General features: G+C 51.4%; 125 protein-coding genes and 4 pseudogenes (2 of these 129 cut by a window edge). 56 read left to right on the top strand and 73 right to left on the bottom strand.

The genetic code is table 11. The features are described 5' to 3' along the window. Nucleotides 1-293 carry the 5' portion of a YniB family protein gene (locus LCD46_09125; protein UOY72449.1) on the bottom strand. The gene continues 244 nt to the left of window position 1, outside the view, so 293 of the gene's 537 nt are visible here — the first part of the coding sequence; its start codon is at nt 291-293; the stop codon falls past the left edge of the window. A gap of 148 nt (nt 294-441) precedes the next feature. Here LCD46_09125 and hxpB point away from each other — a divergent pair, with 148 nt between their 5' ends. From hxpB to LCD46_09110, 3 genes are all read left to right on the top strand, one after another. Next, entirely contained in the window at nt 442-1,113 is a 672-nt protein-coding gene (gene hxpB, locus LCD46_09120; GenBank protein ID UOY72448.1) for a hexitol phosphatase HxpB, read from the top strand. A 101-nt stretch (nt 1,114-1,214) separates the two neighbouring features. Beyond that, nucleotides 1,215-1,805: a metal-dependent hydrolase gene (locus tag LCD46_09115; GenBank protein UOY72447.1), complete on the top strand. Its 591-nt coding sequence runs from the start codon at nt 1,215-1,217 to the stop codon at nt 1,803-1,805. A gap of 127 nt (nt 1,806-1,932) precedes the next feature. Further along, complete coding sequence (locus tag LCD46_09110; protein ID UOY72446.1) at nt 1,933-3,324, top strand: L-cystine transporter; 1,392 nt, start codon at nt 1,933-1,935, stop codon at nt 3,322-3,324. 49 nt (nt 3,325-3,373) lie between these two features. Here the strand turns inward: LCD46_09110 and cedA are convergent, their stop codons facing one another. Further along, complete coding sequence (gene cedA / locus LCD46_09105) at nt 3,374-3,628, bottom strand: cell division activator CedA (protein ID UOY72923.1); 255 nt, start codon at nt 3,626-3,628, stop codon at nt 3,374-3,376. Nucleotides 3,629-3,816: 188 nt separating this feature from the next. On the opposite strand from cedA, the gene katE reads away from it, so the two are divergent. Continuing rightward, on the top strand, nt 3,817-6,066 hold the full coding sequence (gene katE / locus LCD46_09100; protein UOY72445.1) for a catalase HPII: 2,250 nt from the start codon (nt 3,817-3,819) through the stop codon (nt 6,064-6,066). 39 nt (nt 6,067-6,105) lie between these two features. Here the strand turns inward: katE and chbG are convergent, their stop codons facing one another. The 7 genes from chbG to osmE all read right to left on the bottom strand — a co-directional run bounded on the left by chbG (nt 6,106) and on the right by osmE (nt 11,965). After that, nucleotides 6,106-6,864 (bottom strand): chitin disaccharide deacetylase, encoded by a 759-nt coding sequence (gene chbG / locus LCD46_09095; protein ID UOY72444.1) that lies wholly within the window; start codon nt 6,862-6,864, stop codon nt 6,106-6,108. An 11-nt stretch (nt 6,865-6,875) separates the two neighbouring features. Next, nucleotides 6,876-8,231, bottom strand: a complete 1,356-nt coding sequence (locus LCD46_09090) for a 6-phospho-beta-glucosidase (protein ID UOY72443.1) — start codon at nt 8,229-8,231, stop codon at nt 6,876-6,878. Nucleotides 8,232-8,341: 110 nt separating this feature from the next. Further along, on the bottom strand, nt 8,342-9,193 hold the full coding sequence (gene chbR, locus LCD46_09085; protein ID UOY72922.1) for a transcriptional regulator ChbR: 852 nt from the start codon (nt 9,191-9,193) through the stop codon (nt 8,342-8,344). Then, entirely contained in the window at nt 9,190-9,537 is a 348-nt protein-coding gene (chbA, locus tag LCD46_09080; protein ID UOY72442.1) for a PTS N,N'-diacetylchitobiose transporter subunit IIA, read from the bottom strand. The genes chbR and chbA overlap by 4 nt, the downstream gene beginning before the upstream one ends. Before the next feature lie 46 nt (nt 9,538-9,583). Further along, nucleotides 9,584-10,942 (bottom strand): PTS N,N'-diacetylchitobiose transporter subunit IIC, encoded by a 1,359-nt coding sequence (gene chbC, locus LCD46_09075; GenBank protein UOY72441.1) that lies wholly within the window; start codon nt 10,940-10,942, stop codon nt 9,584-9,586. 79 nt (nt 10,943-11,021) lie between these two features. Then, complete coding sequence (gene chbB, locus LCD46_09070; GenBank protein ID UOY72921.1) at nt 11,022-11,339, bottom strand: PTS N,N'-diacetylchitobiose transporter subunit IIB; 318 nt, start codon at nt 11,337-11,339, stop codon at nt 11,022-11,024. A gap of 284 nt (nt 11,340-11,623) precedes the next feature. Further along, nucleotides 11,624-11,965: an osmotically-inducible lipoprotein OsmE gene (gene osmE / locus LCD46_09065; GenBank protein UOY72440.1), complete on the bottom strand. Its 342-nt coding sequence runs from the start codon at nt 11,963-11,965 to the stop codon at nt 11,624-11,626. A gap of 232 nt (nt 11,966-12,197) precedes the next feature. Here osmE and nadE point away from each other — a divergent pair, with 232 nt between their 5' ends. Beyond that, entirely contained in the window at nt 12,198-13,025 is an 828-nt protein-coding gene (gene nadE / locus LCD46_09060) for an ammonia-dependent NAD(+) synthetase (protein UOY72439.1), read from the top strand. Nucleotides 13,026-13,140: 115 nt separating this feature from the next. Then, nucleotides 13,141-14,019 carry an excinuclease Cho gene (cho, locus tag LCD46_09055; protein ID UOY72438.1) on the top strand — a complete coding sequence of 293 codons (879 nt, stop codon included), beginning with the start codon at nt 13,141-13,143 and terminating at the stop codon, nt 14,017-14,019. Here the strand turns inward: cho and ves are convergent. The 7 genes from ves to LCD46_09020 form a co-directional block, all read right to left on the bottom strand. Next, entirely contained in the window at nt 13,988-14,554 is a 567-nt protein-coding gene (ves, locus tag LCD46_09050) for an environmental stress-induced protein Ves (protein ID UOY72437.1), read from the bottom strand. The genes cho and ves overlap by 32 nt on opposite strands. 297 nt (nt 14,555-14,851) lie before the next feature. Next, a complete protein-coding gene (gene spy / locus LCD46_09045) occupies nt 14,852-15,346 on the bottom strand; it encodes an ATP-independent periplasmic protein-refolding chaperone Spy (protein UOY72436.1) in 495 nt (164 codons plus the stop codon). Between the two features lie 337 nt (nt 15,347-15,683). Beyond that, complete coding sequence (gene astE, locus LCD46_09040; protein ID UOY72435.1) at nt 15,684-16,649, bottom strand: succinylglutamate desuccinylase; 966 nt, start codon at nt 16,647-16,649, stop codon at nt 15,684-15,686. 10 nt (nt 16,650-16,659) lie between these two features. Then, nucleotides 16,660-17,985 carry an N-succinylarginine dihydrolase gene (astB, locus tag LCD46_09035; protein UOY72434.1) on the bottom strand — a complete coding sequence of 442 codons (1,326 nt, stop codon included), beginning with the start codon at nt 17,983-17,985 and terminating at the stop codon, nt 16,660-16,662. Next, complete coding sequence (gene astD, locus LCD46_09030; GenBank protein UOY72433.1) at nt 17,972-19,459, bottom strand: succinylglutamate-semialdehyde dehydrogenase; 1,488 nt, start codon at nt 19,457-19,459, stop codon at nt 17,972-17,974. Before astD ends, astB begins: the two co-directional genes overlap by 14 nt. Next, nucleotides 19,456-20,490, bottom strand: a complete 1,035-nt coding sequence (astA, locus tag LCD46_09025) for an arginine N-succinyltransferase (protein ID UOY72432.1) — start codon at nt 20,488-20,490, stop codon at nt 19,456-19,458. Before astA ends, astD begins: the two co-directional genes overlap by 4 nt. Beyond that, on the bottom strand, nt 20,487-21,707 hold the full coding sequence (locus LCD46_09020) for an aspartate aminotransferase family protein (protein ID UOY72431.1): 1,221 nt from the start codon (nt 21,705-21,707) through the stop codon (nt 20,487-20,489). Before LCD46_09020 ends, astA begins: the two co-directional genes overlap by 4 nt. A 433-nt stretch (nt 21,708-22,140) precedes the next feature. Between LCD46_09020 and xthA the strand changes: the two genes are divergently transcribed. From xthA to LCD46_08990, 6 genes are all read left to right on the top strand, one after another. Beyond that, a complete protein-coding gene (xthA, locus tag LCD46_09015) occupies nt 22,141-22,947 on the top strand; it encodes an exodeoxyribonuclease III (GenBank protein UOY72430.1) in 807 nt (268 codons plus the stop codon). Nucleotides 22,948-22,953: 6 nt separating this feature from the next. Beyond that, the gene (locus LCD46_09010; GenBank protein ID UOY72429.1) at nt 22,954-23,637 is read left to right on the top strand and encodes a TVP38/TMEM64 family protein; all 684 of its coding nucleotides are present in this window, start codon (nt 22,954-22,956) and stop codon (nt 23,635-23,637) included. A 6-nt stretch (nt 23,638-23,643) separates the two neighbouring features. Further along, the gene (locus LCD46_09005; protein UOY72428.1) at nt 23,644-24,813 is read left to right on the top strand and encodes an ABC transporter substrate-binding protein; all 1,170 of its coding nucleotides are present in this window, start codon (nt 23,644-23,646) and stop codon (nt 24,811-24,813) included. Further along, entirely contained in the window at nt 24,786-26,315 is a 1,530-nt protein-coding gene (locus LCD46_09000; GenBank protein ID UOY72427.1) for a thiamine ABC transporter permease, read from the top strand. The genes LCD46_09005 and LCD46_09000 overlap by 28 nt, the downstream gene beginning before the upstream one ends. Continuing rightward, nucleotides 26,315-26,935 (top strand): ATP-binding cassette domain-containing protein, encoded by a 621-nt coding sequence (locus LCD46_08995; GenBank protein UOY72426.1) that lies wholly within the window; start codon nt 26,315-26,317, stop codon nt 26,933-26,935. Before LCD46_09000 ends, LCD46_08995 begins: the two co-directional genes overlap by 1 nt. Before the next feature lie 73 nt (nt 26,936-27,008). After that, entirely contained in the window at nt 27,009-28,316 is a 1,308-nt protein-coding gene (locus LCD46_08990) for a sulfurtransferase (protein UOY72425.1), read from the top strand. Here LCD46_08990 and LCD46_08985 read toward each other — a convergent pair. Together LCD46_08985 and LCD46_08980 are read right to left on the bottom strand one after the other, a co-directional pair. Continuing rightward, nucleotides 28,313-28,930, bottom strand: a complete 618-nt coding sequence (locus LCD46_08985) for a CDP-alcohol phosphatidyltransferase family protein (GenBank protein UOY72424.1) — start codon at nt 28,928-28,930, stop codon at nt 28,313-28,315. The genes LCD46_08990 and LCD46_08985 overlap by 4 nt on opposite strands. Beyond that, the gene (locus LCD46_08980; GenBank protein UOY72423.1) at nt 28,923-29,492 is read right to left on the bottom strand and encodes a carboxymuconolactone decarboxylase family protein; all 570 of its coding nucleotides are present in this window, start codon (nt 29,490-29,492) and stop codon (nt 28,923-28,925) included. The genes LCD46_08985 and LCD46_08980 overlap by 8 nt, the downstream gene beginning before the upstream one ends. A gap of 75 nt (nt 29,493-29,567) precedes the next feature. On the opposite strand from LCD46_08980, the gene LCD46_08975 reads away from it, so the two are divergent. Next, entirely contained in the window at nt 29,568-29,984 is a 417-nt protein-coding gene (locus tag LCD46_08975) for a pyrimidine (deoxy)nucleoside triphosphate diphosphatase (GenBank protein ID UOY72422.1), read from the top strand. Here the strand turns inward: LCD46_08975 and LCD46_08970 are convergent. After that, a complete protein-coding gene (locus tag LCD46_08970) occupies nt 29,944-30,216 on the bottom strand; it encodes a YnjH family protein (protein ID UOY72421.1) in 273 nt (90 codons plus the stop codon). The two genes, LCD46_08975 and LCD46_08970, sit on opposite strands and share 41 nt — an antisense overlap. 228 nt (nt 30,217-30,444) lie before the next feature. Here LCD46_08970 and gdhA point away from each other — a divergent pair, with 228 nt between their 5' ends. The 5 genes from gdhA (at nt 30,445) to LCD46_08945 (ending at nt 35,353) form a co-directional block, all read left to right on the top strand. Then, the gene (gene gdhA, locus LCD46_08965) at nt 30,445-31,788 is read left to right on the top strand and encodes an NADP-specific glutamate dehydrogenase (GenBank protein UOY72420.1); all 1,344 of its coding nucleotides are present in this window, start codon (nt 30,445-30,447) and stop codon (nt 31,786-31,788) included. A 439-nt stretch (nt 31,789-32,227) separates the two neighbouring features. Then, nucleotides 32,228-32,521: a hypothetical protein gene (locus LCD46_08960; protein UOY72419.1), complete on the top strand. Its 294-nt coding sequence runs from the start codon at nt 32,228-32,230 to the stop codon at nt 32,519-32,521. 305 nt (nt 32,522-32,826) lie between these two features. Next, complete coding sequence (locus LCD46_08955; GenBank protein ID UOY72418.1) at nt 32,827-33,429, top strand: hypothetical protein; 603 nt, start codon at nt 32,827-32,829, stop codon at nt 33,427-33,429. A 102-nt stretch (nt 33,430-33,531) separates the two neighbouring features. After that, nucleotides 33,532-34,971 (top strand): PAAR domain-containing protein, encoded by a 1,440-nt coding sequence (locus LCD46_08950; GenBank protein UOY72417.1) that lies wholly within the window; start codon nt 33,532-33,534, stop codon nt 34,969-34,971. Beyond that, entirely contained in the window at nt 34,946-35,353 is a 408-nt protein-coding gene (locus LCD46_08945; protein UOY72416.1) for a DUF986 family protein, read from the top strand. The genes LCD46_08950 and LCD46_08945 overlap by 26 nt, the downstream gene beginning before the upstream one ends. A 348-nt stretch (nt 35,354-35,701) precedes the next feature. Here the strand turns inward: LCD46_08945 and LCD46_08940 are convergent, their stop codons facing one another. The 3 genes from LCD46_08940 to LCD46_08930 form a co-directional block, all read right to left on the bottom strand. Further along, nucleotides 35,702-37,609, bottom strand: coding sequence for a DNA topoisomerase III (locus LCD46_08940; GenBank protein ID UOY72415.1), 1,908 nt, complete (start codon nt 37,607-37,609; stop codon nt 35,702-35,704). Between the two features lie 4 nt (nt 37,610-37,613). Beyond that, nucleotides 37,614-38,657, bottom strand: a complete 1,044-nt coding sequence (gene selD, locus LCD46_08935; GenBank protein UOY72414.1) for a selenide, water dikinase SelD — start codon at nt 38,655-38,657, stop codon at nt 37,614-37,616. Nucleotides 38,658-38,773: 116 nt separating this feature from the next. Then, nucleotides 38,774-39,325, bottom strand: a complete 552-nt coding sequence (locus LCD46_08930) for an NAD(P)H nitroreductase (protein ID UOY72413.1) — start codon at nt 39,323-39,325, stop codon at nt 38,774-38,776. Between the two features lie 167 nt (nt 39,326-39,492). On the opposite strand from LCD46_08930, the gene sppA reads away from it, so the two are divergent. The 4 genes from sppA (at nt 39,493) to LCD46_08910 (ending at nt 44,555) form a co-directional block, all read left to right on the top strand. Then, complete coding sequence (sppA, locus tag LCD46_08925; GenBank protein ID UOY72412.1) at nt 39,493-41,349, top strand: signal peptide peptidase SppA; 1,857 nt, start codon at nt 39,493-39,495, stop codon at nt 41,347-41,349. A gap of 63 nt (nt 41,350-41,412) precedes the next feature. Continuing rightward, the gene (gene ansA, locus LCD46_08920; protein ID UOY72411.1) at nt 41,413-42,429 is read left to right on the top strand and encodes an asparaginase; all 1,017 of its coding nucleotides are present in this window, start codon (nt 41,413-41,415) and stop codon (nt 42,427-42,429) included. 9 nt (nt 42,430-42,438) lie between these two features. After that, complete coding sequence (gene pncA / locus LCD46_08915) at nt 42,439-43,080, top strand: bifunctional nicotinamidase/pyrazinamidase (protein ID UOY72410.1); 642 nt, start codon at nt 42,439-42,441, stop codon at nt 43,078-43,080. Nucleotides 43,081-43,298: 218 nt separating this feature from the next. Then, nucleotides 43,299-44,555 (top strand): glycoside hydrolase family 18 protein, encoded by a 1,257-nt coding sequence (locus tag LCD46_08910; GenBank protein UOY72409.1) that lies wholly within the window; start codon nt 43,299-43,301, stop codon nt 44,553-44,555. Between the two features lie 51 nt (nt 44,556-44,606). On the opposite strand, the gene LCD46_08905 is transcribed toward LCD46_08910, so the two are convergent. Further along, nucleotides 44,607-44,885: a YeaC family protein gene (locus LCD46_08905; GenBank protein ID UOY72408.1), complete on the bottom strand. Its 279-nt coding sequence runs from the start codon at nt 44,883-44,885 to the stop codon at nt 44,607-44,609. 41 nt (nt 44,886-44,926) lie between these two features. Then, nucleotides 44,927-45,340, bottom strand: coding sequence for a peptide-methionine (R)-S-oxide reductase MsrB (gene msrB, locus LCD46_08900; protein UOY72407.1), 414 nt, complete (start codon nt 45,338-45,340; stop codon nt 44,927-44,929). A gap of 340 nt (nt 45,341-45,680) precedes the next feature. Between msrB and gapA the strand changes: the two genes are divergently transcribed. Both gapA and LCD46_08890 read left to right on the top strand, forming a co-directional pair. After that, complete coding sequence (gene gapA, locus LCD46_08895; protein ID UOY72406.1) at nt 45,681-46,676, top strand: glyceraldehyde-3-phosphate dehydrogenase; 996 nt, start codon at nt 45,681-45,683, stop codon at nt 46,674-46,676. A 75-nt stretch (nt 46,677-46,751) separates the two neighbouring features. Continuing rightward, nucleotides 46,752-47,636 (top strand): D-hexose-6-phosphate mutarotase, encoded by an 885-nt coding sequence (locus LCD46_08890; protein UOY72405.1) that lies wholly within the window; start codon nt 46,752-46,754, stop codon nt 47,634-47,636. A gap of 78 nt (nt 47,637-47,714) precedes the next feature. Here the strand turns inward: LCD46_08890 and LCD46_08885 are convergent, their stop codons facing one another. Further along, entirely contained in the window at nt 47,715-48,461 is a 747-nt protein-coding gene (locus LCD46_08885) for a MipA/OmpV family protein (GenBank protein ID UOY72404.1), read from the bottom strand. Nucleotides 48,462-48,892: 431 nt separating this feature from the next. Here LCD46_08885 and yeaG point away from each other — a divergent pair, with 431 nt between their 5' ends. From yeaG to LCD46_08870, 3 genes are all read left to right on the top strand, one after another. After that, a complete protein-coding gene (gene yeaG / locus LCD46_08880; GenBank protein ID UOY72403.1) occupies nt 48,893-50,827 on the top strand; it encodes a protein kinase YeaG in 1,935 nt (644 codons plus the stop codon). Between the two features lie 74 nt (nt 50,828-50,901). Then, nucleotides 50,902-52,185 (top strand): YeaH/YhbH family protein, encoded by a 1,284-nt coding sequence (locus LCD46_08875; protein ID UOY72402.1) that lies wholly within the window; start codon nt 50,902-50,904, stop codon nt 52,183-52,185. A 99-nt stretch (nt 52,186-52,284) separates the two neighbouring features. Beyond that, nucleotides 52,285-52,785, top strand: a complete 501-nt coding sequence (locus LCD46_08870; GenBank protein UOY72401.1) for a YbaK/prolyl-tRNA synthetase associated domain-containing protein — start codon at nt 52,285-52,287, stop codon at nt 52,783-52,785. Between the two features lie 21 nt (nt 52,786-52,806). Here LCD46_08870 and LCD46_08865 read toward each other — a convergent pair whose 3' ends face one another. Next, entirely contained in the window at nt 52,807-52,911 is a 105-nt protein-coding gene (locus LCD46_08865) for a hypothetical protein (protein UOY72400.1), read from the bottom strand. 145 nt (nt 52,912-53,056) lie between these two features. Between LCD46_08865 and LCD46_08860 the strand changes: the two genes are divergently transcribed. Continuing rightward, entirely contained in the window at nt 53,057-53,503 is a 447-nt protein-coding gene (locus tag LCD46_08860; GenBank protein UOY72399.1) for a DUF441 domain-containing protein, read from the top strand. On the opposite strand, the gene LCD46_08855 is transcribed toward LCD46_08860, so the two are convergent. Then, on the bottom strand, nt 53,487-54,281 hold the full coding sequence (locus LCD46_08855; GenBank protein UOY72398.1) for a helix-turn-helix transcriptional regulator: 795 nt from the start codon (nt 54,279-54,281) through the stop codon (nt 53,487-53,489). The two genes, LCD46_08860 and LCD46_08855, sit on opposite strands and share 17 nt — an antisense overlap. 96 nt (nt 54,282-54,377) lie before the next feature. On the opposite strand from LCD46_08855, the gene LCD46_08850 reads away from it, so the two are divergent. Then, nucleotides 54,378-55,565 (top strand): CynX/NimT family MFS transporter, encoded by a 1,188-nt coding sequence (locus tag LCD46_08850; protein UOY72397.1) that lies wholly within the window; start codon nt 54,378-54,380, stop codon nt 55,563-55,565. Nucleotides 55,566-55,596: 31 nt separating this feature from the next. Here the strand turns inward: LCD46_08850 and LCD46_08845 are convergent, their stop codons facing one another. After that, entirely contained in the window at nt 55,597-56,304 is a 708-nt protein-coding gene (locus LCD46_08845; protein ID UOY72396.1) for a CTP synthase, read from the bottom strand. A gap of 101 nt (nt 56,305-56,405) precedes the next feature. Between LCD46_08845 and LCD46_08840 the strand changes: the two genes are divergently transcribed. Next, nucleotides 56,406-56,750 (top strand): DUF488 domain-containing protein, encoded by a 345-nt coding sequence (locus LCD46_08840; GenBank protein ID UOY72395.1) that lies wholly within the window; start codon nt 56,406-56,408, stop codon nt 56,748-56,750. Here LCD46_08840 and LCD46_08835 read toward each other — a convergent pair whose 3' ends face one another. Together LCD46_08835 and LCD46_08830 are read right to left on the bottom strand one after the other, a co-directional pair. After that, nucleotides 56,751-57,056 (bottom strand): hypothetical protein, encoded by a 306-nt coding sequence (locus LCD46_08835; GenBank protein UOY72394.1) that lies wholly within the window; start codon nt 57,054-57,056, stop codon nt 56,751-56,753. A gap of 80 nt (nt 57,057-57,136) precedes the next feature. Beyond that, on the bottom strand, nt 57,137-57,391 hold the full coding sequence (locus LCD46_08830; GenBank protein ID UOY72393.1) for a DUF333 domain-containing protein: 255 nt from the start codon (nt 57,389-57,391) through the stop codon (nt 57,137-57,139). 308 nt (nt 57,392-57,699) lie between these two features. On the opposite strand from LCD46_08830, the gene LCD46_08825 reads away from it, so the two are divergent. Continuing rightward, on the top strand, nt 57,700-58,728 hold the full coding sequence (locus tag LCD46_08825; GenBank protein UOY72920.1) for a sensor domain-containing diguanylate cyclase: 1,029 nt from the start codon (nt 57,700-57,702) through the stop codon (nt 58,726-58,728). A gap of 45 nt (nt 58,729-58,773) precedes the next feature. Beyond that, nucleotides 58,774-58,872, top strand: coding sequence for a YoaK family small membrane protein (locus LCD46_08820; protein ID UOY72392.1), 99 nt, complete (start codon nt 58,774-58,776; stop codon nt 58,870-58,872). A 129-nt stretch (nt 58,873-59,001) separates the two neighbouring features. Here LCD46_08820 and LCD46_08815 read toward each other — a convergent pair whose 3' ends face one another. The 3 genes from LCD46_08815 to LCD46_08805 form a co-directional block, all read right to left on the bottom strand. Further along, entirely contained in the window at nt 59,002-59,250 is a 249-nt protein-coding gene (locus tag LCD46_08815; protein UOY72391.1) for a GlsB/YeaQ/YmgE family stress response membrane protein, read from the bottom strand. A gap of 285 nt (nt 59,251-59,535) precedes the next feature. After that, a complete protein-coding gene (locus LCD46_08810; protein UOY72919.1) occupies nt 59,536-61,008 on the bottom strand; it encodes a sensor domain-containing diguanylate cyclase in 1,473 nt (490 codons plus the stop codon). 125 nt (nt 61,009-61,133) lie between these two features. Beyond that, nucleotides 61,134-62,654 carry a cyclic diguanylate phosphodiesterase gene (locus LCD46_08805; GenBank protein UOY72390.1) on the bottom strand — a complete coding sequence of 507 codons (1,521 nt, stop codon included), beginning with the start codon at nt 62,652-62,654 and terminating at the stop codon, nt 61,134-61,136. A gap of 230 nt (nt 62,655-62,884) precedes the next feature. Between LCD46_08805 and LCD46_08800 the strand changes: the two are divergent. Beyond that, a pseudogene (locus LCD46_08800) lies at nt 62,885-63,367 on the top strand (CSS-motif domain-containing protein). A 14-nt stretch (nt 63,368-63,381) separates the two neighbouring features. On the opposite strand, the gene LCD46_08795 reads toward LCD46_08800, so the two are convergent. Continuing rightward, nucleotides 63,382-64,079 (bottom strand): IS1 family transposase gene (locus tag LCD46_08795; protein ID UOY72389.1). Its coding sequence is split into 2 segments (ribosomal slippage): nt 63,382-63,830 and nt 63,830-64,079, totalling 699 coding nucleotides; the frame shifts between segments, so codons are not numbered across the junction. Between the two features lie 55 nt (nt 64,080-64,134). Between LCD46_08795 and LCD46_08790 the strand changes: the two are divergent. Further along, nucleotides 64,135-65,160, top strand: a pseudogene (locus tag LCD46_08790) (EAL domain-containing protein). 293 nt (nt 65,161-65,453) lie between these two features. On the opposite strand, the gene LCD46_08785 reads toward LCD46_08790, so the two are convergent. The 3 genes from LCD46_08785 to icd form a co-directional block, all read right to left on the bottom strand. Next, nucleotides 65,454-65,699 (bottom strand): YmjA family protein, encoded by a 246-nt coding sequence (locus LCD46_08785; GenBank protein UOY72388.1) that lies wholly within the window; start codon nt 65,697-65,699, stop codon nt 65,454-65,456. 74 nt (nt 65,700-65,773) lie between these two features. After that, on the bottom strand, nt 65,774-66,121 hold the full coding sequence (locus LCD46_08780; protein ID UOY72387.1) for a DUF1304 domain-containing protein: 348 nt from the start codon (nt 66,119-66,121) through the stop codon (nt 65,774-65,776). A gap of 77 nt (nt 66,122-66,198) precedes the next feature. Continuing rightward, nucleotides 66,199-67,449 (bottom strand): NADP-dependent isocitrate dehydrogenase, encoded by a 1,251-nt coding sequence (gene icd, locus LCD46_08775; GenBank protein UOY72386.1) that lies wholly within the window; start codon nt 67,447-67,449, stop codon nt 66,199-66,201. A 117-nt stretch (nt 67,450-67,566) separates the two neighbouring features. On the opposite strand from icd, the gene rluE reads away from it, so the two are divergent. The 6 genes from rluE to LCD46_08745 all read left to right on the top strand — a co-directional run bounded on the left by rluE (nt 67,567) and on the right by LCD46_08745 (nt 72,972). Further along, a complete protein-coding gene (gene rluE, locus LCD46_08770; GenBank protein ID UOY72385.1) occupies nt 67,567-68,220 on the top strand; it encodes a 23S rRNA pseudouridine(2457) synthase RluE in 654 nt (217 codons plus the stop codon). A gap of 9 nt (nt 68,221-68,229) precedes the next feature. Then, complete coding sequence (locus LCD46_08765) at nt 68,230-68,703, top strand: NUDIX hydrolase (protein UOY72384.1); 474 nt, start codon at nt 68,230-68,232, stop codon at nt 68,701-68,703. Nucleotides 68,704-68,743: 40 nt separating this feature from the next. Further along, a complete protein-coding gene (gene mnmA / locus LCD46_08760) occupies nt 68,744-69,856 on the top strand; it encodes a tRNA 2-thiouridine(34) synthase MnmA (protein ID UOY72383.1) in 1,113 nt (370 codons plus the stop codon). Nucleotides 69,857-69,883: 27 nt separating this feature from the next. Then, nucleotides 69,884-70,513, top strand: coding sequence for a high frequency lysogenization protein HflD (gene hflD / locus LCD46_08755; GenBank protein UOY72382.1), 630 nt, complete (start codon nt 69,884-69,886; stop codon nt 70,511-70,513). Between the two features lie 19 nt (nt 70,514-70,532). Then, a complete protein-coding gene (purB, locus tag LCD46_08750; protein UOY72381.1) occupies nt 70,533-71,903 on the top strand; it encodes an adenylosuccinate lyase in 1,371 nt (456 codons plus the stop codon). 397 nt (nt 71,904-72,300) lie between these two features. Then, nucleotides 72,301-72,972: an SOS response-associated peptidase gene (locus LCD46_08745; GenBank protein ID UOY72380.1), complete on the top strand. Its 672-nt coding sequence runs from the start codon at nt 72,301-72,303 to the stop codon at nt 72,970-72,972. A gap of 59 nt (nt 72,973-73,031) precedes the next feature. Here LCD46_08745 and LCD46_08740 read toward each other — a convergent pair whose 3' ends face one another. The 10 genes from LCD46_08740 to LCD46_08695 all read right to left on the bottom strand — a co-directional run bounded on the left by LCD46_08740 (nt 73,032) and on the right by LCD46_08695 (nt 81,990). Beyond that, on the bottom strand, nt 73,032-73,388 hold the full coding sequence (locus LCD46_08740; protein ID UOY72379.1) for a nuclear transport factor 2 family protein: 357 nt from the start codon (nt 73,386-73,388) through the stop codon (nt 73,032-73,034). Nucleotides 73,389-73,761: 373 nt separating this feature from the next. Further along, complete coding sequence (locus LCD46_08735) at nt 73,762-75,105, bottom strand: sensor histidine kinase (GenBank protein UOY72378.1); 1,344 nt, start codon at nt 75,103-75,105, stop codon at nt 73,762-73,764. Beyond that, a complete protein-coding gene (locus tag LCD46_08730; GenBank protein UOY72377.1) occupies nt 75,102-75,770 on the bottom strand; it encodes a response regulator transcription factor in 669 nt (222 codons plus the stop codon). The genes LCD46_08735 and LCD46_08730 overlap by 4 nt, the downstream gene beginning before the upstream one ends. 169 nt (nt 75,771-75,939) lie before the next feature. Next, on the bottom strand, nt 75,940-76,194 hold the full coding sequence (locus LCD46_08725; GenBank protein UOY72376.1) for a hypothetical protein: 255 nt from the start codon (nt 76,192-76,194) through the stop codon (nt 75,940-75,942). 10 nt (nt 76,195-76,204) lie between these two features. After that, nucleotides 76,205-76,501 (bottom strand): DUF1471 domain-containing protein, encoded by a 297-nt coding sequence (locus LCD46_08720; GenBank protein UOY72375.1) that lies wholly within the window; start codon nt 76,499-76,501, stop codon nt 76,205-76,207. Between the two features lie 311 nt (nt 76,502-76,812). Continuing rightward, nucleotides 76,813-77,385, bottom strand: a complete 573-nt coding sequence (locus tag LCD46_08715) for a cytochrome b/b6 domain-containing protein (GenBank protein ID UOY72374.1) — start codon at nt 77,383-77,385, stop codon at nt 76,813-76,815. Between the two features lie 594 nt (nt 77,386-77,979). Next, nucleotides 77,980-79,248: a Y-family DNA polymerase gene (locus LCD46_08710; protein UOY72373.1), complete on the bottom strand. Its 1,269-nt coding sequence runs from the start codon at nt 79,246-79,248 to the stop codon at nt 77,980-77,982. Nucleotides 79,249-79,250: 2 nt separating this feature from the next. Beyond that, nucleotides 79,251-79,670: a translesion error-prone DNA polymerase V autoproteolytic subunit gene (locus LCD46_08705; GenBank protein UOY72372.1), complete on the bottom strand. Its 420-nt coding sequence runs from the start codon at nt 79,668-79,670 to the stop codon at nt 79,251-79,253. 215 nt (nt 79,671-79,885) lie between these two features. Beyond that, nucleotides 79,886-80,449, bottom strand: coding sequence for a tail fiber domain-containing protein (locus LCD46_08700; protein UOY72371.1), 564 nt, complete (start codon nt 80,447-80,449; stop codon nt 79,886-79,888). A 128-nt stretch (nt 80,450-80,577) separates the two neighbouring features. Further along, the gene (locus tag LCD46_08695; protein UOY72370.1) at nt 80,578-81,990 is read right to left on the bottom strand and encodes a phage tail protein; all 1,413 of its coding nucleotides are present in this window, start codon (nt 81,988-81,990) and stop codon (nt 80,578-80,580) included. Between the two features lie 131 nt (nt 81,991-82,121). Between LCD46_08695 and LCD46_08690 the strand changes: the two genes are divergently transcribed. Together LCD46_08690 and LCD46_08685 are read left to right on the top strand one after the other, a co-directional pair. Beyond that, a complete protein-coding gene (locus LCD46_08690; GenBank protein ID UOY72369.1) occupies nt 82,122-82,358 on the top strand; it encodes a hypothetical protein in 237 nt (78 codons plus the stop codon). Between the two features lies 1 nt (nt 82,359). Further along, the gene (locus tag LCD46_08685) at nt 82,360-83,328 is read left to right on the top strand and encodes an IS5 family transposase (protein ID UOY72368.1); all 969 of its coding nucleotides are present in this window, start codon (nt 82,360-82,362) and stop codon (nt 83,326-83,328) included. Between the two features lie 25 nt (nt 83,329-83,353). Here the strand turns inward: LCD46_08685 and LCD46_08680 are convergent, their stop codons facing one another. Further along, nucleotides 83,354-83,671 (bottom strand): hypothetical protein, encoded by a 318-nt coding sequence (locus LCD46_08680; protein ID UOY72367.1) that lies wholly within the window; start codon nt 83,669-83,671, stop codon nt 83,354-83,356. After that, a pseudogene (locus tag LCD46_08675) lies at nt 83,665-83,982 on the bottom strand (DUF1983 domain-containing protein). The gene LCD46_08680 and the pseudogene LCD46_08675 overlap by 7 nt, the downstream one beginning before the upstream one ends. Nucleotides 83,983-84,015: 33 nt before the next feature. On the opposite strand from LCD46_08675, the gene LCD46_08670 reads away from it, so the two are divergent. Then, on the top strand, nt 84,016-84,984 hold the full coding sequence (locus LCD46_08670) for an IS5 family transposase (protein UOY72366.1): 969 nt from the start codon (nt 84,016-84,018) through the stop codon (nt 84,982-84,984). A 77-nt stretch (nt 84,985-85,061) separates the two neighbouring features. Here LCD46_08670 and LCD46_08665 read toward each other — a convergent pair. From LCD46_08665 to LCD46_08650, 4 genes and pseudogenes are all read right to left on the bottom strand, one after another. Beyond that, a pseudogene (locus tag LCD46_08665) lies at nt 85,062-85,895 on the bottom strand (phage portal protein). Beyond that, nucleotides 85,892-86,098 carry a gpW family protein gene (locus LCD46_08660; GenBank protein ID UOY72365.1) on the bottom strand — a complete coding sequence of 69 codons (207 nt, stop codon included), beginning with the start codon at nt 86,096-86,098 and terminating at the stop codon, nt 85,892-85,894. The pseudogene LCD46_08665 and the gene LCD46_08660 overlap by 4 nt, the downstream one beginning before the upstream one ends. After that, a complete protein-coding gene (locus tag LCD46_08655; protein ID UOY72364.1) occupies nt 86,098-88,020 on the bottom strand; it encodes a phage terminase large subunit family protein in 1,923 nt (640 codons plus the stop codon). Before LCD46_08655 ends, LCD46_08660 begins: the two co-directional genes overlap by 1 nt. Continuing rightward, nucleotides 87,995-88,540, bottom strand: a complete 546-nt coding sequence (locus tag LCD46_08650; GenBank protein ID UOY72363.1) for a terminase small subunit — start codon at nt 88,538-88,540, stop codon at nt 87,995-87,997. The genes LCD46_08655 and LCD46_08650 overlap by 26 nt, the downstream gene beginning before the upstream one ends. Nucleotides 88,541-89,568: 1,028 nt before the next feature. Here LCD46_08650 and LCD46_08645 point away from each other — a divergent pair. Then, complete coding sequence (locus LCD46_08645; protein ID UOY72362.1) at nt 89,569-90,537, top strand: IS5 family transposase; 969 nt, start codon at nt 89,569-89,571, stop codon at nt 90,535-90,537. 357 nt (nt 90,538-90,894) lie between these two features. Here the strand turns inward: LCD46_08645 and LCD46_08640 are convergent, their stop codons facing one another. From LCD46_08640 to LCD46_08630, 3 genes are read right to left on the bottom strand one after another with little or no spacing between them, the layout of a single operon-like run. Next, entirely contained in the window at nt 90,895-91,413 is a 519-nt protein-coding gene (locus LCD46_08640) for a hypothetical protein (protein ID UOY72361.1), read from the bottom strand. After that, nucleotides 91,410-91,946 carry a lysozyme gene (locus tag LCD46_08635; GenBank protein UOY72360.1) on the bottom strand — a complete coding sequence of 179 codons (537 nt, stop codon included), beginning with the start codon at nt 91,944-91,946 and terminating at the stop codon, nt 91,410-91,412. The genes LCD46_08640 and LCD46_08635 overlap by 4 nt, the downstream gene beginning before the upstream one ends. Next, nucleotides 91,946-92,161, bottom strand: coding sequence for a class II holin family protein (locus LCD46_08630; protein UOY72359.1), 216 nt, complete (start codon nt 92,159-92,161; stop codon nt 91,946-91,948). Before LCD46_08630 ends, LCD46_08635 begins: the two co-directional genes overlap by 1 nt. 940 nt (nt 92,162-93,101) lie before the next feature. Here LCD46_08630 and LCD46_08625 point away from each other — a divergent pair. Then, on the top strand, nt 93,102-93,563 hold the full coding sequence (locus tag LCD46_08625; GenBank protein ID UOY72358.1) for a hypothetical protein: 462 nt from the start codon (nt 93,102-93,104) through the stop codon (nt 93,561-93,563). Nucleotides 93,564-93,603: 40 nt separating this feature from the next. On the opposite strand, the gene LCD46_08620 is transcribed toward LCD46_08625, so the two are convergent. Beyond that, entirely contained in the window at nt 93,604-94,572 is a 969-nt protein-coding gene (locus tag LCD46_08620; GenBank protein ID UOY72357.1) for an IS5 family transposase, read from the bottom strand. Between the two features lie 265 nt (nt 94,573-94,837). Here LCD46_08620 and LCD46_08615 point away from each other — a divergent pair. Continuing rightward, a protein-coding gene (locus LCD46_08615) for an IS1 family transposase (protein ID UOY72356.1) occupies nt 94,838-95,535 on the top strand; the annotation gives its coding sequence in 2 pieces (ribosomal slippage) (nt 94,838-95,087 and nt 95,087-95,535; 699 coding nt in all). On the opposite strand, the gene LCD46_08610 is transcribed toward LCD46_08615, so the two are convergent. The 14 genes from LCD46_08610 to LCD46_08545 form a co-directional block, all read right to left on the bottom strand. Continuing rightward, entirely contained in the window at nt 95,470-95,856 is a 387-nt protein-coding gene (locus LCD46_08610; protein UOY72355.1) for an antitermination protein, read from the bottom strand. The genes LCD46_08615 and LCD46_08610 overlap by 66 nt on opposite strands. Then, entirely contained in the window at nt 95,849-96,217 is a 369-nt protein-coding gene (locus tag LCD46_08605; GenBank protein UOY72354.1) for a RusA family crossover junction endodeoxyribonuclease, read from the bottom strand. Before LCD46_08605 ends, LCD46_08610 begins: the two co-directional genes overlap by 8 nt. After that, the gene (locus LCD46_08600; protein UOY72353.1) at nt 96,210-96,503 is read right to left on the bottom strand and encodes a Ref family protein; all 294 of its coding nucleotides are present in this window, start codon (nt 96,501-96,503) and stop codon (nt 96,210-96,212) included. The genes LCD46_08605 and LCD46_08600 overlap by 8 nt, the downstream gene beginning before the upstream one ends. A 144-nt stretch (nt 96,504-96,647) precedes the next feature. Then, nucleotides 96,648-96,866: a hypothetical protein gene (locus LCD46_08595; protein UOY72352.1), complete on the bottom strand. Its 219-nt coding sequence runs from the start codon at nt 96,864-96,866 to the stop codon at nt 96,648-96,650. A 174-nt stretch (nt 96,867-97,040) separates the two neighbouring features. Next, nucleotides 97,041-97,364, bottom strand: coding sequence for a hypothetical protein (locus tag LCD46_08590; protein UOY72351.1), 324 nt, complete (start codon nt 97,362-97,364; stop codon nt 97,041-97,043). A gap of 144 nt (nt 97,365-97,508) precedes the next feature. Beyond that, a complete protein-coding gene (locus LCD46_08585) occupies nt 97,509-98,612 on the bottom strand; it encodes an XRE family transcriptional regulator (protein ID UOY72350.1) in 1,104 nt (367 codons plus the stop codon). Beyond that, a complete protein-coding gene (locus LCD46_08580) occupies nt 98,593-99,243 on the bottom strand; it encodes a hypothetical protein (protein ID UOY72349.1) in 651 nt (216 codons plus the stop codon). Before LCD46_08580 ends, LCD46_08585 begins: the two co-directional genes overlap by 20 nt. Before the next feature lie 146 nt (nt 99,244-99,389). Further along, nucleotides 99,390-99,593: a hypothetical protein gene (locus LCD46_08575; protein UOY72348.1), complete on the bottom strand. Its 204-nt coding sequence runs from the start codon at nt 99,591-99,593 to the stop codon at nt 99,390-99,392. Next, nucleotides 99,590-99,850 (bottom strand): DUF977 family protein, encoded by a 261-nt coding sequence (locus tag LCD46_08570; protein UOY72347.1) that lies wholly within the window; start codon nt 99,848-99,850, stop codon nt 99,590-99,592. Before LCD46_08570 ends, LCD46_08575 begins: the two co-directional genes overlap by 4 nt. A 200-nt stretch (nt 99,851-100,050) precedes the next feature. Continuing rightward, on the bottom strand, nt 100,051-100,725 hold the full coding sequence (locus LCD46_08565; GenBank protein ID UOY72346.1) for a DUF1627 domain-containing protein: 675 nt from the start codon (nt 100,723-100,725) through the stop codon (nt 100,051-100,053). Nucleotides 100,726-100,754: 29 nt separating this feature from the next. Further along, on the bottom strand, nt 100,755-101,708 hold the full coding sequence (locus LCD46_08560) for a helix-turn-helix domain-containing protein (GenBank protein UOY72345.1): 954 nt from the start codon (nt 101,706-101,708) through the stop codon (nt 100,755-100,757). Then, entirely contained in the window at nt 101,705-101,962 is a 258-nt protein-coding gene (locus LCD46_08555) for a DUF4222 domain-containing protein (protein UOY72344.1), read from the bottom strand. Before LCD46_08555 ends, LCD46_08560 begins: the two co-directional genes overlap by 4 nt. Before the next feature lie 16 nt (nt 101,963-101,978). Then, on the bottom strand, nt 101,979-102,428 hold the full coding sequence (locus LCD46_08550) for a hypothetical protein (GenBank protein UOY72343.1): 450 nt from the start codon (nt 102,426-102,428) through the stop codon (nt 101,979-101,981). Beyond that, nucleotides 102,428-102,640, bottom strand: coding sequence for a Cro/CI family transcriptional regulator (locus LCD46_08545; protein UOY72342.1), 213 nt, complete (start codon nt 102,638-102,640; stop codon nt 102,428-102,430). The genes LCD46_08550 and LCD46_08545 overlap by 1 nt, the downstream gene beginning before the upstream one ends. A 77-nt stretch (nt 102,641-102,717) precedes the next feature. Between LCD46_08545 and LCD46_08540 the strand changes: the two genes are divergently transcribed. The 10 genes from LCD46_08540 (at nt 102,718) to LCD46_08495 (ending at nt 111,649) form a co-directional block, all read left to right on the top strand. Continuing rightward, the gene (locus tag LCD46_08540; protein ID UOY72341.1) at nt 102,718-103,137 is read left to right on the top strand and encodes a helix-turn-helix domain-containing protein; all 420 of its coding nucleotides are present in this window, start codon (nt 102,718-102,720) and stop codon (nt 103,135-103,137) included. Nucleotides 103,138-103,820: 683 nt separating this feature from the next. Further along, nucleotides 103,821-104,006 (top strand): hypothetical protein, encoded by a 186-nt coding sequence (locus LCD46_08535; protein UOY72340.1) that lies wholly within the window; start codon nt 103,821-103,823, stop codon nt 104,004-104,006. A gap of 67 nt (nt 104,007-104,073) precedes the next feature. Continuing rightward, on the top strand, nt 104,074-104,346 hold the full coding sequence (locus tag LCD46_08530) for a hypothetical protein (protein UOY72339.1): 273 nt from the start codon (nt 104,074-104,076) through the stop codon (nt 104,344-104,346). A gap of 223 nt (nt 104,347-104,569) precedes the next feature. After that, nucleotides 104,570-106,438 (top strand): exodeoxyribonuclease VIII, encoded by a 1,869-nt coding sequence (locus LCD46_08525; GenBank protein ID UOY72338.1) that lies wholly within the window; start codon nt 104,570-104,572, stop codon nt 106,436-106,438. Next, nucleotides 106,425-106,664, top strand: coding sequence for a DUF4060 family protein (locus tag LCD46_08520; GenBank protein ID UOY72337.1), 240 nt, complete (start codon nt 106,425-106,427; stop codon nt 106,662-106,664). The genes LCD46_08525 and LCD46_08520 overlap by 14 nt, the downstream gene beginning before the upstream one ends. A gap of 61 nt (nt 106,665-106,725) precedes the next feature. Next, on the top strand, nt 106,726-106,941 hold the full coding sequence (locus tag LCD46_08515) for an excisionase family protein (GenBank protein UOY72336.1): 216 nt from the start codon (nt 106,726-106,728) through the stop codon (nt 106,939-106,941). Continuing rightward, nucleotides 106,941-108,227 (top strand): site-specific integrase, encoded by a 1,287-nt coding sequence (locus tag LCD46_08510; GenBank protein ID UOY72335.1) that lies wholly within the window; start codon nt 106,941-106,943, stop codon nt 108,225-108,227. The genes LCD46_08515 and LCD46_08510 overlap by 1 nt, the downstream gene beginning before the upstream one ends. A 73-nt stretch (nt 108,228-108,300) precedes the next feature. Next, complete coding sequence (gene phoP, locus LCD46_08505; protein UOY72918.1) at nt 108,301-108,972, top strand: two-component system response regulator PhoP; 672 nt, start codon at nt 108,301-108,303, stop codon at nt 108,970-108,972. Further along, nucleotides 108,973-110,436, top strand: coding sequence for a two-component system sensor histidine kinase PhoQ (gene phoQ / locus LCD46_08500; GenBank protein ID UOY72334.1), 1,464 nt, complete (start codon nt 108,973-108,975; stop codon nt 110,434-110,436). 91 nt (nt 110,437-110,527) lie between these two features. Continuing rightward, on the top strand, nt 110,528-111,649 hold the full coding sequence (locus LCD46_08495) for a cupin domain-containing protein (GenBank protein UOY72333.1): 1,122 nt from the start codon (nt 110,528-110,530) through the stop codon (nt 111,647-111,649). Nucleotides 111,650-111,742: 93 nt separating this feature from the next. On the opposite strand, the gene LCD46_08490 is transcribed toward LCD46_08495, so the two are convergent. Together LCD46_08490 and pepT are read right to left on the bottom strand one after the other, a co-directional pair. Continuing rightward, a complete protein-coding gene (locus LCD46_08490; GenBank protein UOY72332.1) occupies nt 111,743-112,234 on the bottom strand; it encodes a transposase in 492 nt (163 codons plus the stop codon). A gap of 96 nt (nt 112,235-112,330) precedes the next feature. Then, on the bottom strand, nt 112,331-112,784 hold the 3' end of the coding sequence (pepT, locus tag LCD46_08485) for a peptidase T (protein ID UOY72331.1). It continues 770 nt past the right edge of the window; 454 of the gene's 1,224 nt are visible here — the last part of the coding sequence; its start codon lies off the right edge, out of view — the gene reads right to left on this strand; it ends in the stop codon at nt 112,331-112,333.

Raw genomic sequence — 112,784 nt, 5'->3', positions numbered from 1 at the left:
GCGATAAAGATCAGTGCGTAAATGACCCAAAAGCCGATATTCAGTTGCTGATGAAAATCCGGGGTGGGTGAGTTGAACCAGAAGACATTCAAGAATGGTGTGTTAAAACGCATCATCTCAATCATGACATGCGCAAAATCAAGCATTACCGCATTAATACCCGGCTGTTTTTCGCTGTGATCGTACATAAATTTCAGTACAGAGATCAGCGTAGAAATGACAGCTGGAATAAAAATCACCCAGCCAGCAATACGTTTTAAGACCGCGATGCGTCCAGCTTGTTGATACGTCATCAGTTCCTCTTCATAAAGACGCGTTATTTGAGCCTAAGTCTACCTGCTGGTCATCAATTTCGCCCGATCTTTAAAGGCAATATGCTAAATTGCAGGTTGTGCTTAGCACTTATCGTCTGTCGAACACCCTGGATAAGGAGACGTTGTGATGTCGACACCGCGCCAAATTCTTGCCGCAATTTTTGACATGGATGGATTACTGATCGATTCCGAACCGTTGTGGGATCGCGCCGAACTGGACGTCATCGCCAGTCTTGGCGTAGATATCAGCCGCCGTAATGAACTTCCAGACACGCTTGGCCTGCGCATTGATATGGTCGTCGATCTGTGGTTTGCCCAACAGCCGTGGGTTGGCCCGGATCGTGATGAAGTGACCGCGCGCATTATCAGCCGCGCCATCTCGCTGGTCGAAGAGAACAAGCCGCTGTTGCCTGGCGTACGCGAAGCCGTCGCGCTGTGTAAAGCTCAGGGACTGAAGGTCGGCTTGGCCTCGGCGTCACCGCTGCATATGCTGGAAAAAGTGCTCATCATGTTTGAACTGCGCGACAGTTTCGACGCGATGGCATCAGCAGAAAAATTGCCTTACAGCAAGCCGCACCCGCAGGTCTATCTGGACTGTGCCGCTAAGCTGGGTATTGATCCGCTCAACTGCGTTGCGCTGGAAGACTCCGTAAACGGTATGGTGGCATCGAAAGCCGCACGGATGCGCTCCATTGTGGTTCCAGCCGAAGAAACCCGCCACGATCCCCGGTTTGCCCTTGCCGATGTGAAGCTTACTTCACTGGTCGGGTTGACGACGCATCACCTGCAGGGCGGTTAATGCCTGCGTTGGGTTTGTGACAAACAGTTACACCGTCACCTCTTCCGCCTACTGTATAAAAACCCTATACTGTATGAATTGACAGTTTTGTGGGTTTTATCATGACGGCGGAAGGCCACCTGCTTTTTTCTATTGCGTGCGCAGTATTTGCCAAAAACGCTGAACTTACCCCCGTGCTGGCGCAGGGGGACTGGTGGCATATTGTCCCTTCCGCCGTATTGACCTGTTTGCTGCCCGACATTGACCATCCCAAATCCTTCCTTGGTCAACGCCTTAAGTGGGTATCAAAACCTATCGCTCGCGCGTTTGGCCACCGGGGATTTACGCATAGTCTGCTGGCCGTATTTGGCCTGCTGACGCTCTTCTACTTAAAAGTGCCCGAAAGCTGGATTGTCCCCGCGGATGCCATCCAGGGGATGGTGCTGGGCTATTTAAGCCATATTCTCGCCGATATGCTAACGCCTGCGGGCGTGCCGCTGCTTTGGCCCTGCCGCTGGCGTTTCCGTTTTCCCATCCTTGCACCGCAGAAAGGTAACCAGCTTGAGCGCGTATTGTGCATGGCGCTGTTTGCCTATGCTGTCTGGATGCCGCAAACATTGCCCGAAAACAGTGCAGTCCGCTGGTCTTCCCAGATGATTAATTCGCTGCAATTTCAGTTCAATCGTTTTATTCATCACCAGATTGAACGGTAAACAGACAAAACTATCTCATTTGTCATAACCCATTCCATTTGGATATAAGCGCTATATCACACTTCTGCTAACCTTCCGCCAACAGGATCGGTAAAAACCGACCCCATAATAAATCAGGAGAACGGGGATGAATTTTCCACTCATCGCGAACGTCATTGTGTTCGTTGTATTGCTATTGCTTCTCGCGCAGGCGCGCCACAAACAGTGGAGTCTGGCGAAAAAAGTACTGGTTGGTCTGGTCATGGGTGTTGTATTTGGTCTGGCATTACAGGCAATTTATGGCTCCGACAATCCAGTTCTGAAAGATTCCATTCAGTGGTTCAACATTGTCGGTAACGGCTATGTTCAGCTGCTGCAGATGATCGTTATGCCACTGGTGTTTGCCTCTATTCTGAGTGCCGTTGCCCGACTGCATAACGCGACCCAACTGGGGAAAATCAGCTTCCTGACCATTGGTACGCTGCTGTTTACCACGCTGATTGCGGCGCTGGTAGGTGTACTGGTCACCAACCTGTTCGGCCTGACTGCCGAAGGGCTGGTTCAGGGCAGTGCTGAAACAGCGCGTCTGACCGCGATTCAAACCAACTACGTGGGTAAAGTGGCGGACCTGACCGTTCCGCAAATGGTGCTCTCCTTCATTCCGAAGAACCCGTTTGCTGACCTGACCGGCGCCAACCCAACCTCCATCATCAGCGTGGTCATTTTCGCCGCGTTCCTGGGTGTGGCGGCACTTAAACTGCTGAAAGACGATGCACCAAAAGGTGAACGCGTGCTGACCGCTATCGATACCCTGCAAAGCTGGGTGATGAAGCTGGTTCGTCTGGTGATGCAGTTAACCCCTTATGGTGTTCTGGCGCTGATGACCAAAGTGGTTGCGGGCTCTAACCTGCAGGACATCATCAAGCTGGGTAGTTTTGTGATTGCCTCTTATCTGGGCCTGGGCATTATGTTTGTGGTGCACGGTATCCTGCTGGGTGTGAACGGCGTTAGCCCGCTGAAATACTTCCGCAAAGTCTGGCCGGTGCTAACCTTCGCCTTCACCAGCCGTTCCAGCGCCGCGTCTATTCCGCTGAACGTTGAAGCACAGACCCGCCGTCTGGGCGTGCCTGAGTCTATCGCCAGCTTCTCTGCCTCTTTTGGTGCCACCATCGGTCAGAACGGTTGTGCAGGTCTTTATCCGGCGATGCTGGCGGTGATGGTTGCTCCAACCGTGGGTATCAACCCGCTTGACCCAGTCTGGATTGCTACACTGGTAGGGATTGTGACCATAAGTTCCGCAGGCGTTGCAGGTGTCGGTGGTGGCGCAACCTTCGCCGCGCTGATCGTGCTGCCTGCTCTGGGTCTGCCGGTGACGCTGGTTGCGCTGCTGATCTCCGTTGAACCGCTGATCGACATGGGGCGTACCGCGCTGAACGTAAGCGGCTCAATGACGGCCGGTACGCTGACCAGCCAGTGGCTGAAGCAGACTGACAAAGCGATTCTGGAAAGTGAAGACGACGTCGAACTGGCGCACCGTTAAACACTGACAATTAAAAAAAACCGCCTGATGGCGGTTTTTTTTATGGCTGTTACTCTTCAACCTCTTCATCCTGGCGGATCTGCATCGCCCACCGTTGCGCGGATTCCGGTACTGTAAAAGTCGGGGAACGACGGAAATGTTCACCGATCAGCACAAACGCCACATATTTACCGCGTAACAGCCAGACATCACGAAAACCCTCCACTTTCAGGGCATGATCCGGCGGCGCGGGTTCAACGCGGGGCACATAGCTAATAACCTGGCGGTTTTGTTGGCGAAGAGGTTTCATAAGCGACTGGTTCACTAAAGCAAATTCTTGAAGCAGGAAAATTCTATGATAGCCGATCCTGCTACCTTCCGTCGCGCCCCGAGTGGGTGAGATGGCTTCTTTCGCTAATGACGGCATGTGAAAACTCTTAGTTAGCAAACCATCTTGCGACATTGTCCTATCCTTAAAAGGTTTTTTAGCAATGAATCAAGGAGCATCGTGCAATGTCGAACAAAGATAAAACACATCAATCGCCGATTCATGGCACTGAAGAGTCTCAACCGGGAATGGACTCCCTCGCCCCTGCTGACGGCTCTCACCGCCCCTCTCCCGGCCCTTCTGCCCCAGGCGAACAACCTACCGCACCGGGAAGCGTGAAATCAACGGACATGGGAAATGAAAAACTGAAATCTCTAGCGCCACACCGTAAAGGCGGCGAAGGTTTTGCGCTCACCACCAATCAGGGCGTGCGCATTGCTGACGATCAGAACTCCCTTCGCGCGCGCGCGCGCGGGCCGACCCTGCTGGAAGATTTTATCCTGCGGGAAAAAATCACCCATTTTGACCACGAACGGATACCGGAACGCATCGTCCACGCCCGCGGTTCCGCGGCCCACGGCTACTTTCAGCCCTATAAGAGTCTGAAAGCGATCACCAAAGCGGATTTCCTCTCCGACCCGGATAAAATCACACCGGTGTTTGTGCGTTTCTCCACCGTGCAGGGCGGCGCGGGTTCGGCAGACACCGTCCGGGATATCCGCGGCTTTGCCACCAAATTTTATACCGAAGAGGGAATTTTCGATCTGGTGGGCAACAACACTCCCGTGTTTTTCATTCAGGATGCGCATAAATTTCCTGACTTTGTCCATGCGGTAAAACCAGAGCCTCACTGGGCCATACCGCAGGGACAAAGTGCGCACGACACCTTCTGGGACTATGTCTCCCAGCAGCCTGAAACCTTACACAACGTGATGTGGGCGATGTCAGACAGGGGCATTCCGCGCAGTTATCGTACAATGGAAGGATTTGGCATCCATACCTTCCGTCTGATCAACGCCGAGGGAAAAGCCACGTTTGTCCGCTTCCACTGGAAGCCTGTGGCGGGTAAAGCCTCGCTGGTGTGGGACGAAGCGCAGAAGCTCACCGGACGCGATCCGGACTTCCATCGCCGCGAGCTGTGGGAGTCCATTGAAGCGGGCGAATTCCCGGAATACGAACTGGGCCTGCAGCTCATTCCGGAAGAGGACGAATGCAAGTTCGATTTCGATCTCCTTGACCCGACCAAACTGATCCCGGAGGAGCTGGTGCCGGTTCAGCTGGTGGGTAAAATGGTGCTCAACCGTAACCCGGATAATTTCTTCGCCGAAAACGAACAGGTCGCGTTCCACCCGGGGCATATCGTGCCGGGGCTGGATTTCACCAACGATCCTCTCTTACAGGGACGTTTATTCTCGTATACCGATACGCAGATCAGCCGTCTAGGTGGGCCGAATTTCCACGAGATCCCGATTAACCGTCCAACCTGTCCGTACCACAACTTCCAGCGGGACGGGATGCACCGTCAGGATATTGATACCAACCCGGCGAACTATGAACCGAACTCCATCAACGATAACTGGCCGCGCGAAACCCCACCCGGGCCGAAACGCGGTGGATTCGAATCGTATCAGGAGCGTATTGATGGCAACAAAATTCGCGAGCGCAGCCCGTCATTTGGCGAGTATTACGCCCATCCTCGCCTGTTCTGGAACAGCCAGACGCCGATTGAGCAGCAGCACATTATCGGCTGCTTCAGCTTTGAGCTCAGCAAAGTGGTGCGCACCTATATCCGCGAGCGCGTGGTCGATCAGCTGGCGCATATTGATATTCAGCTTGCTCAGAGCGTAGCCGATAACCTGGGTATTATGCTCACCTATGAGCAACGCAACCTGGCACCGCCAAAAGCGGTTAATGGTGTGAAAAAAGATCCGTCACTGAGTCTGTACGCAGTGCCGGGTGGCTCAATTAAAGGCCGCGTGGTCGCCATTCTGCTGAATGATAAAACCCGCGCCAGTGATGTGCTGGGAATTATGCAGGCGCTGAAAAAGCAAGGCGTGCACGCCAAACTGCTTTATTCCCGCATGGGCGAAGTGACCGCCGATGACGGCTCCGTGCTGCCGGTGGCGGCGACTTTTGCCGGCGCGCCATCGCTAACCGTCGATGCGGTAATTGTGCCGTGCGGGGATATTAACAGTCTGCTGACCAACGGCGACGCCGTCTATTACTTGCTGGAAGCCTATAAACACCTTAAACCGATCGCGCTATCCGGCGATGCGCGACAGTTTAAAGCGCAGTTGAAGGTTGCGGATCAGGGTGAGGATGGCATTGTGGAGGGCGATAACGTCAATGACGCGTTTATGACGAAACTGTTTGATTTGCTCGCTGTTCATCGCGTCTGGTCGCGCAGCAGTAAGATTGACCAGATACCGGCGTAAAAAAATGCCGGGTAAGGCGAAACCGCCCCCCGGCACTTCTTACAGATCCCTGAACGTTCCCAACCGATATCCGCGCTCGGCAATCGCATACTTGAGCGATGCCGACGTCAGCACATCCAGTTCCGCCAGTCGAGGCCAGCAGTAGGCGCTTTTACGCACGGTGTTATCAACAAAAGCGGGGTGCGCCATCACCTCCACCGACCGTTCGCCTCGGGCGGCGGAATCATCCAGCACTTTCAGGAACAGTGCTTCATCGATCCCTTCGCCATAAAACGCGCTGCTGAATCCGTCCGTTGTGGGCACAGAGAAGAATGACAGACCGTGCAGCGCCTGCACGTCACGATCCACGCGCATTGCAACCCCTTTACGTCGCGCAAATTCCGCAACAAGCGGGAAAATCGCCGGGATCATATGGACGTGATGGTGACTGTCAATGTGCGTCGGCTCCTTGCCAAACACATCAACAAAGCGGTTGAACTGACAGTCCAGCTCACGGGTAATCTCTTCGAGCGGCAGAGCATCCTGCTCCGCCAGTTCCCAAATCCACTTACCCAGCTGTCCGTCGCGAGTCAGACCTGGCATCTGCGAAAGCGGCATCCCAAGCGTCAACACAAAGTGCATGCCGACGCCCAGCGCCGGAACGTCGCGGCTCAACTGCGCCGCGTGTTCAACCGCTTCACCATTAACCAGTGCCGTTGTGGAGGTCACGATCCCCCGACGGCAGGCTTCAATAATGCCGTAGTTTTGACCTCTGGAGAGACCAAAATCATCAGCATTGACGATCAGCAGGTTTTCCATTGCGCATCCCCTTAACGGTGTTTGAACTTCAGCTTCTCTATTGTTGCAGCAAAGTTCGGCAACCATTTTTCATGTGCCAGAATCATTTCACTGGCCAGTTGCTCCGCATCGCGATCAGAATGGACCAGCGGGCTGAGGTTCAGCGCCAGCAGCACGTCATTAAGCTCACCGCTTAACGCCGCATGACTGGCAGCCACTTCAAATCCTTTGATGGTGTGAATCAGGCCCATGACTTTGTCATCAAAATGGGTGATGCGTGGATGTGGTTTCGCCCCATCACGCCCCAGAATACAGGTCATCTCGATGGCCCAGTCAGCCGGAATGTTGTCGATATGACCATGATGCGGCACATTAACGTAATGCTCCGCTTGCTTATCGTTGTAAATGGCATTGATAACTTCACATGCTGCATCGGAGTAATATGCCCCGCCGCGCTGCTCCAGCTCTTTCGGTTTGACGTTCAGGTTCGGATCTTTATACAAATCGAACAGCTGCTTCTCAACCTTCTGAACGATCTGCGCACGCGCGCCGCCCTTATAGTACTCGCCCATTTCGATAGCCAGCATCTCTTTCTGCTTAAAGTAGTAAAGCAGGTACGAGCATGGCAGCAGATTCAGCGAGCGGATCAGCCCTTCGCTGAACGGCAGGTCAAAGATGTTTTTCACTGACGCCGCCGTCAGGCGACCGGAGGCCACGCCGTCGAGCAGTTCGGCAAAGCGCGATTTTCCGTTCACAATGACATCTTTGATGAACACCATGTGGTTCAGGCCGAACAGATCGATGGAGAGATCGTCGTTGTCGGTCAGTTCCAGAACGTCGCGGATAAACATCTTCATGCCAATCGGAATATTACAGACGCCGATAAAGCGTTTGAAACCCGTATGGCGGTAGACCGCCTCGGTCACCATCCCGGCCGGGTTAGTAAAGTTAATCACCCATGCGTTCGGGCAAATCTCTTCGACATCTTTGATAATGTCGAAAATGACTGGGATGGTACGCAAACCTTTGAACAGGCCGCCCGCGCCGTTGGTCTCTTGTCCCAGATAACCGTGACTCAGTGGAATGCGTTCGTCCAGTTCACGCGCCTTTAACTGACCCACGCGTAGCTGGGTGGTAACGAAATCCGCATCTTTCAGCGCCAGTCGACGATCCAGGGTTTTATGCACGGTTAAAGGCACACCGGCTTTCTCAACCATGCGCTTGCACAGGTCGAAAATAATATTCAGTTTCTCCTGACCTTCCTCAACGTCAACCAGCCATAACTCGCTAACCGGTAATTCATGATAACGTTTCAGGAAACCTTCAAGTAATTCCGGGGTATAACTGCTGCCGCCACCAATGGTTACGACTTTTAATTTCTTTTGCATAATATCTCCCTTAGCGTATCAGGTTAATCGCCTGCAAGGTATAGCGTACTCTTCCCGCTATTTGGGCAAGCAATCAAGGCAATATTCGCGGCGGGTAAAGCCGCCTAAAGTTAATTAATTACCGTCAAGTTTTTCCGGTAACTGTTCGGGGTGAACGATGTCAATTTCTTAAAGGTTTTAATAAACAGACTGGGGCTACTGTATCCGGATTCGTAAGCAATATCGGTGACAGAATAGTTGGTAATTTCCAGCTGTTTTTTTGCAAAATTAATGCGGATTTCATTAATAATTTGCACAGGTGTTTTACGATAATAACGCTGTGTCGCGCGAGTCAGATATTCCTGCGATTTTCCCGACAGTGAAACCATATTCTCCAGCGCATTTTCACTGAACTGCCCTTTATCGTGCATCAGTTCCACAGTACCGCGCAGCCATTGCGGAACATCATCCGTCACCTGCTGCTCTTCGCGATGATGGCGCAGCCGGTTCATCACATAGAATGTCACCGTTTCAATAAACTCATCAAATTCATTGTCGCGGAAGTTAAGCGAGGCGATAACCGTTTCAATCCAGGTCATAAACTCGTTTTTGACACGATAGACCTGCGATGCCACAAAGCAGAACGGTACCAGCGGCAGATAGTGCTTCTCAAAGAAGCGTCTGCTGACGCCCACATTCAGAATGCGTGTGGCACCAAATTCGTAAAAGCTCTGGTGATAGGATCCCATCGGTAAGAAGACAAAATCGCCCCGTTCAAGCAGGACGCGCTTACCGTTAATTTCCTGGTAGTAGCGGCCGGTCAGAACAATCGTGAACTCATAGTAGTCATGCTGGTGCAGACCGCTGGCGCTCTCCGTTTTGTTGTAAATGACCACGTGAAAATTCTTGCCATTAAACAGTTGCTGCTCAAGTGCGGTTTTAATTTCCATCGTGCTGACCTCCTGCTGCCTGACCTGACTTATTGCATTTTCTCGTGAAGCTCAATTAACTCCGCCACCAGCTCGCGTGCCAGCATCGACGTCATCAGGTGATCCTGGGCGTGTACCAGCACCAGGCTAACCTTCATCTTCCCTTCCCCCTGGTCACCTTCGATGAGCTTCGTCTGCACCAGGTGTGCTTCATTCAGCGCCGTACGGGACTGATCCATCATGGTTTTCGCGGCGGCGAAATCCCCCTGCTTGGCCTGCTTGAGGGCGGCATAGGCCAGGCTACGGGCTTGTCCGGAATTGATGATGAGCCCCATCACCACTTCTTCGAGATCGTTCTCTGCGCTTTCTTCTGCAACAATACTATCCAAATCTAACATTTTAAGCTCCTTGTGGCTGGCGCGGGTTTCCCCGCGCCGGTCAATCTTAGAATTTCAGTGAGAGGGCAATATCCTCTTCGCTCTCTTCTTCATCAATGATGGTTGCTGCTTTGTTCGCAATCGCCACGAATGGCATGTAAAGCAGTGTTGCAATCCCGAGGTTGAATATCGCCAGCAGGAAGGCCGCCACGCTGCCGTTGGTGTTGAAGAACGCGCCCAGACCCGCCGGCATTGTCCATGGTGCAATGTTGGTGATTGGTGGAATGATCCCCATGTAATAGGCCGTCAGGGTAATGGCTGCCAGCAGCGGCTGAATCAGAATGAACGGGATGAACATCACCGGGTTCATGATAATTGGCAGACCAAACAGGATCGGTTCGTTAATCTGGAAGATACCTGAAGGCAGCGCCAGTTTCGCCACCTGACGATAGTCAGCACGACGAGAGACAATAAAGACCGCGATGATCAGACCCAAGGTCGCCCCGGTACCGCCCAGGAAGATATAGGAGTCAAGCATCGGCTTCGCCCACACATGGAAGGTTTTACCCGCTGCCAGCGCCGCGTCAACAGAGCCGTACTGCTGGTAAAGTGCTACGTTTTCCAGTGCCCATGGGGTCATAATCCCGCTGTCCAGCGCTGCCAGTGCCAGTGAACCATGCACGCCAAAGAACCACAGCAGAGAAGTGAAAATCACATACGCCCAACCGACCACTCCACCCATTGACGCCAGCGGCGTAGAGATAGAGTCCATGATGATCTGATGGAAGTTAGTGCCCCAGTGAGAAAGCGCCCAGGCGATAATCCCCATGATGGAAAGAATAATGAAGCCTGGAATCAACGCGGAAAATGAACGAGAAACCGAAGCTGGAACGCTATCTGGCAAACGGATAACCCAGTTTCGACGAATAATAAAGGTGAACATCTCCGCCACCACCAGCCCGATAACAATACCGGAGATGATGTTAGCTCCGCCCAGCCAGTTGGCGCCTACTGCATACGCTTCACCGACACTGTAAGGCGTCACGGTCATAAATGCGGCAACGGATAATAAACCAGCGGCCAGTGGATCCACTTTCCGCTCTTCTGCCAGCGCCATCCCTATAAAGAAAGGCGCCATCAGCGACATAATACCTAACGTCCCGTTATAGACGTTGCCGCCGATGGCTTTAAAACCGTTAAGGGTTTCAATAGTCGAAGCGTCTAACCGAATTCCTAATGAATAAAAGAAGGAACCTTCACCAAAGCTCAGAAAAACGTTGTTAATTAAAACGAACATTGCCCCGGCCAGCGTCAACGGCATTAATTTAATAAAACCGTTTTTGATGGCATTAACGTGAGGCTGCTTTCCTATTTTAACAGCAAAAGGAAGGAGTACCTTTTCAAGTGAAGCGATGACTTTACTCATAGGAAAATACCCTTAAATGCCGCAACACAAGTTACGGCGTATTGTGTGTGAAATAACTCTTTGACGGGAAAAATAAAAATTAATTAGCAGCTTTTTTAATGGCTGCAACAGCAGCTTTCAATACACCTAAACCATCAATCTTGCCGTACAGCCCTGAGTCGATCACCTCGACCGGTTTATTCGGTAACAGTCGTTGAATTTCGGGTAACATATAGGCGATTTGCGGTCCCAGTAAAACGACGTCGGCTTTCTGGCCTTTTTCGCCCGCCAGCGTCTCAGGAAACGCTTCAATCACCACAGGGACTTCATACTTTTCAGCCTGCGCACGCATCTTTGACACCAGAAGCGAGGTTGACATGCCCGCTGAGCAGAACAGGTAAATATGTTTCTTTTCCATCATAATTTCCCTCTTGTATGACTACCTGCCATCTTGCTATCACTCGACTCGCTGTCCCGGCAGACAGGTAGCTTGTGTATTGTTGTTTGTCGTTGGAGTGAGTATACGCAATGGTACAGACAGGGGATAATTCTGAACAGACTCAAATTGTCTCTCATTGACCTGGCTTGTTGACTCCCTTCACATTTCGAGCAAATAATTCGCGCAAAGAAATAAGATTTTTGTATGCATAAAAAAACCGACCCACTGGTCGGTTTGTTAACATCCTCAGATACGCAGGGTTACTACGCCTTAGGTGCCTGCGGATCGGTGTCGTATTCAGCACAGGTCTGATAGCCGGAGTTAATAACATGGCCGGTATCATCCAGGGCGACAAAGTAGGTCTCTGCCTTACCATCACGTTGACCCAGGATATAGGTCTGGCAGGTTCCTTTCGCATGGATCATGGTCACTTCAGAAGAAGGTTTACCGGCAATCGCAGCCACCTGCGAACGGGTCATGCCTTTTTTGACATCTTTAACCACTGGCTGTGTGAACTGATCTTTGGTGCGATCGTAAGCTGTACACCCTGCCAGCATAGTCAGTACTGCCGCTGCGCTAAGAATTCCTGCTACGTTCTTGTTCATATTCCGTCCTCTTGTTTATCAGCGTGTTATCTAAGCATGGAATAAAAAGTACGATTGTTCAACTTTGTGAATTACGCCAGACGAATTTCGGAAAATTCTAATAAAACAATGATAACCTGCTAAATCGCCGCAAATTAGCGCACTCAAAACTGTGATCCTTGTCGTTTCTCGCCCAAAGGGTTAGTTTTAGCAGTAAATACATTCGGTTTATGTTCTGCATATGGAGGGCATGATGGCTCTGCAACAAGAGATTATTCAGGCGCTGGGCGCGAAGCCTGCGGTAGATGCACATGAAGAGATCCGCCGCAGCGTGGATTTTTTAAAATCTTATTTAAAAACGAACCCTTTCCTGAAATCCCTGGTGCTGGGCATCAGCGGGGGCCAGGACTCGACGCTGACCGGTAAACTCTGCCAGATGGCCATTTCAGAGCTTCGCGAAGCGACCGGTGATGAGACACTGCAGTTTATCGCCGTGCGTCTTCCGTATGGCGTGCAGGCCGACGAGCAGGATTGCCAGGATGCCATTTCGTTCATTCAGCCTGACCGCGTACTGACCGTCAATATTAAAGGTTCGGTCCTGGCAAGCGAGCAGGCGCTCCGCGAAGCCGGCATAGAATTGAGTGATTTTGTCCGTGGGAACGAGAAAGCCCGTGAGCGCATGAAAGCGCAGTACAGCATCGCCGGGATGACCAAAGGTGTAGTTGTTGGAACCGACCATGCAGCAGAAGCGATCACCGGTTTCTTCACCAAATATGGCGACGGCGGCACCGACATCAACCCCATTTTCCGTCTGAACAAGCGTCAGGGTAAGCAACTGCTGGCCACGCTGGGTTGCCCTGAGCATCTTTACAAGAAAGCGCCGACAGCGGATCTTGAAGACGATCGCCCTTCCCTGCCAGATGAAGCGGCGCTTGGCGTCACCTATGACAATATTGATGATTATCTGGAAGGTAAAAAACTGGATGAAGGTGCCGCGAAAATCATCGAAGGCTGGTATCTGAAAACCGAGCACAAGCGCCACACGCCTATCACGGTGTTTGACGACTTCTGGAAGAAATAGAGCAAAACGGTAACCCGCATAATCTAGGCCGGGTAAGGCGCAGCCGCCACCCGGCTCTTTTTTAACCACCACACTCCTGCTACACTGTATACCTGAACAGTATAGGGAGTGGTATGTGAGCAGGCGTCAATCCGCCCCGCGTCTTGAGTTTGAAGCGGCGGCTATCTACGAATATCCCGAGCACCTTCGCCCATGGCTGGAGGCGCTGCCTAAACAGCCTGGCGTGTACATCTTTCACGGTGAGAGTAACACCCTGCCACTCTATATCGGTAAAAGCGTCAATATTCGCAGCCGGGTATTATCCCATCTCCGTACGCCGGACGAGGCCGCCATGCTGCGCCAGTCACGACGCATTACCTGGGTTCAGACCGCAGGAGAAATGGGCGCGCTGTTGCTTGAAGCCCGACTTATCAAAGAGCAACAACCGCTGTTCAATAAGCGCTTGCGCCGCAATCGTCAGCTTTGCTCCCTGCAGATAACCGCGGGCAAACCGCAGATTGTCTACGCACGTGAAGTCGATTTTTCACATGCCCCAAATCTGTATGGGTTATTCGCGAATAAACGTGCGGCACTCCAGGCCCTGCAAACGCTGGCGGATGATTTACAGCTTTGTTACAGCCTGTTGGGTCTGGAGGCAACCACCCGTGGGCGCGCCTGTTTCCGATCCGCTCTGAAGCGCTGCGCAGGTGCTTGTTGTGGGAAAGAAAGTGTTGAGGAACATCATGCCCGGCTTCTCAACGGGCTGGCGGCCATCAGTGTCGCCTGCTGGCCGTGGGAAAATGCCGTTGCCCTAAAGGAAGTGGGTGAAGCGATGACCCAGTATCACATCATCAATAACTGGCTTTGGCTGGGCGCCGTTGACAATGTAAACGACGCGGCAACCTTGCTACGCACACCCGCCGGATTCGATCATGACGGCTACAAAATACTCTGTAAGCCGGTATTAACCGGCAAATATGAGATCATTGTGCTGAGTGACCCGCCAGCCAGTTAATTTCACTGAACAATAAGGTGCCTTCAGACTCCAGCAGACGGAGAGTGTGGGTGCCCTCTTCCCAGAATGCCCCCTGATCGGCGGTCAACAATTTATCCCCCAACTGCCACGCGCCACCTAACACGAACACCACGCCGCCCCGGGAACCAAAGGTGGTAAAGGTACGATCGGCAACGCGTACTTTTGCCTTGCAGCAATCGCGCCGGGTCATGATGTTGAAATCCATTGCCATCCTTCCATCCGCCAGCAGTGCTTTTACCGGTAGATCGCCAGAAAAGCTGTAAGGCTGATGCTGTTTCAGGGTATGACAGAATGCCTGACCGGCATCCAGCGTCACCTCTCCTCCCTCCAGTAACGTTATGACCCGATCAACACCGGGAAAAGAGGAGAATTCACCGTTACTGGCAATAGTCGCAATACTGGCACGCCAGTAAAAATCCCGCGTCGCGGGAGGAAAACAACAAATCTCTCGCGTTTCGCCAGCACCATTGCGCCAGAGACTGACCGGCATCTTACGGATATCAAAGAACTCCATCACCACTCCTGAATGGCACAACCTGTGCCAAGGCAAGGATATTGCTATCGTTGCTGTCTTGTTTGTTATCGTTAGGGTTTCACAGACACAGTATCGGCAGCAGAGCGGGCAGGCATTAACTGAACGTTAATAAAAATTCTAACGCCATGACTCTACGAACATTCTCTGAAGCGACTACAGGAGCATACCGCGCTCGCGGTGGCAGACAAGAGGGAAGGAAAGAAAAACCGCCGGTCCTGTCCACAGCGATAGCGCTTTTGTGGACAGGATCCCGGCGGTCTTAAGATGTTGAACCGATTATTCGGTTGGTGCTGGCATTTTACCTTCCATCGCCGGACGTTCTGTCAGACGCTTCTCAAAATTCGCATTAAATTGTTTTTTCTGTTCCGGAGTCAGAATGTTGTAGATCTTATTCTGGGTTTCCATGTGAGCCAGCATGCGGGCTTTGTGCTGCTCAGCCATTTTGTCGATCTGCGCTTCAGCTTTCGCCTTATCGAAACTATCGCTGGCGATGATGTCATGCATTGCGCGACGCTCTTCAAGCGGAGGACGTTTCATCTGGTCGCGTTCGCCTTTCCTGATATCGCGGATCTGCTGCTTCTGCGCATCCGTCAGATTCAGATCTTTAAACATCATCATCTCGTTGTGCATACCCGGCTTGCCTTTATGATGCATCATCATTTTGCCTTCAGTTGGCGCGGCAGCGGTGGTGGTCGTATCTGCGGCGAACGCCATGCTGGTAGCGCCCAGAGCAAGGGTAGAAGCAACAAACAGTGCAGTAAGTTTACGCATAATTTATTTCCTTTCTTTCAGTTATTCTTCGGCGCTATGCCGTGTTGACGAGATTAACTTTACGGGCTTTATCGTCAATTAGTCAGAGCAACGGTAAAACAATGAAAGTGTAAAAAACAAATTTTCGCCAAATGTGGAGGAAATAAGGATAAAGCGTGGAGAGTTGCAACAAAAAATAAACAACACGATGATTTTAAAGAAATTAAGCATGAGTATAGCGAAGTGAAGATTAATAATAAAGCAATTCACCAGGAATATTCTGCAAAAGAAGTGCGAACGCTTTAATCGTTAAGAAAAGGTTTTTGCTTCCCCCCTCAGAGGACGAGAGGGGAAATACTCAGGAGATTTTTTCCAGCATCAATCCGGCTCGCAAACCAAACGCCACCGACGGGTTAGGAAACAACACATATTCGGTTGTCTTCTGTACTTCATAACGATCCTCACCATCTTCGGCCAACAGGACGCCTTTACGGAACGGGGTAAAGTTGAGCGTATGTGCAGCCATATGAAGCAGGAAGGCATCGCTGCGGCGAGTGATCTGCTGCACGACCCGATACCGTTCAACGGGCTGATGCGCGTGCTCAGGAACCGTTCCTCCCAGCAGCGCCCGAAGAGCGAGATGCGTAGGTGCAAAGCGAGTCAGATCGTTCTGGCCGAACGGGAGTGCTTTTCCCAGCTCCAGAGTACACGACAGCGCAGCGAAACGTTCGCAGGTAAAGTGAGTAAACGTTCCCCCCGGTGACTGATGAAAGACCAGCGCCTCCAGCCCGGCATCGCCCAGCCAGCTCAGGAACGCTTCATCCCACGGCTGATGACGCTGCGGCAGAACGCCAAAGCGAACATGATAAGACGCCCGGATCGCCGTATGCAGATCCAGATGCCAGCGCGCAGGCCCCGCAGCCGCAAAAAACGCGCTCACGACGTTCTCCAGCCACTCTGCCCGCACCGTTTCGTCACTCTGTGGAAACTGCGACCAGCGCCCACCGAACATGCGGTTAATATCGCTCACCAGATACCGTTTGTTTTGTGCCAGCGCAGGCGGGTTGCCGAGCACTACCAGCACACGACACTTAAGGGTGATATCTCCACGATACAACGCGCGCAACAGCAGATCGACAATCTCAACGGGTGCCGTTTCATTCCCATGAATCCCCGTTGAAAGCAGCAGCGACAGATCGCTTTTTGCGGTCGGCGTCAGCTCAAGCACTCCGCGCCCCAACCAGCGCCAGTGGAATGAGGGCCCCTCCCCCTCACTCCGTTCAGGTGTTTTATCAGCCAGGGTCAGCGCCAGTAGATTTTCCATACTCACTCCTTTAGCGCTGGAACGGATAAACCGACCCCAGCTGCAGGATGGATGTCAACGCGTCCAGCGCCTCACGACCTTCGCGCAGCAGTTGAGGGTCGACCAGGTCGGCCTGCGTTAATCGGTCACGATAGTAACGATCCACCCAGTCGTTCAGGGTGTTAAACAGCGTTTCGTTCATCATCACTGCCGGGTTAACGGCCTGCATTTCATTGTGCGTCAGTACCACGCGCAGGCGCAGACAGGCTGGACCACCGCCGTTGGCCATACTTTCACGCAGGTCAAAGACGCGCAGTTCGTCAATTGGGTTATCGGCCTTAACCAGGTCTGACAGATAACGCCACACCCCTTTATGATCCCGGGACTCTTGCGGCAGCACCAGCATCATGCTGCCATCGTCACGGCTCAACAGCTGGCTGTTGAAGAGATAGGTTTCCACTGCATCCTGCACGCTGACCGCCTGCGTCGGCACCTGAATCGGCATAAAACCCGGCACGCGTTCATGTAACGTAGCGAGCAGCTTCTCCTGATGGGCAAACGCCTGCTCATGGCAGAACAGTACCTGGCGGTTGGAGACGGCAATCACGTCGTTGTGGAACACGCCCTGGTCAATCACCTGTGGATTCTGCTGGGCAAAAATCACCTGGGAAGGATTGACCTGATTCAGGCGGGCAACGGCCTGACTCGCCGCCAGCGTCTGACGGGCCGGATAGCGGACGGGTTCGGAATGACCGCCCTCCTCACGCCCGTAAATAAACAACTGCACACCAGGGTCGCCATAATCACCTCCCAGCCGGTTATGGTTGGCAGCCCCTTCGTCGCCAAACATCGCCACCTGTGGCAGAGCCTGATGCACCGCAAAATGGTCGTCATGACTGAAAATGGCGCGCAACACGCGCTCGGTGGTTTCCGCTTCGGTGGCGCGGTGGAATTTGTTGTTCAGGTTCGCCACCGTCAAATGGACTTTTCCATCCAGCGTATCGGCTGACGGTGCGACGGTTGCCGCGTTGGCCACCCACATTGATGAGGCAGAGCTTGCCGCAGAGAGCAGATGCGGTGTCTGTGTACCCGCTTTTTCAACCACCTGCTCATCGCTGCCGGTGAAGCCAAGTTGACGCAACACTGCCACGTTTGGGCGCTCTTGCGGCGGAATAACCGCCTGCGGGAAACCGGCATCCGCCAGCGCTTTCATTTTTAGCAGCCCCTGTTTCGCCGCCAGTTTCGGGTTGGAGACCTGAAAACGATGCTTCGTCGAGGCTTCATTACCAAAAGAGAGACCCGCATAGTGGTGCGTCAGCCCCACCAGCCCGTCAAAGTTGACTTCACGCGCTTTCATGACTATCCCCTCCGGTAAAGTCCAGACCCGGATTGAGCGTTTCCGGCAGCGTCAGCGCCGGGGTTTCCAGGCTTGCCATCGGCCACGCGCAGTAATCCGCGGCGTACCACGCGCTGGCGCGATGGTTGCCCGATGCCCCCACGCCGCCGAACGGCGCGGTGCTCGCTGCACCGGTCAGCGGTTTATTCCAGTTCACAATCCCGGCGCGCGCTTCCAGCAGCAGCCGATCAAACTTCTCGCGATGCGGCGAAATCAGCCCGCTCGACAGGCCGTAACGGGTGTTATTGGCCATTGCAATCGCCTCATCAAAATCGTCGTAACGCCAGACGCACAGCAGCGGACCAAAGACCTCTTCGTCCGGCACGTTGCTCGCCCCGCTCATCTCAACGATGCCCGGCGTAAGCAGCGAGGCACCCGGCTGAACCTGCTTCGGTTCGAGCAGCGTTTTCGCGCCGCGCGCGACGTGATCCTGCCAGGCCTTCAGCACATTCAACGCCGCCTGCTCGGAAATCAGACCGCCCAAAAACGGCTGCGGGTCGGCATCCCACGTTGCAGGTACCAGACGCGCGCTCACTTCAACCAGCCGTTTCAGGAAGGCATCCCCCTGCGCACCACGTTTTACCAGTAAGCGACGGGAACAGGTACAGCGCTGTCCGGCGGTAATAAAGGCGGACTGAATGGTCAGATGCACGGCAGCGTCAATATCGTCAGGATCTTCCACGATCAGTGGATTGTTACCGCCCATCTCCAGCGCCAGAATTTTTTCCGGCTGCCCCGCCAGCTGGCGATGCAACTGATAGCCCGTTCCGGCGCTGCCGGTAAACAACAGACCGTCAATATCGCTCAACGCACTCAGCGCCTGACCGGTTTCACGCCCACCCTGTACCAGATTCAGCACGCCAGGCGGCAGGCCAGCCTGTTCCCAGAGTTTCACCACCGCCTCGCCGGTTAATGGCGTTAACTCGCTCGGTTTGAAAATCACGGTATTGCCCGCCAGCAGCGCGGGCACAATGTGACCATTCGGCAGATGCCCCGGGAAGTTGTACGGACCAAACACCGCCAGCACGCCGTGCGGACGGTGGCGCAGCGTGGCCGCGCCGTCAGGCATCTCGGTGTGCTGTTCACCGGTACGGGTGTGGTAAGCCTTCACCGAAATGGCAATTTTGTTGATCATCGCCGTCACTTCGGTTGTTGCTTCCCAGCGCGGTTTACTGGTCTCAGAGGCGATGATGCGCGTCAGTTCGGCTTTGTTCGCCTCCAGCAAACCGGCAAACTTTTCAACAATGGCCTGACGCACGGCGAAAGGCTGTTTTGCCCAAGCCGGAAACGCGCGGCGCGCGGCATGACAGGCTTGTTCAACCTGCGCGGCGCTGGCGTCATTCCCTTTCCAGAGCACCTCTTTTCCTACCGGATTGGTCTTTACGCGCTGTTCGCCTTCGCCCGTGACCCAGTCACCGTTAATCCATAATGTCATGCTGTTTTCTCCTCAGGGCAGAGACGCACCAGGCGAACCGTATCGCCGGCGTTACATTTCAGGGCATCCAGTTCTGCAGCCGTCAGCACCAGACGTTCACATTTCGGGTTGGTACGCACCAGCATGGCACGGAAGTTGGTGTAATTCTCATTCGACACCAGACATGCCGGCCAGTCACCCGGCGCAGGCTGACCTTCAGCGACCTCAACCAGCCGGCTTTTACGAATCGCACGCACGCGGTCGATATCGCACTCAAGCGTTGGCCCGCCGTCAAAGATGTCGACATAGTTACGGTAGCGGAAGCCCTCTTTCTCCAGCACCGCGCGGGCGGGCGCGGTTTGCGGATGCACTTCGCCAATCACCGCCTGCGCTTCCGGGGTTAAGAAATGGGTATAGATAGGATGCTTCGGCATCAGTTCGGCAATAAACGCTTTCTGACCGGTACCGCAGAGATAGTCCGCCCGGCTGAACTCCATCGAGAAGAAGCGCTCGCCCAGGCTCTCCCAGAACGGTGAGTAGCCGGTGTCGTCGATCACGCCGCGCATCTCGGCGACCACCTTTTCGTTAAAGCGGTCGCGGAAGGCGGCCATAAACATAAAGCGTGATTTGGAGAGCAGGTAACCGTTGCCCTCTTTACGCCACGCCGGGTCGAGGAACAGCGTGCAGAGCTCGCTGGCACCCGTGTGGTCATTACAAAGAAACAGCGTCGGCAGCGCGTTATAGACGTTCAGCTCTTTCGAAGCATGAACCATCGTGCCGACGCGATAGTTGTACCACGGGTCGTTTAACCCAACAGCCACCTCGATGGCGCAAATCCCGGCTACAGTACCGGTGTCGGTATCTTCAAGAACGAACACATAACCCTGTTCGCTTTTTGGCAACGTCCCCTGCCAGGTGTGCAGGGCGCGCTCAATGCGCGCCGACAGTGTTTTTTCATCGGCGGGAAGTGAGGTCAACCCACCTCCCGTCTTACCGGCAAGCTGCATGAGCCCGGCGAGATCGCCGCGCTCAACGGGACGGATGACCATCATGATGACACCCCGGATTTCACATGTTCGCAGGCCAGCGCAAAGCGATCTAAACCAGTTTGCACCTCTTCCTGGCTGACAATCAGCGCAGGAGCAAAACGCACCACGTTGGCACCGGCAATCAGCACCATTACGCCCACTTTTGCCGCTTCCTGTGAAATAAGTTTAGCTTTTCCGGCAAACTCGGCGGTGAGCTCGCAGCCGATTAACAGCCCCAGACCGCGAATTTCTTTGAACAGGCCGGTCTTACTGTTGATGGCATTCAGGCGTTCAACAAACCAGTCGTGACGCTGCTTAACGCCTTTCAACACCTCAGGGGTGTTAATGATGTCGAGAACCTGTCCGGCAACGGCGGTTGCCAGCGGGTTGCCGCCATAGGTGGTGCCATGGGTCCCCACGGTCATCACGCTGGCGAATTTATCGGTGGTCAGCATTGCCCCAATCGGGAAGCCGCCGCCCAGCGCTTTGGCAGTCGAAAGGACGTCCGGCGTCACACCGTAGTGCATGTAGGCATACAGTTCACCGGTACGGCCCACCCCCGTTTGCACTTCATCAAAAATCAGTACCGCATTATGACGATCGCACAGTTCGCGCAGCCCCTGCAGGAACGCCTTTTGCGCCGGAAGCACGCCGCCCTCGCCCTGCATCGGCTCAACAATTACCGCGCAGGTGGTGTCGTTGATCAGCTCGCTGGCTGACTGGAGATCGTTATAGATACCGTGACGAATATCGGGTGGCAGCGGTGCAAAATCCTGCGAATAAGAAGGCTGACCGCCCGCGCTGACGGTAAAGAGCGTGCGACCGTGGAAGGCGTTCTTAAACGCGACAATACCGCTTTTGTGCGTGCCAAACTTGTCGTGTGCATATTTGCGCGCCAGCTTCAGCGCCGCTTCGTTCGCTTCTGCCCCCGAGTTACAGAAAAAGACTTTTTCGGCAAATGTTGCGTCGATCAGTTTTTTCGCCAGACGCAGAGCGGGCTCGTTGGTAAACCCGTTGCCGGTATGCCAGAACTTCGCCGCCTGGTCATTCAGTGCCTGACGCAGTGCCGGATGAGCATGGCCCAGCGCGTTCACCGCAATCCCACCTGCAAAGTCGATATACTCTTTACCCTGCTGGTCCCACAGGCGTGAGCCTTCCCCACGAACCGGAATAAAAGCCGCCGGAGCGTATACTGGCATCATCCATTCATCGAAATTTTCACGCGTAATTGACAGAGACATAGCGACCTCATCCGGTAAATAAAAAGTTATTTTAATGTTAAATAATTGAGTGTTTGCACTGTGAATGTAGATTGCAGCCTTCGTGCCAGCCAGCGATAAAAATGCATAAACGGGTTGGGCCAACAGAATATCAATAAGTTACAATATGAAGTTATTCACTGTTAGTGCATAAAAAGTGAATATTTTTACGACAAGCGGCGCTTTGCCGCATGAAAATAAGAAAGAGTATGCAGAGGCCAAATATAATTCTGGAATTGTGATCGCTCGCGAAATTTATCTGTCATTTATGCCCTGTTTGAGGGCGATACGCGTCAGAATGGTGCAAATATTGCACCACTGGCATTATCTGTCGCAGTTATTGGTCAATCCCCGTAACAGTTGACGCAAATTCTGCTACCATCCATGCACTATTCACCTTGCACTGGCAGCGACTATGAAATTTGTCTCTTTTAATATCAACGGCCTGCGTGCCCGTCCTCATCAGCTTGAAGCTATCGTTGAGCAACATCAGCCAGATGTGATCGGCCTGCAGGAGACAAAAGTTCACGACGACATGTTCCCCCTCGAAGAGGTGGCGAAACTCGGCTACAACGTCTTCTATCACGGACAGAAAGGCCACTATGGCGTAGCGCTGCTCACTAAAGCGCCACCGGTATCCGTCCGCCGCGGCTTCCCTGGCGATGGTGAAGAAGCACAGCGTCGCATTATCATGGCGGAAGTGCCTTCTGCACTCGGGAATATCACGGTCATTAACGGTTACTTCCCGCAGGGTGAGAGCCGTGACCACGAGACAAAATTCCCGGCCAAAGCAAAGTTCTACCAGGATCTGCAGGACTACCTGACCACCGAACTGAAAAAAGAGAATCCGGTGCTGATCATGGGCGATATGAATATCAGCCCGACGGATCTCGATATCGGTATTGGCGAAGACAACCGCAAGCGCTGGCTGCGTACCGGCAAATGTTCTTTCCTGCCGGAAGAGCGTGAGTGGATGGCGCGTCTGCTTGACTGGGGTCTGGTGGATACGTTCCGCAGTGCCAACCCGGAAACGCAGGATCGCTTCTCCTGGTTTGACTACCGCTCAAAAGGCTTTGATGACAACCGCGGCCTGCGTATCGATCTGCTGCTGGCCAGCTCGCCGCTGGCAGAGCGCTGCATTGAAACCGGTATCGACTACGATATCCGCAGCATGGAAAAACCGTCCGATCACGCGCCGGTCTGGGCAAAATTCAAGCTGTAATCACGTGTGAACATTCGAAAAAGACTCTTCCTGTGCGCCCTTCTGGGCGCATTTATTCTGACATTTATCGCGCTTCCTCCGGGCACACTCTCCCTGGATGGGATTAAAACTCACCAGCAGGCGCTACTCTCTCATGTTGAACACGCGCCGCTACAAAGTGCGCTGATCTTTTTTGCGCTCTATGTGGTGGTTTCCGCCCTGTCGATACCCGGCGCGGCGATACTGACCCTGCTGGGTGGTGCGCTGTTTCCTCTGTGGGAAGGCACCATACTGGTCTCGTTTGCCTCCACGCTCGGTGCCACGCTGGCGATGCTCGCCAGCCGTTATCTGCTGCGCGACTGGGTCCAGCGAAGGTTTGCTCAGCAGATGAAAACGGTGAACGCCGGGATGGCGCATGACGGCGCGGGCTATCTTTTTGCTCTGCGTCTGATGCCGCTGTTCCCGTTTTTTCTGGTGAATTTGCTGATGGGGCTTACCCGCATTGGGCTACGTCGTTACTGGTGGGTCAGCCAGCTCGCCATGCTGCCCGCCACTGTTGTCTTTCTGAACGCCGGGCGCGAGCTGGGAAAAGTGTCAACGCTGCGCGATATTTTGTCGCCGGGTATGATATTCGCCTTTACACTACTGGGGTTATTACCGCTGGTCACACGCCGGCTATTTACCCGTTATACCCCTTCGTCTAAAAAGTGAGGCATTATGCGCCGTGTGCGTTTTTGCACGTTTCTGACCAGCCTGCTGCTGGCAACCCCTTTGTATGCCGCAGACAGCTGGCAATCCATCCAACAACAAGCCAAAGGCCAGACGGTCTGGTTTAACGCCTGGGGCGGCGATCCGGCGGTAAACCGCTACCTTGAGTGGGTAAGCGGTGAGATGAAAACGCACTACGCCATTACCCTCAAAATTGTCCCACTGGCAGATGCCGCCGATGCGGTAAAACGTATTCAGACGGAAGCCAGCGCTGGACGTAAGACCAACGGCTCAGTCGACCTGCTGTGGGTTAATGGCGAAAATTTCCGCACATTAAAAGAGACTAACCTGCTGCAAACCGGATGGGCACAGTTGCTGCCAAACTGGCGCTATGTCGATACCCGCAAACCCGTAACGGAAGATTTTGCTGTTCCCACTGACGGGGCGGAATCGCCGTGGGGCGGCGCGCAGCTGACCTTTATCTCACGCACAAAGAGCATGCCGACGCCGCCGGAGGATCCGCAGGCATTGCTGGCTTACGCGCGGCAGCATCCGGGTAAAGTCAGCTATCCTCGCCCGCCCGATTTTACCGGGACGGCGTTTCTTGAGCAGTTGCTCCTGACACTTACCACACAGCCGGATGCGCTGCAAAAGGCACCCGATAACACCTTTGCCCAGGTAACAGCCCCGCTTTGGGATTACCTCGACAAACTCCACCCACTCCTGTGGCGCGAAGGCAAAGACTTTCCCCCTTCGCCTGCACGTATGGATGCCCTGCTTGCCAGCGGCAGTCTGAACCTGTCGCTGACCTTTAACCCGGCACATGCGCAACAAAAAGTCGCCAGTGGTGAACTGCCAGCCGACAGCTACAGCTTTGGTTTTCACACCGGGATGATCGGTAACGTCCATTTTGTCGCCATTCCGGCTAATGCCAGCGCGAGCGCAGGTGCGAAAGTGGTCGCCAATTTCCTGCTTTCACCGCAGGCGCAAATTCGCAAGGCTGACCCGGCTATCTGGGGAGACCCGAGCGTACTGGATGTAAAATTACTCCCCGAAGGTGAAGCGAAACAGTTGCAAGCCCGCACCCCTGAAGGGCTGCCGAAGATACTGGCTGAGCCGCAATCGGCCTGGGTTAACGCGCTGGAGCAGGAATGGCTGCGTCGTTACGGCACCCGTTGAGTTGGCTTGTCTGGCTGGCAATGGCGGCCATCTATCTGCCGATCCTGCCCGCTGGTGCGATGCTGCTCGCCCCGGCATTTTCGGTGACTCACTGGGAGTCGCTGCTTAACGACCCGCAACTGCCTCAGGCGACCGTCGCCACGCTGGTCTCAACGCTCATCGCGACGCTGGGTTCCTTGCTAATCGCCCTTTCCCTGCTGGCGCTTCTCTGGCCCGGCAAACGCTGGCGGCGTCTCAACACGCGCCTGCCGTGGGTGTTAGCCATTCCCCACATGGCGTTCGCCACCAGCGCTTTACTGCTGTTTGCGGAAGGCGGTCTTTTTTACCAGGTCTGTACCGTCTGTACGCCTGCACTGGACCGATACGGTGCAGGGCTGGGCCTTACGCTCGCCGTCAAAGAGAGTGCGTTTGTGCTGTGGGCCATCTACGCCGTACTGCCGGAAAAACGTCTTGCACAGCAAAAAGTTGTGCTGCAAACCTTCGGTTATGGACGTTTTCAGATACTCAACTGGCTGCTCCTTCCGGCTATCGCCCCAGTCCTCGGGGCGGTGATGCTGGCCGTTCTTGCATGGTCAATTTCGGTCGTGGATGTGGCAATCGTTCTTGGGCCAGGCAACCCTCCCACGCTGGCCGTGCTGGCCTGGCAGTGGCTCAGCCAGGGCGACGCACAGCAACAAACAAAAGGGATGCTGCTATGCCTGCTCATCCTCCTGCTGTTGGCTGCACTTGCCGCGCTGGGTTACGGTGCCTGGAAGGTATGGCGTCGCACGCTTTCGGATCTGCCGGGGACGCGTCGCACGTCTCTTGTCCCACTGCCTGAGCGGTCGATAAGCAGGCTGTTACCCGCGTGCGGCGTACTTTGCGTAGCAGTACTGCTGATGCTGGCACAGCGGGACGAGATGGGCTTCGTGGGTACCAGCCTTTCCTTCGGCCTGCTTTCCAGCCTGATGGCCCTGGTCCTCATTTTTCTCTGGCTTGAATGGGGGCCGCAGCGAGGTACGCTGTGGGTATGGTTACCCCTCGCCCTTCCGGCGCTACCGCTCGTCACCGGGCAATATTTTATTGCGTTGCGACTGGGTATAGACGGGCAGTATGTCGCCGTGCTCTGGAGCCATCTGCTGTGGGTGTTACCGTGGGTGCTGCTGGTGCTGCAACCCGCCTGGCACAGGATCGATCCCCGGCTTATCCTTACCGCCAGAACGCTCGGCTGGCGACGGGTAAAAATCTTCTGCCTGCTGAAATGTCCCCTGCTGGTGCGCCCGGCTCTGCTGGCTTTTGCCACCGGTTTTTCCGTCAGCATGGCGCAATATATGCCAACGCTCTGGCTGGGCGCGGGCCGTTTCACCACGCTCACCACGGAGACCGTCGCACTCAGCAGCGGGGGCAGTATCCCGGTTCTGGCTAACCGGGCGCTGGGGTTATTGCTGGTCACGGGCATGGTGTTCGGCCTTGCCGCACTGCTATCACGGCTCGCAGGCCGCTATCGTCAGGGATTACGTTAATGCTGAAGGTAAAAGATCTCACCATCAAACCGCTTTTCCGCGAGGTCAATTTCTGTGTGCCTCGCGGAGAGATTGTCACCCTGATGGGACCATCTGGTAGTGGGAAATCGACCCTTTTTGCCTGGATGGTGGGCGCGCTGTCCGACGATTTCCAGGCCCAGGGCGAGTTATGGTTAGACGAGCGCCGCTGCGACAGGCTTCCTGTAGAATCCCGCGGGCTGGGTATTCTCTTTCAGGATGCCCTGCTGTTTGACCACTTCACTGTTGGTCAAAATTTGTTGCTGGCATTACCCGAGCGGATTGTCGGACGCGCACGGCGGGATGCGGTCGAGCAGGCACTGAGTTCCGCCGGGCTTAAAAACCACTACGCCAGCGATCCGGCGACTCTCTCCGGCGGGGAGCGCGCCAGGGTCAGTCTGTTGCGGGCCCTGCTCGCTGAGCCGCAGGCGTTACTGCTCGATGAACCGTTCGGGCGCCTCGACAAAACGCTACGCGCGACGTTTCGGACATGGGTGTTTGACGTTGTCCGGGCACGCGGCATACCGGTTATTCTGGTCACGCATGATGAGGAAGACATTCCACCCAGCGGTGAGGTGATTGCGATTTCTCGCTGGCAATAATGTGCTAACGCAATGTTTTACATTTCGGGAGAGACGACAATGCCCCCCTCTTTTACTGACGTCAGGTTATACGATGAAACGTGTTTCTCAACTGACCGCGCTGGCTCTGTTTTGCAGCCTCGCTTCCCTTTCCTCTCTGGCGGCTGAAATGCCTGACACAATGACGCTGTCTCAGCTTCAGGAACAGCACGGTGCGGTGATCGACACCCGTGCCAGCGCCTTTTATAACGGCTGGCCACAGTCGCTAAGCGGCACCTCCGGCCATGAACCTGCCGCGCTCAATCTTTCAGCCTCCTGGCTTGACGCAATGAGCGACGAGCAGATTGCTATCTGGGCAAAACAGCATCACCTTACGCCCGCAACCTCCCTCGCACTCTACGGCGGCGATAACACAAACCAGGCCGTGAAAGCCCGTCTGGAGAAAGCCGGATACACTCATGTTTCGCTTCTCAGCGATGCCCTGCAAACGCCTGCTCGTCTACAGCGCCTGCCTCACTTCGAGCAACTCGTCTACCCGCAGTGGATACACCAGCTCCAGCAGGGTACACCCGTCACTGCCGCTCCGGCGGGAGGCTGGAAAGTGATCGAAGCTGCCTGGGGTGCGCCGAAGTTTTATCTGCTGAATCACATTCCCGGTGCGGGCTACATCGACACCAACGAAGTGGAAAGCGAGCCGCTGTGGAACAAAGTCTCTGACGACAAGCTAAAAGCGATGCTGGCAAAGCACGGTATCCGTCATGACACCACGGTCATTTTGTATGGCCGTGATGTGTATGCTGCCGCGCGCGTGGCGCAGATTATGCTGTATGCAGGTGTGAAGGATGTCCGTATTCTCGATGGTGGCTGGAAAGCGTGGTCAGATGCGGGTCTGCCCGTCGAACGCGGTATGCCTGCAGAGGTGAAACCTGCCGCTGATTTTGGTGCGCCGATCCCCGGTCAGCCGCAGCTGATGGTGGATATGGAGCAGGCGCGCGGGATGTTGCATCGCAAGGATGCCTCGCTGGTCAGCATTCGCTCGTGGCCGGAGTTTATTGGCGAAACCAGCGGCTATAGCTACATCAAACCGAAAGGTGAAATTGCCGGTGCCCGCTGGGGTCATGGCGGAAGCGACGCCACTCACATGGAGGATTTCCATAACCCGGATGGCACCATGCGTAGCGCCGACGACATCGCCAGCATGTGGAAAAGCTGGAATATCCTGCCGGAACAGCATGTCGCATTTTACTGCGGTACCGGCTGGCGAGCCTCTGAGACCTTTATGTACGCCCGGGCGATGGGCTGGAAGAACGTCGCCGTCTATGACGGCGGCTGGTACGAATGGAGCAGCCACCCGCAAAACCCGGTCTCAACCGGCGAGCGCGGGCCCGAGAGTTCCCTCTAAGAATTGAGTGACTTCAACGTCACATAACCGCTCCAGATGCGCGTTGTGGTGGTCAGCCAGCACAACGCGCCGAATACCCACGCGAAAAGCGTAAAGTGCGCCGGAAACAGGCAGCACAGTACAAACAGCGCAATGGTCTCTGTCCCTTCTGTTAAACCACCGATGTAATAAAACGATTTGTGCGCGTAGCCCGGGTTGTCGATATCGTGTTTCGCCGCCAGCGCGGCAAAGGCCAGAAAGCTGCTGCCGGTGCCGATAAAGGCGAACAGCAGCCAGGCGGCGGCCAGCGCATTCTCTTCGGGAGCTGCCAGTGCAAAGCCAAACGGCACCAGGGCATAGAACAGAAAATCGAGAGCGATATCGAGAAAGCCTCCAGCATCCGTCAGCCCTCTCCTCCGTGCCAGCGCGCCGTCCAGACCATCCAGCAGGCGGTTAAATACGATGGCGACAAGCGCGGCAAGATACCAACCGAGGGCCAGAAACGGTAGCGCCAGCACGCCCACGACAAACCCGGCCACGGTTAATCCGTCGGGCGTAATACCGGGTTTATCCAGCCAGGCCGCCAGCCGGTTAAGGGCGGGCTTTACCCGTGGATGGATATGTCGATCAAGCATGCGGCTTTCCTTTTAGCGTGTCGCACAGTCCCTGCGCCGGGATATCGAGAGCGGCGTTGAAGCGGGCGGAGAGATTTTGAAACGCAACCAGTGCCGTCATTTCGGTAATCGTCTCATCGGTGAAAAGACGTTTGAGGTCGCGTTTGAGCGTCTCATCCACCTGCGGCGGCGTGGCGGTAACAGCCTCAGCGTAGGCCAGCGCCGCGCGCTCCTGCTCATTGAAAAGCGCGGAGTCACGCCAGTGGCTGACGGCCTGGACTTTATCCAGCGCGCCCACGCGTTCGGCAAGGCGCAGACTGTTGGCATCAATACAAAAAGCACAGTGGCATATCTGCGACACCCGCGTCATCAGCAGCGAGCGCAGCACGGGCGTCAGGCGTGCATGACGCCGTTCGAGGAAACCGACAAACAGCGCCACCAGCCAGAAAAGACGCGGCATACGCCCCCACCATCGCGTGGGGTTAAGCACGACACCGAAGTGTTTTTTCTGCATGGCGGCAATCGGTTTTAAACTCGCCGGAAGGGTTGAGATGGGCGCTACCCAGGTGGAGGTTTCTTTCACCTGATTCTCCTGATGACTGGACTCTGACAAAGGGCAAGATAATATGGTGGTTTTCGCTTTCAAGTATTGACGACCATGCTTAAAACAGTCGATGTCGTTGCGGCAATCATCGAAAAAGACCATAAAATTTTACTCGCGCAGCGCCCGGCCCATGCTGACCAACCCGGTATGTGGGAATTCGCTGGTGGAAAAGTTGAAGCCGGAGAGACGCAACCCGAGGCGCTTGTCCGTGAGTTGTGGGAGGAGCTCGGTATTCAGGCCCAGCCGGGGCAGTATGTGGCAAGCCATCAGCGGGAAGTTTCGCAGCGGTTAATCAACCTTCATGCCTGGCACGTTCCCGCGTTTAGCGGTGAGCTGACGGCGCACTACCACAGCGCGCTGGTGTGGTGTACGCCTGAAGAGGCGTTCGGCTACGCCCTGGCCCCCGCGGATATTCCCCTGCTGGAAGCCTTTATTGTTTTACGCGACGCCAGACCAGCGGGTTCGTGCTAATCGTGCGCTCATCGCGCTGGCACTGCAACAGGACGCCATCCGCCTTCACCACAGCCCCTTCCGAATAGTTCTGATCCTGATAGATGCAGCACTGATTACAGGGCTGGGAACTTTGGCCGCTGGAGCTAAAGACCTCCGGCGGCACATTGACCTGGACATCCGGGCGAATGCGGTCAGCCTGAGCGCCTGCGGTAAACATCAAACATAACGCGATCGTCACATAACGGTTCATAGACTTGTCTTCCTGTTGTGTCCTGTTAACAACTATAACGGTTAACCGAAGCAGAACCTTTAATTTATCTCGTCATCGCTTTTTGTTATGACGCGCTGCGTATGATTAATTTCCCTTTCCGCATGAATTTCTGCTTGCCTGACAAACCAGTGCGGGTGGTATAGTCAAAAAAACAACACAAATCGCATAAGCAATAATCATAAAATGCCATAAGGGGTTCTTATATCTATGGATCAGACACGCTCTCTGGAAAGTTTCCTTACCCATGTTCAACAGCGCGACCCGCATCAGAGTGAGTTTGCGCAGGCCGTACGTGAAGTGATGACCACTCTGTGGCCCTTCCTTGAAGAAAACCCGCGTTATCGTCAGATGTCTCTGCTTGAGCGCCTCGTAGAGCCAGAGCGCGTGATCCAGTTCCGCGTGACCTGGGTGGATGACCGCAATCAGGTCCAGGTCAACCGCGCGTGGCGCGTGCAGTTCAACTCTGCCATCGGCCCGTTCAAAGGTGGGATGCGCTTCCATCCTTCGGTGAACCTGTCGATCCTGAAATTCCTTGGCTTTGAGCAGACGTTTAAAAATGCGCTGACCACCCTGCCAATGGGCGGAGGTAAAGGCGGAAGTGATTTCGACCCGAAAGGCAAAAGCGAAGGCGAAGTGATGCGTTTCTGTCAGGCGCTGATGACCGAACTCTATCGCCATCTTGGTCCGGACACCGACGTCCCGGCGGGAGATATCGGCGTGGGTGGCCGAGAAGTGGGCTTTATGGCCGGAATGATGAAAAAACTCTCCAACAACAGCGCCTGCGTCTTTACCGGCAAAGGTCTGTCGTTTGGCGGAAGTCTGATCCGCCCGGAAGCGACCGGGTACGGCCTGGTTTACTTCACCGAAGCCATGCTCAAGCGTCACGGCTTAGGCTTCGAAGGCATGCGCGTCGCGGTATCGGGCTCCGGCAACGTGGCGCAGTACGCAATTGAGAAAGCAATGCAGTTTGGCGCTCGCGTGGTGACCGCCTCTGACTCCGGCGGTACGGTGGTGGATGACGCGGGCTTTACGGCTGAGAAGCTGGCGCGCCTGTGTGAGATCAAAGCCAGCCGCGACGGGCGCTTGGCGGACTATGCCCGGGAATTTGGCCTGACCTGGCTGGAAGGCAAGCAGCCGTGGGGCGTGCCGGTGGATATCGCCCTGCCGTGTGCCACGCAAAACGAACTGGACGTCGACGCCGCACGCACGCTGATTAGCAACGGCGTGAAGGCGGTGGCTGAAGGCGCGAATATGCCGACCACCATCGAAGCGACCGATCTGTTCCTGGAAGCAGGCGTTTTGTTTGCACCGGGTAAGGCCGCGAACGCGGGTGGCGTGGCGACATCAGGCCTTGAGATGGCGCAAAACGCCGCACGTCTCGGCTGGAAAGCAGAGAAAGTGGATGCGCGTCTGCACCATATCATGCTGGATATTCACCATGCGTGTGTGGAGTACGGCGGTGAGGCATCGCAAACCAACTACGTGCGCGGCGCGAATATTGCCGGATTCGTTAAGGTGGCGGATGCAATGATTGGGCAGGGTGTGATTTAAGCTTTATATCGTGCGGCCGGGTGCCCTCACCCCGGCCCTCTCCCACAGGTTGAACAGTCAAATAAATTGAAGTTAATACGAGAGAGCTTAACTCTTAATTCATTGATTAACAACGACTTTAATCGCTTGCTTAAATAAAAATGGTCAATACACCCTTGTTTAAGAAACAGTTTATTTGAACTAATTTTTGAACTCTGAACGTATAGCACAACTTATGCAAGGAACTGAATAAGATGAATCCCACATTTATCTCGAAAAAGTCCGATCCCATCTCTCCACTCTTTTTGGCTATGGTATGCGCTGTGACAAATCTATTGAGTGCGAAACAGTTAACTTAAAATTTGATATACCGTTTAAGCCCGTAACGCCGATCCCTGTGATGGAGTGTGAGGCATATATAGGGAATCGCTTTCTTGATTTTGACGAACCAGGCAAGCTAATGAAAGATGCTCGCTCAGGAAACCACTTCACCTCCGATTTGAGCGTTTTTATAGAGCTGGCTTTCTTCTGCTGCGGTCAGCGTCCGTATGAGCTTATGGGCGCGGAGAAGCAGTATTACGACCGTGGGGCCCGGAAAACTAAGGAGTGGTATCACCTCGCTTTATGTGATTCGGCTATCGCGCTGATAGATGAAATGTGTAAGCGTTATCCTGACAGCTCTTATATTTTCCCTGATATCTGGTATGAGCAGAAAAAAGCACGGTATCTTGAGAAAGAAAAAAATGGAACATAAAGAAATCCGTGATCGTATTCAGAACCATTGTAAAAATGACATATCCTCAAAGCATTATGACCGCTATGACTATTTTGAAGAAAAATGGAGGCCGTGATGGTTTGGGACGCCAAGCTAATTCCTTTAATTAAATAGCAGCAATGAATAAACTCCTCTTTTTTATAATTACAGCGAATAGGAAAGAGGGGTAAAAATGCGCATTTGAACTTTTATCCATAAAAATACGATATCTGTCACAGAACTGATAACACAGTAATTTTTATGTTCTCCGCTTCATTCTAAAAGGCAGGTATCATGGAAAAATATTGCTTTATAAACCAGATGGTAAACTCAAGTATTTAAATAAGATTCATTTATGGGTCGCTGCTGAGTTAGTTGAAATCGTAGATGAACAAAGGAATATTAAGAAGTGGATGCGTCCATTGTGGGCCAGCGCCGAAGGCAATGAAGGGATTGTCGTCTATGTCTCTCGCCTTGATGCTGAAATTAGTATCAAACATATGAACAAACATGGTGCTGACTGGAAAGTGTATCCATTAAATGATTTCAATATCGAAGAAATGATGCTGGATAGCAAAGCAATTACAGAAAAGGAGAAATATCATTTTAATTTTTCATTTGGCTTTTGGGTGAGTAATGAAAAACAATTAATAAATAAAAATGGCTGGCTTTCACAATCATTCTTCTCAGAAGCATTTGATGTCAATTCATTAATTGAAAAGGAAGATAATGTGATATTTAGATTTAGTGAGGATTTGCAAAACAGTTTTTTGAAATGTTGGGATGAAAAAATAATAATCGAACCAAAGTATGTTGATTATCTTGAGACGATAAATAATAACGACGATAAATATATAGAAGAACAAGCGTTCAATGCATTAAATGCGACTAAAACAGTAGACAAGTAAAATGTATTGGGTGAGCTATTGAATGTATCATCAATATGGTCACCTACAGATAATAAATGGTTATATACAATTCTTAATGTAAATAAATAGTTGAGGTATAAAATGGCTACAGGATACTTTTTGGTGATTGGTGATAAAACCACTTGCGGTGGACACATTATCTCAGGGTGTGAAAACCATACGTTCTATGGCCGAGCAACGGCAAGGAATGGGGATAAGTATATATGCGGTGCTGATGGTAAGGTCTATCACATCGCAGGTGGGATTCCTAATTACACGATTCATGGTGTAGCTGCGGCGGGTACGCTTCACAGCAGGGGAACTTGCTCATGTCGTTGTCGCTTCATACTTTCAAACTGGAATGATACATACGATTTTGATTCACAACCTAAACTAGCCGCTGCACCTGTCGCGGTACCTAAACCTGCTCCAGCACCACAAGCGCCTAAACCAGCACCAGCAACCATTCCAGTGGTGCCAAAAGAGGAACCACGCGTTCCTGTTGATGCTGGCTTCTGTGTTCTCAAGTTTGGTGCTACACCATCCTCATATGAGCCGTGGTTTTTCGTTAAACCACCAGCGGGTACAACAGAGCTGTTCAGGAAGTTGAATCCAGAACGCAAGAAACAGCCTGGTTCAATACTGCTTGTCGTTGACCCTGAAAAGCAGGATGCAGAACAGATAAAAACAATGGAAAAGGCCAGGGATCGAATTGATGCCGCACTTGGACCTCTCACCCTTGATGAAGCCAGGTTATTGCATGATAACAGGGCCGCTGTTGACATTTTTTCATCACAAATATTTAACTCAGCATTAGGAGTATCGAGCAATACACTAGGCTATGCCAGTGAATTAGGTGGTGCCTATTATGAAGAAATAAATAACACATTAAAAGAAATACAAAAACTTTACCAGGACACATACAGCTCTAATCACGGAATAATTTCCGGGCAGGAGTTTTTGGGTCAGCGTCAGCGGTTGTTTAATAAATTGGATGTAATATTGAATCGCTATACTAAATCACATTTAGGATTGGCTCAATATGACAGCATTAAAAAATCATTAGGTTTGTCCACTAGCTCCATTATGCATAAGTGGGATCAAACTGGCATTGATGATATAGAAGGATATGCAACATATATAGAAAATTCTGCAAAACTGATAAAGGTAATGCGTAATGTTGGTTATGTTGGAATTGGTTTGGACTTTGCCAGCTATTCATCAAACGTTTATGATGCATGTTCCAAAGGCCGCAAAGATGCATGTAAGAAAGCGGCATTAGTAGAGTACGGAAAGTTTGGAGGTAAGCAGGTTGTTTCTTATGCAGCAGGAGGAATTGCTGGTTGGGCGGCCCGCAGCGTCTGCCTGTGGGCTTTAGGACTTGTTACAGCGGAAGCTGGGGGCATAGGCGCAGGATTGTGCCTGGTTACTGGTATTGGAGCCTCCATCGCGGGAGGGGATTTTGCACAGGATTCAGGGGAAAAAGCAGGGGAATTTTTAGGAGGAGAAATAATATATGAAAAATTATTTGATGGAAAATAGTAAAGAAATAGCTGGGTATATGTTTGGTATTGGTATGATTTTATTAATATTAACATTGCTGTTAGCTATATATAACGAAAGACAATATAAAAAAATAGTGACACTCTATACTGCGAAATTTGGAACACTACCTGTTACTGCTGCAATGTCAAAACATGCGAGCCTAATTGCTACGCCGGGTGCATATTTTGCAAAGATAGGTTTTATTTTCGAGAGTCTGATCTTCCCTTACAATCGAATATCAAATCATGATATGTCAAGAGATGCATATGATTTCATAAGGGGATTACCGTTCAAGTATACAATAGGATTTAAGTTATTTATTGCCTTATTTATATTGGGGTTTCTATTTATGATCCCTTCATTTGTTATTTTTAACTAAAACCCGATGAAAAGCCATGCTTGCATCAACAAGCAGTCTGACGCCACTCATAGAGTGGCGTAGACCGTCGTGATAGATTCGGGTGACATAAATCTTCCTTGGATGTGTTAGCACAACTAATAAACAATTTTTGTGTAGATGAAGTTAAACGCGGAATGCTGTTTATGCAATAATCTGCATAAATCAGAAAAGGAGGGTGTTTGTCCTTTTGGAATTTGAACTTTTCTTTGAACGTAAAAAAACTGACCAAAGAAATTACTCTCTAATCAGTTATTTTATAATAATTTTAAATAGGGTATTTATTCTACCCCAGCCCTCTCCCACCGGAAGAGGGAGAAAAACCGTGTGTCAGGCCGCACTCTTCTTCTTTTTAAAGGGTTTCTTCGCGCCAGCACCTGGCGCAACCATCCCTCGGAACCGCTTCACCGGCGTGCTGCGCGCCTGATCGATCAGCTGATAAAGCGTCCCCACCAGCGGCTGCATAAAGTCCTGATAGCGGCACTGCTTTTCGCTGATTTGCGTCAGCACGGACTCCCAGTGCGCCGTCATGTCTGGCCTTGCCGCCAGCTCAGGCAGCGAATGAATCAGTGCGCGTCCGGGTTCCGTTGAATGGATGTAACGCCCTTTTTTCTCCAGAAAACCGCGCTTAAACAGCAGTTCTATAATACCTGCACGCGTTGCTTCGGTACCCAATCCATCGGTTGCGCGCAGGATCTTCTTCAGATCTTTATCCTGCACAAAACGGGCTATTCCCGTCATGGCTGAAAGCAGCGTCGCATCCGTGAAATGGCGTGGCGGCTGGGTTTGACGTTCATCCACTTCGCCCTTCTCACACAGCAGTTCGTCATCTTTGGCGACGACAGGCAGCGGCGTGCCGTCGTTCTCTTCATCACGCTCTTTGTTCCCCAACAGCGTACGCCAGCCTGCTTCTGCAAGGAAACGCGCTTTGGCGACAAACTTGCCTTTGACAATCTCCAGCTCAATAACGCACTTGCGGAACACCGCGTCCGGGCAGAACTGCATCAGGTACTGACGGGCAATCAGGTTATAAACCTTCGCTTCGTTATCGGTCAGATTGACGTTGCTGGCGCGCGCCGTCGGGATAATCGCATGGTGAGCATCCACCTTTTTATCGTCCCAGCAGCGGTTATGGGTATCCGGGTTCACCGCCGGTTGCGGCAGCAGATCCGGCGCGTGGACGCTAATGGCGTTCATCACCGAATGACGTACGGCAAAATGCTCTTCCGGCAAATAACGACTATCCGAACGCGGATAGGTGATCAGCTTGTGGGTTTCGTAGAGCTTCTGGCAGATGTCCAGCACGTTCTGCGCGCTGAGGCCAAAGCGCTTCGCGGCCTCAATCTGCAGGGCTGATAGCGAGAACGGCAATGGTGCCGGTTCTGATTCCCGTTTATCGTTATAGCTGGTAACGATAGCCGGCTGACCTGTAATGCGGTTAACCACATGATCCGCCAGCGGACGGTGCAGCAGTCGCCCCTCTTCGTCCTGATACGACTCACAGGCATCGCTCGGCTGCCAGACAGCGGTAAAGCGTTCGTCTTTAGGCGTGACGATATGCGCTTTCACTTCAAAGAAATCTTTGGCGACAAAGTTCTCAATCTCCTCGTCGCGACGCACAACAAGCCCCAACACCGGCGTTTGCACACGGCCCACAGAGAGCACGCCCTGATAACCCGCGTTACGCCCAAGAATGGTATACGCACGGGTCATGTTAATCCCGTACAGCCAGTCCGCACGGGCGCGGGCCAGCGCGGAGACGCACAGTGGGATAAACTCGCTGTTGGCGCGCAGACGGGAGATCGCTCGTTCAACGGCCTGTGGGTTGAGGTCGTTAATCAGGCAACGCTGCACCTGCTGACGCTTTTCCGGTGCCAGTTCCAGATAGTCCAGCACTTCATCGACCAACAGTTGCCCTTCTCTGTCCGGGTCACCCGCGTGGACGATTTCAGTGGCCTCATGCAGGAAGCGCTTGATCACGTTGAGCTGTTTGGTGACCGAAGGCCGGGGTTGCAGGCGCCATTTATCTGGCACAATGGGCAGATCGTTCAGATTCCAGCGGGCATAGCGGCTGTCGTAGACATCCGGCTGCGCCTGCTCAAGCAGGTGACCAATACACCAGGTGACCACCTGCCCGTTGCCACATTCGATAAAGCCATCGCCTTTGCGATGCGGTTTAGGTAGCACATCGGCGATGGCTCGCGCCAGACTCGGCTTTTCGGCAATAAACAACCGCATCGAATTAACGGATCTCAATCATCGGTCGACCACCGCGCGCGGTCACCAGCTCACCGATCGCCGTCAGGGTAATACCAAACTCGGCGGCAGTCGCCTGTACCTCTGCTTCGGATTCCGGTGTGACCGCCAGCAGCAGGCCGCCAGAGGTTTGCGGATCGCACAGCAGGTTACGCCATTCTTCAGGCATCTCGCCCATCAAATGACCATAGCTGGCGAAGTTGCGCTGCGTACCGCCCGGAACCGCGCCCTGAGCAATATACTCTTCCACGCCCGGCAGCTTCGGCACATCCTGATACCAGACCTGCGCCTGCACGCCCGCCCCCTGACAGACCTCGGAAAGATGTCCCAACAGACCAAAGCCGGTCACGTCAGTCATCGCCTTCACGCCGTCAATGTTGGCGAAAGCCGCACCGGCGAGGTTCATCTGGCACATGACTTCCGTTGCCAGCCCTTTGTGCTCCGGTTTGAGCAGGGATTTTTTCTCAGCGGTAGTGAGTACGCCAATGCCCAGCGGCTTGGTAAGGAACAGTTTGCAGCCTGCCTGCGCAGTGCTGTTGCGCTTCACGCGTTCAGTAGGAACCACGCCAGTGACGGCGAGGCCAAAAATAGGCTCAGGCGCATCAATCGAGTGACCGCCGGCCAGCGCAATCCCCGCCTGCTGGCAGGCAAAACGCCCACCCTCGATCACCTCGCGGGCAACTTCCGGCGGGATGGTGTTGATCGGCCAGCCCAGAATGGCAATCGCCATAATCGGCTTACCGCCCATGGCGAAAATATCGCTGATGGCGTTGGTGGCCGCAATGCGCCCAAAATCGAACGGATTGTCGACAATCGGCATAAAGAAGTCGGTGGTACTGATAATGCTGGTGCCGTTACCTAAGTCATAAACTGCAGCATCGTCGCGCGTTTCATTGCCAACAAGCAGGTTCGGGTCGACAAACTTCGCCTGTTCACTGTGCAGGATGGTCTCCAGCACTTTCGGGGAAATTTTACAACCGCAACCGGCTCCGTGGCTGTACTGCGTTAAACGAATGGTTTGCTCGCTCATGGACGTCTCCTGTCATCTCAATCGCGCTATGGTAGCGCTCATTCCATAAAGAGGTAAGTATGACTGTCTGAATTCTGCGGCAGATGCTCAGAATCCAGACAGTTTAGCGTGCGTTATCAGAAACGGCTGACGAAAGGCGTGGTGTCCGGCACGCTGATGGTGCTGGAGGCTTTAAGCTGTGGAGTGCCGAGGTAGAGGAAACCGACAATTTTGTCATGCTCACCGCAATCAAAACCGTCACGAACCACCGGGCTTTCGGTTAATGCACCGGTGCGCCAGATACCGTTAAACCCTTGCGCGACGGCAGCCATTTGCATCGCCATCACCGCACAGCCTGCGGACATTTCCTGTTCCCAGACCGGCACTTTATGGTCTGGCTGGCATTTTGCCACGACGGCGATGATCATCGGTGCGCGGAACGGGGCACTGCGCGCCTTGTCGATACCTTTCTCATCCTGTCCGGCGGCAATCGCGCCCTGCTCCAGCAGCTGACTGAAACGATCGCGGCCTTCGCCTTCAATCACAAAGAAGTGCCACGGCTGCAGCGTGCCATGATCCGGGGCACGCATGCCGGCACGCAGAATGTTCTCCAGCTGCTCGCCTGCCGGGGCAGGTTCGGCCAGACGGGAGGCGCTACGGCGGTTAACAAGCAGTTCGAGTGCGTCCATTGGTTAACTCCTTTCTTGAAATTTACTCACAAAATTAACACGACGGCAGATTTTGTTACAGCCTGGCAGGCGATTCCTGCTGACAAGTGGCGGTTGGGTCATTACGATAACCCAACATTACCGTCCAGTGGCGACGGAAACAGTCATTTTCTGGTTAGGGAGAATACATGCGAACCCTTTGGCGAATCTTTGCCGGTTTCTTTAAATGGACGTGGAGACTGCTCAACTTCGTCCGCAACCTGGTGATGAATATCTTCTTCATCTTCCTGGTTCTGGTTTGCGCGGGCATCTGGATGCACATCAGCAGTGCAAATCAGGCTCAGCATTCAACGCGCGGCGCGCTATTACTCGATATCACCGGCGTGATTGTTGATAAGCCGTCCACAAGCAGTCGCCTGAGCGTGATTGGTCGCCAGCTGTTTGGCGCAACCTCAGACCGCCTGCAGGAAAACTCCCTTTTTGATATTGTCGATACCATTCGTCAGGCGAAAGACGACCGTAACATCACGGGGATCGTGCTGGATCTGAAAGATTTTGCCGGAGGCGATCAGCCATCCATGCAGTACATCGGTAAAGCCCTGCGCGAATTCCGCGACAGCGGCAAGCCGGTGATTGCCGTAGGGGACAGCTACAGCCAGGGGCAGTATTACCTGGCGAGCTTTGCTAATAAAATCTGGCTCTCCCCGCAGGGCACGGTGGATCTGCACGGCTTTGCCACCAATGGTCTGTACTACAAATCCCTTCTCGACAAGCTGAAAGTCACCACCCACGTCTTCCGCGTCGGTACCTATAAATCTGCCGTTGAGCCATTTATTCGCGATGATATGTCCCCTGCCGCCCGTGAAGCCGACAGCCGCTGGATTGGCGAGCTGTGGCAGAACTATCTGGGCACCGTTGCCGCTAACCGCCAGATTACGCCTGAGCAGGTGTTCCCTGGCGCGCAGGGTGTGCTGGACGGCCTGCGCAAGGTTGACGGTGATACCGCGAAATATGCGCTTGATAACAAACTGGTTGATGCTCTGGGCACGAGTGCCGAGATTGAAAAATCCCTGAGCAAGCAGTTTGGCTGGAGCAAAGAGGATAAAAATTACAGCGCCATCAGCATGTATGATTACTCAACGAAAAAGCCGGATGACAGCGGTGACAGCGTCGCCGTGGTGTTTGCCAACGGAGCCATCATGGACGGTCAGGAGACCCCGGGTAACGTGGGCGGTGATACTACCGCGTCACAAATCCGCGATGCTCGCCTGGATCCGAAAGTGAAAGCGATCGTCCTGCGGGTGAACAGCCCTGGGGGCAGCGTCAGTGCTTCAGAGGTGATCCGCGCTGAACTGGCAGCAGTGCGTGCCGCTGGCAAGCCGGTCGTCGTATCAATGGGTGGAATGGCCGCCTCTGGTGGTTACTGGATCTCAACGCCAGCCAACTACATCGTGGCCAACCCAAGCACGCTGACCGGCTCGATTGGCATCTTCGGGGTGATCAACACCGTGGAAAACAGCCTTGATTCGTTGGGTGTGCACACCGATGGCGTTGCCACCTCTCCGCTGGCGGATGTGTCGGTGACCAAATCCCTGCCGCCGGAAGTTTCTGAGATGATGCAGCTCAGTATTGAGAATGGCTACAAACGCTTTATCACTCTGGTGGCAGATTCCCGTAAAAAGACGCCGGACCAGATAGACCAGATTGCACAGGGTCACGTCTGGACCGGTCAGGATGCGAAGAGCAACGGCCTGGTCGACAGCCTGGGCGACTTCGATGACGCGGTGAAGAAAGCCGCTGAGCTGGCGAAGCTCAAGCAGTGGCATGTTGAGTATTACCAGGATGAACCGTCGTTCTTTGATCTGGTGATGAACAGTATGTCCGGTTCGGTTCGCGCCATGTTGCCTGAGGCATTGCAGGCGTACCTGCCTGCGCCAGTGGTGACTGCCGCCAAAGCGATGAAAGCAGAGAGCGATAAGCTCGCGGCCTTTAACGATCCACAGAGTCGTTACGCGTTTTGCCTGACCTGCGCGAACGTCCGTTAAAAACCGTCCCCTCTTCCTGCGAAGAGGGGATTTTTTTCTTTTGAAGAACAAGAACTCACTACCATGCAGAAGAAATCGATTTATGTAGCCTACACTGGCGGTACCATCGGTATGCAGCGCTCTGAAAACGGCTATATCCCTATCTCCGGCCACCTTCAGCGTCAGCTTGCGTTGATGCCAGAATTCCACCGTCCGGAAATGCCTGACTTTACTATCCACGAATACGAGCCGCTGATGGACTCCTCCGACATGACGCCGGAAGACTGGCAGCACATCGCGGATGACATTAAAGCCCATTACGACCAGTACGACGGTTTCGTGATCCTGCATGGTACAGACACCATGGCCTTTACCGCCTCGGCGCTCTCCTTCATGCTGGAGAACCTGAGCAAGCCGGTTATCGTCACCGGGTCGCAAATCCCGTTGGCGGAGCTTCGCTCTGACGGGCAGATCAACCTGCTTAACTCCCTGTACGTGGCGGCGAATTACCCGATTAACGAAGTGTCGCTGTTCTTTAATAACCGTCTGTATCGCGGCAACCGCACAACTAAAGCCCACGCCGACGGTTTTGACGCCTTCGCCTCCCCTAACCTGCAGCCGCTGCTGGAAGCCGGTATTCATATCCGTCGTCTGGGAACGCCTCCGGCACCGAACACCGCCGGCGAGCTGATTGTGCATCCGATTACTCCGCAACCGATTGGCGTGGTCACCATTTACCCGGGTATCTCCGCCGACGTGGTGCGCAACTTCCTGCGTCAGCCAGTAAAAGCGCTAATTTTACGCTCCTATGGCGTGGGCAATGCGCCGCAGAACGGCGAGTTCCTGAAAGAGTTGCAGGAAGCGAGCGAACGCGGAATTGTGGTCGTGAACCTGACCCAGTGTATGTCCGGAAAGGTCAACATGGGCGGCTATGCCACCGGTAACGCGCTGGCGCATGCTGGGGTGATCAGCGGCTTCGATATGACCGTTGAGGCAACGCTGACTAAACTTCACTATTTACTGAGTCAGGATCTGGACATTCAGTCCATTCGCAGCGCGATGATGCAAAACCTGCGCGGCGAACTGACCCCGGACGAATAAGGAGTGCTCATGAAGCAACGCGCCCTGCTACTGGTCGATTTGCAAAATGATTTCTGCGCGGGCGGTGCGCTGGCCGTCGCCGAAGGTGACAGCACCGTTGACGTGGCAAATACGCTGATTGACTGGTGCAAAGCTCGCGGTGAAGCGGTTCTCGCAAGCCAGGACTGGCACCCGGCGAATCACGGTAGTTTTGCCAGTCAGCACAACGTAGAGCCGTTCAGCCAGGGTGAACTTGACGGCCTGGCGCAAACCTTCTGGCCGGATCACTGCGTGCAGCAGACGGAAGGTGCGGCGTTGCATCCGCTCCTGAATCAGAAGGCCATCGACGCGGTGTTCCATAAAGGGGAAAACTCGGCTATCGACAGCTATAGCGCGTTTTTCGATAACGGGCATCGCCAGAAAACAGCGCTGGACGCGTGGTTACGTCACCACGAAATCACGGAGCTGATCGTGCTGGGTCTGGCAACGGATTACTGCGTGAAGTTCACCGTGCTGGATGCGCTCCAGTTAGGTTATACCGTCAGCGTCATCACCGACGGCTGCCGAGGGGTGAACATTCAGCCGCATGACAGCGCCCAGGCGTTTATGGATATGGCCGCTGAAGGCGCGACGCTGTATACGCTCGAAGACTGGCTCGAGACGCAGGCGTAGTCTTTTAAGCCGGGTGGCGCTGCGCTTACCCGGCCTACAAAACCACAGAAAGTAGGCCGGGTAAGGCGAAGCCGCCACCCGGCATTTCTTCCCCAATCCCCATAAAGTGAACTCCCTCGCATCCTCAGCGAAGCGGCAATGCTATTCTCCTCAGGTTGTTTTTTCGCCACGCCTTTTCCGTGGCGTGGTTAATTTTATTAAGTCAAAGAGGAACTTGTATGAAACGTTTGCCCTTGCTGGCAGCATTACCCTTGCTTTGCGCGTCACTTGCTTCCGCCGCACCCCTGATGTCCGTGGGCTACTTTAACGGGGGTGGCGATGTCACCGCCGGACCGGGTGGTGATATCAATAAACTGGACGTTCGCCAGATCACCCACCTCAACTACTCGTTCGGTCTGGTCTATAACGACGAAAAAGACGAAACCAACGCCGCGCTGAAAGATCCGGCGAAATTGCATCAGATCTGGCTATCGCCAAAAGTTGCTTCCGATCTGGCCCTGATCCCTGCCCTGCGAAAACAAAATCCAAACCTTAAAGTGCTACTCTCCGTTGGCGGCTGGGGGGCGCGTGGCTTCTCCGGCGCCGCGGCAACCAAAGAAACGCGCGCGGTATTTATCCGCTCCGCACAGGAGATTGTCGACAAATACGGTCTGGACGGGATCGATCTCGACTGGGAGTATCCGGTCAACGGCGCCTGGGGGCTGGTTGCCAGTACGCCTGCCGACAGGGATAATTTCACCGCCCTGCTGAAAGAGATGCGCAATGCCTTCGGGCACAAAAAGCTGGTTACCATCGCGGTAGGCGCCAATGCGGAAAGTCCGAAAAACTGGGTGGATGTCAAAGCCATCGCTCCCCTGCTCGACTACATCAACCTGATGACCTATGACATGGCGTACGGTACACAGTACTTCAACGCCAATCTGTATGATTCCAGCGCCTGGCCGACGGTGGCTGCCGCAGACAAGTACAGCGTCGATTTTGTGGTGAACAACTATCTTGCCGCCGGGTTAAAGCCACAGCAAATGAACCTTGGGATCGGCTTCTATGGCCGCGTGCCGAAACGCTCTGTTGAACCGGGTATTGACTGGAGCAAACCGGATGCGCAAAAAAATCCTGTCACCCAGCCGTACTTTGGGACTCAGGAGATCGGGTTATTTAAGTCTCTCGGCTACGACCTGACCAAAGATACTTACGTGAAGTACAACGATATCGTGAAGAAGCTGTTGAACGATCCGCAGAAGCGTTTTACCGAGCACTGGGACGATCAGGCGAAAGTGCCGTGGCTTTCGGTGAAGGGTGCCGATGGCAACGCGCTGTTTGCGATTTACTATGAGAACCCGCGTTCCGTTGCAATCAAAGCGGACTACATCAAAGAGAAAGGTCTCGCCGGGGCGATGTTCTGGGAGTACGGGGCTGACGACGAAAACCTGCTAGCGAAACAGCTGGCGGAGTCGCTCGGGATCCCACACAAGTAGTGAGTCAATCAAGCCCTCTCCCACAGGGAGAGGGCTGGGTGAGGCGCACCGTTATTGCATTTTCATTGTCGCAATCGGCTTCGGCGTGATACCAAAGTCTTCTTTCAATTCGCGCTTACTCTTCATCACCATCTGACCCTGGGTGTCGATAGTCATGTGCTGCGCATCCGTGTTATTGCGCGCCTGCCACAACATCACCAGTTGCAAACTGTTCTCTTTTTGATCCGGGGTAAGCGCGACGCCATCAGGCCATTTTCCAAGTTCTACGGCGGTAACCAGACGCTGATAAATTTCCGGCGTCATACCGTTAATCATGTCATCAATATTCACGATCTCTCCTTTTCAAAGGAATAATTTGCTGAATCGTTTTTTCAACCTTTGATCTGGTCGCCGTTTTCGTCATCGGTGAAGCTCATAGAGGCCGAGTTCACACAGAAACGTTCACCCGTTGGCTGAGGGCCATCCGGGAAGACATGACCAAGGTGCGCGTCGCAGTTTCCACAACGAATTTCGGTACGCACCATGCCGTGTGAGGAATCTGTCAGATAGCGGATTGCGTCATCGCTTACCGGCTCATAAAAGCTCGGCCAGCCGCAGCCGGAATCAAATTTCGTTTGGGAATTGAACAGTGGGGCATCACAGACCAGACAGTGGTAGACGCCGTCTCGCTTGTTGTGCAGTAAACGCCCGGTGAATGGCGGTTCTGTTCCGTGATTCTGGGTCACGTAAAACTGCATTTCTGTGAGGTTTTTTTTCAAATCGTCAGGGTTACGTTGGTTCGACATATGCTTACATCTCGCTGTAGAAACAGACATCTTTTAACCCGGATTCTAACAAAACATTAACACCCTTGCGTGCACTTTTGTTCTAAACTTATGTGTCGCGAAAAAGCGGTCAGGCAATTGTGATCTTGTTCACATTTTTATCCTGTGAGGACTTTAAAATCCCGGGCGCAGCCCCCATTGGTTGCAAGCTCAAAGGGAAAGTGAGGCGAGTCAGTCGCACAAAAGTTAGTCACAGGATTGATTTGTCGCAATGATTGACACGATTCCGCTTGACGCTGCGTAAGGTTTTTGTAATTTTACAGGCAACCTTTTATTCACTAACAAATAGCTGGTGGAATATATGACTATCAAAGTAGGTATCAACGGTTTTGGCCGTATCGGCCGTATTGTTTTCCGTGCTGCTCAGAAACGTTCTGACATCGAAATCGTTGGTATCAACGATCTCCTGGACGCTGAATACATGGCGTACATGCTGAAGTACGACTCAACTCACGGTCGTTTCGACGGCACCGTTGAAGTGAAAGACGGCCACCTGGTTGTTAACGGCAAAACCATCCGCGTTACTGCTGAGAAAGACCCAGCTAACCTGAAATGGAACGAAATCGGTGTTGACGTTGTTGCTGAAGCAACCGGTATCTTCCTGACCGACGAAACTGCGCGTAAACACATTACCGCGGGTGCGAAGAAAGTTGTTCTGACTGGTCCTTCCAAAGACAACACCCCAATGTTCGTTCGTGGTGCAAACTTCGAAACTTACGCTGGCCAGGATATCGTGTCTAACGCATCCTGCACCACCAACTGCCTGGCACCGCTGGCTAAAGTTATCAACGACAACTTCGGCATCATCGAAGGTCTGATGACTACTGTTCACGCGACCACCGCTACTCAGAAAACCGTTGATGGCCCGTCTCACAAAGACTGGCGTGGTGGCCGTGGCGCGGCTCAGAACATCATCCCATCCTCTACCGGTGCTGCTAAAGCGGTAGGTAAAGTACTGCCAGAACTGAATGGCAAACTGACTGGTATGGCGTTCCGCGTTCCAACTCCTAACGTATCCGTTGTTGACCTGACCGTTCGTCTGGAAAAAGCTGCTTCTTATGAAGAAATTAAGAAAGCAATCAAAGCTGCTTCCGAAGGCGCAATGAAAGGCGTTCTGGGCTACACAGAAGACGACGTTGTATCTACCGATTTCAACGGCGAAGTGTGCACTTCTGTGTTCGATGCTAAAGCTGGTATCGCACTGAACGACAACTTCGTTAAACTGGTATCCTGGTACGACAACGAAACCGGCTACTCTAACAAAGTACTGGACCTGATCGCTCACATCTCCAAATAAGTTGAGATGAGTGCTTGATCCAAAAAGGCGACTACGGTCGCCTTTTTTATTGCTTTAAAGACAGAGGATTGCGTAATGATTAATAAAATTTTTGCACTTCCGGTAGTCGAACAACTTACCCCTGTGCTCTCCCGCCGTCAGATCGACGGTGCCGATATTATCGTCGTTGACCATCCGCGCGTAAAAGCCTCCGTAGCGCTGAACGGCGCCCACCTCCTCTCCTGGAAACCTGAAGGAGAAGTTGAAGGTTTGTGGCTGAGTGATGCAACCTCTTTCAAAAAAGGGGCCGCGATCCGAGGTGGCGTGCCGATCTGCTGGCCGTGGTTCGGCCCGTCCGCGCAACAGGGTTTGCCTTCTCACGGTTTTGCCCGTAACCAGCAGTGGACGCTGAAAGCGCATAATGAAGATGACAACGGCGCAGTGCTGACCTTTGAGCTGCAGGCTAATGATGAAACCCGCGCCCTCTGGCCGCACGATTTCACCCTTTACGCCCGCTTTAAGCTGGCTAAAACCTGTGAAATTGAACTGGAAGCCCATGGCGAGTTCGAAACCACCTCTGCCCTGCACACCTATTTCAACGTGGGTGATATCAACGCAGTGAAGGTGAGCGGTCTTGGCGATACCTTTATCGACAAAGTGGACAACGCCAAAGAAGGCAAGCTCAGCGACGGGGTACAAACGTTCCCTGATCGTACCGACCGCGTATATCAGCATCCGGAAGCGTGCAGCGTGATCCACGACGGAGCCCTGAACCGCGGAATTGAAGTGGTTCACCACCATCACAGCGACGTGGTGGGCTGGAACCCAGGTCCGGCTGTTTCTATTAGCATGGCAGACGTACCTGACGATGGTTACAAAACCTTCGTCTGCGTAGAAACGGCTTGCGTGACGACGCCGCAGAAAGCCAGCGAAGAAAAACCATCTCGTTTAGGGCAAACCATTCGCATTGTTAAGCGCTAATCCCGCTGCACCGCTATAAAGCAAACGGGGCGCTCGCGCCCCGTTTTGATGCACTGACTGCACCGTATTAATGCACAATCAGAACTTGTAGGTCACACCAACAGAGAAAATGCCCGCCCAGGACTTGTCGACCATTGGGCTATCTTTCACTTCGTCGCTCAGACGCTCGTAACGACCAGTACCGTATACGTTCCAGTCACCGAGGAAGTTGTAGCTCGCGGTCAGCTCCAGGTACGGATCCCAACCATCATCTGCGCTGTAGCTTTTCAGACCGCTACGACGGGACTCGTTTTTAGAGACGCCATAGTAGTAGTCGTTGTAGTTCTCACTGTTGTACTGCACACCAATACCTGGCGTCAGGGTCAGCGCACCGTTGGTGTAGCGATAAAGCCACGCCAGATCCCAGATAAAGCCGTTGCTGTTATCCAGCGTATCTCCCGCCAGCGCGATACGCAGGAAGCCATACTGGGTGTTATGCACATAAGAGAGACCGGCCATCATGGTGCTCTTACGCTTGTCGAGCTGACGCAAGGCGTGACTGTCACTGTCACCTGGTTTGAAGTGCGTCGGATCGTAGTAGGCCATGATGGAGAGCTTATCGGCCGTATCGTTCCACAGATAATAGCCGCCGCCCAGACCGCGGAACCAGAAATTATCGCCTTCATAGGTGACAACCGGAACGGGGTAAAGATCACGGTCATACTGTTTGTATGGGCTGTTAATGACGCCAACGCCCGCCCCAACCGTCCACTGACTTTCCGCCTGTGCGGTGCTAACTGCGGTTACGGCGAGTACGCCTAATGCCAGAAGTTTGAGTTTGGTCACAATCCATTCTTTCCTGTAGTCAAATAATCAGCGGGTGAAGTGTAACCGCCAGACCCGTACTTCCCCAAATTTTTTGCCTGCTAATCACTTTGATTAACCCGTTATTTTTCATTTTTCAGATGACAGGCCGTTTTCATTTATATGACCACCATGTGAAGAATGCCCTTATGACTTATATCGGCAATGGAAATTTTTGGATGAGTTATTGATATGTCATTGAAATTAGATTTTATCGGCATGCAAGTTTTGCAAATGCCATCTACGCTTTAATTTAAGAAGAGTTTTCCTGAACACCCTGCGGTTCTTAGCGTCTGACCTGGCACACAGGTTGCTGCTCTGGCAGTGAGGTGCGAGAGATTCTCTTCCGGGAGCCTCCACTACTCATACGAACGGCTCTTATCCTGTGCTAAAAAACGAAAGGACGGCATGCCATGAATATATTCGATCACTATCGCCAGCGCTATGAAGCTGCCAAGGACGAAGAGTTCACACTGCAGGAGTTTCTTACCATCTGTCGGCAAGATCGCAGTGCCTATGCCAATGCGGCAGAACGGCTATTAATGGCTATTGGTGAGCCAAACATGGTTGATACTGCCCTGGAACCCCGGCTTTCCCGTCTCTTTTCGAATCGGGTGGTCGCCCGATATCCGGCGTTTGAAGAGTTCTATGGTATGGAAGATGCCATCGAACAGATTGTCTCGTATCTGAAGCATGCCGCCCAGGGTCTGGAAGAGAAGAAACAGATCCTCTATTTACTGGGTCCAGTGGGGGGTGGTAAATCATCTCTGGCTGAACGCCTGAAATCACTGATGCAGCGCGTCCCTATTTATGTGCTGAGTGCGAACGGAGAACGCAGCCCGGTAAACGACCATCCGCTGTGTCTGTTTAACCCGCAGGAAGATGCGCAAATTCTGGATAAAGAATTTGGCATCCCGCGTCGTTATCTTGGCACTATTATGTCGCCGTGGGCGGCAAAACGTCTGCATGAGTTTGGTGGCGACATTACCAAATTCCGCGTAGTGAAAGTGTGGCCATCCATTCTGGAACAGATTGCCATCGCCAAAACGGAACCCGGCGATGAGAACAACCAGGACATCTCAGCCCTGGTGGGGAAAGTCGATATTCGTAAGCTGGAAAACTTTGCGCAAAACGACCCGGATGCCTATGGCTATTCTGGCGCACTGTGCCGGTCAAACCAGGGGATCATGGAATTCGTAGAGATGTTTAAAGCACCGATTAAAGTGCTGCATCCTCTGCTGACGGCCACCCAGGAAGGTAACTACAACGGGACGGAAGGTATCTCCGCCCTGCCGTTTAACGGCATCATTCTGGCACACTCAAACGAATCAGAATGGGTGACCTTCCGTAACAACAAAAATAATGAGGCGTTCCTTGACCGTGTTTATATCGTCAAAGTGCCTTATTGCCTGCGGATCTCTGAAGAGATCAAAATTTACGAGAAACTGCTTAACCACAGTGAGCTGGTACATGCCCCTTGCGCGCCCGGTACTCTGGAGACCCTCTCACGCTTCTCCATCCTGTCGCGCCTGAAAGAGCCGGAAAACTCCAGCATCTACTCGAAAATGCGCGTTTACGATGGTGAAAGCCTGAAAGACACCGACCCGAAAGCGAAGTCGTATCAGGAATACCGTGATTACGCCGGGGTCGACGAAGGGATGAACGGTCTGTCTACGCGTTTCGCGTTTAAGATCCTCTCCCGCGTCTTTAACTTCGACCATGCGGAAGTGGCCGCTAACCCGGTTCATCTGTTCTATGTACTGGAACAGCAAATCGAACGTGAGCAGTTCCCGCAGGAACAGGCTGAACGCTACCTTGAGTTCCTGAAAGGCTACCTGATCCCGAAATACGCCGAGTTCATTGGCAAAGAGATCCAGACGGCCTACCTGGAATCCTATTCAGAATACGGGCAGAACATTTTCGACCGTTATGTCACCTATGCTGACTTCTGGATCCAGGATCAGGAGTACCGCGACCCGGATACCGGCCAGTTGTTTGACCGTGAATCCCTGAACGCAGAGCTGGAAAAAATCGAGAAACCTGCCGGGATCAGCAACCCGAAAGACTTCCGCAACGAGATTGTGAACTTCGTGCTGCGCGCCAGAGCGCATAACAGCGGACGTAACCCGAACTGGACCAGCTACGAAAAACTGCGCACGGTTATTGAGAAGAAAATGTTCTCCAATACCGAAGAGCTGTTGCCGGTTATTTCGTTTAACGCCAAAACCTCAACCGATGAGCAGAAAAAGCACGACGACTTTGTCGACCGTATGATGGAAAAAGGCTACACCCGCAAGCAGGTTCGCCTGCTCTGCGAATGGTATCTGCGTGTGCGTAAATCGTCTTAAAACAAGTGCCCGGTAGGCACTCGCGCTTACCGGGCCTACAAAATGCAAGTTGGCAAATGCAGTACGGGGGGTATATGACCTGGTTTATTGACCGGCGTCTTAACGGCAAAAACAAGAGCACGGTGAACCGCCAGCGCTTCTTGCGCCGTTATAAAGCGCAAATTAAACAGTCTATCTCCGAGGCCATCAACAAACGCTCGGTGACTGACGTCGACAGCGGCGAATCTGTCTCCATCCCTACCGATGACATCAGCGAACCGATGTTTCATCAGGGGCGTGGCGGACTGCGCCATCGCGTACACCCAGGTAATGACCACTTCGTTCAGAACGACAGAATTGAGCGTCCTCAGGGCGGCGGCGGTGGTTCAGGAAGCGGTCAGGGACAGGCCAGCCAGGATGGTGAAGGTCAGGACGAGTTTGTCTTCCAGATTTCGAAAGATGAATATCTCGACCTGCTGTTTGAGGATCTGGCGCTGCCGAATCTGAGAAAGAATCAGCATCGTCAGCTTAACGAGTACAAAACCCATCGCGCGGGCTATACCGCCAATGGCGTACCCGCCAATATCAGCGTCGTGCGTTCATTGCAGAATTCACTGGCGCGACGCACGGCCATGACGGCAGGTAAACGTCGCGAACTACGCGAACTCGAAAGCAACCTGAAAGTCGTGGAAAACACGGAACCGGCACAACTGCTGGAAGAGGAGCGCCTGCGTAAAGAGATTGCTGAGTTGAGGGCGAAGATCGATCGGGTGCCGTTTATCGACACCTTCGACCTGCGCTACAAGAACTACGAAAAACGTCCGGAGCCGTCCAGCCAGGCCGTGATGTTCTGTCTGATGGACGTCTCCGGTTCAATGGACCAGGCCACCAAAGATATGGCGAAGCGTTTTTATATTCTGCTCTACCTGTTCCTGAGCAGAACCTATAAGAACGTGGAGGTGGTCTATATTCGCCACCACACGCAGGCCAAAGAGGTGGATGAGCATGAGTTCTTCTACTCCCAGGAGACCGGGGGAACCATTGTATCAAGCGCACTGAAGCTAATGGATGAAGTGGTAAAAGAGCGTTACGACCCGGCGCAGTGGAACATTTATGCCGCGCAGGCCTCGGATGGCGATAACTGGGCAGATGACTCGCCGCTGTGTCATGAAATTCTGGCGAAGAAAATTCTGCCCGTCGTGCGTTACTACAGCTATATCGAAATTACCCGTCGTGCGCACCAGACCCTGTGGCGGGAATATGAACATCTGCAATCTATGTTCGATAACTTTGCCATGCAGCATATCCGTGACCAGGATGACATCTATCCGGTGTTCAGGGAGCTGTTTCATAAGCAATCGAGCACCAGCAATGCCTGACCCAACAGCCAGCGAATTCGCTGGCTGTTTTCTTTCGACCCCGTTCATCCCGTGCTAATGTAGAAATCTGCATACTAAATTATCACCGGGAAAATCGTTATGTCTGAAGACGTTATTGGGACAGGGACTCACCAGCAGCTGATCGCTTTACTCACCGAGCAGGGCGCACGGTTTCGCGTCATGGAGCACGAGGCGGTGGGGAAATGTGAGGCGGTGAGTGAAATTCGCGGGACCGATCTCAGGCAAGGCGCTAAAGCTCTGGTCTGCAAAGTGAAGGGAAACGGTGTAAAAAAACACGTTCTGGCGATCCTGGCCGCCGATCTGCAGGCCGACCTGAGCCAGCTTGCCAGCCATTTTGGCGGATTAAAAGCGTCTCTCGCCAGCCCGGCCGAAGTCGATACTCTGACCGCCTGCGTTTTTGGCGCTATCCCGCCTTTCAGCTTCCATCCCGACCTGACGCTGGTTGCCGACCCGCTGCTGTTCGAGCGTTTTGACGAAATCGCGTTCAACGCCGGTCTGCTGGAGAAATCCGTGATTATGAGTACCCAGGATTACCTGCGTATCGCTCGTCCTGAGCTGGTGACCTTCCATAAAGCGTAGCTGCGATGGCTGACGATCCGGTCAGCCTCTTCTTTCCAAAAACAGAACAGAGGCAACGAGAATAACGGCAATAGCGAAAAACGACGAGGAGATAATTAGCGTCTCAACAAACATGTGATCGTTCATGATGGCGATCCCTTTTGCGATATCTGTCTCCGTTTTAATCCGCGTAAATGACAAGGTTATGACAGCAAGAAAATCTTTTTAAAACTGTCCTGCGCCGCGTTTGCGCGTACTGTAAGCAAGTTAATTATTTTGGCAAGGATTCCCTATGTTTGACCCGACTCTGCTCATTCTTCTGGCGCTCGCCGCGCTCGGCTTTATCAGCCATAACACCACCGTCGCCATCTCGATTCTGGTGCTTATCATCGTGCGCGTGACCCCGTTAAACACCTTTTTCCCGTGGATAGAAAAACAAGGCCTCACTATCGGGATAATCATACTCACCATCGGGGTGATGGCCCCCATCGCCAGCGGCACGCTGCCTGCATCAACGCTGCTGCACTCGTTTGTAAACTGGAAATCGCTGGTGGCGATTGCGGTCGGTATTTTTGTTTCGTGGTTGGGCGGTCGCGGCGTCACGCTGATGAGCAGTCAGCCCTCGCTGGTGGCGGGTCTGCTGGTGGGAACCGTGCTGGGTGTAGCGCTTTTTCGCGGCGTGCCAGTGGGCCCACTGATTGCAGCGGGGTTGGTCTCACTGTTTATTGGGAAGTCGTAGTCAGGTTAGCCATATAACGTGCCGGTGTCTGGCCAAGCCCCTTCCTGAACATGGTGATAAATGCGGTGGTAGAGTCATAGCCCAGTGTCTGTGCCACCTGCTGTACCGACTTCCCGCTAATCAAATGCTGTAGCGCCACAATTAACTGCAGCTGATGACGCCAGCGGCGAAAGCTTAAACCGGTTTCTTTCACCACCAGCCGCGCCAGATTGCGTTCGCTCATGGCAAAGTGGCTCGCCCACTGTGCCAGCGTCTGCCAGGCGGCAGGTTCTTCCGCCATCTTTTCACTCATCAGCCGAATTTTGGGGTGAGGTGAAACGGGTAACTGCAAATGCTCCTGACGCTGCAGCGGCAGTTCATCAAATAAGACATCCACCAGGCGTGACGTAGCCGCAAGATGAAGCTGTTCACGCGACTTTTCTGCCAGAGATAAAATCAGTTCCCGTACCAGGGGAGAGATTTTCAGGGTGCAGCAGCGATCGGGCAAACTGGCAGCACCGGGTTCAATGAATAAAAAACAGAGCTGTGCTCCCGGCGTAGCCCTGTTACTGTGCGGCATCTGGCCGGGGATCCAGACAGCATACTGAGGCGGTACCATCAGCATGGCATTTTCTACTTCGCAGGTGATAGCACCACCAAGGGCCAGAATCAGCTGCCCCTTACGGTGATGATGCAATGGAATATATTGTTCCTCCGCCACCACGCGGATGCGGAACGCGATGGCCGCATCGTGCTGGCTATCAGGATCGTAGCCATCCAGTCCCAGACCGATCATCATGTTGTCCGATATTAGCGATAAACTGTCATTTTAGCCTGATTTCAACCACTGAGAAAATCGGTATTGTGTGCCCTCGCTTGAACGTATGAGAACACAATGACAACTGCTATTCGCATCTCTGGAAAACAAAGCGCGCTGTTGATCGCAGGCATCCTGATGATTGCCACTACACTGCGCGTTACCTTCACCGGGGCAGCCCCCCTGCTCGACGCTATTCGCCTTGATTATGGCTTAAGCACGGCACAAACCGGTCTGCTGACCACCCTGCCTCTGCTGGCTTTTGCGCTTGTCTCCCCGCTCGCCGCAGGTGTCGCCCGGCGTATCGGCATGGAGCGAAGCCTGTTTATCGCCCTGCTGCTGATTTGCGCCGGGATTGCGGTTCGCTCCCTGCCCTCGGCAACGTTGCTTTTCATGGGTACGGCGGTAATTGGCTGCGGTATTGCGCTGGGGAATGTTCTGCTGCCGGGATTAATTAAACGTGATTTTCCAGGTCAGGTAGCCCGTCTCACCGGGGCCTATTCCCTGACGATGGGGGTCTCTGCGGCGTTAGGCTCTGCGCTGATTGTTCCTCTGGCACAAGGTGACGCTGGCTGGCATGGCGCACTGCTGATGCTGATGGTGTTTCCCCTGATTGCACTGCTGCTCTGGCTGCCACAGTGGCGTCAGAAACACGTCGCGACGGTAACGGGCGCTGGGGCGTTGCATAATCGCGCGATCTGGCGCTCTGCTCTTGCCTGGCAGGTGACGCTGTTTTTGGGGATTAACTCGCTGATTTACTATGTCATCATCGGCTGGCTGCCGGCGATATTACTCAGCCACGGATACAGCGAAGCACAGGCCGGCTCGGTGCATGGTCTGTTACAGCTCGCCACCGCCGTACCAGGTCTTGTTGTGCCGTTGATCCTCCATCGTCTGAAGGATCAGCGGATAATCGCCGGGGTTGTGGCTCTGATGTGTGCAGTCAGCGCGGCAGGATTGTGGTTCGTACCTGAGATGGCAGTCCTGTGGACACTGGTGTTCGGTTTTGGCACCGGCGCAACGATGATCCTCGGCCTGACGTTCATCGGCCTGCGCGCCAGCTCTGCACACCAGGCTGCGGCGTTATCCGGTATGGCGCAGTCATTTGGCTATCTGCTCGCTGCCTGCGGTCCACCGTTGATGGGAAAAATTCACGATACTGCGGGAGACTGGCGCATCCCACTTCTGGGCTGCGCGTTGGCTGCGGTGGTCATGGCCATCTGCGGTATGCTCGCCGGGCGTGACCGGGAGATCACGCCCCGTTAAACATTGTGGCGGGCCGTCGGGTCTGCCTTTTTTAGCCGCGCGCCGCGCGCAGCATCGCCTGTACCAGTACCACCGGGCGACCTTCCAGTGCCGCACGCTCATGCTGGAATAAGGTGATCACAAAGAAGGGGTGGGTAACCAACTCTGCAGCGCGGATCTCACCCTGCTCATCCCAGCCAGTCACGCGCATATCACCGTTTTCAAGCGCCTGTGCAAACGCCGGCGATACGCCATAGTTACAATGATAGCCCTCTTCAATTTCCGGCTTACCATAGGCTTTCGCGATCAGCGTGTTATTACGCAGCTCAATGGCATCGGTTTTTTCCACCAGCGAACAGGCCAACGGTGCAATCACCATGGTGCCTTCGGTATCCGTTTCGGCATGTGCCGCATCGCTCCAGCCCAATACGTTACGGGCATACTCAATCAACGCATGCTGGAACCCACCGCAGGTACCGAGGAACGGAATGCTGTTTTCACGGGCATAGCGTGCAGCGATAAAGGCAGCTTCCGTGTTTTTATAGGGGCTTGCAGGAACCAGCCAGATGGCATCGTACCCTACCAGATCTTCAGGACTGGTCAGTTCGGTCGTGGCAAGCCAGTCGTAATCGGCGGTGAGGTCGAGGACTGCTGCGGCGTCGTCAATGGCCAGCGGAATCGCCTGATGTGCAATAACATTAGGATTGTAATCGCCAACCAGCGCAATGCGCAGCGTCGTTTTTACCGGGAGGTGTTCCATGAAAGGTTCCTTATGCCAGGGAATTATCAGATAACATAAGGAACCTCAGACTACCGATCTTCTGCAATTATCACAATACCTTAAATTAGGAGGGTGGAAATATGATTCAATGCAAACGCGTCTATGAGCAGGCAAGCCCGGACGATGGTTATCGGGTTCTGGTTGACAGGCTCTGGCCGCGAGGAGTTAAAAAAACGGACCTCGCGTATGATGAATGGTGTAAAACCCTCACGCCGTCAAATGAATTACGCAAGGCCTTTCACGGAGAAGCCATTGATTTCGCAGCCTTCAGTGAAGCCTATCGTGAAGAGCTGGCGCAGCACAAAGAGGAAGGAATGCGCCTGGCGAAGCTGGCAAAAAAGCAGACCGTCACCCTGCTCTACGGCGCAAAAGATAAGACACAAAATCATGCCCTGGTATTAGCCGACTGGCTGCGCCATCTATAATCAGTCGATCATCAGCTCATCAAGGGTTTGCGGTGTTTCATCCGGGGTAAGCGGCATCAGGTGTTCAGGGCGAACAAATGCAAAGCCGTGCTGATTGTCAAAGGCGTAGACATCTCCCGTTACCAGCCAAAGCGCGCGATCCGCCGTTGCGGGCAGTTCCGTCATAACACCATTGACCGGGTTAACGAAACGTAAGCCAGGCTGGCAAAGACCAAATAACTCAACGGATTTACCAATATTGCGACGACCAGAGGCAGTGCGGGCACCGATGATCATCGCCATGCTGCCCGGTTTAAGCTGAAACATACTTCTCTCACGGTAAAGGTGGCCAGAAACTGGCTAAGAATAATCCTAAAGAGAAGTGTATCGCAGTCAATATGTCATTGTCACCTGGTGGGTTGCGGATGATCGCGACGATAAAGCGTCCATTCATCGATCACTTCGCCACCCGGTAACTTGCACTCCGTGCGGACACCCTGTGGGCTTTGAACAGGGATCTGTTCCCCGCCTTTCTCCAGACAATAAACGGAGGCCGGGTTTGCCATACCGACAGCGTGTGGTGGTTTCGGCGCATCAGGTGGCGTTGTTTTTGTGGTGCAGGCGATCAGAGGGAACGCCAGCGCCAGAAGCAGAAATCTCATCTTGTTGATCCTTTTGAACTCATCAATAGTTTAAGGGTAACGGGTCACTCGCGCTTTCTCCATGGTTTCTCCATTTTAACTGCACTTTTCAACACTATAGTATGACGTGTTCTCGATATGACCAGAGAACATCATTCCGTAATCAAGATGTCTTTGCCCCGGTCTCAACAACGGGGCTTTTTTTCACCAGCGCCTCTCCCTCTGCATATATTAAATTTTCTATATTCATGTTTTACTATGCCAGAAGTCTAAAAATTCAGCATAACATGCAGATGCAGACGTCTTCTGCATGGGAGTCATTCTACGCCATGTCGGATATCATCCTTGCCCGTGTTTCAGAAACCCTCGCCACTGAACAATCCCTTGAAAGTCTCGTTCGTCAGCTGCTGGAGATGCTGGAAATTGTGACCGATATGGAGTCGACTTATCTGACGAAGGTCGATATCAAAGCACGACTGCAGCATATTCTCTATGCCCGCAACAGCAAGCAGATGGAGATCCCGGAGGGACTGAGTGTTCCATGGGATGAAACACTGTGTAAGCGCGCACTGGATAGCAATACGCTATTCAGCAATGATGTTCCTGAACGTTGGCCTGATTGCGAGGCTGCGAAAGCGCTTGGCATTACCACCTACATGAGTATTCCTGTTCATCTTGCTGATGGTTCACTTTACGGAACGCTCTGCGCCACCAGCACGGCAAAGAAACCGCTCAGCGAGCGCGGCGAACAGGTTCTGAAATTGTTCGCCGGGTTGATTGCCCAGTACATTCAGAAAGAGTCTCTGGTGGCCCAGCTTCGGGAAGCCAATGCCGCGCTCATCGCGCACTCTTATACCGATGCCCTTACCCGCTTACCCAACCGTCGAGCCATTTTTGAGGATCTGACGACCCTGTTTTCTCTGGCGCGACACCTTAAACGTAATGCCATCATCGCGTTTATTGACCTGAATGATTTCAAACTGATTAACGATCGTTACGGGCATGAAGCTGGCGACCAGTTCCTGGTTGAAGTGGGCAAGCGTTTGACGGAAGAAAAACTGCAGGACGATATCATTGGCCGGTTGGGCGGCGATGAGTTCCTGGTGGCTTCTCTGAGCAAAACGGGCAATGAAGGTGATAGCACGCAGATAAACCTGCTAAAAACACGCCTCAGCGCCTGCATTGCGGGTGAATACTGGTTGGGCAGTGTCCATATCATTTACCCGGGAGCCAGCATTGGCGTTATCGAAGTTGATCCTGACGTAACCGATCCGGACAGTGCGTTACACGCCGCTGATATCGCGATGTATCAGGATAAGAAAGGAAAAAGCAAAACACGCTTTCTCACTATGGATTAACCCCGTACACTCTACGGCGTTATAGAAACCGAAACAGGTGATGATATGAGAATAGGGATCCTCTTCCCGGTCGTTATTTTTATAACGGCTGTGGTTTTTCTGGCGTGGTTTTTTGTCGGTGGTTACGCAGCACCGGGGGCATAAATGAGAAAAACAACCCTCATTATGTTGATCGTTGCCATTGGGGCTTTTGCCGGTACACAGCTCGGCTGGTGGTAAACCCGCTACGTAAAAAAGGCTGCCCTCTGGCAGCCTTTTTCAACGCGTTCAGATTTAGCTTTTGATTTTTCTGTAGACAAACAGAACAACCAGCGCACCAATCACTGCAACGACAAAGCTGCCGAAGTTAAAGCCATCGACCTTGCCAAAACCGAACAGCGTACTGATCCAGCCGCCGACGACCGCGCCGACAATCCCCAGTATTACGGTAACAATAAACCCACCGCCATCTTTGCCCGGCATGATCCACTTCGCCAGAATACCCGCAATAAGCCCAAAGATAATCCAGGATAAAATTCCCATAACTTTCCTCTCTGTATGGTTTTTGTCATTAAATCAACGACACAAAAAGAATAGCACAGGATCAGAGAAAGAAAATTTGTGATAAGCATCACAGTGAGAGAGCGTCTGTTTATTCACCAACAAAAAAGAGCGTTTCACATAAATTGTGGGGTTGCATCTTTTGTTGAGAAAGATTATCTTTCTCAACACTGAGTGGTTGAGTAAAAGACTCAAGTATTCAGTACGACATTGCTCACATTGCTTCCAGTATTTCTTGCCCACTCTTGAGTGGGCTTTTTTTTCTGCTCATACCCCAACAAAAGCGTACTGGTTACGGCCGGCGCGTTTTGCCTGATAAAGCGCCTGGTCTGCAGCAATGATAATACTCTGCTGGCTACCGGCTATTTCTACAGCACGTGCAGTGGAGACCCCTACGCTTACCGTTACCCGCCCAAAAGGACTAAAAGCATGTTCAATTTGTAAAGAGAAGACATTACGAATAATCGTCTGAGCAATACGCCGCGCCTCCTGGATATCTGCATCAGGTAAGATCAGCGCAAACTCCTCCCCGCCATACCGCGCCACAATCTGGTTATCACGGGTAAGACTTTTCCTGAGAGTGTCTCCCAGTAGAGCCAGGCAACGATCCCCTTCAGGATGGCCATAGTTATCATTGTATTTTTTGAAGTAATCCACATCCACGATCAGCACCGAAATCGGCGCACCGCGCGCTATGCAACCCGCAATTTCCGAGAGTATTTTTTCATCAAAACTGCGGCGGTTGAAAAGGCCTGTCAGCGCATCCTCAGAGGCAATAATCTTCAGCTCTTTGTTATCTCTGGTTTTTCGTGATAAATCCGAATACAGGAAATACGACGCCACAATGAGTATTACGGTAAAAACGAAAATAAGAACGGCAAGCTGAATAGCCTGCTTGCGCCAGGGAGAGAGTGCTTCATCGGTGCTGACGGCCACCGTGGTGACCAGTCCGTAACGTGTGTTTTTCTCATAGGCATAAATGCGTTCGATTTTATCAAACCGGGAAATAGAACTGGCGATCCCGGTATTTTGTACCTTGAGATATTTTCTGAAGAGAGGCGAATCAGAGACAATCGCGCCAATATAGTTATTTTTAAAGGGATAACGGACCAGCAAGACGCCTGACTGTGTCGTTAAGCCAATGACGCCAGAATGACCAATATTAATCTGCCCGTAGAGCGCCAGAAAGTTTTCGATGCCCAGTGTCACAACGACGACACCATTAAACGCTCCGGTATGGGTTTCAAGGCGTCGGCTAATGGTGATAACCCATTTACCATTAGTTCTGCTTACCACAGGCTCACCAATAAAAATCTGCTGACTCTTATTATTCTTGTGGTAGATAAAAAAAGCCCTGTCCACTCCTTTCCGGGGGCCAGAAAAAGTTTCGTGCAATGCGGTAAAGAGTTCGCCCCGGACATCGTAAACAGCCACATTATTAATCTGGGTAAGGAGATTATCCTGGTTGCTTATCATCCGCTGGATATTGGTCGCCTGTTGTGGGGTCATGCCATAAATTTCGATTATGTCGGAAACCGTCGTAATCAGCATTTCGCTTTGGCGCATGATCCCCTCAGTATACACATCCAGGGTATGACTCAGGTTGGCAACGCTGGTATTAATTTGCTGGATTGACTGCTGTCTGGATGTGCTAATTTGGACAGCAAGCGAAAGCGAGATGATCAATGAGACAATGATGACGGTAATGGTTGTTGTGTAGAAAGTATTTTTTACATGCACGAGCTTTTCCACCTTATCACGCCTGACATCCCTGGCTGACAACTCTTGTCACTGTAACAAAGCTCAGGATAAGAGGAAAATGAATTGCACTTAAGCATACAACAGAAGCTGGCCTTAATTGCATTTTACAAACTCATAGTCTCCCTGGGCTTAGATAAAATGACTTTAATAAAGTCAATATAGGAGACGGGCTTACCAAAATAGTATCCCTGCAAAAGGGTAATCTCATTACGGTTGAGATACTCCAGTTGCTCCCTCGTTTCTACGCCTTCAGCCACAATGCGCAATGACAGTTTTTTAGCCAGATCAATGACGCAGTCCAGCAGAATCGTTGAATCCTTCTCCTCAGAGACCCGGTTTACAAAGCTCTTATCAATTTTAATATAATCAATAGCCAGTGCATTAAGGCACGAAAGCCCTGAATAGCCCGTCCCAAAATCATCCAGTGCAATGACAAAGCCAGCGTTATGTAGCGTGTTGAGATTTTCCACAAGATGAGGATTATCGATCAACGGTTCACGCTCCGTTACCTCGAGGACCAGTTTAACTTCTTTCCCCTGAAACCCCTTTCCGAAGACACGACAGTCACCAATGAAAGAAGGTGCATTGATATGTCTGGCGCTGATGTTAACTCCGATGTGAAACCCGTCTGGTAGCTTAGGCAGAAGCGGCTTTAGCTGGTTGACCACCTTCGCCATTAACCCTTTGGTCAGAGGAATAATCAAACCGCTCCGTTCCGCAATCGGAATGAAAACATCCGGCGGGATAAAACCCGATTTTGGATGCTTCCATCTTGCTAATACCTCAACACCGTACAGCCCACCGGTATCACCATTGACGATCGGCTGATAATAAGGAACGATCTCTCCGTGCAAAATGGCTTTCCGCAGATCGTCTTCAAATGAGGAGCTTTTCCCCTTGTAACGACGGATCAAAAATCCAACCGTAACGGACAATGCGAGAATGAGCAGTATCAGGCTCCATCCTTGTTGCAGTAATCGCCTCAGACTGAAAAAAGCGGGTGGCTGCCAGACCACGCTAAACGGGAAATGCGCCGATGCCGTTAACGCCCCTGCCCATGAGGCGGCTTTCCAGTCCCTCACATCACCGGTGCGCGCAAGCATTCTTTCACCTACAACCAACGCCATGTCAGCGCTATTTGTTGCGCTTGCAATCACATCCCGCAAATGTGCGTCACTTACGCTGACAATCACGCGCCCATCCGCGATCGACATCTGGAAAATGAGAACCGGAATACCATTCACCAGTCGATTACCCGGTAACAGCATCAATGTTTCGTTGGGTAACGTTTGAGGACGAACAATTAATACGCCATTTCCCGGCAGTGAGGTACAAATGATTTGGCCTTGCTGCTGGATCATCACGGCACGCAGATGCGGTTTCAGTGCGGCTTCTGTCCCCAGCTCCAGCTGTCCGTCACGGGTACATCCCTGTGCAGCAACATGCTTAGCGGTATTGGCGGCACTGACAGCTTCAGCAAGAATATTATCTATTTTTTGAGTGCTTGCGGCGGCGGTCTGGGTGTAACTGAGTGTAGCCATATGCCATAACTGCCAGTTAATAATTAACATGCCACTCAGAAAGAGAAATAAAGCGCAGAGGATGGGCATCATAAGGTTGCGCATGATTTTTCCTTACCAGAAAAACAAGTAGGGTTCCTGAAAAAGGCGCTATGTTTAACTCAGCGTTGCATATAGCATTAAAAATAGCTTAGTCAAAAGCTATCTTAAAAAACTGATGCTTTTGCATGAGTTATCGTTCTGAATGTGATCAACGGGCGTGACTATCAGGCTTGTGCCTGGTCCTGTCTGTGTTAGGATTTGTAAAATGAGGGAGCAGACAGGATAACGGGAAAATGAAAAAGATCATTGCTGTTGCTATCATTTCAACACTTCTGGTCGTCCTGTCTCTTTATGCGGTCAATGCGGTTATCGTTAGCCAGCAGAAGAGCAAACAGCTTGAGATTTCCCATACGCTTTTACAATATTCAGAAGACCTGTCCCAAAACGTGGCGCTGGCTCTCAAAAGCATCACTACACAGGGATGTGATAAAACCAGTCTTGATAGTTACAGGCAAATAAAACTCGACAGTCTCTATTTTGGTGACGTCGGATTCATAGAGAAAGGAAAAATAGTCTGTACTGCTTTTTGGGGTAAACTCGCTACTCCTGTTGCACTTCCTGCAGAACTGCATAAAACCCCAAGGGGCTTTCTTCTGGCCCAGTTTGACAAAAAAGAGTTTTTTACAGGTAACGCGGCAATTTATCATAACATTATTATCTTCACCTCCCGCTACGCTTACGATAAATTCTCTCCGGTTACAGCGAGTTACTCTCTGGTAATGACTCCAACTTACTGATAGTGTTTTATGTTCAGATAATGCCCGATGACTTTGTCATGCAGCTCCACCGATTTTGAGAACGACAGTGACTTCCTGCCCAGCCTTGCCAGATGCTGCCTCAGATTCAGGTTATGCCGCTCAATGCGCTGCGTATATCGCTTGCTGATAACGTGCAGTTCTCCCTTCAGGCGTGATTCATACAGCGGCCAGCCATCCGTCATCCATACCACGACCTCAAAGGCCGACAGCAGGCCCAGAAGACGCTCCAGCGTGGCCAACGTGCGTTCACCGAATACGTGCGCCACAACCGTCCTCCGTATCCTGTCATACGCGTAAAACAACCAGCGCTGGCGTGATTTAGCGCCGACGTAACCCCACTGTTCGTCCATTTCCGCGCAAACAATGACGTCACTGCCCGGTTGTATGCGTGAGTTTACCGACTGCGGCCTGAGTTTTTTAAGTGTCGTAAAATCGTGTTGAGGCCAACGCCCATAATGCGTGCACTGGCGCGACATCCGACGCCATTCATGGCCATATCAATGATTTTCTGATGCGTACCGGGTTGAGAAGCGGTGTAAGTGAACTGTAGCTGCCATGTTTTACGGCAGTGAGAGCAGAGATAGCGCTGATGTCCGGCAGTACTTTTACCGTTACGCACCACGCCTTCAGTAGCTGAACAGGAGGGACAGCTGATAGAAACAGAAGCCACTGGAGCACCTCAAAAACACCATCATACACTAAATCAGTAAGTTGGCACCATTACCTACTCTCTGAGTGCAACCACCAAAGACTTTGGCAGAACATTCTTTTCGACCACCCCTGCGTTTAAGCAACAGGACTTGCTGCATTCGACATTGTTTACCATCACCCTCACGCAGTGCAGCGCTTTCTGGGATTTATGCGTCATTGTGAAACATCACAACGCAGGGCTTGCTTCGCTATCTCCCGTTGTGTTTACGTTTCTTGTGGTCATTTTGTATTTTATCTGGGTAGCGATAACGTTCTTTTTCTTCCGCATTTATGAAGACCGTTTTTCTCTCGAACGAACGCTGGTCAAGGCTGTCATCACCAATACCATCAGTGTTAAATATCAGCCAATCATTCGAATTCAGGATAAAAAAATAGTGGGCATTGAGGTTCTGTCGAGATGGCACGATCAAAAACACGGTGATGTCTCCCCGGAGCTTTTTATTCCATTAATCAAGAAGATTGGCCTGTATAGAAAATATTACATTAATATTATCGAAAAATCCCTTTTAGAAATTGCACCACTTGCAACAAAACATCAACTGGTCGTCTCACTCAACGTTGGCCGAACGGAAATCGAAGACGGGCAATTCATTGCTATCTTACGTCGCGCGTGTTTAATTCATCGCATTCCACTCTCCTTGATAAAAATCGAACTCTCTGAAAAGGCCGTTTCCACTGTAGATATTCTTGAAGAATTCTGTCGGGAATTAAAATCTCTTGGCATAAAGGTATCAATAGATGATTTTGGTGTGCAAAATTCAAATCTGGCCAGACTGTCACTTCTGGAATATGATGAAATCAAAATCGACAAATCGCTGGTCGATGGCATCAGTGAACATTATAAGCAGAACATCTTTGTTATTTTTAGTGATGCCCTTGCCCGACTGAACAAATCCCTTGTTTTTGAAGGGGTAGAGAATGAAATACAATATCGTTTTATTGCCGACAGATATCCCGATGCCCTGGTTCAGGGATGGTATTTCTCAAAATCACTGACCCGCAGTGAGCTGGCGCAGAAACTTGTCGGAGTCGCGCGGTAGCCACTGATGTCTGGCGTGCCCATGTTTTTTCGGATCAGGCATTTTCATTCCTCGCCCAAAAACATATAGTTGTAACAATCAGACGGTAGATTACCCTGAAGCACACTCTTATTTTGGTTAAAAACGTGAAATTATCCTTACTATTACCAGTGGTACTTTTCTGTCTGACCGTTATTTTCGCGTTGTTTATCGACGCCCCCGCTTCACATATTCTGCGTAAAAAATGCATGTGGTCTGATAGCGTGATGCTGAGCTGCATAGCAAAGCATCAGCATAATGGCTTTTGAGGAAGACTATTCATTCCCCCACTGATTGAGGAAATTCGCAATATCATCAATGCGGGAAGCACGGATCCCGGCCTCAGTGGCCATCTCCTGCTGGGCTTCCTCGCTGATCTCCTCGTTATTTGATAAACGGGTGAGCAGCAGCTGGAAATAATGTGCCAGCGCATCGAGCTCTGATTCAGCGACCTGCTCTGCGGCTTCCGTCGCGTACTCATCGGCAATATCATAATATTTCAGTGGGATATCGTTATTCATAACTATCTCGTTGCTAACCTGTAAGGGTAAAGCCATCAGTATATCGGACGCCTTACCTCAACCAAAGCATTGCTTCAGATGAGTAACGCAAGCAGCGCAGCGAGAGCGGGCACGGCCTGTACATACAAAATTTTTCGGCTGGCGGTGGCTGCGCCAAAGAGCCCGGCGATCAACACGCAGGTCAGGAAGAAGATGGCCACATGAACGCCCTTTTCACCGAGCCAGAGGCTCCAGAGCAGACCAGCCGCCAGAAAACCGTTATACAGCCCCTGATTTGCGGCCAGCACGCGGGTGTCGCGCGCAAAATCGGGACGCAGATTAAAAGCCTTGTGCCCTGTTTCGGTGTTCCACAGAAACATTTCCAGCACAAGAATGTAGAGATGGATGAATGCAACGACAGCGATAAGGACAGTGGCTAACATCGTGTTGTCTCCTGCAGGCAGAGGTAAAAAAAACGGGAACCCTCAGGCCCCCGCTCTTGTTTAACCCAGAATCTGGATTACATGTTCGCGATAATCGCGTCACCAAACTCTGAACATTTCAGCAGCTTAGCGCCGTCCATCAGACGTTCGAAATCATAGGTCACGGTCTTGGCAGCGATAGCGCCTTCCATGCCTTTAACGATCAGGTCTGCGGCTTCGAACCATTCCATATGGCGCAGCATCATTTCTGCGGACAGGATGATAGAGCCTGGGTTCACTTTGTCCTGGCCTGCATATTTTGGTGCAGTACCGTGGGTCGCTTCGAACAGGGCGCACTCGTCACCGATGTTCGCGCCCGGGGCAATACCGATACCGCCAACCTGTGCCGCCAGGGCATCAGAAATGTAGTCACCGTTCAGGTTCATACAGGCGATCACGTCGTATTCAGCAGGACGCAGCAGGATTTGCTGCAGGAACGCATCGGCGATCACATCTTTAATGATGATCTCTTTGCCAGTGTTCGGGTTCTTGATTTTCTGCCACGGGCCGCCGTCAATCAGCTCACCACCGAACTCTTCTTTCGCCAACTGGTAACCCCAGTCTTTGAACGCGCCTTCGGTGAACTTCATGATGTTGCCTTTGTGAACCAGGGTCACAGAGTCACGGTCGTTGGTGATGGCGTACTCGATGGCCGCACGTACCAGACGCTTGGTGCCTTCTTCGGAGCACGGCTTGATGCCGATACCGCAATGTTCAGGGAAGCGAATTTTCTTCACGCCCATCTCATCGCGCAGGAATTTAATCACTTTTTCTGCGTCTGCAGAGTCAGCTTTCCATTCGATACCTGCGTAGATGTCTTCTGCGTTTTCGCGGAAGATAACCATGTCGGTCAGTTCAGGGTGCTTAACCGGGCTTGGGGTGCCCTGGTAGTAACGAACCGGACGCAGACACACGTACAGGTCCAGCTCCTGACGCAGTGCAACGTTCAGAGAACGGATACCGCCACCGACAGGTGTAGTCAGTGGGCCTTTAATAGCAACGCGGTAGTCGCGGATCAGGTCCAGCGTCTCCGCTGGCAGCCAGACGTCCTGGCCATAAACTTGAGTAGATTTTTCACCGGTGTAAATTTCCATCCAGGAAATTTTACGCTCGCCTTTGTAGGCTTTCTCAACAGCGGCATCAACCACTTTCAGCATTGCCGGGGTAACGTCTACACCGATACCGTCACCTTCGATGAACGGGATAATCGGATTGTGAGGAACGTTAATCTTGCCGTTTTGCAGGGTGATCTTTTTACCTTCCGCCGGAACAACTACTTTGCTTTCCATTAACCTCTCCTTCGAGCGCTTCTGGTTGTTACTGATCTTATGTTAATAAATTGTAATGAGCCCTTCGATAGTACCTGATTGTCCGACGCCATGAAAGGTCTTCGTTATTAGGCTATAATGCGGCAATTGATAGAGCCTGAAAATACCATGAAGAAAACTTCTTTTACAAAACACCGGGTTGAGCGATTCAGCTCGCGACAAGCCGCCAGAAGACCGCAAGAAAGCCAGCCGAAGCGGGTTATTTTGTTCAATAAACCCTACGATGTTTTGCCGCAATTCACTGATGAAGCCGGGCGCAGCACGCTTAAGGATTACATTCCAGTCCAGGGCGTTTATGCTGCCGGGCGTCTGGACCGTGACAGCGAAGGCCTACTGGTCTTAACTAACGACGGAGCCCTACAGGCGAAGCTTACGCAGCCGGGGAAGCGCACGGGTAAAATTTACTTCGTACAGGTAGAAGGTGAACCGGATGAAGAGACGCTGGCAACATTACGCAGCGGCGTCACGCTGAATGACGGTCCAACTTTGCCGGCAGGTATTGAACGCGTGAATGAACCGGAGTGGCTGTGGCCGCGTAACCCGCCCATCCGCGAACGCAAATCCATTCCGACAAGCTGGCTCAAAATTACCCTTTATGAAGGCCGAAACCGTCAGGTTCGGCGCATGACCGCACACGTTGGCTTCCCTACCCTGCGCCTGATTCGCTACGCCATGGGCAACTACACGCTGGAGAGCCTGGCTAACGGTGAATGGCGGGACGCTACCTCCTAAGGAGTCACTATGTTCAAACCTCATGTCACTGTCGCCTGTGTCGTTCACGCGCAAGGTAAATTCCTGGTCGTCGAAGAGACGATTGGCGGCAAAGCCTTATGGAACCAACCCGCAGGACACCTCGAAGAAAACGAAACGCTGCTGCAGGCCGCAAAACGCGAGCTGTGGGAAGAGACGGGGGTCCATGCCGAACCTCAGCACTTCATCCGCCTGCACCAGTGGATAGCGCCTGACCACACGCCTTTCCTGCGCTTTTTATTCGCCGTTGAGCTTAACGAAATGTGCGCCACAGAGCCGCAGGATGATGATATCGACCGCTGCCTGTGGGTCACTGCTGACGAGATCCTGAACGCGCCAAACCTGCGCTCGCCGCTGGTTGCGGAAAGCATTCGCTGCTGGCAGTCTTCTGGCCGCTTACCGCTGGATGTTATCGGAGAATTTAACTGGCCGTTTACAGAGGGTGTCAATGGTGGGGGGGCGTGATAGAATACGCCGCCTTGAAGTTCAATGTCGTGAGTATTCCATGTCAGATAACAGCCAGAAAAAAGTAATCGTCGGCATGTCCGGCGGTGTCGATTCCTCCGTTTCCGCCTACCTGTTACAACAACAGGGCTATAAGGTGGAGGGCCTGTTCATGAAGAACTGGGAGGAAGATGATGGCGAGGAATACTGCACTGCCGCTGCGGATCTCGCCGATGCGCAGGCCGTATGCGACAAGCTCGGCATTGAACTGCACACCGTTAACTTTGCCGCAGAATACTGGGACAACGTTTTTGAACTGTTCCTGGAAGAGTACAAAGCAGGCCGTACGCCAAACCCGGATATTCTGTGCAACAAAGAGATCAAATTTAAAGCCTTCCTGGAATTCGCGGCGGAAGATCTGGGCGCAGACTTCATTGCGACCGGTCACTACGTGCGTCGTGCCGATGTGAATGGCAAAAGCCAGCTGCTGCGCGGCCTGGACGGTAACAAAGATCAAAGTTACTTCCTCTATACGCTGAGCCACGAGCAAATCGCCCAGAGCCTGTTCCCGGTCGGCGAGCTGGAAAAGCCGCAGGTGCGTAAAATCGCCGAAGAGCTGGACCTGATCACCGCGAAGAAAAAAGACTCTACCGGTATCTGCTTCATCGGCGAGCGCAAATTCCGCGATTTCCTGGGGCGTTACCTGCCTGCGCAGCCAGGTAAAATTGTTACCGTCGACGGGGAAGAGATTGGCCAGCATCAGGGGCTGATGTACCACACCTTAGGCCAACGTAAAGGCCTGGGTATCGGCGGGACGAAAGAAGGTAGCGAAGATCCGTGGTACGTGGTCGACAAAGATGTCGAAAACAATATTCTGGTTGTCGCTCAGGGTCACGACCACCCGCGTCTGATGTCCGTTGGCCTGATCGCGCAACAGCTGCACTGGGTCGATCGCGAACCGCTGAAAGGCACGCTGCGCTGCACGGTGAAAACGCGCTACCGTCAGACCGATATTCCTTGCACTGTTACTGCGCTCGATGACGATCGCATTGACGTGCGATTCGACGAGCCTGTTGCTGCTGTCACCCCGGGTCAGTCTGCTGTTTTCTATAGCGGCGAAATCTGCCTGGGTGGCGGGATCATTGAACAGCGCCTGCCGCTGACCGCTGTTTAACACGATTGCACACATAAAGGAGACCGTGTGGCGAAGAACTACTATGACATCACCCTGGCACTGGCGGGAATTTGCCAGTCTGCCCGTCTGGTGCAACAGCTGGCGCATCAGGGTCATTGCGACGCTGATGCGCTGCACGTTTCACTCAACAGCGTTATCGACCTCAACCCCGGCTCAACCCTGGGTGTCTTCGGTGGGAGTGAAACTAATCTTCGTCTCGGTCTTGAAACCCTGCTTGGCGTGCTGAACGCCAGTAGCCGTCAGGGATTAAACGCAGAGTTGACCCGCTACACGTTAAGCCTGATGGTGCTTGAGCGTAAGCTGAGCGCAGCGAAAGGTGCGCTCAATACGCTTGGTGACCGCATTGCCGGGTTGCAACGTCAGCTCGACCATTTTGATCTGCAGTCCGAAACGCTGCTGAGTGCCATGGCTGCCATTTATGTTGACGTCATTAGCCCACTTGGCCCGCGTATTCAGGTCACCGGTTCCCCTGCTGTTCTGCAAAGCCCTCAGGTCCAGGCAAAAGTGCGTGCCTCCCTGCTGGCCGGGATCCGCGCCGCTGTGCTGTGGCATCAGGTTGGCGGCGGCCGCCTGCAGTTAATGTTTTCTCGTAATCGCCTGACTACTCAGGCAAAACAAATTCTTGCTCATTGTTAACCTCCCGGAGTTGCGAATTATGGAATTATCCTCACTGACCGCCGTATCCCCTGTCGATGGACGCTATGGCGATAAAGTCAGCGCGCTGCGCGGGATCTTCAGCGAATATGGTTTGCTGAAGTTCCGTGTTCAGGTTGAAGTACGCTGGCTGCAAAAGCTAGCCGCCCAGGCAGCAATCAAGGAAGTTCCTGCTTTTGACGCCCAGGCAAACGATTACCTTGATAAAATCGTTGCTGACTTCAACGAAGAAGATGCCGCGCGTATCAAAACCATCGAGCGCACCACCAACCATGACGTGAAAGCGGTTGAGTACTTCCTGAAAGAGAAAGTGGCTGCTGTGCCTGCTCTGCATGCCGTATCTGAATTCATTCATTTCGCCTGCACATCAGAAGATATCAACAACCTGTCTCACGCGCTGATGCTCTCTACCGCACGCAAAGATGTGGTACTGCCTTACTGGCGTAAAATCATCGACGCGGTAAAAGCGCTGTCCGTGGAATACCGCGACATTCCGCTGCTCTCCCGTACCCACGGCCAGCCAGCTACCCCATCCACGATGGGTAAAGAGATGGCGAACGTCGCGTACCGTATGGAGCGCCAGTATCGTCAGCTGGAACAGGTTGAAATTCTGGGTAAAATCAACGGTGCGGTCGGTAACTATAACGCCCACATCGCCGCTTACCCGGAAGTGGACTGGCACCAGTTCAGCGAAGAGTTCGTCACCTCTCTGGGTATTCAGTGGAACCCGTACACTACCCAGATTGAGCCGCATGACTACATCGCCGAACTGTTTGACTGCATCGCGCGCTTCAACACCATCCTGATCGACTTCGATCGTGACGTGTGGGGCTACATCGCGCTGAACCACTTCAAGCAGAAAACCATCGCCGGTGAAATTGGTTCTTCTACCATGCCGCACAAAGTGAACCCAATCGACTTCGAAAACTCTGAAGGCAACCTGGGTCTGGCGAACGCCGTGCTGCAGCATATGGCAAGCAAACTGCCTGTTTCCCGCTGGCAGCGTGACCTGACAGACTCCACCGTTCTGCGTAACCTGGGTGTGGGCATTGGCTACGCGCTGATTGCTTACCAGTCCACCCTGAAAGGTGTGAGCAAACTGGAAGTGAACCGTGACCGTCTGCTGGACGAACTGGATCACAACTGGGAAGTTCTGGCTGAGCCAATCCAGACCGTGATGCGTCGTTACGGTATCGAAAAACCGTACGAGAAACTGAAAGAGTTGACTCGCGGTAAACGCGTTGACGCTGAAGGCATGAAACAGTTTATCGACAGTCTGGCATTGCCAGAAGAAGAGAAAACCCGCCTGAAAGCGATGACCCCGGCGAATTACATTGGTCGCGCCATCACCATGGTTGATGAACTGAAGTAAAGGCCCTCTACCCTCTTTCCGCCCGGAAAGAGGGTTGCTTTCCCCCGGTTTACTAAATGTTTATCCCCACAACAACATAATCAGCGTTAGACTACTTAGCGAAAAACACAACCAACATTAAAACAACAACTTATATATTAATCAGTAGCTTATAGCTATTACAGTGCGGACATTATCGGACAATAATGGTCATTTTATCGCCCCAAATCATGCCCCTGGCACGATTTTGCCCCCAAAATCCCCCTCTTTTGCGTAGCTCCTTCCAATTTCGTAACACACCGCTTTACGCACTCCATGCTCATCAGCATAATCGCCCCGAATCCGTTTGTAAGACTTAACCAGCGCGCTACTTTTTCTAGCTGCCTTATACTTTCAGTCTGACTGACTGGAGGTTTCTATGTGTGGACGTTTTGCACAAGCCCAAACTCGTGAAGAATATCTGGCTTACCTGGCCGATGAAGCCGATCGTGACATTGCGTATGATCCGGAACCTATTGGCCGGTACAACGTGGCGCCTGGTACCAAAGTTCTGCTGCTGAGCGAACGCGACGAGCAGCTGCATCTTGATCCGGTTCTGTGGTCTTACGCGCCAGGGTGGTGGGATAAAGCACCATTGATAAACGCGCGGGTCGAGACGGCGGCCACCAGCAGGATGTTCAAGCCTCTCTGGCAGTATGGCCGAGCAATCTGCTTTGCTGATGGATGGTTCGAGTGGAAGAAGGAAGGCGAAAAGAAGCAGCCATATTTTATTCACCGAGCAGACGGCCAGCCGATTTTTATGGCGGCGATCGGCAGCACACCGTTTGAACGCGGCGATGATGCGGAAGGTTTTCTCATTGTGACATCGGCAGCAGATAAAGGTCTGGTAGATATTCACGACCGTCGGCCACTTGTTTTGTCTCCAGAAGCCGCCCGGGAGTGGATGCGCCAAGATATAGGCGGGAAAGAAGCTGAGGAGATAGCAGCAGACGGTGCTGTGCCAGCTGACAAATTTATCTGGCACGCCGTGACGCGCGCCGTGGGTAATGTGAAGAACCAGGGGCCGGAGCTAATCGAGGCGGTACAATGAAAAGTAAAAGAGACCAGACGCGTCTGAAATGAGCGAGGAGCAGACGTTATATTTGACACCTACCCGCTCTGTGCCTCAGGTGTTCCCTGATGGAATACCAATTTCCATTGCCCGTTCTCAGATGTTTCCCAGCATGAAGAACGAAGGGATGCACGACTACCATCTGGATTGATAGTTCTGTAGTGCAATATTGCGAAATTATCTCCAGCGCTGATAAGCCGGAAATCACCACTAATAATAGCTGGGACGCTATCTTCACTCAGAAGGGCTTCAATAGTCTGTGCACGATCAACTAATACGCCTGAACGCGTTATTTCGCTAAATCTCTCATGGAGTATCTGTTCAAGCCATTCCCGATTTTTCCGCCTGCTGCCATGAAGAGAACATTCGAGTCTTTTTAACGTATCCAGTAGCATAGCTTTTGCCCTCATCACAATCGAACATTAACTCTTAAGGCAATATTCGCAGGAATGCAACGTCCGTTACCGGCACAGATCCAGTGCGAACTGCGGCGCTGAGGTTCTGCTATGAGCGAGAAGCGGAAATTCATGGTAATTTACATCCAGATGCAAGCTTCATTAACTGTTTGTCAATAAAGTGGGAGCTGGTCACGTTGTACCTTACGGAAAAGCCCGCAGGCGCAAAAAAGCCAGAACCCACAGCTGGTTAACGTCGCAAGTGAAGTAGTTTTCATAAAATCATATGACTATCATTTTTTATGCGTATGGCCCGGATGAAAGAAACATTTCCGGAAGTAACATTGCAACCGGAAGGATGAAGAATCTCCGGCTAACACAGGTTATACGGTATACAAATGCGAACAAGCAAACCAGTATCAAAACGCGCGGAAGTTTTGAGTGCTATGCTTCCCCCCAGCCGTTGAACGCAGGTTTTTACAATCGATAACCCCAGCCCTGAACCCGGCTGTGAAGTTCCCTCTGCGCGATAAAATGCTCCGAAAACCTTATCTCTTTCTGATTCTGAAATCCCGGGCCCGCTGTCTTCGACCTCAATAACTAAAAAATCGCATTCCCGTCCTGCTGACAAATCAATACGTCCCCGTGGAGGGGTAAACCGTACCGCGTTCTCCGTAACGTTTTTAATGGCGGTATAAAGGGCATTTTTGTCAGTAACAATAACCGGAAGGGCTTCAGTTTCTGAGGACTGCAGAATACCAATGTCGATATATTTTTCCGTCGCAAGAGGCAGGATTGTCTCAATTACGCTGCGAAACAGTGAAACAACATCAACGGAGTCGTGATGAGCTTTGTTCTCATTTTGTTGTTCGCGGGCCAGCGAAAGCAGTTGTTCAAGCAGTCTTTTTTCACGCGAGATACCTGTCTGAAGGACCGTGAGCCGCTGACGTGCCTCCTCAGACATCTCTGACGCAGAAAGTCGTTCTGCCTGAAGCGAAAGTGCAGTTAAAGGCGTTCGTAACTCATGTGCCGCATCGGCTATAAAACGTTTTTGCGTCTGAATGGCCGCATCAACTCTGCTCAGCAGATCGTTTATACTAATAATAAATGGTTGTATTTCATCGGGAATGTTTTTGTCTCTGACGGGTGTAAGGTCGTTGTCATTACGGGAGCAAACAGCTTCGGCTACACGTTGAAGCGGTATAAAGGCTTTTCTGACGACGAACCAGGCCACTAACATAAACACCGGAAACAGAATGAGGAATGGGATCAAAGAACGCAAAGCGCTGCCAATTGCAATATCGTCCCGGACATCGGATTGCTGTCCGACCACGACTTTTGCTTCGGGAGAATACTGGGTGATCAGTATACGGTAGCGTTTATTCCCTGACTCCACATCCAGGAATCCGTCGCTCACTGTGGAGGATAATTCAAAATGCATCGTTGAGGCGGGTACATGAGCGGCATTATGCGGAAGATATTCAACCAAAATTTTTTCCTCGTTATCCCCTTCCATGCTCCGGCCGATCTGTTCAGGAATCCGCTCATTCCCTGACGAGTATTTCAGCACCACGGCAATCTGTTTCAGCGTATTGTCCTGTAATTCATGGGATTCATCGAGCGCCAGAAAAAACGTGAGTGCACCTGAAATCGTCCCGGTGAACAGAATGGCGATAAAAAGTGACAGCGAAAGCCGATATTTAACTGATTTCATCATTTGCTTTTAGGGACCAGCCAGCCCACACCTCTCACGTTCCTGATAGCGTCTCGGCCAATTTTTTTTCTCAGTGAGTGGATTAAAAATTCTATCGCATTACTCTCCACCTCTTCACCCCAGCCATAGATACGATCTTCAAGGTCAGAGCGGGATAAGATCCCCCCCGGTCTGATGAGAAGCGCCTCCAGCACTGCAAACTCGCGGTTTGATAACAGAAAGGACAAGCCGGAAGTGGTGACCTGCACTTCATGGCTGTCAGGATCCAGCATCAGCTCGCCGTTGGTCAGAACAGGAGAGCCACTGCCGCCATTTCTGCGCAAAACAGCATGAATTCGAGCCACCAGCTCGCTCAAATCAAAGGGTTTAATAATATAATCATCGGCCCCGCCATTCAGTCCCCTGAGACGATCCTCCAGTGCATCACGTGCGGTTATTATCAGAACCGAAACCGTTGCGCTGTGTTTACGCATTCCGGCCATAACACTGAAGCCATCCTTGCCTGGCAGGCCAAGATCAAGCAGAACAAGATCATAATGTTGAGTAACAAAGGTTGAGAGGGCATCATTGCCATTTTTGACCCAGTCCACTGCAAATGAAGCTTCTCTCAGAGACTCCGCAACAATCTCCCCAATCATGGCATCATCTTCAACGAGCAATATTCGCATTTTAAGGGATCCCGCACTAACAAATGCCTCAACATCCGGCAGATAGTCTGAACCGGCAACGGCGATAAACCAGTACGTTTCGTTTATCCTGCCAGACAGTAACCGATGAACCTTAACGTTTTATCATATAAAAGCAGCAGGGTTGTAATTTTACAACCCTGCATATGGTTTACGGATTAATATGATCATGACCAATTGTGAATGGAGCTTCACAGCTATGGTATAAAGGATTACAGTAATTTTTTTCCGCACCATTTTTTTGCGAAATCTTGTCCTTCCCGACAGTAAACGGGGCTTCACACTTATGCTGACCGGGATTACAGTCAGCGTTACCGGCATACGCCTCTGATGTCAGAACTGCCATTGTCAGCCCGGAGCAAAAGAGCATCATTGCTGCCGGCAATAATTTCTGTGTCTTTTTCATGTCAGTCACCTTATTTATACATATCGGCTTCGATGGTTTTATGCTCCTGATGACCCTGTTCACCGATAATCACGTAATATTTACCGCCATGTTTTGCCACTGCATCTTTAAGATCCTGATTGTCCATGGTAAATCCATCCTGAGTTACAGCGATATTTCCGATTTTATCCAGACCTGCGGCCTGGCTGCGGGTGAGTTCCTGAGGGTGAAGCGGTGACATGGCAGAATTTGTCACGCTGGCATATACGCTGCCCGTTGCTGTAGCCATTAACAGTGCGATTACAGGCATCAATGTTGTACGTTTCATGATAAACCTCCTGCTGGGTGCCATTATTGTTCAGGCTTTGTGGCCTGAAAAAAAATTACAGGAGAAAACTTAGGGCATACTGAGCATTTCAACATTTTTATAAAAAAATCGGGGAAACGGTACCAATAGTGATTAATGTCTGACGACAGGGCATAACACCACCTCTTCAATACCTGCACAGGACTGCGTGGCACAGATGAAATAAAAAAGAATTGCCCTGAGACATAAAAGAAGGGAAGTCGCTCCGGATGATAACATCAGGAGCGGAGAAGATTCAGATTGATTGCAAGGTTAAAAGCACTCAGACAGTGCTATTCAGCTCTCGCAGCTACATAGTAGCTTAACGCCATATGTAGGAGCCCCATGGCCCCGTGTGCAAAAAAATAGACCTCAATAAATCCGGTCAGAAATTTATGCAAGCTGATAATTTGTTCTGGGTTAACGGACGTGGTTACTGCAAAATAATCAAGGAGAAACCACAATGCCCCGCTGAGTGCGACAGCGAGTAATGCAAGTACACCGAGTCCCTGGATAGTACTGGCAATTCCGCCCGGGTGAGCATCAGGGAGGCGAAACTGGCGGAGGGTAAGGATATCTTGCTTAATTCCGCTGAAATCCATAAAAATCCAGCTAAAATAATAACGGAAACCTCTTCTCACCAGCATCCAGACAAGCATTACAAGGCCAAGAACGATAAGTCCGGCACCAGAGAAGATATGAAGCCAGGTCATGAGATTACTGATACCTGTCTGCCCGATGGCATCCCTGCTGATCACATTAGAGTTAATGATCTGAAAAAGGATGAGTACCGCGATAACAATGTGCAGTAGCCGGAACCCGGGAAATTCACGGTGGGGAAGTTGAAGCCATAGTTTTTTTAGCATACTGAATATCCTTTAATCACAATTTATCAAACGGGAAATCTATAACTTCTGGATTAAGATAACCTTACGTAAGTTCTTCTACGAACGATCATCTCACCCTTGAGGCAGGCTCCTGAATGCAGCGAACTACAGAAAAGTATAGAATGGCAGCAGAGGAAAGTGTTACCGTCCCCGCGAGTTTTTTATTCTGGCGCACCATAAGAGTGGTGTTAATCATTTCCTGAGAGCGCAGATCATACAGGATAAAATTGACAGTTTGTGGTGATGGCAACGTCGCGAATTTAGAGAACTGAGCTAAGGTTAAATACGGTTTTACCATAGAGTAATACATACGACTGACGTCCTGTTTCTCGGGATCTTTATATATGGATCAACCATAATGGAAATGGATAGAGATTCATGAAAAAAAAGGGATGATAATGATCAAACTGACTGTTTGGTATGTAAAAGTGCGGAAGAAGTGAAACTACTCAGACTGTAAATTTGCCTGATAAATTTTGCCAACCTTTATGACTATACACTGAACTAATTGGGTCGTACAGATGTTGAAAACGTCCGCTCCTGGCACAAAGCGGACCAAGACATCAGGAATACTTATCGGACTCTTAGCAGATCTGAATATCTCGTCGTATATCGAGGCGACAGCATTTCTCGCTTCATTTGCCACTGTTGCTGAATGCCCTGCCCGGCAAAGTAGAGCGTTCCTTTGCCGTCTCTGGCATTGAGTTGATCAAGAACCTCCATCAGTTTATCACTACCGGGCCGCGGCGCGTTTTCATCGAACAAGTTGAGCTGGGCTACCCCCTGACTGAAGAAATCACCCAGCATAATGCCGGCTTTCTGGTACCTGTGGCCATCCTTCCAGATTTTATCCAGGCACTTTACCGCGGCGTTAATGATGTCGCGAGAATCCTGTGTAGGAGTGAGAAGTTTCATTGACGCACTGTTGCCGTAATATGGCTCATTAAGCGCAAAGGGAGAGGTTTTCACGAATGCAGAAATAAAGCGGCAATACTGATGCTCACCACGTAGTTTTTCAGCGCCTCGGGCGGCATAAGAGCAAATGGCTTGCCTCATTTGTTCGTACTCAGTAACGCGTTCACCGAACGACCTGCTGCAGACAATTTCCTGCTTTGCTGGTGCAAACTCTTCCAGATCGAGGCATGGTTCGCCGCGCAGCTCCCTGACCGTTCGCTCAAGTACCACGTTAAAGTGTTTACGGATAATCCAGGTGCTTTGTTCTGAGAGGTCCAGAGCTGTTTTGATGCCCATGGCGTTCAACTTCTTACTGATGCGCCTGCCTACGCCCCATACATCTTCTACAGGCACGATAGCCAACAACCGCCGTTGGCGATCGATATTGGACAAATCGACCACCCCGCCGGTCTGGCGCTGCCATTTCTTGGCTGCGTGATTGGCGAGCTTCGCCAGTGTCTTTGTCTGGGCAATGCCAACCCCGACAGTCAGGTGCGTACGCTTCAGAACCGTCGCGCGGATCTCTTTGCCGAACTCAGTCAGATTCCGGCAGTTGCGAACACCTGTCAGGTCACAAAAAGCTTCATCGATACTGTAGATTTCGACGCGAGGGCTCATTTCCTCCAGCGTTGTCATCACCCTGTTGGACATGTCTGCGTACAGCTCGTAATTGCTGCTGAAGCAAACAACACCAGCGCGCCGGAACAACTCTTTTTGCTTGAAGAACGGCTCACCCATGGTAATTCCAGCGGCCTTGGCCTCGGCGCTGCGTGCAATTACACAGCCATCGTTATTCGAGAGCACGACCACCGGCCGCCCCCTCAGATCAGGTCTGAACACCGTCTCGCATGATGCGTAGAACGAATTCACATCACAGAGCGCAAACATGTTCAGCTCGCAGATTTAACGATGAAAGTCACGACACCAAACACATCGAGAGTGTCCTCGCTACCGACGATGATCGGTGAGTAGGCGCTGTTCATTGGAATGAGCTGGACGGTCGGGCGCAGCTGCAGGCGTTTAACAGTGAACTCCCCTTCCACCGCAGCGATGACAATGTCACCGTGCTCAGCAGTCCTGGAGCTGTCCACCACCAGCAGGTCGCCGTCGCTGATCCCGGCTTCGATCATTGAATCACCTGCGGCTTTGACGAAATAGGTGGAACTCGGATGAGCGACAAGTAGCTCATTGAGATCGATACGCTGTTCAACGTAATCAGCTGCGGGGCTTGGGAAACCACACTGTACTAAGTCACTGAAAAGCGGAAGAGCGATAATTTCTCGCAGTTCTGTTGGCCTGATGAATTCCATTGCACACACCTCAAATACTGTTTTTATATACAGTAGTTTTATTTGTAAGTGTCCGCAAGATGCAGGCTCAGCAGCGGCTGCTTAAAGCTTCGCCGTTTCGTTTCTAAGTTTCTCACGCGCTTCGAGTTATGAGTTTTGTAAATTTTATGGCAGTAACTCTTAATGAGCAGATTTTAGCCGCCGACCATTCCTGCATGCGATGGGCGGCGGTTTACTCAACTTCCGGACTGCAACGCCTCTACCTGTTTCTTTAAATCTTCAATTTGATCCATTAAGGCAAGAATAGCTTCGTGATGAAGCGCGGACGAGAGGCCGAACGTATCTACCGTTTTCGCGTCCTCTACAATGGATCCATCATTCAGCTTAATATCCCCCGCCACTGTCACAGCTTGCGGGAATGAGTCCTCAACTTCCTGAGCTATGAAACCATATCCATGCAATCCATTATCAAGGCAGTCCCATTCACATCCTGATAATGAACGCATTGCAGTTAACGGATCGGCAATACGTTTAATATTGTGTTTAATTCTGCGATCGGAAGGTGGTTGCCAGTTACCCACGGCTTGTCCATTGCGGTTGAAAATCCATGAGACGCTTCCACTTGGCGCATCAATTCCGATAGCTACAGATGCCACCTCGTAATCAGTGGTTGTATATTGGCTTGAAATATAACCCTGAGAGTTTGGCCTTTTCATTATCATCCCGCCGAAATGAGTGCCAGCGGTACCGGGGTTATACGTCATAAGTTGCGTGGTGTGCCCGTAATTATTATCAAGCACAATGTAATCACCTTTAACAGACCCGCCCGTCTTTCCGTTAATGGTGTTTAGTCGCGAATCATCCCCGGCCGCCACAGCTCCCGCAGTTGTTCCGACGTTCCTGGTGGCACTGTTTCCTAAACCGACCTTTATTCAACTTTATCGGCAGTGAGGGCCTGCTCTGCAGCTCTGTGTTTTTTGTTGTATAAGGAATCAGCAGGCATTTCGACACGAACGGACACAAACTGGTCGCGCGGAATGTCGACAGGATCGCCATTACTCACTCCGTCCTTTTCATTTCTGGCAAATGATGGTGCGTCTGGATGCGTGCGGTGATAGGTTTTCACTAACACTGAACCGGCAGCATTAACCTCATAATCCAGCCAGATCAGGGGCTGTTTGTTGCGGTCTGTGGGGATATCAAAACCACCATCAATGCCGCCCCAGGCAGCATCAGAATTGAGTGCTTCGCACCCATCAATGAGATATTGGCCTACATCCAGACGAGTGACCGTGACGCCTTCTGTTTCATCGTTAGTATCATATCGTCCGTCACCGTAAATCTTCACGATTGGTGACGCGATTTTGATAAACCCGTTGCTATCTACGGTTGTGTTGCTTGTATCACGCACTACGGCGAGATTGTACCAGGACTGAGAGTTGGGGTTATAGACCTTGTAACCGAACCCACGTTTACCATTATTGTCGCCATAAAAACCTATTAGCTGCATTCGGGCGGCTTCATCGGCAGAGGTAATATCAATCCATGCCCCTACGGCTCCACCTTCAACCTGGCCAGTAATGAAACCGGTACTGTTTTTCCAGTAAATGTTCGTAGGTGTATCACCAGGCGCAAACCGTGCTGTCTTTTGTCTAATGGCTCCAATGTTAGTACAGGCTCCCCAGTAATCTCCGGTGGTTGCACCCGTTCCACCATAACGGGTTCCGAGTGGTACCGGATTACCATTATCCGAAACAACGACGCCCCATTCGTCTTTTCGTACGACAAGCGCATGATCCTGCGACGGACCATAGACGATGCTCTGATCTTCTTGGGTAACGAATGTGCCTAAACCGAGGTTTGTGCGAGCGCCTGATGCGGTTGTCGATCCGGTACCGCCCTGATTAACAGGTACGGCCCCGCCGCTCTTAGTCGCCATATTGTCAGACAGATATTTCCATGACGGGCCGGTGAAGGTAGTGCCGTCTGGCAGCTTCACTGTGATGTTTCCGGCGGCGCTGTAAACCTGCTGCCAGTTCTGTTTGTCGTAATTCAGTCCACGCAGTGCTTCAGCACTTTGCGCCACCAGCGCGGCAGTTACCATGTTCAGCGCCACGCGGGGAACTGCTGACCAGGCCGCACCGGATTGCGTTGGCCCGGTAAAGTTGCTGACCAGCGTCAGCTGGGTATTGCTCTCGACCGATTTCACCGGCAGCGTATAAGGTACACCACCCACAGTTGAGACAATAAAGTCACCTGCGGCAAGTTCGGTTGCGAATGAGATTCCTGAACCGCCAACAATAGCGGACCCGTTTGTCAGGGTGATAGTTCCTGCAGACATATGCGCTCCTTTCGGGCAATAAAAAACCCCGCCGGAGCGAGGTCAAATTTTTGAGGATAAAAACCCTTTTGTGTTTGAGAAAAAACACATCATTAGATTAAAATTCACCCATAACAACAAAAGGGAATTATATGAAAACTCGTCTTTTACTCACAGCCATTACATTTTTTATGTTTGGCTGCTCTGGCCATGAAAAAGAATATAATTTCAAAATGGATTACCCAGTAGATGCAGCGCGCTTATCACTTGGTGGTGATATTCACGTCAACATCGACTGTGTAAAAAGGAAAGTTAACGTTATTTCTGATAGCAGCAATGGTATTTTTAGCCGTCATGTGGCTTTGTTGAATAAATCGAACTTTTGCTGAGTTGAAGGATCAGATCACGCATCTTCCCGACAACGCAGACCGTTCCGTGGCAAAGCAAAAGTTCAAAATCACCAACTGGCCCACCTACAATAAAGCCCTCATCAACCGTGGCTCCATAACTTTCTGGCTGGATGATGAAGCTATTCAGGCCTGGTATGAGTCAGCAACACCTTCTTCACGAGGCAGACCTCAGCGCTATTCTGACCTTGCCATCACGACTGTGCTGGTCATTAAACGCGTATTCAGGCTGACCCTGCGCGCTGCGCAGGGCTTTATTGATTCCATTTTTTCTCTGATGAACGTTCCGCTACGCTGCCCGGATTACAGCTGTGTCAGCAGGCGGGCAAAGTCGGTTAATGTCAGTTTCAAAACGCCCACCCGGGGTGAAATCGCACACCTGGTAATTGATTCCACCGGGCTGAAGGTCTTCGGTGAAGGCGAGTGGAAAGTCAAAAAGCATGGCCAGGAACGCCGCCGTATCTGGCGTAAGCTGCATCTCGCCGTTGACAGTAAAACACATGAAATCATCTGCGCTGACCTGTCGCTGAACAACGTTACGGACTCAGAGGCCTTCCCCGGGTTAATCCGGCAAACCCACCGGAAAATCGGGGCAGCATCGGCAGACGGCGCTTACGACACCCGGCTCTGTCACGATGAACTGCGGCGTAAGAAAATCAGCGCGCTTATCCCGCCCCGAAAAGGCGCGGGTTACTGGCCCGGTGAATATGCAGACCGTAACCGTGCTGTTGCGAATCAGCGAATGACCGGGAGTAATGCGCGGTGGAAATGGACAACAGATTACAACCGTCGCTCGATAGCGGAAACGGCGATGTACCGGGTAAAACAGCAGTTCGGGGGTTCACTGACGCTGCGTGACTACGATGGTCAGGTTGCGGAGGCTATGGCCCTGGTACGAGCGCTGAACAAAATGACGAAAGCAGGTATGCCTGAAAGCGTGCGTATTGCCTGAAAACACAACCCGCTACGGGGGAGACTTACCCGAAATCTGATTTATTCAACAAAGCCACCTCAACTGTGAAAGTGAATGCAGGGCTACCAGTGGTTGGTAAATAGAATGCAGTGAAGCCGCCATTAAAAGCGCGGCAGTAATATTCATTCGCAGTGACCCCCGTCGTTACAATCGTTATAAATGAGCCATCCTGAGTTATACCCGAAAAGTAAACGTCTTTTACTGTTTCTCCAGCAGCAAACGTTACAGATGTGCTCCCTATATATCTGATTGCATAATCAGTTAGATCTACAGCAATACGCCCTGCACTATCCCAGCATTGTAAACCCTGCGGCATTACCATAACCCCATTCTGACGCGCAGCACGTTGTTGCTGTCGTAAATCTGAATAAGAGTGCTGGTTATCAGCATTCTCCCCCCTCCAGCTACGCCGTTAATTTCGAACGTCCCGTTTTTATCAATTCGCCATCCCTGCGACCCTGCAACATAATTATTTGACTGGATGAAATTGCCGATTTTGGCATTGGTGATCGTGCCATCCTGAATAAACGCCGAGCTGATAAATACCTGGCCATTTATCACCGCGAACGGTGAATACTGGGTATCACCACTGCCACTCATCAGCACGAACTGGTTAGCGTTGAAACCAACGCGGGGCTTTGTTGAATAAATCGAACTTTTGCTGAGTTGAAGGATCAGATCACGCATCTTCCCGACAACGCAGACCGTTCCGTGGCAAAGCAAAAGTTCAAAATCACCAACTGGCCCACCTACAATAAAGCCCTCATCAACCGTGGCTCCATAACTTTCTGGCTGGATGATGAAGCTATTCAGGCCTGGTATGAGTCGGCAACGCCTTCATCACGGGGAAGACCTCAGCGCTATTCTGATCTCGCCATCACCACCGTTCTGGTCATTAAACGCGTGTTCAGGTTGACCCTGCGGGCTGCACAGGGTTTTATTGATTCCATTTTTACACTGATGAATGTTCCGTTGCGCTGCCCGGATTACACCAGTGTCAGCAAGCGCGCAAAGTCGGTTAATGTCAGTTTCAAAACGCCCACCCGGGGTGAAATCGCGCATCTGGTGATTGATTCCACCGGGCTGAAGGTCTTTGGTGAAGGCGAATGGAAAGTCAAAAAACATGGCCAGGAACGCCGCCGTATCTGGCGAAAGTTGCATCTGGCAGTTGACAGCAACACACATGAAATCATCTGTGCAGACCTGTCGCTGAACAATGTGACGGACTCAGAAGCCTTCCCGGGTCTTATCCGGCAGACTCACAGAAAAATCAGGGCAGCATCGGCAGACGGCGCTTACGACACCCGGCTCTGTCACGATGAACTGCGGCGTAAGAAAATCAGCGCGCTTATCCCGCCCCGAAAAGGCGCGGGTTACTGGCCCGGTGAATATGCAGACCGTAACCGTGCTGTTGCGAATCAGCGGCTGACCGGGAGTAATGCGCGGTGGAAATGGACAACAGATTATAACCGTCGCTCGATAGCGGAAACGGCGATGTACCGGGTAAAACAGCTGTTCGGAGGTTCACTGACACTGCGTGACTACGATGGTCAGGTTGCAGAGGCTATGGCCCTGGTACGAGCGCTGAACAAAATGACGAAAGCAGGTATGCCTGAAAGCGTGCGTATTGCCTGAAAACACAACCCGCTACGGGGGAGACTTACCCGAAATCTGATTTATTCAACAAAGCCCCAACGCGGGTAACGATCGGCTGTCGCCGCATACATAGCTTTTATAATTGCGCTCTGGAGCTGAGTATTTTGCAGGGTGTCGAGCATTTTCATCTGCTCCATCACGCTGTAAAACACGTTTGCGCCGCGGGTCTGTCCATCCTCAAGCGGTTCAAAAATATGGATGAATGATGGCCTTCCGCCCGGCAGTTCCCGTGGTATATAGGTCCATTTTTGCGACATCCAGCCAGGGTAGCTGTCTTCACTGACGTAGTACCCCAGCGCTGCGCCGCTATCACTGATTTTGACACCCGCGCGACAGTTACGCGTGTCACCTGTATTACCGGGATTACTCACGCGTTTTGGACTAACCATTTTAAATTGCGTGCGAAAAAGTCGCGATGAATCACTGTCCCAGGTGGGCTGGACGCACAGTTCACCGTTAAATGCGTGCGTCGCAACGCCTTCACGGATCATCATCGTAAAGGTACGCTTGCGCTCGGCATCAATCCCGCAAAAGTCATCCTCCGCATATTCATACCAGGCGGCCTCCACCTCCCTGGCAAATGCCCGGCTTTCCTCTTCTTTAATGCCGAGATAACGCCAGCTCGGGCAGTAACTCAGTCTGAAAAAAGACCCGACGATGTGATCCTGGTGAAGCTGAACGGCGTTTGCCGCATAACCATTGTTACGGACCAGATCATCAGCACGGGCATTCCCCCGGGCGAAGTTCGGCAGAAGTGCGGCGTCGGCACTTTCACTCTGGGGATTCCAGGCATTTAGCTGCCCACCGAATCCGCCGCCACCGGCGTGATAGCCTGCATATTCCCTCAGGGAGGTTTTCCCGTCGGGACCAACTAAAGAAGGAATTTTCATGCGTAGAACCTTGCCGGCCCGCGGCGTCGTGAAGTGGTACCGACCTGTGACTCTAGATCGGCGATGTACTTTTTCAGATCGCTGACTGACGTCGCCGTAAATTCCACCCTTCGACCGTCTTTCTGTACCGTCGCAACCCGTTTTCCCATCATCAGATCATGTAACGCTGCGCGCGCGGCATCCAGTTCAGCCTGTGTTGCCATTATTCATCTCCCGCTAATGCCCTGGCATAATCCGCCAGAGATTTATTATTTTTACGGCCAGTGTCTTCTTCCCGTAAGCTGGCCAGAAGAGAATCCAGATCCAGCTGCCAGCGGGAGATACTTATCCGCAGAGCTGCAAGTGCATAGACAAAACAGTCAAGCGCCTCATTTCGTCGTTTTTTACTGTCCCAGACGATTTTTTTCTTCCCGTCTACCCACTTCTCAACCTGCTCTTCAGCCGTAAGCTGCTGAGCCTCAGCTAAATCATATATTTCAGGGTTATTAGGGAAGTGAACCGCTCCCGCCAGCGGTTCGTCGCCTTCTGCCACCAGCGTGAAACGGTTATAAATTTGCTCTTTCGCGGTGTCTGTTCCTACCTCAGTGAGATAAACGCCGTTCTTGTTACGCTTACGAGGCATATTCGCCACGGGCTTACCGTAGACAGATGCGCCTTTAACGGGGATGACACGAAACAGACCATGCTTTTTCGAGCGGTTATAAACAATCGTTGGGTCTATGCCACCGATATCCCAGCAGATGCGGGAAATAAGCATCTCAACACCGTTAGGCCTCGGATAGGTTTTGTTGATCGCCTCATCCAACCTCAGAAGCGTGGATTCATCATCATGTCGCCCCATAATGATAATTTTGTCGATAAGCCAGCTTTCCTCACCAGGCCCCCAGCCCCAGACACGCATTTCGTAACGGTCAAGCTGTGAGTCAATACCGGCAGTAAGATAGGCCACGCGCTCCGGCACCCTGGCACCGAAGTGCTCAATACGTTCGGCCATCACCTCAGCATCAGGACGCTCACCAATTTTAGGCTCCCACGTTTCACCAAGCGTTGTGTTGACGAACGTCTTACGCTTTCCCGTGTCCCCTTTGGTCTTGATCCAGTCCTTGACGATTTGCACCCAGGTTGTGAAGGGGCTATAGGCCGTCCAGATATGAAAGGTTACGCTGTCAGGCGGATCAATTTCGGCACCCGATGATGAAAACCAGCAAAGTCCGTCTCGCGTCCAGATCCCGGTTTCATCACATATGTACCGCGCCTGCGAAAAATCGAGCTCCTGCTGTTTAATTACGCAGGCATTGTGTTCACACAGATATATAACGCTGGCAGGATCGCCCGGCGCCCATTTGAACCCGAATGGCGTCTCTTTATCGCCGAATTTAAGGAACTGCTCCTCCCTACAATGTGGGCAGGGAACATAGAAGCGCAAGAAATGCTCTGACTCCTTGGCGGCACGTTCAATCTGGCATGTCCCTTTAATTTTGGGTGTGGATCCTCGTATCGATTTAGGCCAGACCGACCCTTCAATACGTTTATCCCCCAGGAACGTTGGAGAGCCCTCTTTCTCGATATCATCGTCAAATGCCGCCAGCTCGTCATAACCCGCCACATCAACAGATTTTTCACGGTAGTTTTTTGCAGCTTTACCACCGAGGCACCAGAAACCTCGCCCATTCGAGAAACGTTTCATACTCAACGTGTTGTCCCGGTGCTTTTTACCGTACCAGGGCGCCAGCGCCAGCAGTGAGGGGATGTCCCGGATTGTCGGTTCGACATGGGATTTCATGAAGTTTTCTGCATCACCGTCGGTAGGTAACCAGATAAGCGAGTTACGTTGTTTATGCTGGATGAAATACGCATACACGCCGAGCAGCATTTTTGAATAGCCTACTCGGGCAGACTTAACGACATTTACCTCGCGGATATAGTCATTACCCATCGCATTCATTATCGCACGCTGAAACGGCAGCGTTTCCCAGCGCCCTTCCTGATAAGCAGACTCTTTTGGAAGGTAATAATTTTCGTCTGCCCACTCAACCGCCGTTTGCGGTTCTGGTCGGTACAACGAACGGAGCCCCGAGCGCGCGGAGTGCTGTAGCCCCTTAACCTGACTGTTCGATATATTCACTCAGCAACCCCGGTATCATTTCATCCAGCGCAGCTGCTTTGTTCATGGCTTTTATGATGTCCTTCTTGAGGAAATCAATATGTCGATTTTCCAGTTCCGGAAAGCGCCGCTGAACCGACAGAGGTATTCCATCAAGGATACTGGCAATTTCTCCGGCTATCCGCGACAGCACGAACGTGCAGAATGCGGTCTCCACCACCTCAGCGGACTCTTTTGCATTTTTTAGTTCCTGAGCATCAGCCTGGGCTCGGGTAAGCCTATGGCGCTCATAATCAATCGTGCCAGGCACAAGGTCTGATTCTGAATCAACTCTCAGCTGTTCAACCTCTTTGCGCAGCTTTTCGTTTTCTATCGCTGCGTCACGGGCGGAATACCATTCGATTACGGCGGCAGAGTCATAAAGCACTTCATTACCTTTTCCACCACCGCGCGCAACTGGCATTCCCTGATCCTGCCAGTTCTGGATCGTGCGGATGCTGACACCAAAAATCTCGGAAAGGCGTTTTTTATTGACCTCCATGACGAACTCCAGGCGAAACACAGGGTAAGGAAACCATGCCGGGTAAAATGACTACTACCAGGCTTTAACACTTCCTTTCTTGTGGTGGGTTATACCCAGCAAAGACAGATACTTAGCAAGAAGAAGAACGGAAAAGGCAAAATCCTGAAAATTTTCATAAATAGCGAGAACCTGCGAGGTCGCCGCCCCGTAACATGTCAGATAGCCGAAAAGGACCCGGAAAGCTTAGGGCAATCTCATGTTCGGGCTTCGATGCTACCTTCATATCAACCCGCTAGGCTTCAGCACGTTGCTCGTTCGATAAAAATACTAAAGCCCAACTTTGGCGAGGCATATTTGGAATATTAATTAAACATACATTTTTTGGAGTTTATAATTGCCCTACATCAAATTAACAGATAAAGCGTTTGTCAATATCAAATATGACACAACCAAAACAACAGATAAAATCATCAATGTTATAGCCAGGGTCTTATACCCCAAATTAAACATGTAAACCGACTCAGCAAATAATATAAGGCAGAGAACAGGCGACAGACCAACAAAAAAAGTTGCTAAGGTCGAACCTTTTACCACTGACAACACTTTTCCCATCCTTGTAACAGGGGTTAACGATTCAAAAATGCATTACAGCAGCAACACTTGAGATCATCAATAGAAAAGCACACAAGATCGTTAACCTTCTCATTTGAAGCCCATATAAAATCAGCATCGAGCTCAAAAAAACGATAGCCGATAAAAGGCTGAGAAAAAAAACATCATTGAGGTTTTCATTAAAGATGAACATTCGAATTACACTCTTTTATTGGGTTATACACCAATTATAGCGTTTACCCACAACATTTTTATACCGTTCTAACTTTAAACTTCTGCTGTTCAATATTTTCAAATTGGATGTTCGTTTAACCTGTATCGCTCAGTGGCTTCTCCCATGAAGAGCTTGCTTCTTTTGTTCTGTCATTCTAATGCCTGCAGTCGGCTTTACGTGATGCACACGGCTTTGTTGAATAAATCGAACTTTTGCTGAGTTGAAGGATCAGATCACGCATCCTCCCGACAACACAGACCATTCCGTGGCAAAGCAAAAGTTCAGAATCACCAACTGGTCCACCTACAACAAAGCTCTCATCAACCGTGGCTCCCTCACTTTCTGGCTGGATGATGAGGCGATTCAGGCCTGGTATGAGTCGGCAACGCCTTCATCACGAGGAAGGCCCCAGCGCTATTCTGATCTCGCCATCACCACCGTTCTGGTGATTAAACGCGTATTCCGGCTGACCCTGCGGGCTGCGCAGGGTTTTATTGATTCCATTTTTGCCCTGATGAACGTTCCGTTGCGCTGCCCGGATTACACCAGTGTCAGTAAGCGGGCAAAGTCGGTTAATGTCAGTTTCAAAACGTCCACCCGGGGTGAAATCGCACACCTGGTGATTGATTCCACCGGGCTGAAGGTCTTTGGTGAAGGCGAATGGAAAGTCAGAAAGCACGGCAAAGAGCGCCGTCGTATCTGGCGAAAGTTGCATCTTGCTGTTGACAGCAACACACATGAAGTTGTCTGTGCAGACCTGTCGCTGAATAACGTCACGGACTCAGAAGCCTTCCCGGGCCTTATCCGGCAGACTCACAGAAAAATCAGGGCAGCCGCGGCAGACGGGGCTTACGATACCCGGCTCTGTCACGATGAACTGCGCCGCAAAAAAATCAGCGCGCTTATTCCTCCCCGAAAAGGAGCAGGTTACTGGCCCGGTGAGTACGCAGACCGCAACCGTGCCGTTGCTAATCAGCGGCTGAGCGGAAGCAATGCACGGTGGAAATGGACAACGGAATATAACCGTCGCTCGATAGCGGAAACGGCAATGTACAGAATGAAGCAGTTGTTGGGAGATTCACTGACGCTGCGTGACTACGATGGTCAGGTAGCGGAAGCTATGGCCATGGTGCGTGCGTTGAACAGGATGACAAAGGCTGGGATGCCAGAAAGCGTGCGTATTGCCTGAAAATCCAGCCAGCTACAGGGTCGTTCGCACGAAATCTTATTTATTCAACAAAGCCGATGCACACATAGCATTGCGGGCCTAAGAAAGTTCTCAATCGTTTCCGCTTACGCTTGTTGATCCTAAGTTAAGTGCCAGGCTATTCAAGACTCTGATGTGGAGTTTGCCATTCTAGGGAAGCATCTATAAAAAGAGCAAGTGAAACTGAGACTCTGGTAGCCCTCCATGCGGGGGCTTTTTTTTTACAATGCTGCGCTTCGCTTGTTAAATATTGAGTCTTTTCTACAATTTAATAGTGCTTTGCTATGTCAGGTAAAGCCGTCGTTCAGGAATACCCGTGTGCTCAAGGACGAGCCATCCCTAGTGCTTTCTTTCCAACTCGATTTGCCTTATGCCAGCCAGGTTATTGTTGCCCTTCTCAATCAAGGCCAATAGTGGTTTTATCCAGAGCACTGCCTGGCAATATGTCATTGAGCTGGTGGCAACGGCACGATCATCGGCTGCGTCAGGTCTGCTGGTATCGGTGTGCAAGGCGCTGGCACGTAAACGGTGCGCGTATTCGAGCAACCCGCCAGCAATGTCAGCAGGAACAGGCAGATCACAGGTTTTTTCACGGCGGAGAATCTCCCGGTATTCGATTACGGTTTCTTCGGTGCTGATGTCGATCAGGGAGTTAAGCCTGTTGGCTTGTTCTGCAACCTGATTGAATCGATTGAAATTGAACGCCTGTATGGCAATCACCTGCCCCTGCAAAGCGTTGTCACTTCGCAGAACGTCATTATCGCTCTGAAGGCTACTGGCGTTTGAGCAACTCTTAGCGAGAGCGACCGAAAGGCCAGCAATAACAACAACGCAGATAAGACCCGGATTAATTTTCATTGGTCCAGCCCCCAGCACGCCAGCGAGCTTTCCTGTTCACGCCGCTCAACCTGTCCATAGCAGCCATTTTTCTGGCCTTTGGTCAGGCGGCAATCACGTCCACCGTCTTTAATCCACCAGCGGATCGCTTCGCATGCTCCTTTACGGTCACCTTCGTTGATTCGCTTATAGAAGGTCGAAGGGAAACATTTACCCGGGCCAATGTTGTACGGGCAGAAGGATGCTATACCTACCTTCTGCGGCTCTGTCAGAGGCACTTTGATATTGCGATCAACCCAGGTTAATGCCTTATCGCGTTCAATAGCGTTAAGCTTCCGGCATTGTTCCTCAGTGGCCGTCATGCCCTTAACAACACGCCTGCCATCGATAACGGTCACGCCGTGACATAAAGACCAGACCCCACCCGGATCAACAACGGCCACCAGCGCATTGCCTTCTTTCTCGCTGATGAACTGGTCAAAAATGAGTGGAGCAGATGCACCTGATGCGATTAGTGCCAGCACTACTGCGCTGAGTTTTGATTTATTAGACATCATTCACCTCGCGCAGCTCTTCGACGGTCTGCTTTGATTTGGAAATAGAGGTTGGTGAGAAAGGTGAGCAAGCCGAACAGTAAACTACCGATCACACCTATAGCCGCCCACTGCTCAGGGGAGTAACCATCAAGAAGTCTTCTAAACCAGTAAATGGCACTACCTCCCGATGCGCCGTAGGAAATGCCAGTAGTTATTTTGTCCATTCGATACATGCTCTCACCTCGCTCTATGCGGGTGCTGTCGTGAGAATAAAAAAAGCCCGCTTTTGAAGGCGGGCTAATGAGTTGACTATTTGTAAGGTAGGTGTGAGTAAGGCCTATGCTCAGGAGTGAAGCTGTATCGGCTGATTCACTATCGGTCCAGGAGAACCACAGGGCATTCAGTTACTTCCCACAACTCAAAGAGTAGCAGCAGTTTGCAAAACCATAAAAAAAGGCCTGCTTTTTATGGCAGGCTCTCAAGGAATTTGAAGCTTGTATTATTGTAGTCATGGTGCCGGGTGCCTCCCGGTGACTCTACCCCAGTCAGCAAAGCCGCGCGCATACCTGCAGATAGCAGTTGACTGGAACGCCCTTTCGCTTAGAAAGGATTCACCACGCAAATAAAATACGTCTCATTCATTCCCACAGTCAATGATTGCCTGTCGCGAGACCTATCAGAACTATGGGAAACAAAAAGGCCGCCTACTGGCAGCCTTGTGAAAATTATTTTAGTCACTTACATCTGAACGCTTCAGGGATAGATGGGTTTTCCCCAGATCGGCAAGAAGGACACCACGACTGAACAATGTGCCTACCATCGCCCATATCCCTGAACCCAAAGTCTTCAGTTTTATAAAACACATGCACACCTGCATCTGCCGAGCACTTTGGGCAAGACTTATAGTCAACACCATTATGCACAGCATCTTGTGAATCGTTTAAAGAACATTCACAGACAGCACAAATACCCATACAGCTTCTCCTTGCGTTAACTGAAGGACAGCAATAGCAAAGCACTGTGGATATATCTTTGATAAAGATCGCTTTTTTGGAGTTGCAAGAGGTGCTTAAGCAGATTTCGAAGAGACTACTCTTAACAGCTTACGATAGTTTTTGCGTACGCGTTAGTTTTTTCTTATGATGGTAGCAAACCAATTTCCCTGGATTAGCGATGAGCTTCAAAGACATCTTCCCATTTCTGACGTTCATTCTTGGCATTTTTTTTACAGGTCATATTGAAGGGAGAAAAGAAAAAGCAAGAATAAAAACACTTAAGAAAAATGTTCTTCTTGAACTTGAAGATGAGCTTTCTATTCTGGAAAGGTCGATCAAAGTAACAAGTGAAAGCATTTATACTAGAATGATGAAACCGAACAATTTTCAGCATATCTCTCTCGGTAAAAGATTCAACCCTATCCTTTTGGAAAAAAACATTAATGATGTTTACTCTCATTTCAACAGGGATACAAGAATAGCTTTGAAAAATTGTTTACTACTAATGAATCAAATAAAAGAAAAATATAATTACGTCTGTGACAGCTGGAAAACTGATAATATAAAATGCCGCGCCAAAGAAGAATCTATGCTTTACAGCATGTTGAGTCTTTACTATCTCTTAGGCTTTGTTGAATAAATAAGATTTCGTGCGAACGACCCTGTAGCTGGCTGGATTTTCAGGCAATACGCACGCTTTCTGGCATCCCAGCCTTTGTCATCCTGTTCAACGCACGCACCATGGCCATAGCTTCCGCTACCTGACCATCGTAGTCACGCAGCGTCAGTGAATCTCCCAACAACTGCTTCATTCTGTACATTGCCGTTTCCGCTATCGAGCGACGGTTATATTCCGTTGTCCATTTCCACCGTGCATTGCTTCCGCTCAGCCGCTGATTAGCAACGGCACGGTTGCGGTCTGCGTACTCACCGGGCCAGTAACCTGCTCCTTTTCGGGGAGGAATAAGCGCGCTGATTTTTTTGCGGCGCAGTTCATCGTGACAGAGCCGGGTATCGTAAGCCCCGTCTGCCGCGGCTGCCCTGATTTTTCTGTGAGTCTGCCGGATAAGGCCCGGGAAGGCTTCTGAGTCCGTGACGTTATTCAGCGACAGGTCTGCACAGACAACTTCATGTGTGTTGCTGTCAACAGCAAGATGCAACTTTCGCCAGATACGACGGCGCTCTTTGCCGTGCTTTCTGACTTTCCATTCGCCTTCACCAAAGACCTTCAGCCCGGTGGAATCAATCACCAGGTGTGCGATTTCACCCCGGGTGGACGTTTTGAAACTGACATTAACCGACTTTGCCCGCTTACTGACACTGGTGTAATCCGGGCAGCGCAACGGAACGTTCATCAGGGCAAAAATGGAATCAATAAAACCCTGCGCAGCCCGCAGGGTCAGCCGGAATACGCGTTTAATCACCAGAACGGTGGTGATGGCGAGATCAGAATAGCGCTGGGGCCTTCCTCGTGATGAAGGCGTTGCCGACTCATACCAGGCCTGAATCGCCTCATCATCCAGCCAGAAAGTGAGGGAGCCACGGTTGATGAGAGCTTTGTTGTAGGTGGACCAGTTGGTGATTCTGAACTTTTGCTTTGCCACGGAATGGTCTGTGTTGTCGGGAGGATGCGTGATCTGATCCTTCAACTCAGCAAAAGTTCGATTTATTCAACAAAGCCTATCTCTTAAACAAACTTAAAAATGAAAGGGATAGGTTCAGTCTCCCTGACATTCCTAACGATGAAATCGTAGATAGAGCAGCGGAGGCTTTACAAGTCCTCCGCCCGTTGAAGAAGAAGTAATTTATGCTTGTTCAACTAAGGACAATACTCCATTAATAAACCCCAAGGCCGTGTGGGTAATGGTGCCAACTTACTGATTTAGTGTATGATGGTGTTTTTGAGGTGCTCCAGTGGCTTCTGTTTCTATCAGCTGTCCCTCCTGTTCAGCTACTGAAGGCGTGGTGCGTAACGGTAAAAGTACTGCCGGACATCAGCGCTATCTCTGCTCTCACTGCCGTAAAACATGGCAGCTACAGTTCACTTACACCGCTTCTCAACCCGGTACGCATCAGAAAATCATTGATATGGCCATGAATGGCGTCGGATGTCGCGCCAGTGCACGCATTATGGGCGTTGGCCTCAACACGATTTTACGACACTTAAAAAACTCAGGCCGCAGTCGGTAAACTCACGCATACAACCGGGCAGTGACGTCATTGTTTGCGCGGAAATGGACGAACAGTGGGGTTACGTCGGCGCTAAATCACGCCAGCGCTGGTTGTTTTACGCGTATGACAGGATACGGAGGACGGTTGTGGCGCACGTATTCGGTGAACGCACGTTGGCCACGCTGGAGCGTCTTCTGGGCCTGCTGTCGGCCTTTGAGGTCGTGGTATGGATGACGGATGGCTGGCCGCTGTATGAATCACGCCTGAAGGGAGAACTGCACGTTATCAGCAAGCGATATACGCAGCGCATTGAGCGGCATAACCTGAATCTGAGGCAGCATCTGGCAAGGCTGGGCAGGAAGTCACTGTCGTTCTCAAAATCGGTGGAGCTGCATGACAAAGTCATCGGGCATTATCTGAACATAAAACACTATCAGTAAGTTGGAGTCATTACCGGCCGTGTGGAGGTCTTTTCTTACTGTTCCGTCTGAGCATTTCCTTTTCTTGGCGATTGCTCTTAAAGAAATTCCGGCTACAAAGTGAACGATTATTAACTCGTATTCGTCAGGCTTATACTTCTTAAGACGCGCGACACAACTATCAATCATTATCCCTTCATCGTCATCACATTGCAGGCGTGACTTTTTACCGTGCGGCAGTAATCCTTTAAAACCAGCAGCTATGGGTTGCCAGTCGACTCCACTGCTATCAGCTGCAGCCCAGGCACCCCAGCGGTCCATTACCTCGTACATGTCACGCATTTTTCTCTCCAATGTCTTCGATAATTATCATTCCGGTTTCGCCCCATATTTTTGATGTCCGGGTGCCCCAGATATGGGAATCATCCTCAAACAAGGCGTCCAACAGAGATTTTTTTAAGTTGTCCAGATCGGGCTTTTGCTGATGGGGCTGGCCGTCCATAGCTTCGCGCTTTTTCTTGCTCCAGCTCGGCGGCATCGGCAAAACGAAGGTGATATGGGCACCGCTCTCCGGCACCCGGATTCCATGCAGGCGGGCTTCATCGCAAAACATGCGATAGCGCATCACTGGCGGGCGCTGTTTCCATTTATCGCGGCGAGTCATGCGGGGTTTACCGACAGGAGTGATGATGTATTTAGGCATAGAACACTCCCAGCTCTAACTGGACCTGCTCCAGCAGCTGCAACTCGGTACCGAAGTTTTTCTCCCATTGCTTACGGCCAGCATGAATGGCCACACCATAACCGCCGTTGCGATGGTGGGTATGACAAAGGGGAATTGATTTCCGATGGTCAGCACGTAGACTTGTGCCCTGCCCGGTTCGGATATGGTGAATTTCAGCAGGCGTTTCGCCCAACTGCAGATTTCTGCACACAATGCAGCCCAGTGCGGCCACACGTGAAAGATGGAGGCTATCTGCTTTCTTCATGCTGGACCACCAGCATAAGCAGGAACACCGCACATAGACGGGCGGTGAGAGTTGTTTAGAGTAATGCTCTGCGCCATTTTGATTCCTAAGGTTGGCGCAGTAATCAGTGGGTGTTCAGCCCGCTTGATTATTATAAATCAACACTTACGGCTTGAGAACCTTAAGTGCTTCTGGCAAAGAGTTTAAGTTTATTATCCGATCTTCTTCGTCCAGAATCTGGGCTGAAAGCCCACCCTCTTCCTGGCGAATCAGTGTGCGCAATGCCTTTCTGGTCACCAAGTAATCTGTTATTTCACCATCATTAAGACATAAAACAAGTATTCCGTCTTTGGTGAGACCGGCTGCAAATTCGTTCAATTTCATGGGCACATCCCTAAAAATGGATTTCCCCTTGCGGGGGCGGTCCTTTTCTCCCTGTGAACTGATTTCATTAAGGTTTCCGCTAACCAGATTTCTAATAGGTTAGAAAGATCAATTAACTGTAATTGACCTGTCTAACCGATCTGCTTTCAAGACTCATGAATCAGATCCAGCCTTTTAAATCACAGGCCGATTATCGGTATCGGTCACACGATTCAGGAGGTGAGTTACCACGCCCATTACGGTTGTATCGTCCAGCGCATCGCCCTCGATAGCCTCTCCATCCTGAGTGATCAGCGCTTTCCCCTGGACTTTTGCGAAGTCCAGACTGCCACAGAACGAAACCAGGACTGTGTCTCCCACTTCCGGCTTTCTGGCGACGCTTATGATCGCGTACCCGGCTGATGTTTCGATGGTTCGGCAGTTGCCGTCATACCCGCAAAGGCTGGTGATAGTGAGCATCTGTTCTGCGTAGTCTGCTGCTGGTGATGGAAAACCCATGATAACCCCCTGCGACAAGTACTGTGTATTTATACAGTACACCTGAGAGCCAGATTGATCAACGCTTTAAGAGCACGAATTGTTAAATTCATGTCGACCGAGGGTATAAAAAAACCCGCTAGCAGCGGGCTCTGTAAGAATGATTCACACAAGTTGGAGAAAATTTTTAGGATTCGAAATCGGTCGATTAACGGAGAACAATTCTCTAATTAGTTCTTGGCTCAACCCAGTTTTCATAAGTATTTTAATCCATGTTGCATCGTCCAACATATCGATCGCTTCTGCAAACATACTTGGCTCTTCGGGTCGTAAGAGTTCATCACCTGGTTCAACTTTTGTAAACCCTTTAGAGTTCAGATGCATATAGCCTGTTCTTGCTTGCTCTTGGGTTAGTAATCCCAAAGCACTGGCTCGATAAATGCACATTTTAAGGCTAATTTTCCACCTTAATTTGAATTGGACCAAGGCGTTCCAATCAAATTGCTTCCCTCTGATCCGCGGAAACTCCTTAATGAAGGACAACCGCGGAACTAGCAAAGCACTAGAGAATCGATCAGCTTGAGATTCAGTCAGCTTATCACCTGTAGTTATACCTTCATGCATAACCAAGTGGCCTAATTCATGCCCTAAATCCGAACGAAATCTGCAGATGCTTTTTTTGACATTGTTTCTAATGATAACTGGCCGATTATTATGGACAGTGAAAGCATCAACACGGTCATCTACTCCTGTAACATGGGCTACGATAACGCCCAAACTCTCTGCCAATTTAACCATAGATGAGATTGGACCCAGACCTAAATTCCAGGCGCGGCGGCAATCCTCAGCCACACGTTCTATATCATTAGGAGTCAGCAGATCAGCTCCAGGATGTTCCGGGATACTGACTTCAGGGAACTCTATTTCTCCTTCAACCGCAGAAATTATAATGTTAAGTATCTCAGCCCTAGCTAGAACACTATTAGTCAGCGTTTGAGTTCGAGATTTCTTACTACGAAAATGGCATACATCACTTTCTAATGCATACTTCCGTTCAGTAAAAAGAAAATCGGGTTTAATCATTAGAGCGGCAGATATTAACTCTAACATTTGCTCTGATGGTCTAAACCCTTTCTCGAGCTTGCTAACGAATTGTTTTGTTTTGCCAATTTTCTCTGCTAACTCTTCGCAAGAAAGCCCAACAGCCATCCTAGCTAGCTTGAGCTTATCCCCACGATAATCAGTGAAGTCAATCACCTGATGTTCCATTGCTGCTCACATCCAAATCTTGATCTTTGTTACGACGACGAAGATGCGCCTTACCAATCTCAGCTTCGTCTGGGAAGGTATTGGAATCAAGAGGCATAAGTGGTACTGAAGCAGTAGATTGATGTGAAATCATACTTATCTGAGCACCATATGCATTAAATCCAACAAGCGCCACCTCCCAACGAGGCAGTGTTGATTCCAGCTCACCATCTTCCTCTACGGATATAAATGGCTCTGCTAAAATTCGCCATGTAATATCTTGCTCGGCTTCTACATCACCGAATAAAGAAAGTTGCTCGCACTCGACTTTGTTTCTAAGGAGGCGATGTCGCTTCTTGGGATTGTTGATACAGTCTTTGGAGAATTGCAATGGTACTTTATTTAAAGCAACTACATAGTCCAGACCCTTCGATACCATTTCAAGACCTGGAATCGTTCCTTCACTTTGAATGAGATGATTTCTGACCCAATCATAAGCTCTCACACCCTCAGACCAATTGCTGTCTAAGGTGTGCTTGTGGTAATACAATTGCTCAAGTACGTTAGCGATTTCTGCCAACAGTTGACGGACATTTTTTTCAGCGAGATAGGGCTGAAATTCCCAACAAGGTGCTAGCTGATGATCACTCATTTCAAGTTTCGCTTTTTTTGGAATTCGTAAACCATATATTTTCGCACTTTCTCGATTTTGTCAACCAACCGAAATGAAAAAAGGTATTGTCGCCACCTTTCGTTTTGTAGATCACTTTTCAACAAAGCACGCCCTAGTTAAAGAGGTCAGGCAGTACCGCCTTCGATTGGCTTAATGCTGCTCAGAATCAGTCGGCGCGATGTCAGCGGCGCGCCGCTACGGCGGCCATCTGTTTTCCGGTAGGTTTCAGTGCGGCCAACACACCGGGTTGTTGGAGTCTCGCGCAACTGCACGGTTTTCTCGCCATCTTTGGTGATGATGGTTCCGGTATGGGTTTTGATATTGCTCATACTGCCGCCTTACTGTGCGAAAATCGCTTCAGGTCAAATTCGATGATTGCGCGATCGTCACGAAAAATACCGCAGCGACCGTAGCGGATAAGCTCTCCACGTTGCACGGCGATCCGGATGTACTTCTCTGCCGTGGTTCGGTGCAGGTTAAACATCGCGACGACGTCCTTCGTCGTGATACGGCCCTGCTCTTTCACCAGTTCGATAATCCGGTTAATCATCACCGTGCGCTCTTCATGAGTTTTTGGTCGTGGCATCGTTGATTCCTCCCACAAGCTCTTTCCATTTATCCTGAAGCAACTGCCGGGCCGCTGCCTCACCATCAGGCGGGAACGAAAATCCCGCTCGGATGCCAGGGCAACCGTTCGAACAGCGGACCTCTGCTGAACCCCAGTTAATTCCCCGGCTGCGAACCCTCAGTGAAGGGGCCATGCCGCATTGAGGACATTTCGGTAAATTATTCATTCCCCAGCCCCTCCAGCAGATGCTTATGGCGGCGCAGTTCCCGAACAGCCCCCTGCAGACGCTGCAGGTTTGACAGCTTCGCTTTTGTTCGGCGGATTTCACTGGAGATATAACGGGATAACGGAATAATCAGGTCATCCGGACGGGAAGCAAATGCCGGGATGGTCTCAATAATTTCTGCAGTTGTTTTTTCTGGCTGCGCAGCTTCGGCTGTAGCGCCTGCGGCCTCACCGGCTCCAGGCAGAGACCATGTCACGCCCTTCCCCTTCCCATTTTTGATAACCACGCCCTGGCGCTCAAAAGACAGCATTACAGAGACCATGCCGCGGGCATTACGATTTACAGCTGCAGCCAGCGCCGCGGTGGTCATAGCGCCGCTCGTTCCAAGCAGCTGGCGGATGGTCACAGCATCAACCGGTGCTGGTTCATCACCTTTCAGGCGCGGATCCTGATATGCTGACGCCGCTACCTGCGGTTTGGTCGGTTGCCTGGCCTGCTCTTGCATGGTACCAAGAGACCATGCCCCATCGTAAAAATCACATAACCCCTGTTCTTTCTGCTCGCGCAGCATGTTCAGCGCTTCAACAGGCTCGATATCCAGACGGGCAGCAACTTCGCGATATGTCGCTTTTTTCATGGCTTTCAGTGCATCAAGTACGGTTTCCATAAATATTCTCCTGATAAAATTCAGTTAGATCAGACCCTGAAGCCCGCTTTTGCCGCGGCCTCAATGTCGTTTTTGTAATATTCATCGTCAAAAGAACTGCGCATCACTCCGCTATGAGCGACAGGTGCCAGTTTCAGTACAAGGTCATCCCATTTTTCACGCAACTTCGCGGGGCTTAGCACGTTTCGGCACCAGAACGGGTCGCTCTGGACTCGCTTGAACATGTCGCAAATCTGGCGGTGCGTGCGCCCGTCGATAGTGCGCATCAGCCGGATCTCGTTTGCCCATGCGTTCCAGTTTGGTTCTCTTGGGCGAGCAACTTCACCATCGGTTTCGGCTGCTTGTTCATACAGGGTTCGGATCCTGGAAAATATCCAGCTTGCGCATTGATGATCTTCTGGTGTGCCCCATTTTTTCGTGGCAGGTATTTTTTTGGCTGAATCTTCGCCGTCTGGAGATTCGCCAGAATTTCCGGACGAAGAGATCTGTTTTAATGATGGATCTGTAGTTACTGACGGATCGTGTCCAGATTCTGAACCCTGAGAACCCTGTTTATTCGCGTTTTCTGAACGTTCGGGATTTGAACGTTCAGAACCTGAATGTTCAGAATCTGAATCATCAGGGTTGGCTAACCCCTTGTTTAATGGGTGTCCAGATTTTGAACGTTCAGAATCTGAACCCTGAAAATATGCTGCCGCCGTGCGTAATTTTTCAGCATTCAGCGTGTATAAATTAGTGCCGCTGCGCTGGCCGTTTCGACGTTCGGTACGGGTTAACCATCCGTCTGCCTCAAGCTGGGTTATCGCAGTTATCACAGTGCTGCGCCCGGCCCCAAGCTGGCGGGCAATGGTGGCAACAGACGGCCAGCACACTCCCTCATCCGAGCTAAAATCGGCCAGGCGAGCCATAACCAGCAGTTTTATGCCCTTGACACCCTGTGCGGCACAACCGTCCCACACCCAGGAAGATAATTTCACGCTCACGACTTCACCTCAGTGAACTTAATTTCAAACTCTCGGCGCCCTGTTTCACTGACGCCGGTGTGCCCCTCCCGGCGATATGACACGCGGAGCTGGGATGCACGTAAAACAGTCACCATGCGCCCGCGTTCGTCGCGGTACCGCTTCCCTGGAATGATTTCACCGCGGCGATCCACTGGCTCCTGAGCGGGTCGGTTATTCATCGCGTTTTTCATGCGCTCTGCCAGTGCGCTCGCTAATTCCTGAGAAGTACGCATAGTTGCCTCCAGAACGTTATGCAGCCCGATGGCTGTTCATGATTTGAACCTTTACGCCCACCAGCTGCGCCAGCGCGTCTATCGCTTCCAGAGTTTCACGCCTGATTACCGGTTGCGGTTTCCCGGTGAATACCGCGTTGGTAGCTTCGATACATTCTTTGTTCACTCTGGCGGCCCGGTAGAGCATGCAGTCCTTCTGCTCCAGCTCGTTATCAATCGCGGCGCGCACCGCATAGCTCAGCGCCTCTGCCTGCTTGAGATAATTCGGCGTATCGTTTCTGAAGGCGCGCTGAATAACCTGCTTGTTGTTGTGCAGTCGGCGCGCGTACTCGTCAGGGTCGGTAACGTCATTGAGTGTCAGCAGCAAATCACCAAAGTGATGCGGGGTTATCAGCTGCGTGACCGTCTTCCAACCCTTTTCCTGCGCCCAGGACTCCAGTTCGCATGCCAGCTTTTTGATTTCCATCAGTCAGACTCCTTTGAATCTTTTGGGTTATCTTTGTGCTCATACAAAACTGAGTCGTACTTCAATGCACCACCCGTTATCTTTTCCAGTCGCGCGGCTCGTCGTTCGGGGACCAACTCCCCCCATTCACTGACAGAGGATCGAGCGATGTTGAGAGCTCTCGCCACATTGGCTTTTTTCCCAAAGTGTTTTATTACATCTTCGGTTTTCATTGGGTTCTCCTTGGTAAGTTTTCCTAACTTTATATGTTAAGGAAAAAAGAGTCAATGCGCGTTAGGATTTCCGAACTATGAAAACGATCGGTCAGCGTATAAAAGAGCGACGCTCTGCCTTGAAATATACCCAGCGCAGCCTAGGTAAACAGGCTGGGGTTGCCCATGTCACAATCTCTCAGTGGGAACGTGATGAAACCTCACCGAGGGGCGATAACCTATTCAAACTAGCTGCAGCACTGAACGTGGAGCCAGGCTGGATCATTAAGGGGGATGAGGGGTATGAACCACCATCAGCCGAATCCTACAGATTGTTATCCCCACAGCAGCATCAGCTTCTAGAGCTCTTCGATAAGCTTCCTAATGCAGAGAAAGAGCAACACATCATCAATTTGCGGGATAAGGTCAAGGACTATGATGAAACGTTCAATGACCTCATAAAAACCAAAAGCAAAGAAGAAATCCTGCAGATCCTCAAAAACCTCGACATCAAATAATTTTCCACCCCATAGGCCGCTCCAGCAGCGGCCTTTTTGTGTTTTCCATACCCCTTCCGTTAGGTTTTGCGAAATTTAAACTTGACGATTTGTTAGGTTTAAATAACAATCAGCGTTATCAAAACTTAACAGCAGTAATCAGTAAACGTTCCGCCTACCCGGCGATAAGGGTGATTAGCCAAGCAAAGTAGCAAACAGGGGTTCGAGATGGAAAAAGCATACGAAGAGTATTTCAACAGTCTGGCTGAGGGTGAAGAAGCACTGAGCTTTTCCGAGTTCGTCCAGGCAGTTTCTTGAATGTGGCGTAAGCCAAAGTCTTGAAGGCGGTTTTCTCAGGTTGCGCGCTAAAGCATAGCGGGGAGAACCTGGGGCGGAGAGCAAACCCCGCGATGCAGGACTTGAAATACCTGCACAGACCAATAAGCCGCATGGCAGCGTAACTGCCCTTTACATCTGCCCTGGCGAGGTGGCGCCGCCGAACCAGGGCAGATGAATCGTCCACAACATGTAAGCGCATTCTTCTTTTCACTGATGGGGATCGGTTTGTTAACTGGCGGAATGCGCTTCCAGTTGTGGGCAATCGCAACATGAGGCTACGTGTAGTTTTGGTGGTATATGCGTTTCCCGTGGTCCATGCATATACCACCCTTTTTAAAGCTGGTTTCATAGTGGAGTGTTCATATATGGATAAGACACAATTAACACCGGAACAACAAATTGCCTGGGCACAGGGAAAACTCGTCACTTCAGTATTTCTTCGTGATGTTGCCGGATGCCATGCCGCCTGGAAAGTATTACGGAAATACAGAAATTTCGTTGTGCATCGCCAACCTCATCAGGAATGGCGAAATAATTTGAAAGTAATTTAATTTTACCAATCTAAAACCTATGCCTTAAACGGCAGGGATTTTCACACCCTGAACTCTGGAGTTTAAAATGAAAGTAAGCATTACAACCGTTGAGCTGAATCTCGTTATCGTAAATAAAGAGATTGCTACCTTTAATATTAACGGTGCCATTTCAGGCGTAGTTCATTTGCCATCATCAGGCCCTGTAACAGTCGTGCTTGACGGTGGCTACGTGCTCGGTGAGTTTCATTGCCCTGTTTGCGCTGTTGAGCACATTAGCTTGCTGTCTGTGAACTTCGCAGAAGCGCAGAACGCTTGTGGCATGTCTTATTATGATCACAAACGCCAACAACTTAACTGATATGGATGACATCATTTGTCATTGCGCTGTTTGCTGCCATAAATATAAAAAATCGGAAATGCACGAAAGGAAAACAGACATATACCCCTTTAAGCGCACGATTTATTTATGTGAGCAATGCAATGAAAAAAGAGAAAAGCGTAACGCGTTAAAAAATGTAAAGCGCGTTATTCGAAAACCATATCGCTAAACATCATTCACCAAAAAATTAATTGAGGTAATTATGTCTGTTGAATTAAAAGTTTTCGGCGGTGCTTATTTCCCAAAAGATAAAGCATTGAAAAAATACCCAGACTTAAAACCGCTTGCTACAGCAGTAAACTCGGCCACAAAAGCTATTGCTGAAGCTGTTATTTTCGGCAAGCTGGCGTCTGAACACCCTGAACATATTGATGATTATTTTAAGGTGAAAATCTGGGAGCACCGTGAGGATTTACCCTGCCCTGAGCTGGATGTTTTCTCGTCTGATTTTTTCGATACCGTGGCTATCTGGAATGTGAATGCAGGTGAACCTGCTGCTGCACCGCAACCAGAAACCGATACTATCGAAACTGGCCGTACCGCGGGCATGAAGATTGTACGCAACCTCGATCACGACTCCCGCGCGGCATGCCTTGCCCTATTCGGCGCAGTGGAGGAAATCACCGATTCGCAGTACGGCCAGGTTGTGGATTTAAATAATGATGACGATGGATGCTTCCAGCGTGAACTGGCCCAGGCCTTTGTGAAGGAGCCACGAGTGTTTGCCCTTAGCGGTGAGCGGCAGGAAGAATTACTGGCGTGGGTGCGCAAAACCATGAAGGTTTCAACGCAATGGCCTGATATCAAAAAAGGGATCACTAAGTGGATTGATACTCCGGCCGCCAAACGTGAGCCCGTATCCCCTGACATCCAGCCAGACACATCAGCCAACCTTGGCGGCAGTAACCCTACCGATCGCAGCCCTGACCTGGTGCATAATCTCGCTACTCTCCGTCTGGAAACCGCGCTTGGTATTCTCTCGGTTGCTATGGATTTCGATATCTACGCCATACCATCCGAAATTATGCGCCGCGCCAAAGAAATCGAAAGTGCAGGAACAGACCCTCGCTTTTCTGCATGGTGGAATAAATTACGTGGCACGCCTGGAATTCTGGATTTCTCCCGCGCAGCCATTATCGCGCTGATTAAAACCGCTCCGGAAGACCTGTATCTTAGGCCGGTTGATCTGCGTGCTTACATTAACCGCAACCTCGTCGAATCTAACCACGCTAAACCGGATCAAAAAACTGTTGATATCGCATGCGGCAACATCAAGCAGGAGAAAAACAATGCTGAAACCAAACCGCCTATACCTAGCGAAACTCAGCCGCCAGCAGTTTGCCCTGCCAAAGCTGCGCAGCTCGACAAAGAACTCAATGAGGCATTCGCTCAGAGCTCATCGCCAGTGCAGCAGCCCACGGACCAGCCGAAGGTGGAGAACCTGGGAGGAGGTGTCTTCTCTGTCGATGCACTGATAAAGACCACCTCCTCAAATGAAGTCACAAAACAGGAAGTACCACCAGCACCAGGCGAACGCGAAATTTCAATTTTGCATGCACTGAATGACCTGATTTCTGGCCGCACCGACATCATGGGGAAAGAAGAGGCAGAGAGAGCGGTGGCATGCACCGGCCAGCTCGTTTCCGATGTTATCCCGCTACTGATGGAAGATATCACCGCCACAGAATTTTGCTTGTCTCCTGATTTCACCGACGAGGAGATCCACGACGTGGCCACCACCATGCTGGATAGCTGGTCCGATGAAATTAGCGTTCGTCAGAAAATCGCTCTTGATGCGATCGTGGAATACCGACGACCGGAACCACCAAAATCTGTCGTGCTCGATCCGCTGGCAGTTACTGCAAAGCCGAAAGCAGAGCCCGAACCAGCATCTGAAACAAACGCTCCGCTTCTTTCTGTGACCTACCTGCAGCAGCTGACCATTGCAGCGCTGCAGGGCTTATGTTCCAACCCGGCTTATTGCAATCAGTATGAGGAATTACCGGCTATGGCCGCCGGGCTTGCCCGCAGCGTGATCAACCATCAGGAAGGTCCCAGTGCGTCTGATTAACCGTAGCAAGGGAGACAGCATCGGCGGGCCAGCATGCGCCGCCGCGCTCAAATGCCATTTTGAGAAATATGGCGAGCATGGTCGCAGCGACAAACAGACATTTTACACCATCAGGATCCAGGGGAGAAAAATTACGGTTGAGGTTGTAAACCGCCCACGTAGTTACGTGGCCACGGCAATGACCCGCGCCAGGAGCCTCCAATGTCTGCCCGGGCTTGATCGGTGATTTCTGACAATCAAATTACTATCTGCCGCTGCGGTATCGTGGCGGCGTCATGGAGTTAAGCATGGCGCAAATCATTTTTGATGAAGAGTGGATGGTGGCGGGAAAGCTCACTGAGAAAACGGGGCTGGATGACAGGCAAATAAAAGCTTATCGCCTCGGATGCTGGATTGAAGGGATTCATTTTAAGCGAGTACCCGCGGTACCCGGTGGAGAAAGCAAACGCGCTTTGGTCTGGTACAACTTTCCGCTGATTAATAGATTTATTCAGGAAGCATGATGAACTTTCCAACCGGCGTTGAACTTCATAACGGAAAAATAAGGATCACGTTTACCTATCGCGGCATTCGCTGCCGCGAAGTTCTCCGTGGCTGGGTGGTTAACAGCAGCAACATCAAGAAGGCGGGAAACCTTCGCGCCGTCATCGTGAGTGAGATCCAGTTCGGCCAGTTCGACTACGCAGCGCGCTTTCCTGAATCGAAGGCTCTTAAAAAATTCTCATCAACTAAGCGGATCACGACGTTTAAAGAGCTGAGCGATTTTTTCATTGATACAAAAGCGCTGGAGGTGTCAGGGGCAACACTGCAGTCTCTCACATCTGCAGTTAACACCCTGAAGCGCGTTGTGGGAGAAAATACTCCTCTGGCTGATATTCAGCATGCCGATATCCTGAATTACCGTAAAGAGCTGCTGACCGGCAGCGTATTAAACCCATCAATGCCTAATCTGGTTAAAAAGGGACGCGCGCCCTCAACAGTCAATAAACAGATGGCGGTTTTATCAGAAATGCTGAAGCTTGCGAATCGCAGTCAGTTTATATTACACGCTCCTTATGAGGGCGTATCCAGGCTCAAGCTATCTAAGGCAGACCCCGATCCGCTTCTACTTCATGAGTATCAGGCACTGATTGCCGCCCTTCCCCGAAAACTGGCTTTGATCATCATTGTAGCCGTCCACACGGGGATGAGGCCCGGCGAGATTTGTGCTCTGGCGTGGGAGGATATCGATCTGAGAAAAGGTGAGATTCACGTATCAAGAAGCCTGACAAACAAACGGGTATTTGTGCCGCCGAAAACAGATGCTGGCATCAGAACGATTACACTGCTTAAGCCTGCTCATGATGCGCTGCTAGAGCAGTTCGAAATCACCGGCAATAACCCAAGGCAGCAGATCATTTTCCATCACCGGGAAATCGGCAAAACAGAGCCGCAAAATCTGCGTTTTGTGTTTTCTCCTGAAAAGAAATCGTCAGTGAATGAGAGCTTTTTTTCCAAAAACTCGATTTCGTATGGATGGAAACGGGGCACTAAACTTTCGGGAATACGTGAGAGAAATCCTTATCAGTCCCGACACACATACGCCTGCTGGACGCTTATGGCTGGTGCTAACCCTTCCTTTATCGCCAGCCAGATGGGTCATGAGGATGCGCGTATGGTGTACGAGGTGTATTCGAAGTGGATCGGAGATATGAACCAGGATCAGGTCAACATGCTGAACAATCAGATGCCGACAGCTTTGCCCCCAGGACGCCCCCAAGGGATTGGAAGTATTAAAAAAGTCATTTAATTTCATGACGCTGGTTCCAAACTCCATAATCAGCGTTAAACTATTCATACCATTAATTTAGGGAGAAGAGATGATGCGCGTATTGGTTGTTGAGGATAATGCATTGCTACGCCATCACCTGAAAGTACAGCTTCAGGAGATGGGACATCAGGTGGACGATGCCGAAGATGCAAAAGAAGCCGATTATTATCTCAATGAACACCTGCCGGATATCGCCATCGTCGATTTAGGGTTACCTGATGAAGACGGTTTGTCGTTAATTCGTCGCTGGCGCAGCCATGATGTTTCTCTCCCGGTTCTGGTTCTGACTGCCCGTGAAGGCTGGCAGGACAAGGTCGAAGTGCTCAGTGCGGGTGCAGATGATTACGTCACCAAGCCGTTTCATATTGAAGAGGTGGCGGCGCGCATGCAGGCGCTGTTACGCCGCAACAGCGGGCTGGCCTCGCAGGTCATTTCTATCCCTCCATTCCAGGTTGATCTCTCCCGGCGGGAATTAGCCATCAACGATGAAGTGATCAAGCTGACCGCCTTCGAATACACCATTATGGAAACGCTGATCCGTAACAACGGCAAAGTGGTGAGCAAAGATTCTTTAATGCTCCAGCTTTATCCAGATGCTGAACTGCGCGAGAGCCATACCATTGACGTACTAATGGGACGTTTGCGTAAGAAAATTCAGGCGCAGTACTCACAGGACGTGATCACCACCGTTCGTGGTCAGGGCTACCTGTTCGAATTACGCTAAATGAGACGGATTTTGCGCCACATACTGCCCCTCTCGCTACGGGTTCGTTTTTTACTGGCAACGGCCGCCGTTGTCCTGGTCTTGTCGCTTTCGTACGGTATGGTGGCGCTGGTGGGCTACAGCGTCAGCTTCGATAAAACGACCTTCCGGCTGTTGCGCGGTGAAAGTAATCTGTTTTATACCCTGGCAAAGTGGGAAAACAACAAAATCACCGTTGAAATGCCGGAAAACCTCAACCAGCAGAGTCCAACGCTGGCCCTGATTTATAACGAAAAGGGAAAATTGCTTTGGGCACAGCGCGATATCCCCTGGCTGGTCAACAGCATTCGTCCGGAGTGGCTTAAAACCAACGGGTTTCATGAAATTGAAGCCGATCTCAATACCACCAGCTCGCTGATTCGTGAAGATCGCTCTCTGCAACAGAAACTGAATGAGATCCGCGCCGATGATGCCGAAACGGAAATGACTCACTCAGTTGCAATCAATCTTTATCCGGCGACGTTGAACATGCCGCAGTTGACCATCGTAGTGATCGACACCATTCCTGTGGAACTGAAACGTTCTTATATGGTCTGGAGCTGGTTCATCTATGTTCTGGCCGCGAATCTGCTGCTGGTGATCCCACTGCTGTGGGTGGCGGCGTGGTGGAGCTTGCGCCCCATCGAATCACTGGCGAAAGAGGTTCGCGAACTGGAAGAACACCACCGTGAAAAGCTCAACCCTGCAACCACGCGTGAACTGACAAGCCTTGTGCGGAACCTCAACCGCCTGCTGAAAAGCGAGCGCGAACGCTATGACAAATACCGCACCACACTTACCGACCTGACGCACAGCCTCAAGACACCGCTTGCGGTAATGCAAAGCACATTGCGTTCAATGCGCAGTTCAAAACTCAGCGTCGATGATGCTGAACCGGTGATGCTTGAACAAATCAGCCGTATCTCTCAGCAAATTGGCTACTATCTGCATCGCGCCAGTATGCGCTCGGGTAGCGCGTTATTAAGCCGCGAATTACATCCTGTAGCGCCACTGCTGGACAACCTCACGTCTGCGCTGAACAAGGTTTACCAGCGAAAAGGGGTAAATATCAGCCTCGATATCTCGCCAGAGATCAGCTTCGTCGGCGAGAAAAATGATTTTATGGAAGCGATGGGGAACCTGCTCGACAACGCCTGCAAGTACTGCCTGGAGTTTGTAGAAGTGTCGGCGCGTCAGACAGAGAACGAACTGCACATTATTGTTGAAGATGATGGCCCGGGCATTCCACTTAATAAACGTGAAATGGTGTTCGATCGCGGCCAGCGTGCCGACACACTGCGTCCCGGCCAGGGAGTGGGATTATCCGTCGCACGTGAGATTGTCGACCAGTACGATGGCAACATCGAAACCGGTGATAGCTTACTGGGCGGCGCCAGAATGGAAGTGATTTTTGGTCGTCAGCAGCCCATATTGAACGATAGTTAACCCGTTATGTGAAAAATGCGAGGATCTCGCACCCAGGCTCCTGAGCTTCCGTTATAATCCGAGTCAGTAAGAGCCTGCGGAATAAAAAAATATGGACTATCACTTAACACTTAACTGGCCTGAGTTTATCGAACGTTACTGGCAAAAACGCCCGGTGGTTCTGAAACGCGGGTTCAGTAATTTTATCGACCCCATCTCTCCAGACGAACTGGCCGGTCTGTCCATGGAAAACGAAGTCGACAGCCGCCTGGTCAGCCACCAGGACGGGAAATGGCAGGTCAGCCACGGTCCTTTCGAAAGCTATGATCATCTCGGTGAAAACAACTGGTCACTGCTGGTGCAGGCGGTCAACCACTGGCACGAGCCGACTGCCGCATTAATGCGTCCGTTCCGTGCCCTGCCTGACTGGCGAATGGACGATCTGATGATCTCCTTCTCCGTACCTGGCGGCGGTGTGGGTCCGCATCTGGATCAGTACGACGTATTTATCATTCAGGGAACTGGCCGCCGCCGCTGGCGCGTGGGCGAAAAAGTGCCGATGAAACAGCACTGCCCACATCCGGACCTGCTGCAGGTAGACCCTTTTGAAGGGATCATCGACGAAGAGCTGGAGCCGGGGGATATTCTCTACATTCCGCCTGGATTCCCGCACGAAGGTTATTCACTGGAAAATTCGCTGAACTACTCTGTCGGGTTCCGTGCACCAAGCGGTCGCGAGATGATCAGCGGTTTTGCCGACTATGTTCTGCAACGCGAGCTGGGCAGTTATCGTTACAGCGATCCCGATGTCCCAGCGCGCGAGCACCCGGCTGATATTCTGCCAGAAGAGCTGGATAAACTGCGCGGCATGATGCTGGATTTGATCAACGAGCCCGAACATTTCCGTCAGTGGTTTGGTGAGTTTATCAGCCAGTCGCGTCATGAGCTGGACGTTGCGCCGCCAGAACCTCCGTATCAGGCCGATGAAATTTATGATGCGTTGCAACAGGGCGACAAGCTGGTTCGTCTGGGCGGGTTGCGCGTTCTGCGGATTGGCGAAGAGGTGTTCGTCAATGGCGAGAAGCTGGATTCACCACACCGTCCTGCCCTCGACGCCATCGCCAGCCATCTGGTGCTGACTGCTGATACCTTCGGCGATGCGCTGGAAGATCCCTCTTTCCTCGCGATGCTCTCTGCGCTTGTAAACAGCGGGTACTGGTTCTTTGAGGACTGAGTTGTAAACATTTTCCGGGTGGCGGCTGCGCCTTACCCGGCCTACAAAAGCTCGATCCCGTAGGCCCGGTAAGCGCAGCGCCACCGGGCATTATTATTTGCGCTCACCCGCTGCAAAATCCTCAATCTCTCCAGCCCAATCCACCGGATACAACCCTTCCCGTACTTCACGATGAAACGTTGAATACGGCCAGTCGATAACTTTGCTAACATAACCATGCTTCATCGGGTTGATGTAGATATAATCCATATGCCGCCGATAGTCTTCTTCGTTACGGATGGTGTGTTCCCAGAAGCGCGACTGCCAGATGTGACGCATTTCAATGTTACGACTGAACGTTTTTTTGATATCCCGCCAGCGAGCCGAAAAATCACAGTCTCCTTCCGGTAAGGTCCAGATACAGTGCATATGTTCAGGAAGGATAACCCAGGCGTTGATGGTGAAGGGTTTAGCTCGTTTAACCGTTGAAGTGGCGGAACGCAGGCTATTGATATGGCGGGTAAGCAAATCACTCTGGCGGTTTTGCAGGTTGACGGCGAAAAACCAGGTTCCACCGGGGATGTAGAGGCGACGATAGTTTGACATGGGCATTCCTTGCCTTAACGCCGGGTGGCGGCTGCGCCTTACCCGGCCTACATTCTGATCGTAGGCCCGGTAAGCGTAGCGACACCGGGCAATGTCTTACTGCTTCGCGGTTAACTCCGCTATCCGCACAATCACCTTCACTGCTTTTTCCATCCCTTCCAGCGTCACAAATTCGTGTTTGCCATGGTAGTTGTAGCCACCGGTAAACAGGTTCGGGCAAGGCAACCCCATAAATGACAGCTGGGATCCATCAGTGCCGCCACGAATCGGTTTTAAGATCGGTTCAATGTCGCAATCGCGCATCGCCTGCTGGGCGATATCAATAATATGCGGATGCGCCATCACCTTCTCACGCATATTGTAATAGCTGTCTTCGATGATCAGCTCGATATAGCAGTCAGGGTGCAAGCCCTTCCCAACCTTCTTCGCGATCTCCATCATTTTACGCTTGCGCGCTTCAAACGCTTTGCGGTCAAAATCGCGGATGATGTAGTGCATCTGCGCGCTATCTACGGTGCCTTTGATGCTGGTCAGGTGATAGAAACCTTCA

Origin of the sequence: Enterobacter ludwigii, assembly GCA_023023105.1 — a bacterium.
Taxonomy (GTDB): domain Bacteria; phylum Pseudomonadota; class Gammaproteobacteria; order Enterobacterales; family Enterobacteriaceae; genus Enterobacter; species Enterobacter adelaidei.
Note: the sequence above shows the minus strand (reverse complement) of the source record. Positions and strands in the feature narration are given on the sequence as shown.

Coding starts and splice junctions, on each gene's coding strand:
- hxpB (UOY72448.1), top strand. CDS start 442: ATGTCGACACCGCGCCAAATTCTTGCCGCAATTTTTGACATGGATGGA.
- LCD46_09115 (UOY72447.1), top strand. CDS start 1,215: ATGACGGCGGAAGGCCACCTGCTTTTTTCTATTGCGTGCGCAGTATTT.
- LCD46_09110 (UOY72446.1), top strand. CDS start 1,933: ATGAATTTTCCACTCATCGCGAACGTCATTGTGTTCGTTGTATTGCTA.
- katE (UOY72445.1), top strand. CDS start 3,817: ATGTCGAACAAAGATAAAACACATCAATCGCCGATTCATGGCACTGAA.
- chbG (UOY72444.1), bottom strand. CDS start 6,864: ATGGAAAACCTGCTGATCGTCAATGCTGATGATTTTGGTCTCTCCAGA.
- LCD46_09090 (UOY72443.1), bottom strand. CDS start 8,231: ATGCAAAAGAAATTAAAAGTCGTAACCATTGGTGGCGGCAGCAGTTAT.
- chbA (UOY72442.1), bottom strand. CDS start 9,537: ATGTTAGATTTGGATAGTATTGTTGCAGAAGAAAGCGCAGAGAACGAT.
- chbC (UOY72441.1), bottom strand. CDS start 10,942: ATGAGTAAAGTCATCGCTTCACTTGAAAAGGTACTCCTTCCTTTTGCT.
- chbB (UOY72921.1), bottom strand. CDS start 11,339: ATGGAAAAGAAACATATTTACCTGTTCTGCTCAGCGGGCATGTCAACC.
- osmE (UOY72440.1), bottom strand. CDS start 11,965: ATGAACAAGAACGTAGCAGGAATTCTTAGCGCAGCGGCAGTACTGACT.
- nadE (UOY72439.1), top strand. CDS start 12,198: ATGGCTCTGCAACAAGAGATTATTCAGGCGCTGGGCGCGAAGCCTGCG.
- ves (UOY72437.1), bottom strand. CDS start 14,554: ATGGAGTTCTTTGATATCCGTAAGATGCCGGTCAGTCTCTGGCGCAAT.
- spy (UOY72436.1), bottom strand. CDS start 15,346: ATGCGTAAACTTACTGCACTGTTTGTTGCTTCTACCCTTGCTCTGGGC.
- astE (UOY72435.1), bottom strand. CDS start 16,649: ATGGAAAATCTACTGGCGCTGACCCTGGCTGATAAAACACCTGAACGG.
- astB (UOY72434.1), bottom strand. CDS start 17,985: ATGAAAGCGCGTGAAGTCAACTTTGACGGGCTGGTGGGGCTGACGCAC.
- astD (UOY72433.1), bottom strand. CDS start 19,459: ATGACATTATGGATTAACGGTGACTGGGTCACGGGCGAAGGCGAACAG.
- astA (UOY72432.1), bottom strand. CDS start 20,490: ATGATGGTCATCCGTCCCGTTGAGCGCGGCGATCTCGCCGGGCTCATG.
- LCD46_09020 (UOY72431.1), bottom strand. CDS start 21,707: ATGTCTCTGTCAATTACGCGTGAAAATTTCGATGAATGGATGATGCCA.
- xthA (UOY72430.1), top strand. CDS start 22,141: ATGAAATTTGTCTCTTTTAATATCAACGGCCTGCGTGCCCGTCCTCAT.
- LCD46_09005 (UOY72428.1), top strand. CDS start 23,644: ATGCGCCGTGTGCGTTTTTGCACGTTTCTGACCAGCCTGCTGCTGGCA.
- LCD46_09000 (UOY72427.1), top strand. CDS start 24,786: ATGGCTGCGTCGTTACGGCACCCGTTGAGTTGGCTTGTCTGGCTGGCA.
- LCD46_08995 (UOY72426.1), top strand. CDS start 26,315: ATGCTGAAGGTAAAAGATCTCACCATCAAACCGCTTTTCCGCGAGGTC.
- LCD46_08990 (UOY72425.1), top strand. CDS start 27,009: ATGAAACGTGTTTCTCAACTGACCGCGCTGGCTCTGTTTTGCAGCCTC.
- LCD46_08985 (UOY72424.1), bottom strand. CDS start 28,930: ATGCTTGATCGACATATCCATCCACGGGTAAAGCCCGCCCTTAACCGG.
- LCD46_08975 (UOY72422.1), top strand. CDS start 29,568: ATGCTTAAAACAGTCGATGTCGTTGCGGCAATCATCGAAAAAGACCAT.
- LCD46_08970 (UOY72421.1), bottom strand. CDS start 30,216: ATGAACCGTTATGTGACGATCGCGTTATGTTTGATGTTTACCGCAGGC.
- gdhA (UOY72420.1), top strand. CDS start 30,445: ATGGATCAGACACGCTCTCTGGAAAGTTTCCTTACCCATGTTCAACAG.
- LCD46_08960 (UOY72419.1), top strand. CDS start 32,228: ATGAAAGATGCTCGCTCAGGAAACCACTTCACCTCCGATTTGAGCGTT.
- LCD46_08950 (UOY72417.1), top strand. CDS start 33,532: ATGGCTACAGGATACTTTTTGGTGATTGGTGATAAAACCACTTGCGGT.
- LCD46_08945 (UOY72416.1), top strand. CDS start 34,946: ATGAAAAATTATTTGATGGAAAATAGTAAAGAAATAGCTGGGTATATG.
- LCD46_08940 (UOY72415.1), bottom strand. CDS start 37,609: ATGCGGTTGTTTATTGCCGAAAAGCCGAGTCTGGCGCGAGCCATCGCC.
- selD (UOY72414.1), bottom strand. CDS start 38,657: ATGAGCGAGCAAACCATTCGTTTAACGCAGTACAGCCACGGAGCCGGT.
- LCD46_08930 (UOY72413.1), bottom strand. CDS start 39,325: ATGGACGCACTCGAACTGCTTGTTAACCGCCGTAGCGCCTCCCGTCTG.
- sppA (UOY72412.1), top strand. CDS start 39,493: ATGCGAACCCTTTGGCGAATCTTTGCCGGTTTCTTTAAATGGACGTGG.
- ansA (UOY72411.1), top strand. CDS start 41,413: ATGCAGAAGAAATCGATTTATGTAGCCTACACTGGCGGTACCATCGGT.
- pncA (UOY72410.1), top strand. CDS start 42,439: ATGAAGCAACGCGCCCTGCTACTGGTCGATTTGCAAAATGATTTCTGC.
- LCD46_08910 (UOY72409.1), top strand. CDS start 43,299: ATGAAACGTTTGCCCTTGCTGGCAGCATTACCCTTGCTTTGCGCGTCA.
- msrB (UOY72407.1), bottom strand. CDS start 45,340: ATGTCGAACCAACGTAACCCTGACGATTTGAAAAAAAACCTCACAGAA.
- gapA (UOY72406.1), top strand. CDS start 45,681: ATGACTATCAAAGTAGGTATCAACGGTTTTGGCCGTATCGGCCGTATT.
- LCD46_08890 (UOY72405.1), top strand. CDS start 46,752: ATGATTAATAAAATTTTTGCACTTCCGGTAGTCGAACAACTTACCCCT.
- yeaG (UOY72403.1), top strand. CDS start 48,893: ATGAATATATTCGATCACTATCGCCAGCGCTATGAAGCTGCCAAGGAC.
- LCD46_08875 (UOY72402.1), top strand. CDS start 50,902: ATGACCTGGTTTATTGACCGGCGTCTTAACGGCAAAAACAAGAGCACG.
- LCD46_08870 (UOY72401.1), top strand. CDS start 52,285: ATGTCTGAAGACGTTATTGGGACAGGGACTCACCAGCAGCTGATCGCT.
- LCD46_08865 (UOY72400.1), bottom strand. CDS start 52,911: ATGAACGATCACATGTTTGTTGAGACGCTAATTATCTCCTCGTCGTTT.
- LCD46_08860 (UOY72399.1), top strand. CDS start 53,057: ATGTTTGACCCGACTCTGCTCATTCTTCTGGCGCTCGCCGCGCTCGGC.
- LCD46_08855 (UOY72398.1), bottom strand. CDS start 54,281: ATGATGATCGGTCTGGGACTGGATGGCTACGATCCTGATAGCCAGCAC.
- LCD46_08850 (UOY72397.1), top strand. CDS start 54,378: ATGACAACTGCTATTCGCATCTCTGGAAAACAAAGCGCGCTGTTGATC.
- LCD46_08845 (UOY72396.1), bottom strand. CDS start 56,304: ATGGAACACCTCCCGGTAAAAACGACGCTGCGCATTGCGCTGGTTGGC.
- LCD46_08840 (UOY72395.1), top strand. CDS start 56,406: ATGATTCAATGCAAACGCGTCTATGAGCAGGCAAGCCCGGACGATGGT.
- LCD46_08835 (UOY72394.1), bottom strand. CDS start 57,056: ATGTTTCAGCTTAAACCGGGCAGCATGGCGATGATCATCGGTGCCCGC.
- LCD46_08830 (UOY72393.1), bottom strand. CDS start 57,391: ATGAGATTTCTGCTTCTGGCGCTGGCGTTCCCTCTGATCGCCTGCACC.
- LCD46_08825 (UOY72920.1), top strand. CDS start 57,700: ATGTCGGATATCATCCTTGCCCGTGTTTCAGAAACCCTCGCCACTGAA.
- LCD46_08820 (UOY72392.1), top strand. CDS start 58,774: ATGAGAATAGGGATCCTCTTCCCGGTCGTTATTTTTATAACGGCTGTG.
- LCD46_08815 (UOY72391.1), bottom strand. CDS start 59,250: ATGGGAATTTTATCCTGGATTATCTTTGGGCTTATTGCGGGTATTCTG.
- LCD46_08805 (UOY72390.1), bottom strand. CDS start 62,654: ATGCGCAACCTTATGATGCCCATCCTCTGCGCTTTATTTCTCTTTCTG.
- LCD46_08785 (UOY72388.1), bottom strand. CDS start 65,699: ATGAATAACGATATCCCACTGAAATATTATGATATTGCCGATGAGTAC.
- LCD46_08780 (UOY72387.1), bottom strand. CDS start 66,121: ATGTTAGCCACTGTCCTTATCGCTGTCGTTGCATTCATCCATCTCTAC.
- icd (UOY72386.1), bottom strand. CDS start 67,449: ATGGAAAGCAAAGTAGTTGTTCCGGCGGAAGGTAAAAAGATCACCCTG.
- rluE (UOY72385.1), top strand. CDS start 67,567: ATGCGGCAATTGATAGAGCCTGAAAATACCATGAAGAAAACTTCTTTT.
- LCD46_08765 (UOY72384.1), top strand. CDS start 68,230: ATGTTCAAACCTCATGTCACTGTCGCCTGTGTCGTTCACGCGCAAGGT.
- mnmA (UOY72383.1), top strand. CDS start 68,744: ATGTCAGATAACAGCCAGAAAAAAGTAATCGTCGGCATGTCCGGCGGT.
- purB (UOY72381.1), top strand. CDS start 70,533: ATGGAATTATCCTCACTGACCGCCGTATCCCCTGTCGATGGACGCTAT.
- LCD46_08745 (UOY72380.1), top strand. CDS start 72,301: ATGTGTGGACGTTTTGCACAAGCCCAAACTCGTGAAGAATATCTGGCT.
- LCD46_08740 (UOY72379.1), bottom strand. CDS start 73,388: ATGCTACTGGATACGTTAAAAAGACTCGAATGTTCTCTTCATGGCAGC.
- LCD46_08735 (UOY72378.1), bottom strand. CDS start 75,105: ATGATGAAATCAGTTAAATATCGGCTTTCGCTGTCACTTTTTATCGCC.
- LCD46_08730 (UOY72377.1), bottom strand. CDS start 75,770: ATGCGAATATTGCTCGTTGAAGATGATGCCATGATTGGGGAGATTGTT.
- LCD46_08725 (UOY72376.1), bottom strand. CDS start 76,194: ATGAAAAAGACACAGAAATTATTGCCGGCAGCAATGATGCTCTTTTGC.
- LCD46_08720 (UOY72375.1), bottom strand. CDS start 76,501: ATGAAACGTACAACATTGATGCCTGTAATCGCACTGTTAATGGCTACA.
- LCD46_08715 (UOY72374.1), bottom strand. CDS start 77,385: ATGCTAAAAAAACTATGGCTTCAACTTCCCCACCGTGAATTTCCCGGG.
- LCD46_08710 (UOY72373.1), bottom strand. CDS start 79,248: ATGTTTGCGCTCTGTGATGTGAATTCGTTCTACGCATCATGCGAGACG.
- LCD46_08705 (UOY72372.1), bottom strand. CDS start 79,670: ATGGAATTCATCAGGCCAACAGAACTGCGAGAAATTATCGCTCTTCCG.
- LCD46_08695 (UOY72370.1), bottom strand. CDS start 81,990: ATGTCTGCAGGAACTATCACCCTGACAAACGGGTCCGCTATTGTTGGC.
- LCD46_08690 (UOY72369.1), top strand. CDS start 82,122: ATGAAAACTCGTCTTTTACTCACAGCCATTACATTTTTTATGTTTGGC.
- LCD46_08680 (UOY72367.1), bottom strand. CDS start 83,671: ATGGTAATGCCGCAGGGTTTACAATGCTGGGATAGTGCAGGGCGTATT.
- LCD46_08660 (UOY72365.1), bottom strand. CDS start 86,098: ATGGCAACACAGGCTGAACTGGATGCCGCGCGCGCAGCGTTACATGAT.
- LCD46_08650 (UOY72363.1), bottom strand. CDS start 88,540: ATGGAGGTCAATAAAAAACGCCTTTCCGAGATTTTTGGTGTCAGCATC.
- LCD46_08640 (UOY72361.1), bottom strand. CDS start 91,413: ATGAAAATTAATCCGGGTCTTATCTGCGTTGTTGTTATTGCTGGCCTT.
- LCD46_08635 (UOY72360.1), bottom strand. CDS start 91,946: ATGTCTAATAAATCAAAACTCAGCGCAGTAGTGCTGGCACTAATCGCA.
- LCD46_08630 (UOY72359.1), bottom strand. CDS start 92,161: ATGTATCGAATGGACAAAATAACTACTGGCATTTCCTACGGCGCATCG.
- LCD46_08625 (UOY72358.1), top strand. CDS start 93,102: ATGAGCTTCAAAGACATCTTCCCATTTCTGACGTTCATTCTTGGCATT.
- LCD46_08610 (UOY72355.1), bottom strand. CDS start 95,856: ATGCGTGACATGTACGAGGTAATGGACCGCTGGGGTGCCTGGGCTGCA.
- LCD46_08605 (UOY72354.1), bottom strand. CDS start 96,217: ATGCCTAAATACATCATCACTCCTGTCGGTAAACCCCGCATGACTCGC.
- LCD46_08600 (UOY72353.1), bottom strand. CDS start 96,503: ATGAAGAAAGCAGATAGCCTCCATCTTTCACGTGTGGCCGCACTGGGC.
- LCD46_08595 (UOY72352.1), bottom strand. CDS start 96,866: ATGAAATTGAACGAATTTGCAGCCGGTCTCACCAAAGACGGAATACTT.
- LCD46_08590 (UOY72351.1), bottom strand. CDS start 97,364: ATGGGTTTTCCATCACCAGCAGCAGACTACGCAGAACAGATGCTCACT.
- LCD46_08585 (UOY72350.1), bottom strand. CDS start 98,612: ATGGAACATCAGGTGATTGACTTCACTGATTATCGTGGGGATAAGCTC.
- LCD46_08580 (UOY72349.1), bottom strand. CDS start 99,243: ATGAGTGATCATCAGCTAGCACCTTGTTGGGAATTTCAGCCCTATCTC.
- LCD46_08575 (UOY72348.1), bottom strand. CDS start 99,593: ATGAGCAATATCAAAACCCATACCGGAACCATCATCACCAAAGATGGC.
- LCD46_08570 (UOY72347.1), bottom strand. CDS start 99,850: ATGCCACGACCAAAAACTCATGAAGAGCGCACGGTGATGATTAACCGG.
- LCD46_08565 (UOY72346.1), bottom strand. CDS start 100,725: ATGGAAACCGTACTTGATGCACTGAAAGCCATGAAAAAAGCGACATAT.
- LCD46_08555 (UOY72344.1), bottom strand. CDS start 101,962: ATGCGTACTTCTCAGGAATTAGCGAGCGCACTGGCAGAGCGCATGAAA.
- LCD46_08550 (UOY72343.1), bottom strand. CDS start 102,428: ATGGAAATCAAAAAGCTGGCATGCGAACTGGAGTCCTGGGCGCAGGAA.
- LCD46_08545 (UOY72342.1), bottom strand. CDS start 102,640: ATGAAAACCGAAGATGTAATAAAACACTTTGGGAAAAAAGCCAATGTG.
- LCD46_08540 (UOY72341.1), top strand. CDS start 102,718: ATGAAAACGATCGGTCAGCGTATAAAAGAGCGACGCTCTGCCTTGAAA.
- LCD46_08535 (UOY72340.1), top strand. CDS start 103,821: ATGGATAAGACACAATTAACACCGGAACAACAAATTGCCTGGGCACAG.
- LCD46_08530 (UOY72339.1), top strand. CDS start 104,074: ATGAAAGTAAGCATTACAACCGTTGAGCTGAATCTCGTTATCGTAAAT.
- LCD46_08525 (UOY72338.1), top strand. CDS start 104,570: ATGTCTGTTGAATTAAAAGTTTTCGGCGGTGCTTATTTCCCAAAAGAT.
- LCD46_08515 (UOY72336.1), top strand. CDS start 106,726: ATGGCGCAAATCATTTTTGATGAAGAGTGGATGGTGGCGGGAAAGCTC.
- LCD46_08510 (UOY72335.1), top strand. CDS start 106,941: ATGAACTTTCCAACCGGCGTTGAACTTCATAACGGAAAAATAAGGATC.
- phoP (UOY72918.1), top strand. CDS start 108,301: ATGCGCGTATTGGTTGTTGAGGATAATGCATTGCTACGCCATCACCTG.
- phoQ (UOY72334.1), top strand. CDS start 108,973: ATGAGACGGATTTTGCGCCACATACTGCCCCTCTCGCTACGGGTTCGT.
- LCD46_08495 (UOY72333.1), top strand. CDS start 110,528: ATGGACTATCACTTAACACTTAACTGGCCTGAGTTTATCGAACGTTAC.
- LCD46_08490 (UOY72332.1), bottom strand. CDS start 112,234: ATGTCAAACTATCGTCGCCTCTACATCCCCGGTGGAACCTGGTTTTTC.